This is a genomic window from Aquirufa lenticrescens (assembly GCF_019916085.1).
Taxonomy (GTDB): Bacteria; Bacteroidota; Bacteroidia; order Cytophagales; family Spirosomataceae; genus Aquirufa; species Aquirufa lenticrescens.
On record NZ_CP049834.1, the window covers coordinates 1,311,390 to 1,426,732 of the forward strand.

Below are 115,343 nucleotides of genomic sequence, written 5' to 3' on the forward strand. Positions count from 1 at the left end.
AATCTGTCAAGCGCCCAGATATTCCCCTTAAAGTAACCGGAAAAGCAGAATTCGGTATTGATGCAGATGTTCCAGGAATGCTTTATTCCAGCGTGGAAAGATGCCCTGTTATAGGCGGAACGCTGAAAACGTTCGATGCCACTGCGGCGATGAAAGTTCCTGGTGTGGTGAAAGTGGTATCGGCAGAACGCGTGATTGGGAAATACAGTTCGACTGGTGTGGCGGTCATTGCGAAGACCTATTGGGCTGCGATGCAAGGAAGAAAAGCCTTGAAAATAGACTGGGATACGAAAGGTTTTGAGACATTCAATTCCAGCGATTACGAGAATAAATTACGCTCTCTATCGAAAGAAGAAGGCATTTTAGATAAGCAAAAAGGATCGATTGATATTCCTGTTAATCAGGTGGTAGAATCCTTTTATGAGACGCCTATGGTGGCGCATCATCCGTTGGAACCGATGAACTGCACGGTGCAGGTGAAGGGGAAGAAAGTGGAGATTTGGACTTCGACTCAGGTGCCTGTTTCAGTGACAGGCCCAGGTATGATGGGAAGTTTGCCGGGTTTAATGGGCATTAATCCGGAAGACATTACGCTGCACGCTGGGTTTATTGGCGGAGGCTTTGGCAGAAGACTGTACTTCGATTACATCGTGGAAGCGATTAATGTGGCGAAGCAGGTGGATAGCCCGGTGAAGGTGGTTTGGTCTCGAGAGGACACGACGACGCAGGGGCCTTTCCGTCCCATGACTTTTTCTAAAATGATCGGCGGTCTGTCTGAAAAAAATCAATTAGTTTCTTTCCAACACAAGGTTATCAGCCCCGGTTTTATGGATAGCGCGATGCCTAATTGGGACAAAACGAAGCTGGACAGTATGATGACGGAGGGCATTAGTGCGCAGGAATACGACATCCCGAATATGAAGAATAGCTTCGTGTTTGCGGATTACCACGTGCCTATGGCGGCTTGGCGTTCGGTAACTAGTTCAACACTGGCATTTGCACATGAATGTTTCATCGATGAGCTGGCACATAAGGCCAAAAAAGATCCGCTAGACTTCCGCATCGATTTACAATCGACCAATACCGATACCAAGCGCGTGTTGAAAAAATTACGCGAGATCACGAATTGGTACAAACCGCTTCCGGCTGGTAAAGCACGCGGCGTCGCACAATGGGACTTTTTTGCAGGACTTTCGGCGCAAGCGGTGGAAGTGAGTTTGGCGAAAAACGGAGCTGTATCGGTAGATAAAGTGTATGTGGTGATTGATTTAGGAACAGTCGTGAATCCAGATAACGTGAAAGCGCAAGTGGAAGGTGCGGTTTTAATGGCTCTAAGTGCGGCAATTCATCCAGCCATCACCTTGAAAAACGGGGTGGTGGAACAAAAGAATTTCGACACAACTCCGGTGACCCGAATGAGCGAGGCTCCAGAAGTCATCGTGGAAATCATCACAGAAGGCGCTAAAATCAAAGGGGTAGGAGAACCTGGTTTACCACCATTTGCGCCGGCTTTAGGGAACGCGATTTTTGCGTTGACGAAGAAGCGTTTGCGCAAATTGCCATTAGAAATTGATTTTGTTTAATCGATGCCTCTTTTAAAAGCGACCCCTATTCTGGCCTATTTAGATCGCGACGCAACGGTCGCGTTCTATGAAAAATTGGGCTTTACAAGTAATGCCAAATGGGATGGCTACTTGATGTTTTCGCGCGACGAAATCAACATTCATTTGTGGTGTTGCGATGACGAGAGTATCCCGAAGAATACGGGATGTTACGTGAATGTGGATGAGATTGATGTTCTATACAAAGAATGTGAAGCCCTTGGAATTGTACATCCGAATGGAAAGCTCCAAAATATGGCCTGGGGCATGCGCCAATTCAGTATCCTAGATAATAGCGGGAACATTATTCATTTCGGTCAGGATATGAATAGCTAATTATTTTTCTAACTTATGTTTCTAAACCTATGAAACATGAAAAAAATAGCGATCCTTTTGCTGGGATTCAGCCTGTCACTTTCTGCGCAGATACCTGCCGGAAAGAAAGTGATTTCTTCTCTGTATGTGTATGATGTAGCCTCTGGTAAATCGGAATTAATTCTCACAGAAAAACGACATTTTGAAGCACCTAACTGGTCGCGTGACGGTAAATTTCTACTGATTAATGCCTACGGTAAGTTGGAGAAAATCAGCCCGAAAGGTGAAAAATTAGGCGAACTGAACACGGGTTCTGTGGCTAAGTCAAACAATGATCACGGCTATTCATTTGATGGTAAAACCTTGTTTATTTCGAGTGCTAAAGCCGAGATCAAAGAGCATACCTCCTTCATCTACAAAGTTTCTTCCGAAGGTGGAAATCCGGTTCAGCTTACTCCATTAACCCCCTCTTACTGGCATGGCATTTCTCCAGATGGCAAGACGATGGTCTATTGTGCGGCGAGAAATGGCAATTATGACGTTTATGCGATGTCTTCGAATGGCGGCGATGAGATTCGGTTGACCTCTACAGAAGGCTTAGATGACGGTCCGGAATATGCGCGGGATGGCAAGCACATTTATATCAATTCCTATCGTTCTGGGATGATGCAAATTTGGCGAATGAAAGCGGATGGATCAGAGCCAGAACAGATGACGTTTGATGCGCATTCAAACTGGTTTGCGCACATCTCGCCTAACAATCAAGTGGCAACAATCATTACATACCTAGAGGATCAAAAGGAGTTGCATCCCTTTGGCCATCAAGTCAAATTGCGTCTTTTGAATTTAAAAACGAAAGAAGTCAAAGATTTAACAGAGGCATTTTATGGGGGTCAAGGAACGATTAATGTGCCCTCTTGGAGTCCAGACGGCAAGAAATTTGCCTATGTGCGTTATGCTTTGGAAGATTTGTAAAAAGGGAGTAAATTCACAAAAAACCTAGTTAATATGAACAAAGATAGTCAAGCTTCTAGACGGAAGTTTTTAAAACAAATTGGGGCAACTAGTCTCGTAGCAGCCTCTTCGCCTTTCGCCTCTTTAGGAGCACAACAAAAAGCAGAGGAACGTATTTTAACGTATGAAAAACGCATCTCGGTAGGCGAAAAAATTCGCTTGGGGGTGATTGGTTTTGGGGTACAAGGACACTTCGATTTAGCTTCTGCCCTGAAAGTTCCGGGCGTAGAATTAGCGGGAATTTGTGATTTATACACGGGCCGTATTGAAAATGCGAAAGAATTATACGGTAAGGATTTATATACGACGCGTAATTACAAAGAATTATTAGACCGCTCGGACATCGATGCGGTGATCATCGCGACACACGATGTGTGGCATGCCCGCATTACGATCGACGCTTTGGCAAAAGGCAAACACGTCTACATCGAAAAACCGATGGTTTATAAAATCGACGAAGGCCCTAAAGTGATTGCAGCCCAAAAGAAATACGGCAAAGTCTTACAAGTAGGATCTCAGCGCGTGAGCAGCATCGGCTTAGCGAAAGCGAAAGAGATGTTAGCGGCCGGAGAGATCGGTAAATTAAATATGGTGAACGCGGTCTACGACCGCCAAAGCTCTATCGGCGCTTGGCAGTACACCATCCCTAAAGACGCGGATGCTTCGACATGTGATTGGAATCGCTTCATCGAAGCAACCGCTAAAATGGAATTCGACGCGAAGAAGTTTTTCTGGTGGCGTGCCTTTAAAGAAGTAGGAACCGGCGTAGCGGGGGATTTATTCATCCACTTGTTGTCCGGAACGCACTTTATGACGAACTCGAATGGTCCGGAAACGATCTTCTCTACTGGTCAATTTAGCCACTGGAACGACGGCCGTAACTTACCAGATGTGATGTCAGGTGTCATGCAATATGGTAACACGGCGGAGCACCCAGCTTTCCAATTAACCTTGCAAGTGAACTTTGTCAGCGGAACAGGTGGCCAAGAGGTGATTCGTTTGATTGGTTCAGAGGGAGTGATGGATGTGAAAGGAAATACGATTTCTGTGAAGCATAGCATTATGCCAGAGGCTCCGGGCTTTGGTGGTTATGATTCTGTGTTTACGCTTCCTAAAAGTATGCAGGAAGAAATGACACGCGATTACAACGCGAAATGGACAGATGCACAACGCAAACGACCTACGAAAGAGGACGTTATTTTCAGAGCGCCTGCAGGATATGATGAGCACGTGGATCACTTCACACACTTCTTTGATGCGATTCGCAACGGGACGTCTGTCGTAGAAGATGCGGCCTTTGGTTTTAGAGCGGCGGCGCCAGCCTTAGCTTGTAACGAAAGTTACTTCCAAAAGAAGATCATCCAGTGGGATCCAGTGAATATGAAACTGAAATAAATTGAAAAAACCGGCCCAAAGAGCCGGTTTTTTTCATTAATTAAACTCAACTAATTATTTGAATGTGACGTCAAAGCGATCAAGATTCATCACTTTAACCCACGCTTTAACAAAATCAGTGACGAATTTGTTTTGAGAATCTTTCGTCGCATACACTTCAGCTAATGCGCGAAGTTCAGAATTAGACCCAAAAATCAAGTCCGCACGTGTCGCCGTCGCTTTCACTGCACCTGTTTTCTCGTCTGTTCCTACGAACTCTACTTTCGTTGCGTTAGCTGGCTTCCACGTGGTGCCCATCTCTAACAAGTTCACGAAGAAGTCATTCGTTAACGCATCTTTCTTCGTAGTGAAAATACCGTGTTTCGAACCATTATAATTCGTATTCAAGGCACGCATACCACCCGTTAATACCGTCATTTCTGGCGCCGTTAACGTTAATAATTGCGCTTTATCAACGAACAATTCTTCTGTCGATAACGTGTATTGTGTTTTCAAGTAGTTACGGAAACCATCAGCCATTGGCTCTAATAATCCAATGGAAGCTACGTCTGTTTGTTCTTGCGTTGCATCCATACGACCTGGGATAAAAGGCACCGTTGTTTTAACCCCTGCATTGGCCGCTGCTTTCTCTACTGCAGCCGAACCTCCTAGAACGATTAAGTCCGCGATCGATACTTTTTTCTTACCTGATTTGGCATTAAACTCTTGTTGAATTTTCTCTAAAACAGCAAAGACTTTCTCTAATTGCTTTGGATTATTTACTTCCCAGTTACGTTGTGGCAACAAGCGGATACGCGCTCCGTTAGCACCACCACGGCGATCTGAGTGACGGTACGTAGAAGCCGAAGCCCAAGCTGTCGAAACTAATTCGCTGATCGATAATCCCGAGTTCAATAACTTCACTTTCAAGGCAGCGATGTCTGTAGCGTTGATTACTTCGTGGTTTAAAGCAGGGATTGGATCTTGCCAAATCAATTGCTCCTTCGGAACTTCAGGTCCTAAGTATGTCGAGCTAGGACCCATATCGCGGTGCGTTAATTTGAACCATGCTTTGGCAAAAGCCTTCGCATAAACTTCTGGATTTTCTAAGAAATTGCGAGAGATTTTCTCATAAGCCGGATCCACGCGTAAAGCGATATCCGTTGTTAACATCGTAGGCTTGTGGAAGGTATTTTTATCAAATGCATCTGGAATAATGTTTGCGCTATTTTTCGCAATCCATTGGTTCGCACCCGCTGGGCTCTTCTCTAAAGACCACTCATTGTTAAACAATAGGTGCAAGTATCCGATACCCCATTGTGTAGGAGTTGACGTCCATGTCACCTCTAAGCCAGACGTGATCGCATCTTTTCCTTTACCTGATTTGTAGGTGCTCTTCCAGCCTAAACCCTGCTCCTCGATGCCCGCTGCTTCTGGATTTTCTCCTACGTTTGTAGCCGGACCTGCACCGTGTGTTTTACCGAATGTATGACCACCTGCGATCAACGCAACGGTCTCCTCATCATTCATACCCATGCGACCAAACGTCTCGCGGATATCTTTCGCAGAGGCTGCCGGATCTGGCACACCATTAGGACCTTCTGGGTTTACATAAATTAAGCCCATTTGTACCGCTGCTAATGGATTCTCTAATTTGCGACCTTCTGAATACCGGTTTTTATCATCTAACCATTTCTTCTCAGATCCCCAATATACGTTTGCTTCTGGCTCCCATACATCCGTACGACCACCTGCAAAACCAAATGTTTTGAAGCCCATTTGCTCTAACGACACGTTTCCAGTCAAGACCATTAAGTCTGCCCAAGAGATTTTATCGCCATATTTTTGCTTGATCGGCCATAACAAACGACGCGCCTTATCTAGGTTCGTGTTATCTGGCCAAGAGTTTAATGGCGAGAAACGTTGTTGACCTGCGCGAGAACCGCCACGGCCATCGCCTGTACGATAGGTACCTGCACTATGCCAAGCCATACGAATGAATAGTGGACCATAGTTACCGAAATCAGCCGGCCACCAATCTTGTGATTTTGTCAAGACCGCTGCGATGTCTTTTTTCAAGGCAAAGTAGTCAAGACTCTTAAATGCTTTGATGTAATTGAAGTCTGGGCCCATCGGGTTTGACTTCTCTGAGTTTTGGCGAAGCATACCCACGTTCAATTGGTTAGGCCACCAGTCTTTGTTTGTCGTTGCAGACGGTTTCATTCCCGTGTGTGGGTTGATTCCAGCGTGTGGGTTTACGCCACCAGCTGCATGCGGATTAGCTGCGTGAGGGTTAGCTCCGTGTGGGTTAGCCGTTGCTCCACTGTGTGGGTTAGCGTAATCTTGGGCAATGGTAGCTGTGGAAGCTAACAAGCCGCAAAGGATAAGTAGTTTTTTCATGATTCTTGATTTTTAGTGGTGCCAAATTAGTGGCAAAAAATGGATAGAGAAAACTGAAATTTTCTATATTTGACATAGATATTATCTATAACAATGAATATACATCAATTAGAATACATACTGGCCGTTGATCAATTTAAAAGCTTCTCGAAAGCAGCTGATTATTGTCATGTTACGCAGGCGACTTTGAGTGCGATGGTGAAAAAGCTGGAGGAGCAATTGGATATCGTCATTTTCGATCGAAAGGCAAACCCCATTGCGACTACTGAAAATGGTAGAGAGATCTTACTGCAGGCCCAGCAAGTGGTGGCCCACGCGAACGCGCTATTATCTTCCTCTAAGGCGATTAATCAAAAAGTAGAGGGACGCGTTAAGATGGGCGTTATTCCTACGATTGCTAGTTCGATGTTGCCCCTAATTCTGAAGCATTTGGTTGAAAAATATCCTTTGTTACAGCTAGAAGTGTACGAAGTGACGACAAATCAAATGATCAAGGATTTACGTGAAGGGAAATTAGATGTAGGTGTTTTAAGTACGCCCATCGCCTCGACCGAGGTGGAAACGGAGCTTTTGTATGTGGAAGATTTGTGTGTTTATGGGCATTTGCCATCAGGAAGTCGTTTCATTGCGAAATCTGAATTAGCAAAGCAACGGATGTTTTTATTGCAAGAGGGGCATTGCCTTCGGGATCAAATCATACAGCTGTGTGATTTGAAGAAGAGCAAGTCCTTACCGTCTAATTTATCGGTGGAATCGAATACGTTTGATACCTTGTTAAATCTCGTGGACGAATTCAATGGATTGACGGTATTACCAGCTTTGTATGTAGGCCAAATGAGTGAAGCTAGACAAGCGCATTTAATTGATTTAACGGATGGAGCTTTAACACGCGAAGTGAGTCTGGCGTACTACCGTCCCTATGCAAAATGGAATATTTTGAACCGCTTAAAAGCGGAAATTTCAGAAAAAGTGCAAAAACGGCTAACGTAAATTTGTTTTTTTCGGGTGCCATATTAACTTTGTATCACAAAGTACTTTTTATTATGGAAAAACACGAAGAACAATTAGCCGCCATTCAAGAAATGCGGAACCTGATGGACCGAGCTACTCGGTTTCGAACCATTAGTGGTTTGTCTGCTATAGTAGCCGGCTTACTTGCCATACTGTGTGTGTTGTTTGTTAGTCAGTTAACCGATGTGCAATGGCTAGAATCAGCGTCTTTTGAACGAATGCTTGGAACGAGGTTTGCCACGGAGGTGCAGCTTTCGTTCCTAGTTTTGTTATTGATCTCTTTGTGTTTCGGTATTTATTTAGCTGCTAGAAATGCGCATACTATTGGTCAAACTGCCTGGGATTCCGCAGCGAAAAGAGTAGCCTTACACATGGCTATTCCTTTAGTGTCGGGAGGTATATTTTCTGTGCTGTTAGCTCAATTAGGTTTACTAGGTTTGATTCCTGCAACCACCTTACTTTTTTATGGCTTAGCCCTGGTCAATGCGAGTCATTACACGCTGGATGCCGTTCGTTTATTAGGTCTAGTTGAAATAGGTTTAGGCTTATTTGCTACAGCCATGCTGCCTTTTGGCCTCGTTTTCTGGTTGACAGGATTTGGGTTAATGCACTTAGGTTTTGGACTATACATTTATTTAAAATACGAACGTGTCTAGTTATTTAACAGATTTCAATAAGGTATTTGAAAGTCGTGTCCGCCTAGGTATGATGTCATTACTTGTCGTTCAAGAACAAGTGGACTTTGGCCAAATAAAAGATAGTCTCCAACTCAGCGATGGCAATCTAGCCAGCCACATGAATGCCCTAGAGAAAATAGGCTATGTGGAAGTTCGAAAACAGTTTATAGGCAAGAAGCCCAATACGACTTACGCTATTACTCCTGAGGGGAAAAAGGCTTTTTCGGAACATTTAAACTCCCTCGAAAAACTCATTAAACAAATTCATTCGTAAAATGGAAAATCAAATCATACAACAGCTTGCAAATCCGGTCGCTTTAGAGCAATTATACCGGTCTAATCCTGCTGCTTTTAGCAGCGCTTTTCATTCCGTATATCCACAGATATCTTCCGAAATTTCAGCTCAAATTTGGCATGAACGCTTAGCTGTTTCGTCAACCTCTTGGGGGTCGAAAGGGGATTGGATTTTGCTTGTTATTCTCGCGTCTATCGTTGCTTTTTTAATGCAGATGCCAGATTTGTTTTCGATATCACACGATCTTTATTTCCCCCGAAATATGTCATTTATTGTGATGCCAGGTATTGGAGCCTATTTTGCGTACAAGCAAGGTTTGACATTAAGACAATTAGCAGCGCCACTTTTAGTGCTGTTATCCTCTATCGTTTTTATTAATCTTTTAACAGAAGGAAGTACCACGCTAATTTTGACTTGTCTGCATATTCCGCTTTTGATTTGGCTTGTAGTAGGGTATATTTTCGCTGGAAATGATCCTGCAAAGCGGATGGAATTTCTACGTTACCACGGGGATTTAGTCGTGATGACGGCAGTAATCGGATTAGCTGGTGGATTGTTTACAGGCTTGACACTGAATCTGTTCAAACTAATAGGCATCTCAATAGAGGACTTCTATTTCCGTTATTTAGTCTTGTCGATTTTGCCCTCAGTTCCACTTTTCGCCACATTTTTAGTACGTACAAACGCAAGTCTTGTTAGTAAAATTTCTCCTGTCATTGCTCGCATTTTTACTCCATTAGTCACGATCACGCTAGCGCTTTTTTTAGCAGCCATCATTTATACCGGGAAAGACCCCTATAACGATAGAGAATTCTTGGTGGTTTTTAATGGGATATTGATCGGTGTGATGGCTTTGATTTTGTTCTCTTTAGGCGAGGCTACGAAAACGAATGCGTCACGTGTGCATCAGTATTTTTTATTCGCCTTAGCGGCCTTAGCGATCATTGATAATGGGATTGCCTTGTCTGCGATTGGGTACCGGCTTTTTGAGTTTGGGATAACGCCTAATCGCCTAGCGGTGCTGGGAAGCAATGCCATTGTGATGCTGCATTTGATGCTGGCTACGAAGAAGCTTTGGGAGTTTTTGCAGGGCCATAAAACGATGGAGGAAGTCGAGCTCAGAATCACCGATTACTTGCCCGTTTATGCCATTTGGGCGGCAATAGTTAGCTTCTTGTTTCCGCTGATTTTCCAGTTTAGTTAATAAAAAAGGCCCGAGATTCTCGGGCCTTTCGTTTTTCTACTGCATCTGCATGGCATCCATTCCGCCGCCTGAATTGTTCTTTTTCATTTGGCTCATATCGAATTTACCGAAACGAAGTGAGAACGTCAGTCTAATCATTTGTGGGTTCGCTAGGCGATAAGAGGTCTGTGAGAATCCTTCCCCAAAAGATACGCGGGTGTTTCCACGTGAACGTGTCACATCGTTAAAGGCCAGGGTTAAGGAAGCCATATCATTTTTCAAGAACGTCTTTTTAATCGCTAAATCGATGCCAAAGTAGGGTTCAATATATCCCTGCGACGAACTTTGCGCTTGCATACCTGGAGGGCCTTGCATTCCTTGATTTTGTGTGACAGGCACATTCGTCTTGCCTTGGTAATCGCCAGACAGCTGGATACTCCATTTTTTGGGCAAAATAAAGGTGTTATTCAACTTCCCAAAAACAGTCCACAAGGCCTCATTTACTTGTGTTGCATCAATGTTCGAGATATTGATTTTGGAATTATACATATTCACGTTCGCCGTTAAATCCCACCATGTCTGCAACTTGTTTGTGTACGTGAATTCTAAACCATAGTTAATGCTCGAATTCGCGTTCACAAACGTGTTAATCAAATCCAATTTACCACTAATCGGGTTCGTTTCCTGTTTCAAATAACGTGTGATCAAATTGTCCGTGTATTTGTAATAACCAGACACCAAGAAAGTCGCAGACCCTTGTGATTTGCTATACGAAAGCTCGCCAGAAGTTGTGAATTCAGGCACTAAATCCGCATTTCCGCGTTGTATATTTAAGCTATCGCTGTAATCCACAAATGGAATCAGCTGGAAGAAATTAGGGCGATTCACGCGACGCGTGATGCTCAATTGCAATTGGTCAGTCTTCGATAAATCTTTCTTCAAGAAGATCGATGGGAATAAGCTGAGCGGGTATTTATTGCTAAACGTTTGGTTCGTATTCAATAATTTCCCTTCGTATTCAGAGCTCTCGCCACGTAATCCGATCTTATAAGATAGCGTCTTGCTAGCCTTTCCGGAGATAGAGAAATAGGCAGCGTACACGTTATTAGAACTTTCATAGTTTGTCGAAGCCGAAGTAATTGTTCTATACATATCTGAACCCACCGGCTTTAAGGTATTGGTATTTTCGTTTGCAATATCATTGATCTGCGCTCGTAAACCCGTTTCGATCGTGCCTTCGTTTTTTATTGGTGTCACATAATCTAGTTGCACGGTCATAAAGGCATTCTTTCCTGAACCGATGTTCTTTTGGATTTGCGTACCCGTAACAGCGTTGTTCTTCAAATAATCGGTGGTGAAGGTGCCTTCTCCTTTATTTGTTCCGCCAAAGTAATTCAAATCACCGGTTAACTCTCTTCCCGCTTTAGGATAGGTATGTTTAAATCCTGCCTGAAATCCGGTCGGTTTAAATTCACGGTAGTTTTCTGAAACGCGCTGACTTAATGTAGTCACCCCATTCACCGTACTTGAAATACGCGTGTCTTCACTCGGACGGAATTCTCCACCACCGCCAAAGAAAGCACCTAAAGATAAAGTCGTCCGATTGCTCGCCGCATAATCGGCAGAAACACGTGGGAATAACATTAAGCCTTTGGTCTTATTATCCGACTCTTGGCTTACCGACGATAAAACACCTCCTAAATCACTTGTACGAACACTATTTCCAATGGAATTATTGCGTACCCGCATATTCATTAGGGTTGCCGTCAGGTTCCATTTGTTCTGTTGGTAGGTGAAGTTTCCCATGATATTTGAACCGCCAAAACGATCCGCCCCCACATTCACCATTCCATTATAACCATTCTTTTTGTTTTTCTTCAACACGATGTTGATGATGCCCGCCATACTTCCAGAGGCATCGTATTTCGCAGAGGGATTCGTGATCACCTCTACTTTTTCAATGATGTCTGCCGGGATTTGATCCATCGAAAGACTCGTAGGGCGACCGTCGATAAACAAGGTTGGATTCGCATTACGAACCTTCACATTACCGTCGATATCCACTTGCACCGATGGAATATTTCGCATCACGTCGATCGCCGTTCCCCCAGTCGTTACTAGATTTTGCGCTACATTAAAGGATTTTTTATCGATGTCCATTTCGACCAAAGACTTCGTTCCCGTCACCACGACATTCTCTAAAACTCTCGATTCTTGCGCTAATTTGATATTACCTAAATCCTTCTCAAATGCGGCCATCATTTTAGCCATATCGGGCTGTGAACCAGGTTCCATTTTGGGCATTTCAAAAGCAACAGCGGCTTCGTAGTTTTTGTATCCTACAAAAGAGATTTTGATTTTTAGTCTTACGTTTACGGGAATTTCTTTGAAGTTAAAGTCACCATTCAGCTCGGCTGTTTGGGCTTTGACTAGGATATCTTTGGCCTGTTTCGTTGCCGGATCTACCGTTGTTTTTAGTAAAACAACCGATGCAAATTCTACGGGTTTCCCCATTTCGTCTACCACTTTTCCAAAGACGTGGCCTTGATTTAAATTAGCTCCCGGTCCTCTTGTGCCCGTTGGTGGGCCACCTGGAACTTGTGCAAATAGGGAAAAGGATAGTAGCGCGATGAGCGCCGTAGCAAGTATTTTTCTCATTAGGTGGATTGATTTCAATAAAATTGTATCACAAAGGTACATTCATTTAAATGAATAGGGCATTTTTTCTGCCTGACGGTCGAATGTAGAGATGAATGAAGGATTTTATGCGAGAAAAGGTTTTTCTTTACAGGATGAAAAAGCTCCTTTTATTCTTCATGTTATCTTCTTTTGTGACTGTTGCACAAACGAAGCCGGTTGGGAAACTAGATCCCACTAAACCTATTTTAGTCCTAGAAACCTCTTGTGGGTCCTGTAATTTTGAGATGCCAAGGAAAGACTGTTTCCTAGCTGTAAAATTTGAAGGAAAGGCCTATGCTGTGCAAGGAACTTCTATCGATGATCACGGAGATGCACACGATGAGAAGGGATTTTGCAACGCGATTCGGAAGGCTAAAGTGCAAGGTAGCGTGAAGGGAGATCAATTTGTTGTTACCTATTTTGAACTATTGAAAACAGAATAGCCTATCTTTGCAATATGAAAAAGGCGTGGATTTTAAAGCTCATCTTTATTTGCAGTTTTGTACTGCTGGGCGAGCGCGTATCTTTACATCCAGACTTTAAGGCTTTTACTAAATCTTTTGTGCATGCTACGTCTGATGATTCTGATTCAATCATTGCAATTGAATTAGAAGACGAAGTAGAGGAGGATGCTTTAACGATGTTTTTCTTGTCCAAATCTTTCGATTGGATAGTCATTAACCAATTCCTTGGAATATTCATCTTAGTCGTGTTTATCGCACGACCATTTTTTCACCAAATCCCCGTGTATTTACGTTTTCAAAACTTAAGGCTGTAGATCTATAGACTGATTTCTTTATTCAATTCGTCTATATTTTAAAGCTTTATTTTATGAAAAAATATTTTTTGCTATTCTTAGCATTAAACACAATCGTGCCTGCTTGGGCACAAGTTGATAATGAATCCTTGAAGTTAAAGTTAAATGAAAGTGGGAGTCATTATTTTCAGGCTACTTTTTTGAATCAGGTTTGGTTGCGTACTACAGAAAACAATCCTGGCACTACGGTGGAAGGCAATTTGGAATCACAATCCACAGACATTGGTTTGCGCAGAACACGTATTCAAATGTTTGGTCAGATCACGGACCGGACGTTTATTTATTTTCAGTTTGGCCAAAATAATTTCAACGCCCAATACAACTCCACTTCGAACCGCAAAATCGCGCCTTTCTTTCACGATGCCCTAGGCGAATACCGTATTTCGGATAAAAATCAATTGAAAATGGGAGGAGGTTTGAGTATTATTTCCGGATTATCTCGTTTTTCTCAACCCAGTATTGGGACGATTACGACAATGGATGTGCCCGTTTTTGCACAAACAACTGTTGATCAAATCGATCAGTTCTCGCGCAAATTAAGTGTCTATGCTAGGGGCCAAATAGGGCACTGGGATTACCGATATATTCTAAGTGATCCTTTCCCTATCACGTCGAACGGCCAAACGCCACCGGCGCTCGCACCCGTTTCCAACTTTGCATTGAAGGGTCACAACTTACAACACCAAGGATATTTGATCTATCAGTTTTTTGACCATGATGCGCACACCACTCCGTATATGACGGGGACTTACTTAGGCACGAAAAAGATCGTCAATATCGCGGGGGGATTTATCTATCAGAAGAATGCCATGTGGAATAAAGCCGCCGCCACTTCAGATACAACCTACCAAAATATGGCGCATTGGGCAATCGAGAGTTTTGTGGACATCCCATTAAACAAGGAAAAGCACAGTGCGCTGAATGCGTATATCGGCTATTTTAATACGAATTACGGGACGAATTATTTGCGCTATAATGGAGTGATGAATCCGGCAAACGGGACAACTGCGACGTCTGCGAATTCGATCAGCGGACAGGGTACAGTGTATGGAAATAGCTATCCGATGTTTGGAACGGGTTCAGTCGTTTATACACAAATTGGGTATTTATTGCCATCGAAAAATGCGAGTATGTCGAATCGCTGGATGCCGTATGCGTCTGCGACTTTGGCAAGCTACGATAGACTGAATGGCTTCTCGAATAACACCTTCAATGCGGGGATCAATTACTTCATTCAAGGCCATAAATCGAAGCTGAGTTTGGACTTCCAAAACCGCCCAAGCTTCCAAGTGAACCAAGGCGAACTAGTGAAAGGCCAACGCTTGAATTCGGTGACGTTGCAATTTCAATTGTTTATTTAATGAAGAAGGCCCTCTTTTTACTACTGATTTCCTTTGCAGGTTTCAGTCAACAGAACTTCTTTAATGTGCCGAGTTCGGATATTACGAAGGCGAAACACGTGTTTTTTCAGCAACAATTGAACTTTATAAGTGCAGGTTTTCAGTCCTCTACCACCTTTTGTTATGGCTTGGGAAAGAACTATGAAATGGGGTTGAATGTGATCGGTGTGACCGTTGATTACGCAGCCTCCTTAGCCGATAACGCGGGAACTTTTATTGTACTGAATGGGCAAAAGAAATGGGATGTTTCGCCTGTATTTTCTACCGCACTTGGCGGCCAAATTGGCTTAAGCTCATTGGCTGATGGTGGTGCATATGCTTATTCGAATGGGGTTTATAAACTAGAAAATACGAAATTAGTGGGCGGGATCTATTATTCCTCTGATGCCTATTTCGGCCCAGAAAGTCGGGGGTTCAATGCCTCAGGAACGCTGGATAAATTTGGTTTTCAAGCGGGAATAGAGCGGAATCTTTGGAAAGAAAAACTCTTATTTCAAGCTGATTTTATTAGTGGAAGGCACTCATTGGGCGAAGTCGTTTTAGGCGGGGCCTATTTTATTTCTAAAAATGTGGTGCTTTCTGCCGGCTATCAAATACCCACAATGGGCAGCAAATCGCAAGATGCGGTGGTGTTTGAAATCACGTATATCCCGCTTTAATGTCGCACAAGAATCGCCATTGGTCTCATGGAAGATGGGCTAATGGCGATTTTGATTGAACTTTAACCTTATGAAGAAATCACTACTTTTTTTACTGCTTTTCGGATTTCACGCTTTCTCGCAAAGCTCCATTCAATCGCGCATCGTCGATAAAAAGGCGCCGGTTGAATTCGTGAATGTGCTCTTGTACAGCGCATCGGATTCAGTGAAAATTCTGAAATACGCGACCACCGATAGTGCTGGGGTATTTAAATTATCCGGTTTAGCAGCAGGGAAATATGTCTTGAAAACCCAGATGATGGGCTTTGTGTCGACCAAAATTCCAGTGTCATTGTTGGAATCACAGGCTTTACATTTGGACGATATTTCGCTACAAACGGATAGCAAGATGTTATCCGCTGTGGAAGTACTTTCTCAGAAGGAGTTAGTCCAAAAAACAACCCAAGGTTTCATCGTAAAAGCGAAGGATAATTTAACGCAAGCCGGCGGTTCTGCGACAGATTTATTAAAGAGTATTCCGACTGTCGTAGTTGATGCTGAAGGAGCGATTACGGTGCGCGGAAAGGGCCCACTCATTTTGATTAATGGGCGCACCTCTGGGATTTCATCGACCGATTTAATTCCGGCCAGTAGCGTGGAAAGTGTGGAAATTATTAACAATCCATCAGCTCAATATGACGCAGATTCAGAAGGTGGGATTATTAACATTACTTTGAAAAAGGCGGCGAAGAGTGGTACGAATGTGTCGGCTTCTGTGGGTGGCGGTTTTGGCGCGAAAGGCCGCGGGAGTGCTGCATTTAGCCTCAATCGATCAGTCGGAAAGTGGAATGTAGGACTATCCTATGACATGCGTTTTTCTGAAAGGACTCGTAAGGCGAACACGACGCGGACGAGTTTTGATCAGCCTTTGGATTATTTATTGCTTCAAAACCGGAATGATATCCGCACGGAAAGTACGCAGAATGTAAAGTTCAACGTAGACTATGCGGCATCGTCGCACGACCAATTCAATTTTGAGATTTTATCGAATATCGAAGGACAGGATAACGATGAAGTTTTGGGATCCCAATTCTCCACCCAATTAGGCGCATTTAACTCGCGGAATATCCGGGAATCCATCGAATTAGAGAAAGGATTGGCCGTGGAATTTGCGGGGACTTACAAGCATTTGTTTGCCGATAAAAAGGAGAAATTAATCATTAACGCGAGTACCTTTTTTGGTCGTGATAATCAAGATACGGACATCAATACAAAGTCATTGACGGAAAGTGGAACGAGCTACGGCTCCACATTTTTACAGCGCACCTACAGCTATGCAAAGCCGCAAATGACTAATGTTAAAGTGGATTATGCTAAACCAATTTCTTCTTCTACCACTCTTGAAACAGGGTATAAAGGAATTTACAGAGCGAACAATATCGACTTCCAAAACCAAACTTTTATCGGTTCTGGCTATGTGAAAAATCCGGCTGTGAGTAATATTTTTGACTTCAAAGAACAAATTCATGCGGCCTATTTGCAGATCAAATCAGAACCGTCCGCTTCATTCAAATACGATATCGGCTTGCGCGCGGAGAAAGTGATGAACGAAGGAACCTCGATTTCTAATTCGTCCATTTCGTTTCAACGTGACTATTTCAACCTATTCCCCACAGCGAATTTTGCTTATTTCGTAAACAAATCGGACTTCCTGAAATTCAGTTATAGCCGCCGCATTAACCGCCCCGGTTTAGGGGAGTTAAATCCAATGATTGACATCACCGATTCCTTGAATCAGCACGGCGGAAATCCGTATTTGAAACCGGAATTAGTGAATGCGTTCGAGGTAGGATACAACAAAGAGGGAGAGGGCTGGAGTTTATCTAGCAGCGCCTTTTATCGTCTATCGAATAACATCATTCGCACCTATATTGATTTGAAGCCGAATGGAGTAGCCATAACTACGCCGCAAAACTTTGGCAACGCAACGACGTACGGAGTGGAGGAGATTCTGGACTGGTCTCCGACCAAATTTTGGAGTGTGAATACGAGCCTCTCGCTTTTTGACCAAAAGATTGATGGCAATGTCGTAAGCAGGGATGTGGCAAATGAAGTGGTGAGTTGGTATGGTAAAATGATTCACAACTTTACGCTTTCGAAGCAATCTAAATTGCAAATCATTGGTGCTTATAACGCGCCCACGGCTATGGCTCAAGGTACGAGAATGGCTGTCTATAATGTGGATTTAGGCTTCCAAACTAAGATTCTAAAAGGCAAGGGTGGCTTAGGAATTGTAATCAGCGACGTCTTTAATATGCAAAGCAGCGGATGGGACCTTTCGGCGGCTAATTTTGCATTGAACAGAAAGATGAAAGTAGATACACGCGCGGTATTTGTCACGTTCGCTTATTCTTTTGCGAACATTTTCAAGGAATCATTATTGGATAATTTATTCTCTAATAACTAGATAAATCTTCGTCCAATTCCGAATAAAATCGTGTTCGCTAATACCGCACAGCCCACGATTATAATCGCCATCGTGAATGGTGTGCCATCAAAAAGCAAACCCACTAAAGTAGCACAAACTGCGCCCCAAGCCATTTGAATAGAGCCCAGCATTGCAGAAGCTGTTCCGGCACCCCGATGGAAAGGTTTTAGCGCAAGGGTTGCTACGTTAGGAAAATTGAACCCTTGGCAACCCATAATCAGGAACAAAAGACCAATGTTTACTTCCATGGATAGCCATTCCATTTTCGCTAAAACGGATAATAAAATGCCTAAGATTAATTGTGTAGGCAAGGTCACTTTCAAAATTTGCAAGCTCGAATACCTTTTTAAAACGACGCGATTCAATTGACTCGCTGAAATAATACCGGAGGCAACGATTGCGAAAATGAAACCAAATTTGGACTCATCTACGCCGTAATACGTTAAGAAAGTGAGGGGCGCTCCACCCACATAGGTAAAAATACTACCCGCACCAATGGCGCCTGTAAAGGCAAAAACCAAGTATTCTTTCTCTTTGAATAACGCCTTATAGGCTTTCATAATGGTGGAGATTCGGAACGGACCACTGTGTTCGCGATTGGTCTTTTCTGGCAACCAAGATTTGATCAAGAAAATGATTACTAATAGGATGAATGCTAAGACTAAAAAGATGGCTTTCCAGCTAGCAATCGTCAATAATAAACTACCTAAAGATGGAGCTAAAATAGGTGAAACACCTAATATCAGAATCATTAATGACATGATTTTAGGCCTTTCTTTCTCCTCAAACGTTTCGCGAATCACCGCATTAGGTGCGACCATTCCTACACTTCCGCCTAGCGCTTGGAACAAACGGAAAACGACTAACATTTCCACCGAAGTCGAAAAAGCACAGGCAATAGAACTCAATACATAGACTGAAAGGCCGATATATAGCACATTTTTGCGACCAAAATGATCTAATAAAGGACCACTTATTAGTTGCCCCATGCATATACCAAAGAAGAAACTAGATAGTGTATACCCCATTTGTTCCTGTGAACAATTCAGCGCGAGGGCGATGTTTTTGAAAGCAGGTAAATACATGTCGATGGACAAAGGTCCAATCGCCGACAAGATTCCAAGGATTAAGATGATTTTCGTGCGGTTCGCAGAATTGGGCATTAGCTAGGGGGTATTTTTAGAAGACGCAAAGGTACGCCCAATAATCCTAAATTAATACCCCCGCACTTGCCTGTAACGCATAGATCGTTTTAAATAGATAGGCTTTTAGCTCCGTTAATTTCTCTGCCGCTTCCATCGCTTTTGTTTCGCGGCTGTTGATTAAAAAGAGAGAAGATTCCCCTTGTGCAAAACGGGTTTCTTCTGCTTTCACAAGTGCTTGGTAGTTTTGTAAAGCCTTTTCCTGCGTTTGGATCTGCTTTTTCAAGGCTTCCACTTGGTTAAAATACGAGCTAACTTTTACCTGAATTTGTTGCTTTTTCTGCGCTAAATTTAGGGATTCTTCCTGTATTTTTAGTTTAGCTAATGCGTAGTCCGCTCTACCTTTCGAGAGGCGTAGGGGCATTTCAAATTTGAAGCCATACTGATAATTATTTTCGAACAAGGGGCGCGTCTCCAGACTTGGCGTGAGGCCTTTGGACAAGGCATTATAGCTTACATCTAGTTTAGGCAATAGGCTTTGGAATTTCAATTTCTTCTCCACTTGCAAGCCCTCGATTTTGTATTGATAAGCGCTTAAATCTGGATGGTTTGCATAGGCCTTTTCTAGCAAGGAAGAAAGGTTTAAATCAAGGTCCGCGATCCAAGCGAATTCATTCGTTACTTCTGCAGGTTGCACCTCTGAAGGCAACTCCTGCGGGGTGTTATTCTCTTGCCATAAGTAGACAGAAAGAGACAATCGCGCATTTTCTCTTTCTACCCATTTTGCCTGGTATAGATTGTCAAAAAACTGGAGCTGCGTGGTCGCCTCGAGCGTATCTACTGCGGGTCTTTCGCCTAATTCTACACTCCGTTTTACAAATGAAACGCGGGCTTCAGCGATCTTCCGATTTTGGTCGACGATTTTAAAAACGCGCACACTTTTTACCCAATTCCAATAGGACGCCATCGCATCGGAGAACAGGTCATTTAAGGCGCTTCTTTGTTGTTGAATCGCCATTTTATTCATCAGCTTCGCTTGTTGTAAACTTGCTCTGCGCTGATCCATGAATAGATTCTTTGCAAGGGGAACGCTGATCCCGATGTAGCTGGTTTCACCTAGGGTTTGGCTTGGGTTTAGGCGTGAACCTCCTAAGTTTTCCATACCAGAACTCAATTCGATACCGTACCAAGTAGGGATGCTTAATTCGGGTGCGTGGTACTCGTAATAGTTCTTCCCGTCAAACGTTTTTTGCGTACTGTAGTGACTCAAGATGGGATCAAAACCACCTCTAGCTTGCAGGATTTGTGCCTCTGATTTTTGCACACCAATGCTTGCTTGCTTGGCAAGCGGGTGATAGGTTTGCACGATTTTCAAAAACGCTTCTGGATATAATACCGGCGTTTGAGCAAAGCCTGCAAAGCTCATCAGCAAGAAGATAAATAGTTTATTTTTCATCTTTTTTTACGGTATAAAAATCAGCTGGAAAGCCATTGATATTTCGCCATAACTCGTACCAAAGCGGCACATCATTTAACAAGGCAATACCTTGCGCACCCGCACCCATCTTAATTTGCTTAGGCCACTTTTTATCTTTAGGATTTTCCACTACGATCACGCGGAACATTCCTTTCTCGTCTATGTTATTTTCCACCGCACGAATCTTTCCTGGGAAAGTTCCGAAGCTTTGATCTGGCCATCCGCCCGCAAAAATAATCGCTGGGAAACCATCAAATATAAACCGGACCTCTTGTCCAGGAGAAACCAAAGGTAAATCGACTGGTCTGACATACATCTCTACCGCATAATTTGTGTTTTGCGGAACGATGGTTAAAAGCTCTTCCCCATCTTTTAAAATCTCCCCAATACCCGCCTTTTTCGCATTAATTACCTGACCACTTTGAGGCGCTAAAATGTAGTACATTCCGTCACGAATGGTATAACTAGCTACTTGATTTTCTAGCTTAGCTACTTCCCCTTTTCCGGTTTCGATCATGCCTAAACTCTGGAATTTTTCCCCTTCCGCTTTGTTCATTTTCTCACTGTATTCCTGGTCCACTCCGCGCAATTCAATTTTCGTATTTTGAATCTCTTGCAGTGTTTGATTTACCTTGTTTTCCGAGATGGTTTTTTTAGCTAATGAGTTCTGCATGGACGCATTGCGTTGTTGGAATTGCGTCTGTGAAATCAACCCCTCTTTGAACATTTTTTGGTTCCGTTCGAATTGGTCTTTGACTAAATTATACTCATTTGATGCTGCTTCTAGTTCGGCTTTTTCTCCGGTTAACTTCTGCTGCAATGCGGTGATCTTGTTCGTTAATTGATCCTGTTTTAAAGCCTTGGATGAACGTAGATTCGCAATCTGATCCTCGGTTGACTTCACTTTTTGCTCATAAAAAGAGACCGTCCCTTTCTTCGCATCCAGTTGCTCTTGTGTTCTAGAAATCAATTTAGGATCTAAATACTCAGCCTTGATCTCGGAGATTTTTGCTAAGGTGTCTCCTTGCTCCACAAAGTCTCCTTCTTTTACCCACCAGCGCGAGATTTTACCTGCGATAGGGCTATAAATTTTTTGAGGCTTTTGCTCTTGGTACAGACTGGTGATTTGACCTTTAGCACGGATATTTTGCGTCCAAGGAAGGAATAAAACGCCCAATAAAATGAGGCCTAATCCGATTAACCAAGGCTTCGTCGCAGGTCCTTTATCGCGTAGATAAATCTGATTAAATGACTTAAACTTTTCCATTGTTGATCTCTATTTTTTTGCCAAAAAGGGCATCCTCATTTGTAGCTATAATAACTGTTGCTGTTTGGTTTTTTAAATAGGTTTGGATTTGATTAGCAATAGCTGGTTCTAGGCCATTCCAAGGATTTTCTAATAATAGCAATCGTTTATCTCCACAAAGTGCGCGTAGAAGTAAAATTTTTCTCACAATTGTTTGTGGAGTTTTCTTGCCGAGTGGCTCTATCTCCGTATCAAATCCAAGTGGGAAGTGATTTAGAAAATCAGCAAATCCTAATTCATTCGCGGTAGCTAAAATTAACGAAGGACTAATCTCTTTATTCCCTAAACTAATATTTTCCCACACTGATCCGCCAAAAATCTCCTGGTTCTGAAGCAATATCCCCGTATGCTTTCTCAGGCTTTGTAAGTTGTAGTTTTTAATCGGAACCTTATTAATTAAAAGGGTACCTTTAAAGTCGATATAATTACCCGTTAGTACCCGCATTAAAATCGATTTTCCAGATCCTGCCGGCCCCGTGATTTGAATTTTTTCACCCGAATTAATGTGCAAATTAATGGAGTTTAATACCGGCTTTCCAGTTTCGAATTCAAAACTGAAATTCTTCATTTCGATTTCTAATCCCACACGTGTATTTAGGTCTAAATCCCCCCCTGACTCTAATGGATTATCTGTCACACTCGCTAATTTTTCTAAGCCAGTAATCACATCATACGCACTATCTAAGCTCGTAATCAGCTTCTCTACAGCACCTATGACTAGCATAATAACGATTTCTGCTGCGACAAATTCCCCTACATTTAATTGCTGGTTAATTAATAAATACGAACCCAAGGTTAACATCAACGTAGTCAAGGCTACTTTGAAAAATAGAAGTGATTTATATTGAAATAAAAGCACGTGAAAATGCTTCGTTCTTGCTCCTAAATAACCGCTCACATTTTCATCCGTGCGGATGAAGTTTAGGTCAGAACCTTGGCTAAATTTAAAAGTCTTGATCGTCCGAGCAATCTCTCCAAAAAATCCAGCCACTCCGTATTTATAGTTTGATTCTTCGATACTTGTTTCGATTCCTTTTTGGGAAGTATAATACAAAATCAAGCCTAATAATAGTAACAGAATTACCCCTAGTATGATAAATAAAGGATGGTAAAGCGATAATAAAATGATTCCAAAGACAATTTGTACTGACGCCACTGGAATATCTAAAAGTAGTTTTGCGAAGCCTTTTTGAATATTCAAGGAATCAAAAAACCGATTCACCTTCTCAGGAATATGGTATTTATCCATATGCTTTAAATCCAATTGCGGGATCTTATCAGCGAATTCATAGGCATAGTGAGCGAAGATTTTCTGTTGTATCGACTCGATGATTTTCATCTGATTGATTTGGAACAAACCCATCAGAAAAACACCTAGCACAACTAAAAAGATGAGCACATAAATGGAGGTCACCATCGTGGCTCCCATCACCAAACCAATGATGGTTTGTACACCCAAAGGCAAACTCAAATTCACAATACCGCCCAAAATCGAAAACAAGTAGATCGATGTGATCTCCTTTTTATGTTCCTGAATCAGGGCTTGCACTCGCTTCAATGGACTTTTTTGTTGCATAACAATTCGTTTTCTCCTGCAAAACTATAAATACTTTTTAATATAATAGTAATGCTATTATTAATAATTGTTAAAATATCTTTTGCGGTAGCAATTCTATTATTAACTTTGTTTTGTTCAACAGGTATAACAATGGATTATTCACTAAGTTTTAAAGTTAACGAAAAGATCTATTTACGGGACCCAGAAAGTACGGAATTAGGAAAGCAGATTGTAAAAAATGCGATTGACCTAATTTATACCTTGGGGTTTGAACATTTTACATTCAAGAAATTAGCGAAGGAAATGAACACGACGGAGGCGTCGATCTACCGTTATTTTGAGAATAAACACCGGATGTTGTTGTATATCTTGAATTGGTATTGGTCCTACATGGAATACTTGGTGGTGTTTCAGTTGCAGCCTTTGGCGAATTCGAAAGCAAAATTGGAACGATTGGTCGAGTTGTTAACGCATCCATTGGAGGAGAGCGAAGGGCAATCAGATTACAATAAGCAGTATTTACACCAAATTGTCATTACCGAAAGTAGCAAAGTCTACCTCGTAAAAGAGGTCAAAGAAATCAATGAAAACGCGGTATTTAAGCCTTATAAAGACCTTTGTGCACGCATATCGGAATTGATTCAATCGCATAATTCAGCCTATGCATTTCCACATTCTTTAAGTAGTACACTAATTGAAACGGCGCATTCGCAGCTCTTTTTCAGTCAGCACCTGCCTAAATTAACGGATGCAGGGAAAGACAATAAAACGGAATTTGTCGAGCGGTATTTGACTGATTTATTGTTCAAATCTTTGCAGGCTTAAGCCAGATTAATTATCCGTCCTAAATGGTGATGCCGGCAAGCCCTCCGCATTGATTAAATTAGCCCCCTCCGGATTATCCGCCCAGCCATAGCGAACGTAAACAGGCTCTGGCACTTCATCGCTCCAAACCACCACCGTGTTTCGTTCAATGATCGCTTTAGCCCACACGAATTTCTTGTCCTTTCCTGCGATCGCAAAATAGGTCAATTCATCTTCGTCCTTTTTATTGATGGAGAGTCTACTTCCCGTTTCACGGAAGCGAATACGGATGCGGTTTCCTTCGATTTGGTTTGATTCATAGATGGGTCCGGATGAAACGATGTTCTCTCCGTAGGCCAGTTTGCGGGCGGCTAACGCAAGGCGTTCGCCGATCGGTTTTTTGGTCAACGGGTGAATGTCATTCCACTCGCCTAGGTCCAAAGTCACCGCCATGCCACTGCGCGGAATCGATAAACTCTTTAATTGTCCATCGCGTAGAACGGCCATATTACTTTCTGCTGGGAGCATTGTCCGGTCTTGGAAGCCGGGTAATTGCACATATAAAAAGGGAAGGTCAGGCTGCTGGAATTGTGTCCGCCAGTCTTTGGCTAAGGCCGGCAACAACTGTTGATATACCTCCGGTTTCCACACATTGGTTTCGCCCTGGTACCACACAAATCCCTTCAAAGCATAGGAGGTAAAAGGTGCGATCATGGCGTTGTATAACGCAGTAGGTGTGAAATTAGAGGGAGCGGGCTTCTCAACCACCGGCGGGAACACCTCGCCCACTTTGTAATTCCAATCCCCTTGCAAATCGACTGTTTTATCGCCCACAATCAGCTCATATTGTTTATCAGGGACAAAGCCGCCTTTCCCAGCCGTGTTGGTGACGCGAATGACAATCAGGTTTTTACCTGCTTTCAGTAGGCCATTTTTGACGTTATATCTGCGAGGCGGGTATTGATAGGTGATATTTCCCACTTGTTCTCCGTTCACAAATACCTGGTCTGCATCCACGATGCGGCCCATAAATAGTTTGGCAGGCTGACCCTCTAACGCCTCAGGAATATCGATTTCTCTTCTGAACCAAACCACACCGTTCAAATCTCTTAAACCTTGATCTTCCCAAAAACCAGGGATCGAAAAGCGCTTCCAACCTTTGGGTGAATAGCTAGGGCTTTCCCACTTTTCACTTAAGCCACGGTCAATGGATTTTCTAGGAGCAGGCGGCACCGCGCTCGTACGAGTGGTGTCTTTCACATAAGCCGGAAATTCTTTTAAACCCGCTTCACTAATCCAAGATTCGATGGGGGTTCCGCCTACACTGGAATTAATAATTCCGATAGGCACGCGGTATTGGGCATACAAATCCTGTGCAAAGAAATACGAAACGGCACCCATTTGTAATACGTTTTCTAGTGTAACCGGAAGCCAAGAGCTAGTCGGTAAATCGGAGCGAACGTCGACCTTTGAGATGGCGGTGGGAACGAAGAAATTTCGAATCTGTGAGTTATTTGCGGAAGCAATATCTGCCGGATATTTCTCTTTCACTCGCTCCATATTGATGACCATATTGGACTGTCCAGCGCATAGCCAAACATCTCCGAAAAGGACATCTTTCACCGACTTTTCGTTGATCGTAATTTCATAGGGACCGCCAGCAGGCGTTGCGGGCAGGGTACAAGCCCAGTTTCCTTTGGAATCACTAATAGCACGTATCTTTTTTCCTTTAAAAGTCACGTTAACTTTCTCTCCAGGGTTCGCCCAGCCCCAAATTTTCACTGGCATGTCGCGTTGCAACACCATTCCGTTGCTGACTAAAGAGGGCAGTTTGACAGCTGAAAAAGCTGTAAAGCTGAGTAGAAGGAAGAAGATTTTTTTCATAGAGGTAAAGATCGTGGTACTAAGATAAGGATTTCTGCATTTTAGGATGACCTGCCCTGATAATTCCGCTTAACCTATTGTATATCAGTGAAATTCTTTTTTCCTTGTAGACAAATCTAAACCTATGAAAAAATTAGCCCTTTTATCTTTGGCAGGGATGCTGACGCTTGCTGTTTTGGCCTCCTTTCATTCTACCTCTTCTCGTATTACTACAGTAGATACGTTGAAAATTCCGGATGGGGTAGATCCGAATGATGAGAACTGGAAAGGGATTGATTTATCGCCCAAGGCGCCGGTGCAACCCTTGACCATCGATGAGCAGTTGAAGAAGTTTTTACTTCCTGCCGGCTATCAAATGCAGCCTGTTTTAGCGGAGCCACAGATTCAGCAGCCTGCGGAAATTGTGTTTGATGGGAATGGGCGGATGTATGTTTTGGAGTTAAGGTCGTACATGTTAGATGCAGATTCCAAAAACGAATTAGAACCCACCAGCCGTATTTCTCGCTGGGAAGACAAAAATAATGACGGGATTTACGAGACGGGAACAGCCTTCGTGGATGGCTTAATCTTCCCGCGTTTCGTCTTGCCTTATGGCAAAAACAGTATTTTGACGATGGAGTCCGATCAAGATAATATCTATAAATACACCGACACGAACGGCGACGGTAAGGCCGATAAAAAGGAGTTTTTCACAAACAAATACGGACGTTCTGGTAACGTCGAGCACCAGCAAGCCTTCTTATTTTACGGGATGGACAATTGGCTTTACTCTACCTATAATGCTTTCCGTATCCGAGAAACGCCTAGCGGAATAATCCGCGAAAAAACGGGCGCAAACCGTGCCCAATGGGGAATCACCCAAGACGATGATGGAAAATTATACTTTCAAGGCGGCGCTTCTGGCGTTCCATCTCACTTCCAATTCCCGATTCAATACGGAAATTTCGAAGTTCCTAATGAACTAGCTCCCGGTTTTGTGGTCCCTTATGGCGCGGCGGTTAAAGTGTCGGATATGCAAGGTGGAATGGATGAAATTCGCCAGCCAGATGGATCGCTAAATCGCGTAACCGGATCTGCCGGAAATGATATTTTCCGTGGCGATCGCCTTCCTTCTTCCTTACGCGGTCAGCTTTTTTATGGTGAGCCGGTGGCTCGTATTGTCCGCCAAATTAACCCCGTGAAAAAAGAGGGTTTGACAACATTGCACAATGTGTTTCAGGATCAAAAATCAGAATTTATTCGCTCCACCGATCCTTTGTTCCGCCCTATCGATATGGCCACTGCTCCAGATGGAACGATGTATATCGTAGATATGTACCACGGGATTATTCAGGAGGGACAATGGACGCCTAAGGGATCTTACTTGAGGATGAAAATTGAGCAATATAAATTAGATAAAGTGGTGGGCTTGGGACGTATTTGGCGCGTTAGTCATGAGGGCTTCAAGCGCGACACGAAACAACCGCGAATGTACGATGATAAATCCGCTACTTTGGTGACCTATTTAAATCACCCGAATGGCTGGTGGCAAGATATGGCGCAGCAAGTGTTAGTACAACGCAATGATAAATCGGTGGTGCCAGCTTTGACGGCAATGGCCTTAAAGGGGACGAATGTAAATGGTCGAATTCACGCGATTTGGACTTTAGAAGGCTTAGGAGCATTAAAAGTTTCCACGGTTACTAAGCTTGCGAGTGATGCAAATCCGCGCATTAGAATCCAAGCATTAAAGGCTTCAGAAACCTTGTACAAAGCAGGCGAAAAAGGGCTAGCAGATTTATACACTAAAGCCTTGAAAGACACGGATAATGAAGTGGTGATGCAGGCGATATTTACGCAGAAATTTTTGATGGTTCCTAATCACGAATCTTCCATCAAAACGACTTTAGTTTCCAATAAATCAGCTGGTGTGAAGTTGATAGGCGAGCAAATTATTACGCCACCTAAATCACGTAATAATGGACCGTTTAATGCACCAGAATTAAGCAAAGAGCAAAAAGGAATTCTAGAGCGTGGCGAATTAGTATTCGCAGAATTATGTTCACAGTGCCATGGCAATGATGGAATGGGTAAGCCGATGGGAAATGGGAAGTTATTGGCGCCGGCTTTGGCTGGATCTTACCGCATTCAACAACACCCGGAATATGCCGTTCGCGTTCTATTGCACGGCTTAGAGGGTTCTATCGAAGGGAAAACCTATGCGGGGGGATTGATGCAATCCATGAAAGAGCAGTCTGATCAGTGGATTTCAGACGTGGTTTCGTATATCCGAAATGGCTTGTCGAACGATGCGTCCTTTGTGAGTCCTGCGCAGGTGGCGGCTATTCGGGCGAACACAAGCAAGCAGGCGGGGATGTATAAATTCGAGTCGTTAATGAAGCAGGTTCCAGTGGAATTTGTTCCGGACCAAAGCTGGAAATTCTATGCCTCCCACACCGCATCGACTCGGGTAGGGGGGAATGCCTCGCCTAAAAGTGCCTTCAATTACGAGGGCTGGTCGACAGGAAAAACGCAGGAGAAAGACATGGTTTTCCAAGTGGAATTCCCCGCTGAATTTACCTTCTCAGAATTCCACTTTACCTCTAATTCTGGATTTAAAAAAGGCCAACGACCGAAAGCAGGAGAAGCTCCTGAATACACGCACACCTATCCGCGGAATATAACCGTGGAGGCTTCGACGAATGGATCAGATTGGAAGGTGGTTCAAGCGAACGTGAGAGGAAAGCAGGGCGACAACATCATCACGTTGCCAGCCACGCGTGCAAAGTTTATGCGCTTAAAATTAGCCGAAGGAGTCACGGCATCATCGGATGATGTAACTCCTTGGTCGATGCGATCGATGAAGATTTTTGGATTGAGGTAAAAATTTTTAAACCTACTTAAGCTTATATATGAAATCAAATCGTAGAAATTTTATCCAATCGCTTGGATTAGGAGCTGCCACATTGAGTCTGGGTTCGAGCCCATTGAATTCGCCTAGTGCTGCTTCATCCAACGATGACCAGCTTCTTTTTGTCGGCGATAACATTGCGGTGGCAAATACCGAATATGGTAAAATACGGGGCTTTTTGCTGCGTGGAATTAATCAATTCTTGGGTATTCCTTATGGTGCTGATACTTCTGGCAAAAACCGATTCATGCCTCCGGTTAAACCTGAGCCCTGGAAAGATATAAAACCCACTGTTTGGTGGGGAAACACCGCTCCTCAAATTATGGAGAAGCGTTATGCAAATGCTTATGCCTCTTTCGTGGATCATTGGAATTACGATGATGTGTCAGAGGATTGTTTGAAATTAAATGTATGGACTCCTGCGATCGATTCAGGAAAGCGACCGGTAGTTGTGTGGTTACACGGGGGTGGATTTACGAATGGAAATGCTATCGAGCAAGATGGTTACCACGGGGAGAATTTGAGCCGTTTAGGCAACATCGTTTTCTGTTCGATTAATCACCGTTTAGGACCTTTCGGGTATTCACATTTAAAGGCAGCCGGAGGTCATCCGCATTCAGGAAATGTGGGCAATTTAGATATGGTGGCTGCATTAGAATGGGTGAAAAATAACATTGCGAATTTCGGGGGAGATCCGAATAACGTAACGATTATCGGCCAGTCTGGCGGTGGAGCTAAAGTGACTTCCTTACTGAATATGCCAGCGGCAAAAGGATTGTTTCATAAAGCAGTGGCTTTGAGTGGAACTTCGTTGACCGGTGTAAACAAAGACTATGCGGAGAAGCTAGGCCTTAAGGTGATGGAAGAAGCGGGTTTGAAGCCAGGTGAAATCGATAAATTACAACAAATTCCGTGGAGAGAATACATTGACATCACGACTCGTGCAGTAGAAAAATTTGCCGAGGAAGCTAAGAAAATGAATATCTCACGTGGCGGATTTTCACCGGTAGCGGATGGGGTGACGATGAATGATCAACCGTTTTTCTCGGATCCGAATCATTTCTCAGCGGACATTCCATTGATCATTAATACAACCTTCCATGAGGCTAGCCCTAGCCGCACTGATGCGAGTTTAGAAGAGATTACTTTAGCAGGCGTAGTGGAGAAAATCAAGCCACGTTTTGGTGCTGATGCGGGCAAAATTGTGGAGGCTTACAGCCAAAACTTCCCTAAGGCAAAACCAGTAGAAGTGTGGGCGATGATCTTATCCAATAGAAAAGGAGCGATCGCTGCTGCGGATGCGAAAGTATCTCAACGCAAAGCGCCTGTTTACGTGTCTTGGTTTGGCTGGCAACCCCCACTATTTGATGGTAGAATGCGCGCGTTCCACTGTGATGACATCTGTTTTTGGTTCTATAATACCGATCTGATGCTAACACATACGGGAGGCGGTAAAAGACCAAGAGCTTTATCAACTAAGATGGCCAAGTCTTTCTTGAACTTCATTAAAACAGGTAATCCGAATGGTGGAGGCCTCCCTAATTGGAAGCCCTACACCAAGGAAAATGGCGAAACGATGATTCTTGATGATGCTTGCGCACTCTTGAATAATCCAGATGCCATGGCAAGGAAAGCCTTAGGTTAATTTTCTTCCACTACAAATTCATACACACCAGCGCCCAGTTCGAAACTTATTCGATCGGCGTTGGTGTTTGTTTTCACTGCCACATTCACAATTTTGCCCTTAGGTAGTTTCACCTGAGCTGACGTATTCGCCGGTATAGAGAAACGATAAGTTGTTTTATTTCCTTGCCTCGACCACTTACTTTTGATGTTACCGTACATGGTTTCTACATTCCCTTTAGCATACGAAATCTTACCCGTAGGATCTGGCGTAGGCTGCAAAATGAAATGTTGGTAACCAGGGCTTTCTGGATCACGTTGAATCCCTAACGAATGCGTGTACATCCAAGCCGCCACGGCACCGAAGGAATAGTGGTTGAAGGAGTTCATACTGTTGTTCCCTCCGAAGCCATTTTCAATCGTATACGAATTTAATCTTTCCCAAATACTCGTCGCCCCATTCGCCACCGAATACAACCAGGAAGGGTAGGTTTTCGTCGTCAATAATCCGTAGGCGATGTCGTGTTTCCCATTTGCTGAAAGGGCCTCGGAAATAGAGGCAGTCCCGATGAATCCTGTCATCAAGGAATAGGGTGGACGGGCTTCGCCTTGATCGTCTTTATTCGAACGGGTGATGGTTTCGACTAAATGTGCCAGCGCGTGAGGGGCATTAGTTGCGTTGAAGACGTTTAATGCCAAAGGAATCGCGTAAGACGCTTGCGTGTCCATTAATTGACCTTTATCCGATGCTTCCGGCGCAGCATTCGCATTTGGCGGTCCCATGAAGCCTGTTTTTACGCCAGATTTAATGGTTTTAAAGGAGGTTTTGTCTACGTAAATTTCATTGAAGGCGATTTTTTTGGCTTCGCTTTGGGTTAGATACGCATCCGCTTCTGCCGTGAAACCTAATACGCGTGCCACCTTCGAAACAATCGCTAAATCTGCTGCTTGGTAGGCCATCCAAAACAAGGTATTGTCATTCTTATTTCCCTCTGGACTTAACCAGTCGCCTAGTGGTCCTTCGTTCAAAATGCCGTCTTTCACTTTCGTATCTAGGAAAGTCATATAGCGTTTCATCGCCGGATAATGTTCCGCCAGCATCGCTTTGTCGCCATATTGCAAGTACGTTTCCCACGGAATCACTATACCCGCACTGCCCCATAAGGTTCCACCAAATCCTCCGCCCATCGGCGCCACATCTGTGAATCGGCCGTCGGCACGCTGCACATCCCGCATGCCTAGTAAGTGGCGGCGCATGAAGTTGTTCACTGGCGCCATCATCGTGGCAGTTTTGGAGAACACATTAATGTCACCGCTCCAGCCCATTCGCTCGTTTCTCGCGGGGGTGTCTGTAGGAATCGAAAGGAAATTAGAACGCATCGACCAGGTGATGTTGGACCACAATTTGTTCACCATCGGGTCCGAAGTTTCGTAAGAGGAACTGATGTTTTTCACGGAGGAAAGCACGATGCCTGCCACTTGAGGCAACTCCGGGGCTTGTTCGATTCCCGTAATTTCGAGGTAGCGGTAGCCATGGAATGTAAAACGGGGTTGAATGTATTCGTCTCCACCTTTTAAAATGTGGATATCTTGTGCCAAAGCCGCTCGGATATTCTCGAGCATGATCATTCCTTTTTGGCCGGCATATTCGGCTAAATCGGGGTATAAAACTTCCGCAAAACGCATCGTGATGACCTGGCCAGGCTTTCCGTTTTTGATAAAGATTTTAGGAAATCCGACCATGTTTTGGCCCATATCATAGACAAAAACCCCTTTTCTAGGCTCTGCGATAGATTTTGCCTGTAACACTTGCTGCACCGTCACGCGATCATCCAAGTGATTCACGAGTTTCATTCCTTGGTAATCCAGGGCGAAACTCGTCCCCTCTAAGCCGATTTTTGCAGCCGGCTTCCAGTTATTATCATTGAAATGAGTCGCTGACCAACCTTCGATATCAGCGTTTTTTCGCGCATCAAAGACCTCGCCTTGGAAGAAACTTCCCACGCGGATGGGTCCATCTATGAATGATTTCCAGGTGTTTGGATTCGTCTGAATGATTTGCTCTGTGCCGTCTGTGTAGCGAATTTCGAGCGTGGCTAACAGCGATTGACGATCGCCAAAATAGTTCCAACTATCGCCACTGTAGGTAATATTTCCGCTCCACCAGCCTTCGCTTAACCACGCTCCCCAGGCATTTTTGCCTTTGTTTAGTAATGAAGTCACATCAAAAATCTGGTAGGTATGCGTCTTGTTGTATTGCGTCAAACCCGGATTAAAGAACTCGTCACCCACGCGTTTGCCGTTTAGAAATAACTCATAAATACCACGTGCTGTGGCATAAATGCGGGCACTTTTAATGGTTTTACCAGTAGCAGCTGTAAATTCCGTGCGCAACATCGGTGCTGCATTTCGGCTCGGATTAGCGACACTAAATTTCCCAGAAACGTTAAAAGCCTTGCCATCAAAGGGTACACCTTTCCACAATCCAGGGTTCTGCTCAGCTTCGAATAAGGGATTCGATGGAAGTCTAAAATTTCGGATGATTACATCGGAGAAACGGGCGGATTCTCCTTCATTAGTCGAAAATCCAATTTCCGAAAGCATAGGGAAGCTGATAAAATTATTTCCAGCACCTATCGGATTTAAGTTCACCCCGGTAGCCGCATACGGACTCGCATTCTTAGGAGTCGGATTGATTTTATGCTCCTTATCCACCTTGTCAATATAGAAATCAAACACCCCAAAATTGCATTCCGCAAATACGGTATGTTTTTGAGATTGATTCGCTGCGTTGATGATGGCTAAAGGAATTTTAAAGCTTTTAAATGCCTGATCTGCCCGGTCTTTTTTATCGTATCCCACGCGATAAATTTGTAAAAGTGCTTGTCCAGAATCCGACTTTGATAGCTCTGAAATATCTAATTCCAGCTTGATATAGGATTGATTAGGACCACTAGCCACATCCTGAATATTCAGATTGCGATTTTGTAATCGGGGATCATTTGCCCCTAAAATAAAGCTCGCCTTCGTGCCTTGATTGATTTGGACATCGTATTGAAATTTATAAACCGAAAGGTAATGGGTATAGAAATTCAAGTCATTGGATCCGATCCAATCTGCCCCTTTCCAAGCGTCGAGCGAAGGGTTCATTAGACCCGTTTCGAAATGGGAAAACGACGTCGATTTCTTGTTCGCAGAATCCCAAACCTCCAGCGTCCACCGGTACCCCGTTTTCGCTTGTAGGGCTTCCCCGGCATATTGAATGCCTATTGAGATGTCTGTGTTTTGCTTTTTGGAATCCCAAACAGTCTGGCCAGATTCTGTCTGTACGACGATTCGATAGGCGCTTTGTTTTGCATTGCGAACAGTCGAATTCATCTGCCACGAAAAGCGCGGATGTGCTTCATCAAGCCCGAGTGGAGCCTTTTGGTATTCGACTTGTAAGTTTTGTAGGGAGAACTGCGCTTGTGCTCCTAAAGAGACTAAAAAAAACAGGGATGCTAGGATCGACTTTTTCATAGGTTGTAGGTTTCATTCGAATGTACGAAAAGAAACGCAAGCCGGTGTCCTAGGGGAGAGTAGGATGGTAGAATATTTTTATTACCTTGCCGTAAAATAAATCCTATATGAGCAAATTAACACTCAGTTTCATCTCGTTATTTGTGTTCGCGTTTAGCGCGTTTGCACAACCTAAAACAGAGCTAATTCAAGCGCGTATCATCAACGGAAATTGTAAAGTCAATTATTCAAAAGTAACCTCAGACGATGGAAAAGAACACTTTGAGGTGACTCTGGCCTTTATGAGCACTCGAGATCTTTGGTTTACATTAACTCTAGATACACCAGAAAAATTCCGCCGTTTTAATAATGATTTATTGAATAGAACACGGGAGACGACTAATGAAGATAAGTCAGCTTATTATAGTGAGACTCGCAAAGATTATTACATCTCGAAAGACGAGAAAACGGACAACATTTCTATCATGTTGTTAGCGAATCAAGAACGTTGGATTTTGATGAAAGAGGCAGCGAAAGAATTATCGCTGTATGTAAACACCATCCCGTACGGGAAAATGAAGTAAAAAAAAGTGCAGCGTCCGCAGGACGCTGCACCAAATCAATTATTTCATAATTTCAGCCATCGCTGCTCTATCGTACAATGACCACTCTTCTACTAGTTTGCCATCTTTGATTGCATCTACTGTGTGGATGAATGTTTTAGCAGTCTTATCTCCCTTTGTAAGGATCAGAGTCATGTAACCACTTACGTAGTTTGTGATTCCTTTTTCGTTCGCTTTGTCATATTGACTTTCCCAAACTGGACCCAATTCTACTTTTACTGTAATGCCTTTATCCGCAAATGCTTTGAACATCGCCATGTTTGCGTCTAATGTCATAGAATCTAAGTTGTCGTGAAAAACAACATCTGGAGCATACGTTGATCTGTAGGCAGCTGTGTCTCCTGACTCAATTGCCTTAAGTGATTTTTTAAATAGATCCGTGTTAGCAGTGCTGTCAAACGTGATACCATTTTGACCCGGCACTCTAGCTGAATCTGCTGCGCCTTCTTCTTTTTTAGAACAAGCGAAAATGCTTCCCGCTAGAACGAATAATAGAATGATTTTTTTCATTTCTTTGGTTTTTAAAGGGTTAATAATTTTGCCAAAGAAAGTGGATTATTAAAACACCCGCTCAGGGTAAGGAGTCGCTTTTGTTCCGTTTACGGATTTGGGAACAAATTCTATTTTTCAATCCGGGCCGCTTGCTCCCCCGTTAAGCCCCATCGGGACCTCACCACCGATGAATTTTGCCAACTTCCGTAATCATTAAGGTGTTTTGATAAGAAGGGTAATAACACGTGATCTGGGAGTCCGTTCTTTTTTCCTAGACGATTCCAAAGGAAATACATAAAGTGTAAATCACTTGATCCAATCTTTTTTCGTTGAGAAAAAGCCTGCTTTAATTCAGTCTGGCTATGCCCATCGAATCCTCGCCAAATCCGAAACCTCGGCTCGCGAAGTGGCCGAACGAGAAAGAGTTTTAGTGTTTTATTTTGACTTAATAATTGAATAATAAACAGCAGATTTACGAAACAAAATAGGTCATAATCGAACCACAAATTGACCTCTGAATGGTCAGGGATTTGTTGCATTTTTTCAATTTCCGTAACCGTTTTTTGGGCGTACTCTTCCTGCGAAATGGTATAGGTTTTTTCTAAATAGAGGGCTCTTTGGCGAAAAAATGCCTCAAGGGATGCCGCCCCAAGCGGCCCCTCTATCAGCATTTCTCGCATAATAATTGGGTTTTCTGCTTGCAAAGTTGATTGCAGGCAATCCCCATTTAAAATGTGCACTTTCATCTATGCATCCACCGAATCATACACGATGACCTTCTTCCATAAATGTGCATAATTCTTCACGAAATCGACGTGGATCGGATGATCTTGGTAGACTTTTTGGCCTGCTTCATCATCGAAGAACATCAATTCTGACACATCCCAACTCGTGTCCACCACCTCGCGTTTTTCGGTAGAGGCTAAGGTTCCGATATGGATTTCCTTGATCGTAGGGATGCCTTTCAGTGCCTTCAATCCTTTGATTAATTGCTGCTTATCCTCCTCAGAATTCGGATTATTTAGCCAAAAAAATACGTGGTGTAATAAGGGTTTCTTTGCAGCTGCTTTAGCTGTTGTTCCTGTGCTCGCTAGTAAGCCCGCAGAGGCAAGAAAGTGACGTCTTTTCATAGTTTTACGTTTTTGCGTTCAAGCTTTGGATGTCAAAACCGGCTACTTGTTTATATTGATTCATTATTTGTGCTAGTTCTTCATGCGGAATTTCGGACTCACTAAAGCCAGCAGGGAAACGCTCCTCCATTAAATCCATAATGAAATCGGGACCTTTTTGGCGGTTTTGTAATACTACTTTTGCGGTGGCTGGTACGCGTTCCTTATCGTAATTAACGAGCGCTTGAATGACATCTTTTTCCGCTAATAAGGCTAAGGCCAAAGCATCCGCATCCAAAATCGCTTGCGATGCGCCGTTCGACCCAATGGGGTACATCGGATGTGCCGCATCGCCTAATAAAGTGACGCGTCCAAATGACCATTTGTCCAATGGATTACGGTCAGACATAGGGAATTCGAAGATGCCCCCATCAGTCTTTTCAATCATTTCCGGCACATTAATCCAGTCAAATTTCCAGTCTCTGTAAAGTGCTAATAAAGGCCCTTTTTCTACTTTGCGATTCCAATCGCGCACGGTGATATTTGCCCCTTCCGGCTCTCGAACATTGGCCACCCAGTTGATAACTTGATTCCCCTCTGCGTCGGGTTCACCTATGGGATAGATGACCATTTTCTGTTTCATGGAACCGATCATCGCCATGGAAGATCCTGTTTTATAAGGCTTCATTAAGGCCGTTCCGCGGTATAGGATATTGCCAGAAAAAACGACTCCTCCCTCATTAGGGTATAATTTTTGACGCAAAACGGAATTGATTCCATCCGCACCGATCAAGATATCCCCCTCTTCTTCCGCTACAATCTGCCCCGTTTCCTTGTTGATAAATGTGGCCGTGATTTTGTTCCCCTTTTCTTCAAAAGAATGTAAATGGCAATTCGCTTTTAAGTTCTCCGCATCGATGGTTTTCAGGGTTTCTTCCCAAAGCATTACTTGGAATTTCCCTCTATGAATCGAAAACTGTGGCCAGCGATATCCGGCAAATTTTCCCCGCGGTTCTGACCAGAAAAACTGCCCAAAACGGTTCGCATAAATTAACTCTTTCGTCTCTACCGCTATGGCGGAGACTTTGGGTAACAAACCAATATTCGTCAAAACGCGCACGGCATGTGGAAGCAAATTGATACCCACCCCAAGCGGTTTCACTTCCTCTACGGACTCAAAAACCTTCACTTCAAATCCGGCCTGATGCAAGCGCATCGCCGTCACCAAACCTCCAATTCCTCCTCCGGCAATGATTATTTTCATAGGGGCAAGTTTTGCAATAAATCCACTAAATGAGCCACGCTGGCTAGCGGTTGTCCGTTATAGATGGAGGCTCTAAATCCTCCTTTGGTAGGAAAACCTTTAATTCCCACGATGTCATTTTGCTCTAAAAACAAGTTAATCTTCTGATCCATCTCAAGCGATTGACTTTTAAAACAAGCGTTCATCACCGAGCGATCTTCCGTAGCCACAATGCCTTGAAGTAGAGGATTTCGGTCGATTTCATTGTAAATCAAGGCTGATTTTTCCTGACTCATTCGCTGCATTTCAGCTAGTCCACCCTGTTTATCAATGTAGCGCAGCATTAACAAGGCCACATAAACCGGATAAGTCGGGATGGTATGATAAAGCGAATTTTCTGCAATGTGCGTATGGTAATCAAAAATGGTAGGAACCTTACGGCTATTTTTCACAGGCAAAACTGCCTTATTCACCAGCACACAGGTGATTCCAGCGATGCCAAAATTCTTCTGAGCTGAAGCGAAAATCACCCCAAATTTCTCCATCGGCAAAGGTCTCGACAAGAAATCAGACGTCATATCTGCGACTAAGGGCACATCGACTTTTGGGAATTCATGGTATTGTGTTCCGTCGATGGTCTCATTAGAAACGACGTGTAAATAACGAGCACCTTGAACGTCAGTGATTTTGGGTATTCGGTCGTAGTTCGTGTCTTTGGAAGAAGCTAAAAAGAAGGCATTCGCCTCATTTGCCGCCGCTTCGATCGCTCGTCCTGCCCAAAATCCCGTGTCTACAAACGCAATCTTATCATTGGGTTCCGTCAGATTCATGGGAGCCACCGTCAGCTGGCTAGAAGCACCGCCTGGTAGCCATAAAACTGCCCAATCATCCGAAAGGCCATATAATTTTTTCACGATTGCATTCGCCTCGTCTAATAAATCCGTGAAAATGGGAGAACGGTGGCTGATTTCCGCGATGGAAACGCCCATCCCATTGTAGTCCACTAAACCAGCCGCTGCCTCTTGAATGACTTCAAAGGGAAGAGTCGCCGGGCCAGGAAAGAAATTGTGTTTGCGCATTAGGAAATGGTTTGGGAACTAATTTTTAGCGTAATAATTCCGGCAATTAAGGAAGGCAAGGCGAAGAACAAAAAGCTTTCGGCCATACCCAATCCTAGACCCACTAAAATGCCCCCTAAGATAGGGCCTAAAATACCGCCCAAACGACCCATCCCGATCGCCCAGCCAATACCCGTCGAACGAATCGCAGTCGGATACATTCTCGCCGCCACGGCATATAATCCTACAAAGCTGCCTTGCACCCCGAACCCGAGGAAAAACAAGACCACTAGGATCAAATTAGATCCAGAAAATTGACCGAAAATGCCTAATAGAACAGCCGTAATCAATAACAAAACTCCGATCGATTTTTTCAATCCAAAACGGGTAGAAAAATAGCCTTGCACCGGAATACCCACGATGGCTCCCAGATTAAAGATCGTTCCTGAATAAATGGCTAATTCCATCGATAGGCCGGCATTCGAGGCCAATTTTGGAATCCAGTTCATTAAGAAATAGAGGGTCGTAAAGGAGAGGAACAAGGCACTCCAAAGCTGCCAAGTACTCCACTTAAAATCAGACGTAAACAAGGCGCTGATCTTGGCGTCTTCTGGCTTGGCTTTGGCCTTAAATTCATCGGATTCTTTGAGGAAGAAAAACAAGATAGGGATCACTAAAAAAGTGGCATAACCCGCTAACTCAAATAGGTGTTCCCAGCCATTTTCTGCGATAATTTTCGCGGAAGAAATGCCGGTTAACACGGCTCCCACCGGATATCCCGCCACCACCGTGCTCACCCAAAAATCGCGCGTGGATGCAGGCGCATATTCCGCCGTAATCGCCGCCGTGCTTGCCATCATCGTCCCGATTCCTAGTCCGCTAATAAAGCGGTAAATCATTAAAATGTTTACATCCGTCGCGTAGGACGTCAAATAAATGCAGGTTCCCATAATCACAGCCGCCAGAATCATCAGCGGCTTCCGCCCAAAACGATCCGCCAGCGGAGCTAAAAATATCGCTCCCACCGTCATTCCAACAAGGCCAGAACTAAACACAATTCCTAAATTCGCCGGGGAAATACTCCAAGCTTTCGCAATCGCCGGAGCCGTATAGGAAATGATCAGCACATCCATGCCATCGAGCATGTTGCACAGAAAACAGATCAAAATAATCAGTGCTTGTATCGCTCTCATCGGTATTACATTACTTTCCAAACTCGAATCAGCACGTAATCCGGCAAGCGTTCTCCCGTACACACAAATAGGCTGTTGTTTACCCAATCGTATTTGCCTTTAGGTGCATCGAATTTAGGCATTGCTCGGAAATAGTATTCGTTCGCATCTACCTTTTCCCCTTTGGCTAATCGTGCCGCGATTTCTGGAGTGGCAGCACGAATACCTGTATTTTTGACGTAAATCAAGGTGCCATCATCCGTTCTAAATTGGTAATGTGCCTCTAATTCGGTGACTCCATCCGCTCGCAATATTTGCCAATCTGCTCCGCCATTCAAGATTTCCCCCTTGATTTTAGGGCCTTCCACTGTTCCGCCTATAATGGGAATAATACGGCGAGTTCCATGAGGGGTTTCGCCCACGATTAAGGCAGGATCCAGTTTTACTTTCAGTTCACAGAAGAAATCGAGCGCTGGCGCTTTTTGGGCCTGGGACATAGTAATGCTCATAAAGAATAGGAATAGAATTTTTTTCATAGGTTTAGTTTTAATCAGGGCAATCCTTGCTGAAAGGTAATTTCAGTCGTTAATCCCATCGCACTGAAACGAAAAGCCATGGTGCGTGCTTGAGACGGATTTGTAATTTTATCACAATGAGGGCCTTTTTCCAAAAAATACACGTAATATTCCTGGTTTCGGTCCGCTAATTGTTGAATGTCGGGCTTTCCTAGGATGTCTTCCAAATCATTGGAGCTAACCCCCTTCCATGTCATTTTATGCGTTTTAAGCCAGTCGATCTGCTTTTCTCTCGTTCCACCACAACTTCCGCGGTCCTTTTTAAAGCTTTCTACATCAAATCCAGTCAAATCAGGTTGATTTGTACACGAAACGGAGATCAAAAATAAGAGGGCAAACGCTGTCAGTATTCTCATACCTTAAATTTAAGGAATTGTGGCTAAATTGCGGCATAAATCCATCGCTGTGCATATTTTAATCTCTCCTGATAAGTTCAAAGGCTCTCTTTCTGCCTCGCAAGTATGCGAAGCGCTTGAAAAAGGGATTAAAAAACGTCGTCCCAAAACCGTTTTCACCACCCTCCCCCTTGCTGATGGCGGAGAAGGCACTCTGGAAGTGATTCAACAATTGCACGGCGGAACGTGGATTTCAGTGGACACCTTTGACCCGTTGATGTGTCCTATTCAGGCAGATTATTTGTGGTTAGCGGATCAAAAAACGGCCTACATCGAAATGGCTCGGGCTTCTGGGCTCGCCTTATTGTCCGTAAAGGAGCGCAATCCACTTAAAACCTCGACTTTCGGAACGGGAGTGCTGATCGCTGATGCGTTAAAACGCGGCGCCTCTCAAATCATCCTCACTATCGGCGGCTCTGCTACGAATGATGCGGGAATTGGAATGGCTGCTGCATTAGGTTGGACCTTTTTGGATGCAGAAGGGGCTGCAGTTCAACCTGTCGGCGAAAATCTAGTTAAAATCGCGTCTATAGGAAGTCCATCGGCCGTAGATTGTTCTTTCACGGTCGTTACAGACGTAACTAACCCACTCGCTGGGAGCGATGGAGCAGCCCATGTTTTCGCTGCTCAAAAAGGCGCCACTGTCACAGTAATTAAACAGTTAGACAAAGGTCTAAACAACATAGCTTCCTTCTTCGGATCCATCGCCTCAGAACCCGGAGCGGGTGCCGCAGGTGGGCTTGGAGCAGGCGCCCGTTATTTCCTAAACGCTAAAATCGTTGCTGGCTCTAGCTGGATAATGGACAAAGTCCACTTTAACCGCGCCCTTTTAAAAGCAGATTTCATTATCACTGGCGAAGGCAAGATCGATTCCTCTACCTGGGGAGGCAAAGTGGTTTCTGAAGTCGTAAAACGTTGCGATAAAGTTTTCAAGCAAACAATTTTGGTCTCAGGGGCCTTTGAAAGTTCTGCTAACTTCCCTCTCTTTTTGGACGAAAATGACGTGTTTACGATTGCGTCCCGAGCGACAGATGCAGCGGATTCAATCGCGAGGGCCGCTGAGATTTTAGAGCAAATTGGGGAAGAGATTGCGTTAAAGTATTTGAACTAATCGTTTCGCCGCATCCACCAGCACCTCATCCTCTTTCGCAAAACAGAAACGCAAAATTTTATCGCCAGGATCGGTTTCATAGAAAACGGAAACGGGAATGGATGCTACTTTGATTTCTCGCGTCAAGCGATCGGCTAAATCTACATCCTTCTCATTACTTATGGCTGAATAATCGAGGCATTGGAAGAAACTTCCCGCACTCGGCAGTACTTTCCATTTGCTTCCCGCGAATTGGGAGGCGAATAGGTCGCGCTTTTTTTGGTAAAAATCAGATAAACCTAGATAGTGCGCAGGCTCTTTTAAGTAATCCGCCAGGGCATATTGCAAAGGTGTCGCACTCGAAAAGGTGACCCATTGGTGGAGTTTTCTAAACTCAGTTGTGAGGTATGCTGGAGCCATGCAATAACCAATTTTCCAGCCCGTGATGTGGTAAGTTTTGCCAAAAGATCCGCACACAAAACTGCGTTTGCGCAATTCTGGATGCAATAAAACGCTGGTGTGCTTCGCACCATCGAAAACGATGTGCTCGTAAACCTCGTCTGAAACGATCAAGATATTCGTCCCTTTGACAATCTCTGCAAAGGCATCTAAATCCGCCATCGACCATACAGCGCCGGTCGGATTGTGCGGACTGTTTACCATAATCGCTCTCGTTCGAGGCGTAATTTTCGCAGCAACGGAAGACCAATCAATCGCAAAGTTGGAAGAGGCCTTTAATGGGATATGAATGGGTACTCCACCGGCTAAACGAACGATGGGGTCATAAGCATCATAACTTGGGTCGAACATAATGACCTCGTCGCCCGGTGAAACACAGCAATGAATGGCCGCAAAAAGGGCCTCTGTAGCTCCAGAAACAATCGTCACTTCTGAATCTGCATCGACAGGGATATTATAAAAAGTAGCTGTTTTTGTCGCTAGCGATTGACGTAAAGCGGGAACCCCGGCCATCGGGGCGTATTGGTTGTGGCCTTTAGCATAATGCTGTAACAATTCTTGCAAAGCGGGGGCACAATCGAAACCTGGAAAACCTTGGGAAAGGTTTAATGCGCCGTGCTCGAGGGCGAGGGCGGACATTTTGGTGAAAATAGTGGTCTGAACCTGTGGCTGCTTGGATGGAAATGAAATCATAGCTTAATTTAACAAGGCTTTTCCATCGTACCAAACCTGCACCACTTCTAGCGCCGGATTCAGCTCCACAAAGCAAGCACGTTTCCCTTCTTCGATGCTGCCTAAATCGGGTAAATTCGCCACTTCTGCCGGGTAAACCGTCGCCATCCGAATGGCCTCTTCCAAAGGAATTGAAGCCTGATTAACACAGTTTTGAATCGCCTCCATCATCGTCAAGGAAGAACCTGATAATATACCCGCTTCGTTCGTGAAGCGACCATCTTTGGCTAAAAAAGAATAGGGTCCAGACACATCATTCGTCACCGCATCCGTGATCAAAAACAGGCGACCTTTTTTCAAGCGATAAGCCAATTCCAGTGATTTGAAATCACAATGCAAACCGTCTGCGATGATGCTCGTCCAAGCGTTGGATTGGAAACTAGCGCCCACTAAACCTAGCGCGCGCGATTGCCACTGCGACATCGCATTAAATAGGTGGGTGATGCGGGAAACACCCTTGTCAATAGCGTTCATCGCCTGCTCAAAAGTGGCGTCGCTATGTCCCAGAGAACACATAATAGGACTGCCCACTAACAAAGAAAGCTCCTCGGCGCTGAACATTTCAGGCGCTATTGTCAAGTAAGTTGGAATGCCTTTCGTGCGCTCGATCAGCTCTTCTAGGAAAGCCAAAGATGGCTTTTGGACAAAGGCCTCCTGATGCGCCCCGCGCCTAACCGGATTAAAAAAGGGACCTTCTAAATGCAATCCCACTAGACCAGGCCCGGTATAAGTTGAATAAGCTTCGACAGCCTTCCACATCGACTCTGCTGGCGAGCAATTCAGGGTAATTTGAAACGCAACAGTTCCTGTTTTATGGTGTTCGTCAAAGGTCGCTTGAATGGCTTCTGTCGTCTGGTGATTCGAAAATAGAATACCACCGCCACCATAGATTTGGAGGTCGATAAATCCGGGAACGAGGATGTTTTTAGACGGCGTGCCATTGCTGTCCGATATAGCCGAAATGCGACCATTCGATACGGAGATCTCTTTGTTATCTAGCCATTCATGGCCCGTGAAAATGCGGCTGGCAAACATCCTTAATATCCCGTGGCTTGACCGTCTTTTCTAGATTCGGTTGCACCGTAATATACCTTGCGAACTGGATCGTATTTAATGCATTGGTAGCCACCATAGATGCCGCTCATATAGCCTACTTGATGCCCTTTTTGCAATAAATCGCGAATGACCTCGTATGGATAACCGTGTTCTAACGTAATCATTCCACCGGTCGTTTCCATCGTTTCACCTGTCGGTTCAGAGGAACCCTCGTGGTTGATGCGAGGATAATCGCCTGCTTCTTGTACGTTTAGGCCAAAGTCCACCACGTTCATCACAATCTGCACGTGACCCATCGGTTGGAACGCGCCACCCATGACACCAAAGCTCATTACCGGCTGGCCATCCTTCGTCATGAATGCTGGAATGATCGTTTGGAATGGTCTTTTTCCTGGTGCGTAGGTATTGTTTTCGCCCTCTTTCAAGTTGTATAATTCGCCACGATCTTGGAACATAAAACCTAATCCATCCGGCATCATACCTGATCCAAATCCTCTATAATTACTTTGAATTAAGGACACCATATTGCCGTCCTTATCAGCCACGGTCAAGTAGATCGTGTCACCCTCTTTCAAAGCAGGATTTCCTGCCTCGTAATGGCGACCCGCGCGATTCGGATTGATCAACGCCCGGCGCTTCGCGCCGTACTCTTCCGATATTAATTCCGCTACCGGAATTTTGGCAAACTCAGGATCCGCATAGTATTTTGCGCGGTCTTCAAACGCTAGTTTTTTGGCCTCTGTAAACAAGTGCACATGCTCCGCAGAACCTAGTTTTATTTTGGAAAAATCATAGCCCTCTAAAATCGTCAACATCTGCAAAGCTGCGATTCCTTGGCTATTCGGTGGCAATTCCCACACATCATACCCGCGGTAATTCACAGAAACTGGCTCCACCCACGTGGACGTGTGCGACGCTAAATCATCGTAGCTCAAAAAGCCGCCATTCTTCTTCATAAACGCGTCCATCGTCCGCGCCATATCGCCTTTGTAAAAGGCATCACGACCCTCTTTTCCTAATTTTTCTAAGGTATTCGCTAAGTTCGGGTTCTTGAAAATATCACCCTCCACCGGTGGTTTTCCGTTCGGATAATAGTGGTTCGCCACATTCGGAAACTTGCCATAATTCGCCGGAACCCGACCTAATGCGGAAGCAAATTCACCGTGAACTGGGAAACCATTTCTTGCATAGGAAACCGCCTTTTCTAACACCTTATTCATCGGCATCGACCCGAATTTCTTATGCAATTCAAACCAGCCATCTACGCAACCCGGCACGCTTACCGGCAATGGACCTAGCGACGGAATGTGCGTCAGACCGCGTTTTTTGAACTCGGCTAAAGTCAAGGATTTTGGTGACCTCCCCGACGCATTCAACCCATATAATTTCTTCGTTTTCGCATCCCAAACAATCGCAAACAAATCTCCACCTATCCCATTTACATGTGGCTCTACCACGCCTTCCATCGCATTCGCCGCAATAGCTGCATCAATGGCATTACCACCTGCTTTTAGCACATCAAGTGCAGCCTGAGTAGACAAAGGATGCGAGGTAGCGGCCATCCCGTTTTGGGCAATGGCCTGTGAGCGAGTCGCCCAAACTTTACCATACGGACGATCTTGCGCCTGAGCAAACAGGGGCAAACAAAGGAGTAGGAGTAATTTCTTCATGTTGTTGATTTTGAAACAGTAAATTAGGCAATGAAGAGGGGAAAAACAAAAAACCCCTAGACCTTCGACCAGGGGTTTTATTAATTATTCTTCTGCTTTTTCAAAGCCGATACCACCAAGTGGTAATGTCATATACATATTCTGAATATCGCTTTTTAATCGATTGTTTAATTCCTCGAAACTAGTGTAAGTTGAAAGGGCTAAATCATTCCCTTTCCATTGTTTATAAGTTCCTCCGTAATAAGGAATGACTATCCACTTGTAAGCTTTTGGGTCACGTTTAGGAGTGGTCCACATAGGTTTTGACTTTAGGATGGCTGATTTTACAACAGCAAAAACTGGTTTATATAGCCCTCCAATATATTGGACATCAGTTATATCTCCAGAACCATGAATTTTGAAAATCAAAAAACTAAAGCTTGCCATCTGTGATTCCTCTGTTGAAAAATTCTGTTCTAAGAATTTAATGAAATAAAAGGACGTATTAGCTTCTTTGAAATAGAATTCATTCGGCTTTTTGGCTGTTTGCGCTAAGGCACTAATGCTTAATAATAAGCCTAATAAGGCGCCTGCTATCTTATTTTTAGTTACAATGCGTTCCATAATTTTTTCCCGTTGTAAAGTTTGATTCTGTTTGACGTATTAATAATTCGGATAAAGAGGGATCGTTCTTAATGATCTGTTGGTATTGAAGTGTTTCGCCTAATCCTGCTAAAGAAATTATGAATGCTTCCCTTTCATCTAGTCCATACAACTGACTTATGAAAAAAGCCATTGGGTTTATAAATTTATCTACCATTTCAATATGATCATAATTGTCAATTTTGGGGTCTTCTAGAATAACTTTATGAAGCATTTCATGCATAATCACTTTTGCAATGAATTCTTTGGATGCATTTTCCAATAAATGAGTGTTTAGTGAGATTATGCCTCCTTCGTTCTTTCCGTAATATCCTTTTGTTTTTCCATTATACTGTTCAAATAAGGTCATTTCTTTTATTCTAAAATTGAATATTGGAATGTATTTTGTCTCTTTGAATAAACTAAGTATCCCTGCAATTTCCCCATAGATGTTTTTCGATTGCATTTCATTTAATACGGCAATTAAACATTCATTGGTTAGCTCACTACTTATTTCGCTGTAATTGTAGTCTTTAAAGCTTACGTCGGAGGGTTCACCAGATGATCCTCCACCTCCTGAAAAATTCATCGAATCCATAAAGGTGAATACGACATTAGTGTAAATACCCCCACCTCCAAAACTTAAAAATCCCCAATCCGATGGACGAAGTCTAACCCCAATGCAAATGTACTCAGCCAAATCACCTCTTTCAACTAATGGAGAGGCTTCATCATTCATCTCTCTCATTGAGATTTTTTTTCCTTTCGTAGGACGGCCTTTTGTGTTAGCGATAATCCCATTTTTTAATATTTGACCATTCAAAGAGCTAATTTTTATCTCTAATCCTGCTTGGGTAACATTAAATTCCTTGTAGAAGGCATCCTTTTTTCCATTAGTTTGAAAAATAAATAATTCCTTTAATCCACTTTTTGTTGAAACAGGAATCTCAAAGGCAATCGAACTATCTTGCAGTGGATGCGCTTTCCAATTTTCCCAAATTACAGATTCTCGCATTTCAGGTTGGGTATTTATTTCATACCAGGTCTGCAATGATTCTTTTGTATGGAGAGGCTCAAAGATAGATTCTTTATTACAGGAATAAAGAAAAAGGGTTAAGGTCAAGAATAAACTTGAGGTTTTGGAAAGATTTTTCATGTGCTAAAATTTTGAATGATGATGTCGTTATTGACGTATTTATCAAAATAATAGAACAGAAGAAGCGACTACCTTCTTCGACAATGTACATAGAATTATGTGTTCCGCAACACCCTTACACAAAAACAAAAAACCCCTAGACCTTCGTCTAGGGGTTTCTGCATTCTTGAACCCAATATGTATTACACTACACTGTCTTTGTAAACCATTTCTGCTTGATACGCTCCGAGATGTAGTACATACATGGAACGATTACGAGCGTTAAAATGGTCGAGAACGTTAATCCGAAGATGATCGTCCAAGCTAAGATTCCCCAGAATACCGCGGAATCAGAACCAATGAAGATGTGCGGATTTAGTTCGGTAAATAAGGTAACGAAGTCGATGCTTAAGCCTAATGCCAAAGGAATTAAGCCTAATACTGCCGCCGAAGCCGTTAACAATACCGGAGTTAACCGAATGCCACCACCTTCGATGATCGCCTCTTTCAAGTCGTAACCACGCTTGAAGCGAAGCTCTTCGATGAATTCGATCAATAGGATACCATTCTTCACCACGATACCTGCAAGGGCGATGATACCTACGCCGGACATAATCACGGAGAAGGTCATTCCGAAGGCCATAAAGCCTAATAATACCCCGATTAACGATAATAAGATCGTTGCGAAGATGATCAATGGCTTCACCGCAGAATTAAACTGCGTCGCTAGAATTAAGTAGATTAACACTAAGGCTGCTAAGAAAGCTACACCTAAAAAAGTGCCGGATTCTTTTTGGTCCTCTTGTTCTCCACCCATCCGAATCGTGTAACCTTGTGGCACCTCAAGTCCTTCGAAAAGTGTCGTTAATTCGCCTACGATTTCGTTCGCATTATAACCTTGCACCACATCTGAACCTAGGGTTACAACGCGTTCTTGGTTTTTGCGGTTGATTTGGCTGAAAGAAGTAGCGTAGCGAATATCAGCGATGGAGTTCAAAGGCACTTGGCGCAAGGCACCACCCATATTCATGTCGCGGTAAGTCACATTCATTTGCAACAACTTCTCGATTTGGTTGCGAGAATCTCCCTTCAAACGTAATTGAATAGGATATTCGTCTTTCGTATCGCGGAATTTAGAGATTTCAGCACCGAATAAACCGGTACGAACAGCCATCGCTACTTGAGCCGATGAAATGCCTTCGCGGGACGCTTTTTCGCGGTCCACATCGATGATGATTTCCGGTTTGTTCGTCACTAAATCGGATTTCAATTCTTGAATTCCTTGGATGCCTTCTTTTACGATGGCTGCACGAACCTTTTTCTCTAAATCTTGTAAAACAGCGAAGTCATCTCCAGCGATTTCGATCGAAATGGGCTTTCCTGTAGGCGGGCCATTATTTTCTCTCTCGATGGCAATTTCTACGCCGGCTAATGGATTTTTGGCAAAATCAGCTTGAATTTTACTCAAAATTTCACTCGTTTTCACACCACCACGTAACTGCAATTTCTCGAAAGCAATCGTCACCTTACTTTTGTGAGGCGTTGCTCCACGATCTGGTTGCATCGGATCTCCAGCATTCTTTCCTACATTGGAAATAACGGAGTTCACGATTTTGCTATACCCCTCTTTGTTCAAGAAAGCGAAGACACGCTTCTCGATCACTTTGGAAACCGAATCCGTAACGACCGCATCGGTACCAATCGGGTTTTTGGCATAAATATAGATGTAATCCGGATCGCCTGAAGGGAAGAAAACCACTTTAGGTTTCACCACACCCATTAATGCGATCGTGAAGATCAACAAGAAGAAAGAGGCAATCGTTGCGTAAATCGGACGCTTGCCCATTAATACCCACGAAATCAACTTGCGGTAATTCGTCTTGAAATTAGGCAAGGTAGTCTCTTGGAAAGGCACAATCCATTTCGGTGTGATCACAAAGTGATTAAATACATACAGGATGATGCACAACACAAAGAAGTTTCCAATGCCAAAGTGACCCAAGCCGAAGCCCATCACATAGCCGAAAACGGCTAAGCTCAACAAAATAAACACGGTACGACGGATATCAGCAAACTTAGGCGCCTTCACATCGTTCACTTCTTCATCGTGACGCTTCATAAACGTAATCGCGAACACCGGGTTCATGACATAAGCCACAAAAAGCGACGCAAAAAGCGTAATGATCAACGTGATAGGCAAGTATTTCATAAACTCACCCACGATCCCTGGCCAGAATAATAAAGGCAAGAATGGCGAAATCGTCGTTAACGTTCCTGATAATACCGGTACGAATACCTCAGAAGCGGCTAATTTCACCGACTCTGTAATGGTCAATTTCTTGAAGTTATTGAACAAACGGTGCGCATTTTCGATGACCACAATCGCATCATCCACCACAATACCTAGTCCTAAAAGGAAACCAAATAGAACGATAGTGTTTAAGCTAAAGTCTAGCGAAGGCATGAATAAGAAGGTTAACAGAGCCGATAAAGGCACGGATAGACCCACAAAAACCGCATCTCTAACGCCCATAAAGAACATTAATACGATAACCACAAATAAGAATCCAAGGATTACTGTGTTAATCAAATCAGCTAAATCGCCACGCGTACGTTCCGATTGATCCGCCGTCGTAGTGACCGTTAATCCCGCTGGATAACGCGTTTCTTTGAAATCTTCGATGGTTGCTTCAATGCGATCAGCCGCTGCGATGAGGTTCGCCCCAGAACGTTTAATGACGTTCAAGGTGATCACGGATTTGTTGTTCAAACGCGCAAAATCCTGCTTCTCTTCATAACTGTCCTTCACCTCAGCCACATCCTTTAAGCGGACACGCGCACCGGTAGAAGAACCGATCATTAAATTAGCTAATTGATCAATGGACTTTAACTCCCCAGTCACCCGAAGTGAACGACGCACTCCATTCACCGGTAAATCACCGCCCGAAATGTTCACGTTTTCTCCTTGAACGGCTGATTGAATATCATAGAATGTCAAACCATAACTCTGCATCTTGTACAAATCCAGGTTGATTTGGATCTCTCTTTTCAAGGCACCGATGATGTCTACGCGGTTAATTTCCGGCATACCCTCGATCTCGTCTTGTAAATCCTCTGCGTATTTCTTCAACTTATCGAGTGGATAATCCCCCGCGATGTTGATGTTCATAATCGGGAATTCAGAAAAGTTTACCTCAGCGACAGAAGGCTCGCGTGTTAAGTCTTTCGGCAAATCGGCAATCGCTTTGTCCACCGCATCTTGCGTACGTTGTTTCGCGATGGGGACGGTGACGTCCGTGTTGAATTCAACGATGATGACCGAAATATCTTGCAAAGCATTCGACTTCACACGCTTTACGCCCGTGATTGATTTGATTTGCTTTTCGATCGGTTTATTGATCGTGTTTTCGATATCCGAGGGAGTCGTTCCTGCGTAGACCGTTTGGATGACCATTTGTGGCACCACGATGTCTGGGAATTGTTCCTTAGGTAAGCTCGAATAGATTCCCATCCCCGCCACAAAAATGATGAACGTGAAGATGTAAACCGTCGTGCGGTTTTGGGCTAACCAGCCCACCATGTTATAGATCAAGCCTTTGCCTTCTGGCAATTGCTCATTTTTGATATTTTTTTCCATTTTCTACTTAGAAAGAGATGGCTGTACCATCCACTAAATCTTGAAATCCTTGTGTAATAAGTGAATCGCCCGCCTTTAATCCGTCTGTGATCTCCGCTTGACCGTTGTAGGTTAAGCCGATCGTAATTTGACGTGCACGTGCTACTTTTTTACCATTTTCCTCTACCGCGACATACACTAAATTACCTTTTTCGGTCTTTTGGATGATGTTTTCGCTGATCACGATCGCATTTTTCTTCGATGTATCGTTGATGTTAATCACCGCTAATAAGTTCGGCTTTAATTCACCACCTGCGTTCGGGATGCGTGCTTCGATGTCAAACGTACGAGTTAATGGGTTCACCATTTTAGACACTAATGAGATGCGCGCCTTTAATTCCTTGTTTAAATCGGGGAATTTGATGCTGATTTCGTCGCCTTGCTTCACGGTTCCTACATACGAATCCGCAATTTTAGCTGCGATCTTTAAGTTGCCTAAGTTCACGATTTGAACGATAGGTACACCAGGAGCGCCCATTTCACCTGCTTTTTGGCGAACTAATTCAATCGTTCCTGAGATCGGAGCTGTTACACGAGATAAACCTAATTGCGCTTTCAAGGTCACGATTCTTTTTTCCAATGACTCCATGTTCGACTTCGCGCTCAAGTATTGAACTTCCGTTCCGATTTGTTGATCCCAAAGCGCTTTTTGCTTCGTATAGATCGTCTTCGCTAACGATAATTGCTGACGAACTTCTTCTAATGACTCCTTTAAGATGTTGTTGTCCAAAGTCGCAATCAATTGGCCTTTAGACACCGACTGTCCCGCCACTACTGGCAATGACAAAATCACACCACCCGTTTGTGGGCTAACTAAAACCGTGTTTTCAGCGACTACATTTCCTTGTGCTTCTACGAAGTGCTGGAAGTTTTGTGGAGCTAATGGGCTCACGCTTACCGTGATGACCTTCGCAGTTGCTTGCTCTGAAGGCTTACCTACTTCTTTCTCCAAAGCAGCAATCTTTGCTTGGATTTCTTTTTCCTGACTCTTCAAGTCAGCTAATTCTTGCTTCTTATCTTTCGATCCGCATGCCGCGAATAAAATGATTCCACTTAGGAGGATGGCTATTTTTTTCATGATTCTATTAGTCTATGTATAGTGTACCGTTTGCTTTTTCTAATTCCACTTTCGCTACTAGGGCATTGTAAAGGGCCGTAAAATAGTTCGCTTGTGATTCTTTAATGGATGATTCTGCGTTCAAAACCTCTAAGTTTGAACCTACCCCTTGTTGGTATTTCACACGAGTCACGCGCGAAATCTCATTCGCTAAGTCTAGGTTCGCTTTTTGTTCTTTCATCGATTCCAACGCATTCTTCATCGTGATGCTCGCCTGAGAACGTTGTAAGTCGATGGACGACTTTAACAAGCTGTAAGACTGGCGCACCTTTTGTAAGTTGTTTGCTGATTGAACCGCTTTGTATTTCTTCGAAAATCCGTCAAAAATTGGGATTTGCAAGGCCACCGTAATCGCTGCATTATCGAACCATTGTTTGGTTACCAAATCACTGAAAGCATTCGCTCCCGCGTTATAACCATAGTTTGCGTTCAACACTAATCGAGGTAAATAACCTGCCTTGATGCTCTTCAAATCTAGTTCGGCTAAGTTCTCTTGTGTCTGCAAGATCGAATACTCGATGCGGTTCGCATAATTGAAATCACCTGCTGCATTGGTATTAAACGTCGCTAATTCCACTTTCTCTAAGCTCTCGCTCAAGCGAATCGGCTCTTCCATTGGGAAACCCATTTGGAATTTTAATAAAGCATAGCTCAATTCTTGTAAGCGATTCACATTCTCTAATTCCGTACGAAGGTTATTCGCTTGCACGTCTAAACGCTGTACATCAATTTTTTCAACGAAACCTTGCTTGTTTAATTCGCGTGTTTCCTTCAATAAGGTATCTAAGCGAGCTACATTTAAGGCTAAAAGGCTTTGGCGTTTTTCATTTACTAAAATCCCGTAATAGGCCTTCGTCACATTCTCCGCTACTTGTTGCTTTGATTGGGTAACTGACTTAACGGCAAGGTCCTTGTAAACGGTAGAGGCCTTCAAGCCTAATAGATAGGAACCGTCAAAAACCAGTTGGCTCAATCCAACACTCGCAAAACCGGAGTTATCTACACCGAATTTCGCTGCGATTAATTCTCCATCTGCAGCCGCAGGGTTGAATAATTTAGCTGGAATGAACGCACGTTGTAAGACGATGTTGTTCGTCAAAGCAACAGAGCCATTCACTTGTGGCAAGCCCATCGCTTTGATTTCATTGATCTTCGCACCTGCATTTTGCAAGTCGATTTGGCTATTTTTTACTTGAACTTGGTGCGTGATCGCATAGTCTACCGCCTGCTTTAGGCTGTAGGATTGTGCTTGCACTGCCCAGGAGGTCAGTAAAAATAGACCGACGTAGATTTTTCTTAGGCGGATCATTAGTTTAAATTGTTTTGGTAAGATGTGTAAAGTGTTAAACCTTTTTCAGTTAAAATGCCTCGCATGAAAATGTCCATCAGTGTTAGCTGGGTATCATACAAGGATAATTTATTGTTCGGATAAAAATCAGGGTTGAAGGCTAAATCCACTTCGGCCATGCGCAAGCGAGCTAATAATTCGAAATCAATATCATTTCTGAAATACCCGAATTGCGCCCCCTTCTTAAAGTCTGCGATTAGGTTTTCGTTAATGTATTTCTCTCCGTGATTCTTGAATAATTGAAAAGCGGTAGGGAAGAATTTTTGGATTTCAAAAAGCAAACGAGGGTTCATCTGCACTAGCATATCCTTCACCATCTCGAAAGACTTAAACATCTTTTCGATGACATTCGAATACAACTTATCCAGCTCCTCCCATTTCTTCATATCCTGCTCTACGAATGATTTTACAACCTCGTACACCATGGAATCCTTATCCGGAAAATGTTGATAAATCGTTTTTTTAGAAATCCCTAATTCGCTCGCAATCGCATCCATCGTCACGGTCTTGACCCCGTAGCGGAAGAATAATTCAGTTCCTTTTTCTAGAATGCGCGATTTCATTTGCTAAGCCCGTTGATTTATCGGGAAGCAAAACTATGGAAACTTTTGGAGACTACAAAGTTTTCTTGTATTATTTTAAGATTACCGGCCGGTTAAATTTGATTAACGGCCAAAATCATCCTGCAAACGGACGATATCCGATTCATCCGATGGGTGCTCCACATCCGTGTGTTGCCAAATCTCCGTCACCACTCCCCAATTGTCTAAACCGACCAAGCGATGGCGCATACCTGTGGGTAACGTAATCAATTCGCCTTCTTGATAAACGCCAGGAGCAGATTGCTCATCTGTCTCCGAGATTACTACACCAACGGGTCCTGAATTCACTGTCCAAACCTCCGCTCTGCGGAAATGGTATTGCCAAGACAAACGCTTCTCTGGCGCCACCACTAAAAACTTAGGGCTTAGCTTCTGCGTAATCTGAATCGCATCCATGGAAAGCTGTGGAAAGTACTGTGCTGCAAATTTTGCCGCCTGTGTTTCATCTAACACAAAGAAACCTCCCCAAGGGCGGTTGTGGTCTTTGTCGATAATCGTATAACCTTGAGAAAGGATGTAAGCCTCGACTTGTGCGAAGACTTCAGTAGCGGGTGTTGATGCAGAAAATTTCATAGTACAAAAATAAAAAAAAGACGGGAGAGCGTCCCGTCTTTTCTAATCTAATTATCGAATGGTCACTTAGAGTGTCCAGCCGTTGCGGTATTCGCGTTTCACGAATTGATTCGCCGCATCGAAGTTCGTGATGCGCATGTTTTTTGCATCCCACTCCAGCTTTTGACGACCTGTGAATTTCGCATTACGTCCCTCGCCCTCGCGTAACATGTACGAACGAATCGCCAGGTTACCCATTAAGACAGATTCCGTAAACGGTGCCGCATAATCGAATGGAGAACTTACTTCCATGTTACCGAAACCTGCTTTACAAGCCTCAACCCACTGCGTATTGTGTCCGCCATCTCCACCTTTCACACGCGCTAAGCTTGCTTTAGGAAGTTCAGACTCATCTACACGCGCTCCGTTTCTAAATACTTTAGGGTACATACCATACGTTCCGCAGGTCATGATACCTTTAGAACCGATTAAAATTACACCGTTAGAACCATCTGGATCTCCAATAATCTCTGAAGATGGAATTCCGTCTGGATGTGGGGCACGAAGACCACCGTCAAACCACGTTAATTTCACTGGAGAATTATTCTTCTTCGATGGACCATAATGTAACGTCACCATCGAGCTAGGAGGACATCCTTGTGGAATGTATTCCGGTGTCCAATCTTGCAAGAAGACAGAACCTACAGAACATTCTACGTCGATCGCGTCGCGGATACCTAATACTTTGAATGGAGGGTCTAATAAGTGACATCCCATATCGCCTAAGGCACCTGTACCATAATCCCACCAGCCTCTCCATTTGAATGGAAGTAAAGCTGGGTTATATTCTCTGTATTTTGCTGGTCCTAACCAAAGATCCCAATCTAACTCTGCAGGCGCTGGTGTTCCAGCAGCAGGATAAGGAATTCCTTGTGGCCAAACTGGACGGTTCGTCCAAACATACACTTCTTTTACTTTTCCGATCGCACCGCCATCGAACCATTCCATCATTTGACGCACACCGTCACCTGAGGAACCTTGGTTACCCATTTGGGTTACGACTTGCATCTCACGTGCTTTCTCGCCTAATAGACGCGCCTCGTAGATATCGTGTGTCAAAGGTTTTTGAACATATACGTGTTTCTTACGACGCATCGCCTCCATCGCAATGGTAGCGTGGGTATGGTCTGGCGTAGAAACGATGACCGCATCTACGTTGCTACCTTCTTTATCTAAGGCAGCGCGGAAATCGCGGTAGTAGTTTGCCTTTGGAAGGTCTTTCTTGATTCTAACGATTTGGCGATCATCTACATCGACGATTGCGACGATGTTTTCTGCCCCCTTGTTATAGGAATTCATGATGTCGCTGTAGCCTTTTCCGCCACCACCGACACCCATGATGTTTAATTTGTCTGAAGGAGCAGTGTAACCCTTGCCTAGCACGTGGCGAGGTACAATATAGAAACTGGCTGCGGCTAATCCGGCTTTTTGCAGGAAGTTCCGTCTGGAAGTGTTACTCATAGTTGATAGGTTTTAATGATTGGATGTAAGTTTGTAAAAAAATAGTACAAAACAAAAAAAGGGGTCAGCTTTCGCTAACCCCTCTCAGTATAGAACAGGTGAATGTTACTATTCAGCTTTCTTAGATTTTTTTTCTAATTTTTTGATCGCTTGTTCTCTTTCAGCACCTTCCATTTGCTCTTTTAAAGCAGATAAAGCACCGATATCGCCCATAGTCGATTTCTCAGCTGTTACATTGGCAGGCTTGTCAGCAGATTTCGCTGCTTTCTTTTTCTCTGGCTTCGCAGCAGCAGCATCAGCCGCTACTTCTTCCGCCGTTGCCGCCGTGAATGTACGTGTGTGTGATAAGATGATCTTACGCTCTTCTTTGTGGAATTCTGTTACCACGAAGTCTAACGCTTCACCTACCTCAGCCACTGTTTCGTCTGCCTTCGTTAACTGCTTCAAAGGAGCTAATCCTTCGATACCGTATGGCAATTCTAACACACCGAACTTCTCGTTCTTCGAGATGATCGTTGATTTGTGAGTTGAACCTAAAGTGAACACACTTTCAAATGTATCCCAAGGGTTTTCTTCTAATTGTTTGTGGCCTAAAGCTAAACGACGGTTGTCCGCGTCTAATTCGATCACTACAACATCTAAAGAATCACCTACTTTAACGAATTCAGATGGGTGTTTGATTTTCTTCGTCCAAGACAAGTCAGAAACGTGAACTAAACCGTCGATTCCTTCTTCTAATTCTAAGAATAAACCGAAGTTAGTTAAGTTACGAACAGTTCCTTTGTGCTTCGTACCGATCGCGTATTTCGCTAATAAATCAGTTTTAGTCCAAGGATCTTCTGTTAATTGCTTGATACCTAAAGACATCTTGCGCTCAGCACGATCTAATGTTAACACTACTGCTTCCATTTCGTCGCCTACTTTCAAGAAATCTTGTGGGTTACGTAAGTGTTGAGACCATGACATCTCAGACACGTGGATTAAACCTTCAACGCCTGGCAATACTTCTAAGAAAGCACCGTAATCAGCTACGTTAACGATTTTACCTTTTACTTTCGAACCTACTTCAGTTCCAGCAGCTAAAGCTTCCCAAGGGTGCGCTTGTAATTGCTTCATACCTAAAGAGATACGTTTTTTGTTTTCGTCGAAGTCTAATACCACCACTTGGATTTTTTGATCCAATTTCAATACCTCTTGTGGATGGTTGATACGACCCCATGAGATATCTGTGATGTGAAGTAAACCATCTACACCACCTAAATCGATGAACACACCGAAATTAGTCATGTTTTTGATCACACCTTCAAGTACTTGACCTTTATCTAAGTTCGTTAAGATCGTTTGACGTTGCGCCTCAAGATCTTTCTCGATTAATACTTTGTGAGATACAACTACGTTGTCATTTGTGTGGTTGATTTTAACCACCTTAACCTCCATGTTTTTGCCTACGAAAATATCGAAGTCACGGATAGGCTTCACATCAATTTGAGAACCAGGTAAGAATGCCTCGATTCCAAAGATATCTACGATTAAACCACCTTTTGTACGGCGCTTAACGAAACCATTTATGATCGTATCTTCTTCTAATGCTTTCTCGATGTTAGTCCATGCACCCATCACCTTAGCTAACTTACGTGACAATGTTAATTGTCCGTTTGCGTCTTCTTGGTTCTCGATGTATACTTCTACTTCGTCACCAGCTTTCAAATCCGGCATATCGCGGAATTCTGAAGCAGATACTAAACCATCAGATTTGAATCCAATGTTAATGATTACTTCACGGTCAGTCTTGCTTACTACAATACCTTTCACTACTTCCTTCTCAGTGACCGAGTTCAAGGTTGCTTCGATAGCAGCCTCCATTTTTTCTTTTTGCTCAGTAGTATAGTTACCACCGAATCCTTTTCCTTCAACTAAATCCCAGTCGAAATCTTTTGGTTGTTTTGACATATTTGTTGCCCGTTTGGCTGATCTTTTTTGATTTCGCCTACATCAACAAGCTGGGCTAACCTGCTGAAATTAAGTTTGAAACAATTTTTAAATTGGGGTGCAAAGCTACGAAGAATAATTTTATTTTCCATCTTTTGTGGTAAATTGAACGCACAAACCTCGTTAACCTATGAAATTTTGCTTTTTAGCCCTTTTTTTCTTGTCCCAAAACCTATTTGCTATGTCTAATCCCGGAAAACCTTTCGGCCAAACGCCTGCGGGCGAGTCTGTTACCTTGTATACCTTAAAGAATGCCAAAGGCATGGAAGTGCACATCATGAACTACGGCGGCATCATCCAAAAAATCCTAACGCCAGATCGCCATGGAAAAGTGGAAGATGTGGTGCTCGGATTCGAGACTTTACAAGAATACATCAAAGACACTCCCTATTTCGGAGCGATCGTGGGTCGTTTCGGAAACCGCATCGCAAATGGGAAATTTACCCTGGACGGCAAAGAATATACCCTCGCTGCCCAAAATAACGGCCAACACCTTCACGGCGGCCTCATCGGTTTTGATAAGAAAGTGTGGAAAGTAGAAGCGGCCTCCGCGCAGAGCCTAAGCTTATCCTATGTTTCCAAAGACATGGAAGAAGGATTTCCTGGTAACTTGAGCGTTAAGATGACTTATAGCTTATCTGAAGACAACGAAATAAGCATCGCCTATGAGGCGACAACGGATAAAGCAACGGTTTTAAACCTGAGCAATCACTCCTACTTTAATTTGAGCGGAAACGCGAAACGCGATATTTTGAACCAACAGGTGCAGATTGATGCGTCGCGTTTAGTAGCCGTGAATAAGGTGTTGATTCCGACAGGAGTGTTAGCGCCGGTTGCAGGAACGCCATTTGATTTTACAAAACCACAGGTGGTGGGAGATCGCATAAACGACACTTCCTCTGAGCAGATTGTGTTAGGCGGAGGCTATGATCATTGCTGGGCGTTGGACAAGCCGGCGGGATCTTATGCGAAAATAGCCACAGTGCAAGATCCAGTTTCGGGACGTAAAATGACCGTATCTACGGATCAGCCTGGGGTACAGTTCTATACGGGAAATTTCCTAGATGGACATTTGACGGGAAAATACGGGGTTCAAATCACCAAGCGTCACGGATTGTGTTTAGAGACCGAGCATTTCCCGGATTCACCTAATCAGCCAAACTTCCCGAGCACGGTTTTGCGCCCAGGTGAGGTATATAAAACGAAAACAGCCTATCAGTTTAGCGTGAACTAAAGCGTTTTCGCTTCGTTCCAATAGATATCCATTTCTGCCAAAGTCATCTCGGAAAGCGCCTGGCCATTCTCCGCCGCGCGTTTTTCGAGGTGCTGGAAGCGCTTGATGAACTTTTTGTTCGTCCGCTCCACGGCTGTTTCAGGATTGATATCGATGAATCGAGCAAAGTTCACGAGACTGAAGATCAAATCCCCCAGTTCGCCCTCTGCCTCCGCTTTTCCCGCGGCATCGAGGTCTTTACCCACAAAAGTCTCTTTGAATTCGCCCAGTTCTTCCTCCACTTTCTCCCACACCTGCTCTTTTTCTTCCCAGTCAAAACCCGCACCGCGCGCTTTTTCCTGTATCCGTATCGCCTTCACGAGCGCTGGAAGCGAACCGGGAACGCCGCCTAAAACGGACTTGTTTCCCTCTTTTAACTTCAAAGCTTCCCAATTCTGCTTTACCTGCTCCTCAGTTTCAGCGACCACATCCCCATAAATATGCGGATGGCGACTGATGAGTTTTTCGCAAACTCCGTGCAACACGTCGCTCACATCGAAAGCCCCTTTCTCCGATCCGATTTTGCTGTAGAAAACAAGGTGTAAGAAAATATCGCCTAGCTCTTTGCGGATTTCGGTTAAATCATTTTCCATAATCGCATCGGACAGCTCGTAAGTCTCCTCGATGGTTAAATGGCGTAGCGATTCAAGTGTCTGCTTCTTGTCCCAAGGGCATTTCTCCCGCAGGTCGTCCATGATGACCAATAAACGATCGAATGCCTCCGCGGCTTTGGGGTATTTCATACTAAGGATAAATACTATGGGTTTAGCGCAAACACGCGAATGTAGTCGATTTGGAATTTGTTCGGGAAGATCGTGTCATCCACGCCTTTCTGTCCGCCCCAGTTTCCACCGATCGCTAAGTTCATTAAGATATGTTGTTTCTTGTCAAAAGGCCATTGTTCCCAGCCGCCCTTTGGATTTTTGAATTCGAAATAAAGTCTGTCATCAATATAGGCACGAACATAATCTGGTGTCCAATCTACGCGGAATAAGTGGAATTCGGTGTCCCATTTGTCCAAGGTAGTCGTTGCGGTTTTTTGAGTACCTATGACGTGGTTATAGGCTTTTGTATGTACACTCGCATGAATCACGCCTGGATCATAACCCACGTGCTCTAAAATATCGATCTCGCCATTATCTGGCCAGTACTGTGAACCATAATCAGATTGACTCGCTAGCATCCAGATCGCAGGCCAGTTTCCACGGCCAGCAGGAATCTTTGCTTTGGCCTCAATACGACCATATAAGAAGTCATTTTTACCTTTTGTAACTAAACGCGCTGAGGTGTAATTACTCGTTCCTAGCTTCTCTTTAATGGCTTCGATCGTCAAAATGCCATTCTCGATGTGCGCATTTTTAATATTCGCGTTGGTATAGTTTTGGAGTTCATTATTGCCCCAGCCGCTATTTCCTACATCATATCCCCATTTCGCAGGATCTGGTAATCCGTCTTTTTCGAATTCATCCGCCCAAAAAGGCGTCGCCGCAAATGTATATTCTTTGGGTAGCGGAGCCACAAAGTTAGTCATATCGATCGCAGGCTTAACGGGTTCTTCGGATTTACAAGATATAGCGCCGAAGCTAAAGATGATGAGTGCAAGTCTTAACATAGAGAGGTTTGATTTTTGCCAAAAATAGTATTTCCTCCCGAATTATCCTCTCCATTATTCGTATATTTCGAGATGGATTTCAAACTCACTTCTTCTTACAAGCCTACCGGTGATCAGCCGGAAGCGATTCGGCAATTAGTCGAGGGTGTGAACAAAGAAGAAGCCGCGCAAACCTTGCTGGGTGTAACCGGTTCTGGAAAGACCTTTACGATCGCCAATGTGATCCAGCAGGTGAACCGGCCGACCCTGATTTTGAGCCATAACAAAACCCTAGCAGCCCAATTATACGGGGAATTCAAGTCCTTTTTTCCGGAGAATGCTGTCGAGTATTTCATCTCCTATTACGATTATTACCAGCCCGAGGCCTTTATCGCCTCCACGGGTACCTACATAGAAAAAGATCTCTCGATTAACCAGGAGATTGAAAAGTTACGTTTGGCGACGACCTCTTCGTTGATGTCTGGCCGCCGCGACATTATTGTGATCGCTTCCGTTTCCTGTATTTACGGTATGGGAAATCCGGACGAATACCGAAATTCCATTATGCGCGTCGCCGTGGGAGACATTATCTCTCGCAACCAGTTTTTGTTCCGTTTGGTGGAGATTCTCTACGCTCGGACGGAGGGCGAATTTTTGCGCGGAACCTTCCGGGTGAAAGGCGATACGGTGGATATTTTCTTGGCTTACGCGGACTTCGGGTATCGCTTCGTGTTTTTTGGCGATGAGATCGAGGAGATTCACCGCATCGATCCATGGACGGGCAAGAAGATCTCTTCGGAGACGATGGTGGCCGTTTTCCCGGCGAACTTGTTTGTGACGGGTCGCGAAACATTGAACAACGCGATCTCACATATCCAGGAAGATTTAGTGAACCAGATCTCCTATTTCGGCCGCGAGGGTCGCCTGACGGAAGCAGAACGTATTAAACAGCGGACAGAGTTTGATCTCGAAATGATGCGCGAGCTAGGCTATTGCTCGGGGATTGAGAATTATTCTCGGTATTTTGACCAAAGAAAATCCGGCCAGCGCCCTTTCTGCCTATTAGACTTCTTCCCAGACGACTTCTTGATGGTAGTGGACGAAAGCCACGCCACGATGCCCCAAATCCGCGCGATGTATGGCGGCGACCGCTCCCGCAAAGAATCCTTAGTGGAATACGGTTTCCGTTTACCCTCAGCGATGGACAACCGTCCTTTGAAATTTGATGAATTTGAAGACCTCATTGGCCAAACCATCTTCGTCTCCGCCACCCCATCCGATTACGAATTACGCCGCTCGGAAGGAGTCGTAGTTGAACAGATTATTCGCCCTACCGGACTTTTGGACCCATTAATCGAGGTGCGTCCTACGAAAAACCAAATCGATAATTTACTCGAAGAGGTCTACGACCGCATCAAGAAAAACGAACGCGTTTTAATTACGACCTTGACCAAACGGATGGCCGAAGAGCTGTCGAAATACCTCGACCGCGTGGGGATCAAATGCCAGTACATTCACTCGGAAGTGAAAACCCTAGAACGGGTCGAAATCCTCCGCAATTTGCGTCTGGGCGTCATCGACGTCTTAGTGGGGGTGAACCTATTAAGGGAAGGTTTGGACTTACCGGAAGTTTCTCTGGTCGCCATTATGGATGCGGACAAAGAAGGATTCTTGCGCGATATTCGCTCGCTGATTCAGACCATTGGTCGTGCGGCGCGTAACGAAAACGGCAAGGTGTTGATGTACGGTGATAAAATTACGGGTTCGATGGAGCTCGCGATCTCGGAAACGAATCGCCGCCGCGCCATCCAAATGGCCTATAACGAGAAGCACGGCATTACGCCAAAAACGATTTGGCGTTCGCACGACGAGATTATGGAGCAAACTTCCATCGCGGATCGGATGGCGAAACCCACGAAAAATTACACAATTCATCCGGATCAAGCGCCGGTCGCGGCAGATCCATTATTAGCTTATATGAAGCCAGCGGAGCTGAAAAAGCAATCCGAAACCATTCGCAAAGAGATGGAGAAAGCGGCGCGCGACCTCGATTTCCCATTAGCCGCGCGTTTACGCGACGAATTAGTGGTGATCGAATCGATGCTGACCTAATTTCAGCGCACACACATTCCGGACTTGTTGTAAATAGTTCTGCATTAGAATCCATTCATATTCTGCGGTCATCGAATCGGTTAGGGTAATGCGGAGGCTGTCGCCAGGGCCTTTTTGGGCTAAACGGGGCAAATCCGCCGAAATCACATGTGCTAAACGCGGGTAGCCGCCCGTCGTCTGATGTCCTGCCATTAAAACCACTATCTGACCTGAAGGGAGCAGTTGAATCGTGCCGGCTGTGACCGCGGAAGATATCAGGTTTTGCGAAGGCAGTATCTTCAACGGTTCCTGAATTAATTGATATCCCATCCGATTCGAGGTGGGCGAAATGGCAAAGGATTTACTCAAAACTAGCTGCTGCGAACAGGCTTTAATCTGATCCCATTCCCGTCCACATAAAATCCTGATCGGCTCATCCGTGAACACGTTTTCTGGGTTCATTGACCAAGGCAAAATCTTTACGCGGGAAACCTGCTCGTCTTGTAAGGTTCGGGTGGCGACGTAAACTCTTTGGCCTGAAACCGGCTTTTTACAGCTTAAAATGGCCCCCGGCGGTACTTTGATCGGTTGGTTCATGGGGACTTCCATATTATCCACACAGGCCGTGAAGTCCGCACCACAAATCGCTAGTAATGTGCTCGTCTCGAACTGGTAAACACCATTCGGGAAGTGCATCTCTAGTACCTTATCATACAAATCGTTTCCCACGAGCGCGTTTGCAATCTGCAAGGAAAAGGTGTCCATCGCTCCACCGGGAGGAATTCCCTCGTGCTGCAAACCGAAGCTGGGAAGTCCCTGCCACGTATCCAATAAACCTTTTTTGATCAGCTTCATACGGGGACGGGGATAAAACGAACGCGGTCGCCCGCTCTGAAATGTGGAATATCCGTCGTCCGACCGATGATCTGCCAGCCGCCGGGAGAAGCGCTGGGGTAGATGCCGGTTTGGTTGCCGGCTAATCCAATGTCTCCCTTCTGTATGGGAGCCGGCGTCAATTTTCTAGCTACGGTAATGCGCTCGTCCGTGGTCCCCATATAGGCGAATCCCGGGAGGAAGCCAAGGAAGTAAACGGTGTATTCTTTTTCGCTGTGAATGCGGATGATTTCCGCCTCGCTAAGTCCGCAGCTTTTCGCCACAAAGCTTAAATCAGCACCATTGTATTCGCAGGGAATTTCATGTAATCGCCCCTCCGGAATTATTGCCGTAAACGGTTCAGCCAGTTTATTTTCGATGAGCATTTTCATTCCCGCCAAACCTTGAAAGCGGCTCGCCACCACTCCTAAGTCAAACACAATCGTGAGGCTCGCGTAGGCTGGAATCAAATCCAAGGTTCCGGGTAAGGGAAAGGATTGAAACTGATAAAACCGCTTCATGACCTCTTGGTGTACGCTTTCGCTGATTTCGTTGCCGAATTCAATCGTCAGTGCGCTGTCGCCGAGTTCGTAGATTTGCGGGTTCATAGGGTATATTTCTAAGGTAATTTAGTATTTTTAGGCAAATATCCCGCTATGAAAAAGATCCTATTTTTGTGCCTCACGATGTTAGCGTTCACAGCGCGTTCTCAGGAGGATTACACCGGTTTTTATGCCAAAAGAGAGGCCAGCCTCAAATCCGAAACCGGTTGGTTAAACCTAGCGGGATTGTTTTGGTTGAAAGAGGGCGAAAACACCATTGGCGGAGCGGAATCAAATGATTTTGTCTTCCCGCACGCGGAGGCTTCCTTAGGCAAGGTCATTCTACAAAATAATCAAGTACTTTATAATAATCAGGTTATTTTCACCCCGGAGGGTAAAAGCACAGTAATTAGTCATCAATCGCTACGGTGGTTTATCATTAAACGCGGCGATAAATACGCGATTCGCCTGCGCGATTTGGAGGGGGAATACCTGAAAGCATTCCACGGAATTGATCATTTTCCTGCTGATGCTAAATGGAAAATCAACGCCAAATTTATTCCCACCGTCGGCAAAAAAGTGACCATCATCGACATCACGGGTCGATCCTACCAAGAGGATTCTCCGGGTTTATTGGAGTTCCTGGTGGAGGGGAAGACCTATCGCCTTGAGGCGGGTCCGGGGGAGACGAAAGAGGATTTCTTTGTCGTTTTTGGCGATGCTACCAATAAAACGTCTACCTATGGAGGAGGCCGTTTCTTGGATACGAAAGGATTTAATCCGGATGGAACGGTGACTTTGGACTTCAATAAGGCCTATAATCCGCCTTGCGCGTTCACCCCTTTCGCGACTTGTCCATTACCTACGAAAGAGAACAAATTACCTGTGGCCATTCCGGCGGGCGAAAAAAATGCGGGCCATCACTAATATGGAGAACAAACGACTTTTATCGATTGACATTTTCCGCGGACTCACAGTCATTCTGATGACGATTGTGAACAATCCGGGCGACTGGGGGCATATTTATGCGCCGCTCGAGCACGCGGAATGGCACGGCTACACGCTGACGGATCTCGTGTTTCCGTCCTTTCTGTTTATCGTGGGGATTTCGACGGTTTTGTCGAAGCCATCAGAGGATCAATTGTTAAAGACTTTTAAGCGGGCCTTGCGCATCTTTTTATTAGGCTTGTCGCTGAGTTTTTTCTCCAAAATCAAAGCCGGCGACTACACTCTAGTATTGCGTTTACTCGCCATGGCATTAGCCACGGTTGCCTTTCTTGGTGATTATCCGCTGCGGAGGCAGTTTTGGGTGGCCGTGGGCGCTTTTGTGCTGCTGATTGGTTTATGTTTCTCTGGGATTGAAGATTTTGAACATGTGCGCATTCCGGGGGTCTTGCAACGGATCGCGGTGGTGTATTTGTTGGTGAGTTTATTGCATGCTTACACTTCTTTGCGTGTGCAGATCGGAGTTTTTATCGCGAGCCTAGCAGGTTATTGGGCCTTGATGCATTTTGTCGAAGTGCCGGGTATCGGTGCGGCGAATTTGGAGGTGAATAAAAACCTAGCGGCTTGGTTAGATAATTACCTATTAGAAGGGCATTTGTGGGCGACTTCGAAAACCTGGGATCCCGAGGGAATCCTGAGTACGCTGCCGGCGGTGGCGACGGGGCTAGCGGGTTTGTTTGCAGGGAGGTATTTGCAAGGGAGTCCGGAGGGGGTTAGTCCGAAGGCGTCTATTTTGTTTGCCGCAGGGGCGATTGCGCTGGTGGCTGGCACGGTCTGGGGTTGGTATTTTCCCATCAACAAGGCCTTGTGGACGAGTTCCTATGTGTTGGTAGCGGCAGGCTGGGATCTGTTGTTGCTCGCGGTTTTGCAGGCGACGGTTCATTCGGGGATGATGGCCGATCGCTATTGGAAGCCGGTTTTGATCTTCGGAATGAACCCGATGTTGGTGTTTTTCTTCTCGGGAATCATCCCGCGGGTTTTGGGAATGATTAAAATAGGCGACGAAGGCCTAACATCTTGGATTTATTCACAAGGAATCGAGCCGCTTTTTGCGGATAAGATGAACGCCTCGCTGGCTGGAGCACTGATTTATGTGCTGATTTGGGCGGTGATTTTGTACTTCTTTGACGCCCGAAAAAGATATTACAAAGTATAATTTCATAGGGCAAATCCGGCCTAAATTACGTATTTTTGAAGCCCTAATTGATTAGCCCAAAACAGATGGATTACCTAGCTGGCCTGAACGAGCCTCAACGAAAAGCAGTCGAACATATTGATGGTCCTTTGATGATCATCGCCGGTGCCGGATCTGGAAAGACCCGCGTGCTGACCTACCGTACGGCGCATTTGATTGAGAAAGGCGTGGATCCATTTGCAATCTTGCTCTTGACCTTTACGAACAAGGCGGCGGGCGAGATGCGTCACCGGATTGAGACGGTGATTGGGAATGCAGCGAAGAACATTTGGATGGGTACGTTTCACTCGATTTTTGCCAAAATTCTTCGTTTCGAAGGCGAACGCCTCGGCTACACCTCGAACTTTTCTATTTACGATACAGACGATTCGAAATCCCTGATCCGTGCACTGATCAAGGAGAAGAATTTAGACGATAAAGTGTACAAAGTGAATTTGGTCTTGAACCGAATCTCTAACGCGAAAAACCGCTTGATCGGACCGGCGCAATACACCGGTTCTTCCATTTTAGCCGAAGAAGATCGCCTCGCGCGCATCCCGGCGATGGGCGAATTATACCAGCTCTATTGCGCACGTTGCTTTGCTGCAAACGCGATGGATTTCGATGATTTATTGTTCCAAACAAACATCCTCTTCCGCGACCATTTGGACGTATTGAATAAATACCAACACAAGTTCAAACACGTGATGGTGGATGAGTTTCAGGATACGAACGTTTCCCAATATTTGATTACCAAGAAATTGTCCGCCGTGAACCGCAACATCTGTGTGGTGGGGGATGATGCCCAGTCCATTTATGCCTTCCGCGGCGCTGATATCCAGAATATCTTGAACTTCGAGCGCGATTATTCGGATTTAGTGACCATTAAATTAGAGGAAAATTACCGTTCCACGAAGGCCATCGTCGCCGTGGCGAATTCGATTATTTCTCGCAATAAAAACCAATTAAAGAAAGACGTTTTCACCTCGAATGAGGATGGTGATGACATCGAAATCATCCGAGCTTCCAGCGATAATGAGGAAGGCCGCATGATCGCTTCTGCGATTTTTGAAGCCGCTCAAAAAGAGAATTTAACTTGGTCTGATTTCGCCATTTTATACCGCACAAATGCCCAATCCCGTTCATTTGAGGAGGCCTTACGTCGATTGAACATCAAATACCGCATCATCGGGGGCGTTTCTTTCTACCAACGCAAGGAGATCAAAGACGTGCTCGGTTATTTGCGTTTTACGGTGAACCAGAACGACGAGGAGGCATTCAAACGTATTATTAACTTGCCTAAGCGCGGCATTGGTGACACGACCATCGCAAAAATCGTGGTGACGGCGGCAGAGAACAATGTGCCTATTTGGGACGTGGTTTCCAATATCTCCCAATTTCAGGCGGCTCGCGGAAGTGCCGGGATCGAGGCTTTCTCAGATTTGATTAAGTCCTTCAAATTGATGGTGGAGGTCGAACAAAAAGATGCCTATGAGGTGGCGAACCACGTGGCGAAAGCGTCGGGTTTGTTGCGCGAATTATATGAAGATAAGACCGTAGAGGGCCTTGCGCGCTACCAAAACTTACAAGAATTACTGAATGCCATTAAGTCCTTTGTGGACAATCCGGAGAACGAGGACAAATCACTAGCGACCTTCTTGCAATCGGTTTCTTTGTTAACAAATGCGGATGCGGATGAAGATCCGGCGGACCGCGATAAGGTGACTTTGATGACGATTCACTCGGCGAAGGGTCTGGAATTCAACCGCGTTTTCTTAGTGGGATTAGAGGAAGATTTATTCCCTTCCCAAATGATGTTGCAATCCCAGCAGGACCTAGAAGAGGAGCGCCGCTTATTCTATGTGGCTGTCACGCGGGCAGAGAAGAAATTACAAATCTCATATGCGGAATCGCGTTACCAGTTTGGTCGATTGAAAGCCTGCGAGCCGAGTCGCTTCTTGAATGAATTAGATCCGAACTTTGTGAAGATGGCGAAACCCGCCGGCGCGCGCAAAGAAGTATCTAGTTTCCGCCCGGTGCAAAAGACGGGCTTTACTGCAAAACCAGCTCCGTCAGCAGCCCAATTGATTCAAAAACCTACGACAAACACGAATTACCAACACGTAGTTTCAGCAAACTTCCAGGCCACAGATGCATTAGCCTTAGCAGCCGGCCAAAAAGTCGAACACGCTAAATTCGGTTTCGGCCTCATCAAACGCATCGAAGTCAATGGTGCTGAACGCAAAGCGGTGATTGATTTTGAAAAAGGAGTAGGCGAGAAGACGCTCTTGTTGAGCTTCGCGAAACTAATGATCGTAACTTAATTCTGAGAATCGTCTTGGTCTGCTGAAAGACGTTGTGTTACGCGCACCTTTTTAATACGGCGCGTATCGACGGATTGAACCTTGAAGGTGAAGTCTTCGAATTCGATTTCCTCTCCAGCACTCGGAATACGACCAAAAAGCTCGATAATCAATCCTGCCAATGTTTCGCTTTCGCCTTTGGCCTTCTCGAAATAGGCTGCCTCGATCTCAAACACCCGACAGAAATCATTCAAAGAGGTCTTGGCCTCGAACACGTAAATATTGTCGGCTATTTTCTTATAATCGGCTTCGACTTCATCGAACTCGTCATTGATTTCACCCACGATCTCCTCGATGATGTCCTCCATTGTTACGAGCCCTTCGGTCTCGCCGTATTCGTTCACGATGACCGCCATGTGAACGCGTTTTTCTTGGAAATCGTAGAGTAAATCATCGATTTTCTTGTTTTCCGGTACAAAAAACGGACTATGCAAAAGCGGTAACCAGTCGAATTTCTCGTCCTGATCGATGTGCTTCAGTAAATCTTTGATGTATAAAATTCCCTCGATTTTGTCGATGGTTTCGTTGTATACCGGAACACGCGAATAGCCATTCTTATTAATGAGGTCCATCAATTCGTGGAAATTCATGCTCGTATCGAAGGCCACAATGTCGCGTCTTGCCTGCATGACAGACTTCACAGAGATATTCCCAAAATTCAGGATCCCCCGTAAAATATCTTTCTCCCGATCACTCGTGTTTTCATCCGTCGTAATTTCCAGCGCCTGATTCAATTCCTGCGAAGTCAGCGTATACGATTTCTTCTTTACGCGTTTCTCGATTAGGCCAGAGATGCCTAAAAGGGCTTTGGAAAGCGGAGAAAATACAAAACTCAAGAAGCCTATTAATGGAGCGGAATAGCGGGCGAAGTTCAGGTTATTCTGTTGCGCCCATACTTTGGGAATCAATTCCCCAAAAAACGTAATGATAAACGTCACCCCAAACAATAAAAACAAGGTCACCAGCAAGGTCTCCATCGACTGCTGACCTAGGACCATCGAGGTTAAATAATTCGCTAGGGTAATGAAAATAATATTGACAAAGTTGATGGAAATCAACAAAGTAGCCAGTAATTGTTGGGGTTTATCGAGTAATTGACTCACCTTTTTCTCGCTGTTCACCTCACTTTCGCGAAGGCTGATACGCTGGTCCGCGTTAAGGGAAAAGAAAGCTACCTCCGATCCAGCTAAAACAGCCGAAAGGAACAATAGAGCCACTAAAACGAAGGAAATAAGCGCAACTGAACTCACACTAATGGAGGGCTCCAAGGCGAGTAAAAACAGATTGGGTAAGGGGTCTGGGTCCATATTTGGGTGAACTGATCGATGCAAATTTACAAAAAAGGGAATACGAAATGCGATATCCCCTTTTTTGTAACAAAAATTTAAAACGGTAGATCGTCCCCCTCTTCCATCATCGGCGGAAATGGATCCGTCTTGGAAGCACCCGCTAAAACTGCTTCAGGCTTTGGTCTTTCTGCTGCCGGAGCAGACGCTGGCGACCCTTCGTTCCGGCCCCCAATTAGATTGATCGACGTCGCACGCACTTTGTAACCACGCACGGTCGCGCCATTCTTATCTTGCCATTCTTCGGAACGAATTTTTCCTTCGATATAGACTTGGTTTCCTTTCTTCAAATATTGTTCTGCGATGTTCGCTAGGTTATCCCAAAGCTCTACGCGGTGCCATTCGGTTTGGTCTACTCTTTGTCCGTCCTTTCCAGTATACGACTCGGAGGTCGCAATGTTAATGTTTGCCACTTTTACACCGCTAGGTAGGGCACGAACCTCTGGGTCAGCACCTAAATTTCCTAGTAAAATAACTTTGTTTACTCCAGCCATAATGATTTGTCGTTTAAAGGGTTAGCTCAGCAAGGCTCCTTGCATTGCCTAAAGGTACGTGGGCGAAATGTCTTGTAAAATAGGACAATCTAAATTATCAGTTATTAGGTTCAAAAGCAAAACGGGTTTTCCTTTGCTCTCGAACTCTGAGGGGCTCATCCAGCCATATCCTTCCGGAATTTCCAACTCAAAATTATCAGGAACTTGAACATGCCAAGCGTCGCAATGGATTTTGCGGTGACTCAACAGATGAACGGGTGGGGATTTCAATGCTTGGCGCTGAAAAGGCAACCAATCGCAAGCATCTTCGATCAAATAAAACTCCCATAATCCCTTCCAAATACCCTTTTCTCTCCGTTCTCGCACTAAAAGCTGGCCATTTTGTTCGATGACCAGATAATTCATTTCTATCTCTTTAACCTTCGTCTTTTTCGACTTTAGGGGTAATTCGGCTATACGACCTAAACTTAAAGCCGCGCACGAGACACGCAAAGGACAATCCGAGCAATCTGGCGCCGGCGTACATTGCAAGGCCCCAAACTCCATGATGGCCTGATTAAAGGTCGCTGGATCCTGCGTTGGAATCAACGACTGCGCTAAAGAAGTAAAAACCCCACGCGCCGAAGAAGACGCAATATCCGTTTCTACTGCGAAAACGCGAGACAAAACCCGGTATACATTGCCGTCCACTACGGCTTTGGCCTCATTAAAAGCAAAAGAAGCAATCGCCGCGGCGGTGTAGGGACCTACACCCGGAAGCAAAATGATCTCGTCATGGCTTTGTGGAAACATGCCTGCAAAGTCGCGCATGACCATTTGGGCTGCTTTTTGGAGATTCCGAGCACGGGAATAATAGCCTAGGCCTTGCCACAACCGTAAAAGAGAGGCTTCTGGAGCCTCTGCTAAATCGCGAACGGTGGGGAAAGCGGTGATTAATCGCTCAAAATAGGGCAAGCCCTGCGCCACTCGCGTCTGCTGCAAAATGATTTCCGATAGCCAAATCGCATACGGATCCTTCGTTTGCCGCCAAGGCAGCTCGCGCTGGTGTTCCGCGTACCAGGCCATAATAGTGGCCGAAAAAGGATGTAAAGGGCTTTTTTGCATGGATGAAATCAAATTTACGAAAAAAATCACCCCGATTTCGAAAGAATTTTTAGAGAATTGAGAGAAAAACGTTACTTTTGTGTCCCTTTTACGGAAGGGAAATTGTAATTACCTAAGAATCATCATTTAATAAATTAACAAACGTGACTAAGGCAGATGTAATTGCTGAGATTGCCAGCAAAACAGGGATTGATAAGAAAGATGTATCGGAAACGTTAGAGTCATTTTTCGAAGTAGTTAAAAACAACCTAGCAAACCAAGAGAATATTTATGTTCGTGGTTTTGGTAGCTTCATCAACAAAAAACGCGCGCAGAAGATCGCTCGCAACATTTCAAAGAATACGGCGATCACGATCGATGCACATTATGTGCCTAGCTTTAAGCCAGCGAAAGTGTTTGTTGAGCAAGTAAAAACAAGTACTGACCCCACTAAATAGGCTTTCGAGCTGAAAAGGGTCTAGAAAAATGAAAAAAAACCTTTTGATCATTCTTCTGGTAGGCCTAGGGATAACCGCCCTATTGTTTCAATTACCGAAAGGTAATGTGGCGGGAAAGACACAAAATACTCCTTCGGGGGGCGCTAACCGAGACGCGGGAAGCGAAAAGACAGAAAAAGTCGCAGAGAAAGAAGAGCATGCTGCTCCTTTGACTCCGGCGCAGCTAAAAGAGATTTCTGCATTGAAATCGGCTTTTGCAGCGGCTAAGACAGATGCTTCCCAGGTGAAAGCCTTAGAGAATCTGATGCGTGCTTTTATGAATGCGAGTCATTATGATTCTGCTGCGGTTTATGCAGCGAGTTATGCGGATCAGCATCCCAGTTTGACGAACGTTTTGCGTGCCGGTCAGCTGTATTTTGAAGCACAAACGTATGCTTTGAATGCACAGAAAGGCGGTAAAATGGGCGAAAAAGCAAGAATGTACTTCTCGAAGGCTTTGGCCATCGACCCGAACAACTTGCTGGTAAAATCGAACATGGCGATGACTTACGTAGATACACCCACTCCGATGAAGGGCATTACGCTACTTCGCGAAGTGATTGAACAGGAGCCCACGTTTGTGCCAGCGCTGTTTAATTTAGGGATATTATCGATTAAATCGAATCAGTTTGGCAAAGGCCAAGAACGATTCACCCAGATATTGAAGCTGGAGCCGAATAACCATAAAGCCGCGTTAAATCTCGGTTTTTGTTTAGCCCAGTTAGATAAAAAAGAAGAGGCTCAGAAGGTTCTGAAGCGTGTTTTAGAGCAATCTAAGGATGCAGAAGAGCAGAAGGCCGCGAAAGAGTTGCTTGCAGAAATGCAGGAGCATTGAGGTTGAAAGTCAATCTCGTAAAGTATTTAACACATTAATTCTTAACATTATGCCTTGCGGTAAAAAAAGAAAACGTCACAAGATCTCTACTCACAAAAGAAAGAAGCGTCTTCGCAAGAATCGTCACAAGAAGAAATAGTCTTCATAAATCCATTTTCCCTTTTGGAATTTGTATTTAGGTAACCCAGGAACAGGCATTTTTCGAAATGGCCTGTTTTTGGTGTTTAATTTCCTGTATATTTAGACTATATAGGCCAAAAGGCCTTGTACCCTTCTTCTCGACATAAATTGTGAGCAATGAATTAATCATTAATTCGACTCCCAAGGGGGATCGGATCGCCCTTTTGCACGACAAAAGGATAGTAGAGTACCACATAGAACAGTCGGAACCTCAATTTTCTGTAGGAGATATTTATCTTGGCACAGTAAAGAAATTGGTTTCAGGACTGAACGCCGCTTTTATTGACATCGGTTATGAAAAAGATGCATTCTTGCATTACCATGACCTAGGTCCTAATTTGCCTACCCTGCAGAAGTTTACGCGGGAGGTGATGACGAAGAAAAACAAAGTTGTCCGTTTAGAGAATTTCAAACTTGAGCCCGAAATTGATAAATTAGGGAAGATCGAGAAAGCTGTTCAAAAAGGACATTTAGCTTTAGTTCAAGTCGTTAAGGAGCCTATTTCCACTAAAGGCCCTCGTTTATCTTGCGATATTTCCATCGCAGGTCGTTTCCTTGTTTTAGTTCCTTTTGCGAACGGTGTGAACATCTCAAAGAAGATCACGTCGAAGGCGGAACGCAATCGCTTGCAAAAGCTGATGACCTCGATTAAGCCAAAGAATTACGGTGTGATCGTGCGTACGGTGGCGGAAGGCAAAGCGGTGGAAGAAATGGAGCGCGACCTAAAAGATTCCATTGCGAAATGGGAGGAAGGTTTAGTGAAATTAGTGGATGCCAAAGCTGGAGACCGCATTATTGGAGAAATGAGCCGCGCAACTTCGATGTTACGTGACTTGTTGAACAATGATTTTGATAATGTCATCGTTGATACACCAGAATTGTACAATGAGGCAAAAGGCTATGTACACAATGTGGCTCCTGAAAAGGAGAAGATTGTTAAGTTACACCAAAGCAAAACCAAGTTATTCGAGCAATTAGGCATTGAAAAGCAATTGAAAATGCTTTTTGGCCGTTCGGTTTCGTTGCCTGGTGGAGGTTATTTAATCGTGGAACACACGGAAGCATTGCACGTGATCGACGTGAATTCGGGAAATAAGTCGAATTCAGAAGAAGATCAGGAGGCAACGGCATTAAGTGTGAACCGAGAAGCTGCGAAAGAAGTAGCTCGCCAATTGCGTTTACGCGATATGGGCGGTATTATCGTGATCGACTTCATCGATATGAAGAAGGCGGATAACCGCAAGTTAATTCAGGACATCATGCGCGATGAAATGCGTGGAGATCGTTCGAAGTACACCATTTTGCCCTTAACGAAGTTTGGCTTGATGCAAATCACCCGCCAGCGTGTTCGTCCTGAGATGAACGTAGCCACGCACGAAACGTGCCCTAGCTGCGGAGGAACAGGAAGTATCACGGCGAGTATCGCGGTATCTGACATTGTTGAACAGCATTTGGAACATTTAGTGACGAAGCAAAACGAGAAGAAATTGACCATTTTGGTACATCCTTTCTTAAGCGCTTATTTCACGAAAGGTTTCCCTTCTATTCGCATGAACTGGTTCTTGAAGTACAAGACCTGGATTACGATTATGGAAGATTCCTCATTTGGCATTACAGAATTTAAATTCTTAAACCAAAATGGAGATCAAATTGAGATATCATCTTAGTATTGTAGCCTTATTTTTCGGCCTTCTTCTACCTGCTTTCAACTCGAATGCACAATGGTGGAAGAAGGCGGATGAGGCAGAGAAGGAGCGTTCCAAAGGAATGCTGTTGCTCACCACCGAAGTTCAGACGGAGGCCACCGTGGCCATTAACCAGATGTATAACTTCCATTTCCCGGAAGCTGAACGCGAATTCAATTATTTAAAGATCAAATACCCCCAGCATCCGCTGCCTGATTTTCTTTTGGGCCTCATGCAATGGTGGAAAATCGTGCCTAACACAAAGAATGAAGTCTTTGACGATCGTTTGATTGAATATATGGACCAAAGTATCGAAAAGGCCGAAAAGATTTACGACGAAACCGAAAACCCAGAAGCCGCCTTCTTCATGGCCGCCGCTTACGGCTTCAAAGGCCGCCTGCACGCAGAACGCAAGCACTGGACGCGCGCGACTTTGGCCGCTAAAAACGCCCTCAAATACCTCGAATATTCTCGCAACTTCGCTGATTTCAGCCCGGAATTGATGTTCGGCGATGGCCTGTATAACTACTATTACTTCTTCATTAAGCAGAATTTTCCCCTTTTGCGCCCTGTCTTATGGCTTTTCCCAAAGGCAGACAAATCGCAAGGGATTGCTCAATTAGAGAAGGTAAGCTATCAAGCTTTCTACACCCGGACCGAAGCCCGCTACTTCCTATTGCAGATTTACGGCATCGAAAATATGAACGAGAAGGCCTACGGAATGGCCAAATACACCTCCGAAACCTTTCCAGACAATCCTTATTTCCACCGTGCCTATGCCCGCTCGGCCTATATGAATGGAAATATTCAGGAAGCCACCTCGCTTTGTAAGGAAATCTTGCGCCGCATCGAACAGCACCAAATAGGCTACGAAGGAACCTCAGGTCGCTATGCAAGTTATATTTTAGGCTATTACGCCTTGTATGTGAACCGCGATCACGCGGATGCGATGCGCTATTTCAAGCAGTGCATGGCCTTCACGAAGGAGACAGACGCTACCGATTCTGGTTACTATTGGGCCTCCGTCTTAGGATTAGCCCGCATTTCCTATCAACAACAGCATTACGACGAAGCCGTCGACTTCTGCAAAGAAGTATTAGAAAGTGCAGATAAAAAGTCCCCTCAACACACCGAGGCAAAGAAATTGCTTTCAGAATCTAAGAAAGCTAGACGCAAAAAACGATAACATGAAAGCAGCCATCATCAAACAGTATTTCCCCTCCATCACCGAGCAGCAATTAGCTCAATTCGAGCAGCTGTTCCCCTTGTACACGGAGTGGAATGAGAAAATCAATGTCATTTCCCGCAAAGACATTGATAATTTGATGCTGCACCACGTATTACACTCCTTAGCGATCGCCAAATTTGTCGATTTCAAACCAGGCACCGAAATCTTGGACGTAGGCACCGGCGGCGGCTTCCCGGGCATCCCTTTAGCCATCCTATTCCCCGAGGTAAATTTCCATTTAGTGGATAGCATCGGTAAGAAGATCAAAGTAGTTCAAGGCGTCGCAGAAGCCCTAGGATTGAAAAATGTCCAAGCCACTCACGGTCGTGCCGAAGATGTGGACGGCGAATTTGAATTCGTTGTATCTCGCGCGGTGACGCGTCTGCTGCCTTTCTTCGGTTGGGTGAAGAATAAGATTAGCCTTAACAGCTACCATGATGTGAAGAATGGCCTGCTTTGCCTAAAAGGCGGAGATTTACAAGAGGAATTGCAGGAATTTGGAAGAAAGCACAAGGTCTATCATATTTCCAAAAGCTTCAAGGAAGACTTCTTTGAGACGAAGAAGTTAGTGCATGTGCCGCTGTAGGCGCAGTCACGACTGCGTCGTTTAGTCGCCCTGCGGACTTAGTCATCGCTACGCGATTTAGTCGACGCGTTGCGCCTTGGTCACGACTGCGTCGCTCAGTCCGTAGGGATTAAGTCCAATATAGCCCTGAGGTGCTCCAATGGCACAAATGAGTTGAAATACTTTCAATGGACTAAATGGCATTTTCGCGTATTGACACATTCTGTCAATATCTGAAAAGTCGCCTGAGTGCTTCGAAGTTTATTTCACACCTTATTGGGTTTGGGGCTCGAAGAGGCACAATTACTATAATTCGCCGCAGGCGATTCCGACTTTATGCTTTGTGCTTTATTCTTTGTGCTTTGGCAAAGCCGCTCCGCGGCTACGACTGCTGCGCAGCAGCTTTAAACAAATCCTTCAACGGTTTAATCTGTCTACGCGAAATCGTCACCTGGTGTTGGTTCACTAATCGAATGCTTTTGTGGATATTGAAATCAATCGCTTGAATCGCATTCATGTTCACAATCGCTGACTTAGATGGGCGGATAAATCCACGCTCTAACAAATAGGGTTCGAAGTATTTAAGCGTGCGACAAGATATAATTTTAGACCCATCTTGCATGTGAAACTTCGAATAGTTTCCTTCACCTTCGATACGAAGAATGTCTTTAATGCAAATGGTTTGATCGCCTATTACCAGCGTGCAGCTTTGTTCTTTTCTAATGGTTACTGTCATAAATTGGGAACAGATGGTAGTACAAATCTACGCTGAGTTAAGGGGGATAGTAATTATAATTAGGTTATTTGCGTTATTGACTATTATTGTGATTATTTCATTTATTAACCGGTGGATAAATGATAGTTTACATATATTATTGAAGGTTAATGTCGGTTATGGGAGTCTAAAATAAAGTCCGAAACAACTCTTTCACGTAGTATACGGGGTAATGGAAACGAATATTTTGCTTATTTTTGAGCATTAACTAGATACTATGAAAACAAGACGATTTGGCCGGACGAACTGGCAAGTGAGTGAAGTGGGGTATGGCATGTGGGGATTAGCCGGTTGGACCGGATCTGATATTGAGGAAGTCAATAAATCTTTGGACCGTTCGGTTGAAATTGGGTGCAATTTTTTTGACACCGCTTGGGGCTATGCTGAAGGTAAGAGCGAGGAGATTTTGGGATGGCTTTTACGACGTCACAAGGAAACAACGCTTTATGCTGCGACGAAGATTCCGCCCAAAAACTTTACCTGGCCATCGAAGTCTCATTTCAAAATCGAAGACTGCTTTCCAGCTGATCATATCGTGGAATACACGGAGAAAAGTTTGCGCAATCTAAAGGTTGAGCAAATTGATTTGCAACAGTTTCACGTGTGGGAAGATGCGTGGGCGGATTGTGATGAGTGGAAAATGGCGGTGGAGAAATTGACTAAAGAAGGAAAGGTAGCTCATTGGGGAGTTTCGGTGAACCGTTGGGAGCCTAATAATTGCTTGCAGACCTTGGAAACCGGATTGATTTCTTCGGTGCAGGTGATTTACAATATTTTTGACCAAAACCCAGAAGACCAATTATTCCCACTATGTAAGAAATTAGATGTGGGTGTGATTGCGCGCGTTCCTTTTGATGAGGGAAGTTTGACAGGTTTGATGACCTATGAAACGACCTTCCCTGCAAATGACTGGCGTTCGACTTATTTCGTTCCGGAGAATTTGATTTCGAGTGTGGATCACGCGAATGCGTTGAAACCACTGCTCCCAGAAGGAATGGATTTACCTGAAATGGCCTTGCGATTCATTCTTTCTAACCCGGATGTGGGTACGATCATTCCAGGTATGCGTAAAATCAAGCATGTGGAAAGTAATACTGCCACTTCGGATGGACAAGGTCTATCTAAAGATTTAGTAGAGGAGTTACGCGCGCACCGTTGGGAGCGTCAGCCTACTTCTTGGTCGCAGTAAAAAGCTCTTTTAACGCGGCCTCTTCTCGGAATCCCGATGTTTTAGTGATCAACTCCCCTTTGGAGAAGACGATGAAACTCGGGATTTCGTCTATTCCGTAGGCCTGCATGATGGCCTGGTTGCCGTCTGCTTCGACCTTTAAGACCGTCACGCGACCTTTGAATTCTTCAGATAATTTATCGACGATGGGCATCATTTTCAGGCAGGGCGCACACCATTTGGCATAAAAATCAACCACAATGGCGTCAGATGAAGCGATTTCTTTTTTGAAGTCGGCCAAATTCCAAGCTGCATCATGCTTCACATCGGGCACTCCCTCTAGTGGCTTCAGACGTGTCGTCCATTTCAAATAGCCCCCTTTCATTTCGGTCACTTGAAAACCAGCCGCGCGCATTTGCTCCGCCGCTTGGGCAGAACGCCCGCCCGAAAGGCAATAGATTAAGACCGGTTTATCTTTCGAAAGTTGCGCGACCTTGGCGCTGAAATCTGGGGAACGAAAGTCGATGTTCATCGCCTTTGGCAAATGTCCTCCTCCAAATTCCCCCGAAGTCCGTACGTCCAGCAAATAAGCATTCGGCGTCTCTTTGATCTTCTTTTCGAAGGTATCCACGTCTACATTCTGAGCGAACGTGTTGAGGCTCAGTAGGGATACGATGGCCATCGCTAGGCATGTCGAAATACTTTTTATCATCTGTTAATACGGAATTAGGCAAAAAAGCGTTAATTTGCAGGGCAATTTATGCAATAAAATAGTAATTCATTTATTCACAATAAATATTATACGATGAGTGCAATACAGTATGTACACGCAAGACAAATTTTAGATTCACGCGGAAACCCAACAATTGAGGTGGACATTAAGACCGAAGACGGTGCTTTTGGACGTGCAGCAGTTCCATCTGGAGCTTCTACAGGTATCCACGAGGCAGTAGAACTTCGTGATGAAGACAAATCAGTTTACGTAGGAAAGGGTGTTTTAAAAGCAGTTGAAAACGTGAATACGGCGATTGCTGAAGAACTTTGGGGTTTAGAAGTGTCTGAGCAAAACATGATCGATAACATCATGATCGAATTAGACGGAACTCCTAACAAAGGTAAATTAGGCGCTAACGCGATCCTAGGTGTTTCTATGGCGGTTGCGAAAGCAGCGGCGCAAGAAGCAGGTTTATCTTTATACCGTTACATCGGTGGCGTTAACGCAAACACATTACCAGTTCCGATGATGAACATCTTAAACGGTGGTTCTCACGCGGATAACTCGATTGACTTCCAAGAATTCATGGTTATGCCAGCGAAAGCGGAGTCATTCTCTCAAGCTTTACGTATGGGTACGGAGGTTTTCCACGCATTGAAAGGTGTGTTGAAGTCCAAAGGATATTCTACTAACGTAGGTGATGAAGGTGGTTTTGCACCAAACATCAAGTCGAACGAAGAGGCCATCGAAATCGTATTGCAATCAATCGAAAAAGCAGGTTATAAGCCAGGCGAAGAAATCTTCATCGCTATGGATGCGGCTGCATCTGAATTCTATGATGAGAAAACAGGTCTTTACACGTTCAAAAAATCTGACGGAAAGCAATTGAACTCAATGGAGATGGCTGCTTACTGGAAGACTTGGGCTGACAAATACCCAATCATTTCAATCGAAGACGGTATGGCTGAAGACGATTGGGCAGGTTGGGCTGAGCAAACGAAATTGATCGGTTCTAAATGCCAATTAGTAGGTGACGATTTATTCGTAACGAACGTGAAGCGTTTACAACAAGGTATCGAAAAAGGCGTTGCAAACGCAGTATTAGTAAAAGTTAACCAAATCGGTTCATTAACTGAAACGATCGACACCGTTAACTTAGCGAAACGCAACTCCTACAAAAACATCATGTCACACCGTTCTGGAGAGACTGAAGATGCTACGATTGCTGACTTAGCAGTAGCATTGAACACAGGCCAAATCAAAACTGGTTCTGCGTCTCGTTCTGACCGTATGGCTAAATACAACCAATTGCTTCGCATTGAGGAGGAATTAGGTGCTAACGCATATTTCCCAGGTTTGAATTTCTAATTCTATGCTCGATCGCGTACGTAGTTTATTTTTAGGGCCAAATCGTTTCTATTACGTCTCCACCTCCGTTTTGTTGGTTTGGATGTTCGTATTAGATACAAACGATCTTTCGGTCCAATATAGACTCTACACCGAATTGGCAGACCTGAAGGCAGAACACGAATACTATCGGCACAAGTTAAAAGAGCTGAAACAGGAGCGTGCTGCCGTGATGGGCAATCCAGCGTTGTTAGAAAAATACGCTCGCGAAAAGTATTTCATGAAGCGACCATCCGAGGATGTCTTCGTGATAGTAGATCAGGAGAATCAACCGATTGAAAAATAAAAAAGTCCAGCAGAAATGCTGGACTTTTTTATTTCAAATTTCAAAGAGCAAAGCTCAAAGTTCAAAAGTGGCATCGCCGCAGGCGATTTTTAGCGTGGATTTTGTCGAATCTTCCTCTCCGGCCCCCAAACCCAATAAAGTGTGAAATAAACTTCGAGGCACTCAGGCGACATTCCAGGTATTGACAGAATTTGTCAATACGCGAAAAAGCCATTTAGTGCCTTGAAAGTATTTTAACCATTTAGTGCCCTAGGAGCGCTTCAAGGCCCTTTCGGACTAAGGCGTCGTAGTTGCGACTAAGCCCCGTAGGGGCGACTAAATTGCGAAGCAATGACTAAGCCGAAGGCGACTAGATTGCGTAGCGATGACTCCGACGCAGTCGGCATGACTAAGCCCGCAGGGCGACTTCTAGTCGACTTATTTTAAATCGAAAAGCGGAGCTTTTCAATTTAAAACAATGCCACCCCCGTCATCTCTTTCGGTTGAGCCACGCCCATCATCTTCAAGATCGTAGGAGACACATCACCTAGTTTACCATCGCGAAGCGTTGGTTTGAAGTCGTTGTCTACTAAAATACATGGAACCAAGTTTGTTGAGTGTGCCGTGTTTGGTGAGCCGTCTTCGTTCATCATAACGTCCGCGTTACCGTGGTCGGCGATGATGATGAAGGAATAGCCGTGGGCTAGACCAGCTGTAACTACTGCCTCAGCGCAAGCGTCTACCGTTTCGACTGCTTTAACTACTGCAGAGAAAACGCCTGTGTGGCCTACCATGTCAGGATTAGCAAAGTTTAAGCAGACGAAGTCTACCTCCTCTTTTTCTAATTCTGGGATCAACGCATCGCGAAGATCTGCGGCAGACATTTCGGGTTGAAGATCGTAGGTGGCGACTTTTGGGGAGTTGCGTAGGATGTTTTGTTGTCCTTCAAAAAGCGCCTCGCGGCCACCAGAGAAAAAGAACGTAACGTGTGGATATTTTTCGGTTTCGGCGATGCGAATTTGTTTTTTACCCGCGCCCTCTAGGACCTCGCCCATCGTCATTGGAAGGTTAGAGTCGTTGAAGATCACGTGGACGTTTTGGAATTCTTTATCGTATTCCGTCATCGTCAAGTAGTACAAATTCAATTTGTGCATACCCTCTTCAGAAAAATCACGCTGCGTTAAAGCCTGTGTGATCTCGCGGCCGCGGTCGGTGCGGAAGTTGAAGCAGATTACTAAGTCGCCCTCTTGGATATTGCCAACTGGAGCACCTGAAGCATCGGTCATGATGATTGGGTGGATGAATTCGTCCGTTACACCAGCCGCGTAGCTTTCTTCGATAGATTTCAACACATCGGAAGAAGGAGTTCCTTCGCCGTTAACCATCGCTTTGTAGGCCAAAGCCACCCGCTCCCAGCGATTATCGCGGTCCATCGCGTAGTAACGACCCGTTACTGAGGCGATTTGCGTGTTGGTTTTTAAGGTGTGTTGGTATAAATCGGTCATGAATTTCAGACCTGATTTGGGATCCGTATCGCGGCCATCCGTGAAAGCATGGACGAAAACTTTGCCCAAACCTGCCTCTGACGCCGTCGAAAGCAAGGATTTCAAGTGCTCGATGTGCGCGTGAACGCCACCATCGGACACAAGACCCATGAAGTGGACGGACTTGTTATTAGCTTTAGCGTAGTCGAATGCTTTCGCTAATTCAGGCTCCTGGCCCAAGGTATTTTCAGTGACTGCTTTGTTGATGCGAACGAGGTTTTGGTAGACCACGCGGCCAGCCCCTAAGTTCATGTGGCCCACTTCCGAGTTGCCCATTTGGCCCTCTGGTAAGCCTACTGCTAAACCGGATGCTTCTAATTTTGAGTGCGCATATTTGCCGTAAAGCGAAGAAATAAATGGCGTTTTGGCCGCGTCGATTGCGGAAACTTTGGGGTTTGTTGCGATGCCCCAGCCATCTAAGATCATTAAAACTACTTTCTTATCCATCTTTTATTGTATTACATTTCACCACGAAATTACCCATTTCTAGGCAATTTGCCTAGATTCTATTGCTCATTTGTTCTGCCAAAGCCTTGATATCCACCACCTCGATCGTCTTCTTCTCGGTCGTAAAGGCAGCCACCTCGATCATCGCCTTCGCTAATTCTTCCAAAGTAGACGCCGTCTTCCCCGCCACCAAAAGCAGCAACGGATACATCCAATCGATGTATTTATAGTATTTCAAGGTGAATTTATTCCCCTTCATCGGCTGCAAATACCCCGGTCTAAACGAATACGAATCTCGAAAACCCATCTTTTTTAGATCATTTTCCGTCTTCCCCTTCACCCTCGCCCACATAATCGAACCCTTTTCGGTGCTGTCCGTAGACATCCCGGAAATATAGCTGAAGCTTATGTGTTTTGGCATTTGCGCCGCAAAACCCAAAGTCAAGTCGTAGGTTTTGCGCCTAAACTCTTCCTCTTTCATCCCCACGGACGAAACTCCGAGGCAAAATAGGCACGCATCGTAGTCTTTCACCACCTCTTTGATTTCTTCCGGATGGTAGAAATCGGATAAGAAATACTCTTTTAGTTTCGGGTGTTTATGTCCAGACGGCTTGCGACTAATCGCCAAAACCTCTTTCACAAACGGCGAACGCAACGCCTCTAGCATCACGCCCTCGCCCACCATCCCGGTTACCCCGGTCACAATCACTTTGATTTGTGGATTTTCCATCGTAGAATTGAAAAAATATTAAACCTATGTCAACCTCCCGCCGCGATTTCATCGCCCTAGCCTCGACCTTGCCCTTTGTGGCATCAGCTGAACCTTCAACGAAAATGACCTTTATACATCATGTGTTGTTTTGGGCCAAAAACCCAACCTCCACCACCGAAACCGATCAACTCTACCGCGCCCTAAAAACGTTAGGCACCCTCCCGATGATAGCCTCAGCCCACGTAGGCAAGCCCATCGTCACCGATTTTGACAAATCCGTAACAGAAGCAAGTTACACCTTTTCGGTAGTCCTTGTTTTCGACAGCGCCGAAAAAGAGAAAGAATACCTCTACCACCCACTCCACAAGAAGTTCATTCAGGATAACATGCACCTTTGGGGAAAAGTTCAGGTGATTGATTCGGAGGCTTTGTAGTCGCCTTCGGCTTAGTCATCGCTTCGCGATTTAGTCGTCACGCTTCGCTTAGTCGCCTTGCGGACTTAGTCAGTGGATTATTTTTTGATAAACATCAGTACGATCGCAATTGTGATGGACATTTGACCTGCCCAAAATAGAAACATCCATTTTAGGATATCAAATTTAGTTTCCGATAATTTAGTGTCTAGATTGATGATTTTCTCTGAAAGTCGTATTTCAACATTACTTATTCTATCATTAATGCTAAGTTCTAAATGGTTAATTCTATCATTAATGCTGAGGTCTAGATGGTTAATTCTATCATCAAATTGATTTAACTTTTCGGTTATCCCTATAAGTTTTTGATCCAAGTATTCTTTCGTCACCAGATTTTCAAATCGGTGATCTTGCAGTTCGTGAATACTCGATACAAAATCCATTGCGTCGGTGTCATTTAGGTGCAATTTAGCACGAGCTAAATCGTATAGTTTGATGTTTAGTGGTTGCATGGATAAATGTAACCCATTTTTTGGATATTACCCTTTAATAAACTGATAATCGTTCCAAAGGGGAAAAGTGAAAATAAGTTCGAGGCAATGAGAGGACTTTTCGCCTTTTGACACTTTCTGTCAATACCTGAAAAGCCGCCTGAGTGGCTCGAGCTTATTTCATCACAATAGTGCCATTAAAGCCCAGAAACACATTTATCGCAAAGAACGGCGCCCTAAAAGATACATCCCTGCCGCGGAAACGATCAACAACAACACAGAAACCACGTCTTGCCAGCGCAATAATTCAGGACGGACAAATAATAAAGCCCAAGATGAAGCAGAGATCCCCGTAAAAACGGCTAAGAACGTTCTTGGTAACATTCCCAAAGTTCCAGCCGTAATAAAGGCGCGGAAGGGAACGCCTACGAAGGCCATGATGGCGTTTGTGATGGCGAAAGGGAAAATAGGAGAAAGCCGTGCGAGGAACACCCAGGAAAAGGAGGATGACCGCACGTTCGTTAGGAAACTAGAAGGTACGCGCGACAGCAGAGCTGTCGCGCCGAACTTTTTGGCAAGAAAATAACCCAAAGCCGAAGCTGCCGAGTAAGCCAAAATCAACGGCAACAACCCCGAAAATCCATAAACATAGCCCGTAAACAAGGCAAAAAACGTTGTGGGACACAGAGCCAGACCCATAATCAAAGCGGCGCAAATCCAAAAAAACACCGAAGAAAGCAGAGAAAAAGTCGTAAAAAACGTAGGATTCGCCAGCGCGTAGTAGCCCAAAAAGCCAGACGCCAGCAGGGGCAATAGGCCCATCCAAACGAGGTAGAGCGTTTCGTAAACGAGTTTTTTGTTCATAAAAGGGCCCCGCAAAGGGGGCAATTATCCCCCAAAGTTAATACCTTTGTACGCTTATGGAAATTGCGATCATAAAATACAATGCGGGGAATGTGGCATCGGTGATGTACGCGTTGGATCGTATTGGTCAAAATTACCAACTAACAGATGACCACGAGCAGATTAAAAAGGCCGATAAAGTGATTTTTCCGGGGGTGGGCGAGGCGAGTACGGCGATGGCTTATTTGAAAGAAAAGGGTCTAGAAACATTGATAAAGGGGCTTAAGCAGCCTGTTTTGGCGACCTGCATCGGAATGCAATTGTTATGCAAGCACTCGGAAGAGGGGAATGTGGATTGCATTGGGGTGTTTGATGTGGAGGTGAAGAAGTTCATCAGTAAAGACTTGAAAATTCCGCATGTAGGGTGGAATTCGATCGAGCAAATAGGAGACAACCCCTTGATGCACAAACTTCAAAAAGAAGAATTCGTCTATTTTGTGCACTCTTTTTATGCGCCTGTAAATGAGTATACGACAGCGGTTTGCGAGTATGAGCAGCCGTTTTCGGCGATGTTACAAAAGGATAATTTTTATGCCGCGCAGTTTCACGCGGAGATCAGCGGAAAGGCTGGCGAACAGATTTTGAAAAATTTCTTAGCACTCTAATATGTTTCAACTAATTCCTGCGATCGATCTTATAAATGGGCAATGCGTGCGATTGACTCAGGGGGATTATGGCCAAAAAACGGTCTACTCAGAAGACCCTTTGGAGATCGCCAAAGCCTTTGAAGGGGCCGGAATTCAGCGTTTGCACTTAGTGGATTTGGATGGGGCGAAGGCGAAGAAAATTGTGAATGCGGCGGTTTTGGAACGCATTGCGTCGAATACGTCGTTGCATATTGATTTTGGCGGAGGGGTTCAGTCCGACGAGATGATTGATACGGCTTTTTCTGCGGGTGCCGCGCAGATTACCGCCGGCAGTATTGCCGTGCGTAATCCTGCGCTGGTCTGCGAATGGTTGCAGAAGTATGGGTCGGAGAAGATTATTTTGGGGGCGGATGCGCAGGATGAGATGATTGCGGTTTCGGGCTGGCAGGAGAATTCGAACATTTCGATTTTTGATTTTCTACAGGATTATACCTCGAAAGGCGCGAAGTATGTGATTTCGACGGATGTTGCCAAAGACGGTTTGTTGCAAGGCCCCAGCTTCGATTTATATGAAAAAATTCAGGCTTCGAGCCCGTCGTTGAGCGTGATTGCGAGCGGTGGGGTGGCCTGTATGGAGGATTTAGTGCGCTTGCGGGAGATGAATTTGTTTGGGGTGATTGTGGGGAAAGCGTTTTATGAGGGTCGAATTAGTTTAGCGGATTTGGCCAAATTTTCAGCAGCAGCATGTTAACAAAGCGCATCATACCTTGTCTGGATATTAAAGAAGGGCGGACCGTGAAAGGGACGAACTTTGTGGACCTTCGCGATGCCGGTGATCCGGTGGAGCTGGGTGCACTATATGCGCAGCAGGGGGCGGATGAGTTGGTATTTTTAGATATTACGGCGACGGTTGATAACCGGAAGACTTTAGTGAATTTAGTGCGCGAAGTTGCGCGGCACGTGAATATTCCTTTTACCGTGGGCGGCGGAATTTCGTCCATTGCTGATGTATCGGCGTTGCTGAACGCCGGCGCGGACAAAGTGTCCATCAACTCGTCTGCGGTGCGCCGGCCAGAGCTGGTGGATGAACTGGCTTTGGCTTTTGGCTCCCAATGCATCATTGTCGCGATCGACACACGCTTTGAACCCGCCGCGGGCCTGGACTTCGTCCACACCCACGGCGGCCGTCGAATCACCGAACTAAAAACCCTCGAATGGGCCCGCGAAGTTGAAAACCGCGGTGCCGGCGAACTATTATTAACCTCGATGGACGCGGACGGAACGAAAGCAGGCTTCGCCTGTGATTTAACCGCTCGCATATCCTCAGCAGCCTCCATTCCCATTATTGCCTCCGGCGGAGCGGGAACAATGGAACATTTTACCGAAGTATTCACGACTGGCAAAGCAGACGCAGGCCTCGCCGCGAGTATATTTCACTTTAAAGAAATTGAAATTTTGGCATTGAAGAATTACCTTGCAACCCAAGGCATCCCGATGCGCATTTAATAGAAATATGTCCAAGCAACCCGATTTTTCCAAAGGCCTCGTGCCCGCCATCATCCAAGATGCCAGCACCCGTACCGTTTTGATGTTAGGCTACATGAATGAGGAAGCCTACGCAAAGACCCTTGCGGAACAGCGCGTAACCTTTTTCAGCCGCTCGAAGAATCGTCTTTGGACGAAAGGCGAGGAATCAGGCAACTTCCTAGACGTAGTCAGCCTTTCGATCGATTGCGACGCAGACACCATTTTAATTCAGGCCAAACCTGCCGGCCCCACCTGCCACACCGGTGCAGATACTTGTTTCGATGAGTCAAATGGGGACAACGCAGCCTGGTTAGATCAATTAAAGCACGTCATCCGCAGCCGTAAGACGGCCCCTTTGGCTTCGTCTTATACGGCCTCTTTATTTCAATTAGGAACTCATAAGATTGCCCAAAAAGTAGGTGAAGAAGCCGTTGAACTCGTTATCGAAGCCTTAATGCAAAACGATGACCTTTTCAAAGGCGAAGCGGCGGATCTAATTTTCCACTTATTAGTCTTATTAGAGGATCGCGGAATCGATTTAAGCGAAATCATCGCCGTTCTTCAATCTCGTCACGCTGCTAAATAATTATTCTTATGATTGGATTCATCATTCGTTACATCATCATTGCCTGCGTTGTTTTAGTTATTCCACGCTATTTAAAGGGCATTACCGTAGACGGTTTCACGACCGCACTTTTAGTTGCTTTAGCGATGGGCTTTGTGAATTCGTTCATCAAACCCGTGTTGAAGATCATCAGCTTCCCTATTACGTTTATAACTTTAGGGTTATTTTCTTTAGTGATATCGGTAGGCCTAGTTTATTTAGTTGCTGCCTATGTACCCGGTTTTGTGGTTACGGGGTTCATCGCTCCCTTGATTTTTAGCTTTCTTGTGTCACTTTCTACTTCTTTTGTAGGGCTGTTTACACGCTAGGGCACTTTTTGCTATTATAAGTCGCGTGGTACGCAGGCGACTTTTCAGATATTGACAGATTTTGTCAATAGTAGAAATTGTCGTTTATGGATGACCTCACTTCATCTATTCCTTAACTCCGTCAAGAACTTCTTCGAGTCAAATATCAACTGAGATCTGGCTGCCGGGGCTACGATGACCGATTCTGTGTAGACTTCTTGGTCTTTTTCAAAAATTGTGACTGTGACTTTCGTGAATTTGTAGGGGCCCATGTGGCCGTTGTAGAAGAGCAGGGGCTCTTTATTGCCAAAAAAATTGAACATGTTTGTAGGGTTTAGTGGTTAAAGACGCCGTGGCGGCGGAATTGAAAATGGCGTAGGTTTGTGACCTGCGCGTCGTCGTAGGTGATGGCGTTTTTAAGGATGAGCTTGAAACAGAATTTCCGCTCTAACTTGACTTTGTGGTACTTTAGGAAGTACTTGACGTCTTTTTCTGCGTGAGGTAGAGCTTCCTCTACTAAATTTTCGTAGCCCACAAAGGATCGTTTGATGCGCTCCCGCATCCAATAGATGCACAGTTCGCGTGCGTTTACCTGGTGGTAATGGGCAAAAATGATGACGAGGTCGAGGTCTGGGATGCGATTGCCGTTTTCGTATTTGCTCAAAAGCCCGGCGTCGATCCCGAGATCCTGCGCCATCACGTGCAGCGGAACGGCACGGATGAGCTTCAGGTATCTAGAGAAGTGGTTAAACATATTGATTAGTGGTTTGGTGTTCCAAATGTATTCCCACCCATCCCTCTAACCTAACAACTTATTGATAATGTGAAATTAGAGCTTGATATTTAGTTCTAATCTGCCTCCAAGGCCGAGTTCTACTATTTTTTGTAATGTTGAAATTCGAATTTCTATGAGGTTATTTTCTGCAATTGAAATGGCGTATTTAGATGTACCACATTTGATAGCAAATTCTTTTTGTGTTAGCTTGAGATTGAGCCTGGCAACTTTAATCATGGCGCTTATTTTAAATAGTTGTGCTCCCCATTCGAATTTATTTCTGGAGGGAGAACCTAATTTACCATAGGTTTCTTCGATTAATTGATCCAATGTTTTTAGGTTAGATTTCATAGTGGTTGTTTTTATTTAAAACTGATTTTGCAGTTTCCAGGTATTGACAGATTGTGTCAAAAGCTGAAAAAGCCGTTTATACAATTGTAAGTTATATTAGCAAAAACTGCCTATAGGCTCTTCAGAGCCAATATTACCAGTTTTAGTTCCGGAATTACCACAACAGTGGTGTCCCAGATGACATCCATTTTAATGGCGTGATATTCATGTAGAATGAAATTGCGGAATGCCTTTACTTTATACCAGGGGTATTCGACTTTTTCCAAAAGAGATTTATCAATCAATAGGGATGCTTCGCCAATGATAGTATAGTTGAAAAGGCAGGCTTCTACTGTTTTGGGGTCGTTTAAGAAGGTTTCTAATGTGTGTTCTGCGGTGTATTGTTGAATCTTGTTAATGGCTAGCAGAATGTGCTCGATTCGCTCTTTCGAGCTTGGGGTGGAGGTTTTCATAAATTAAAATTTTGTCGTGGTTAAGTTGTTTTGCAATGCTCTTTAATGGGGCGCCTAGCATGACTAGGTCGACCTCTGAAGTGAGAAGCTGGGAGAGGTCTTGTTGGATCTCGGCTAGGTCAAACAAGGTAAACGGGGTGTTTTTGAAAACTTGGATCTGAATGTCGATGTCGCTGGTGGGCGCTTGGGTGCCACGGGCGTGGGAGCCAAAGAGCCAGGCGCGTTTGATTTGCGCTTTTTCAAGGAAGTAGGAGGCGATTTTATCGAGATTTTCCGCTGTCATAGTGAAAGGTAGTGAAATAAGGGATAGAAATTGTCGTGGAGCAAGGATGAGATAGTGATATTTTGTGTATTTTTAGGAAGAAATTGAGAATGTACTATGCAAGAGTTCGATAATAATAAAGTACCCATTAAGAAGTTGTGGCAGGTGATTGTGGCGTCGAGTGTGGGGACGGTGATTGAGTGGTATGACTTCTATATTTTTGGGAGTTTGAGTGCGATTATTTCGTTGAGTTTCTTTCCGAAGGAGGATCCGACGGCGGCGTTTATTTCGACGCTTGCGGCTTTTGGGGCGGGGTTTGTGGCGAGGCCTTTTGGTGGGGTGCTTTTTGGGAGGCTGGGGGATATGATAGGGAGGAAGTATACGTTTTTGTTGACGCTGCTTTTGATGGGTGGGTCGACGTTTGCGATTGCGTTTATACCGAGTTATGAGAAGATTGGGTTGGTGGCTCCGGCTGTGCTTTTGGCAATAAGAATCATCCAAGGATTAGCCTTAGGGGGCGAATATGGGGGCGCCGCGACTTACGTCGCGGAATATGCACCAGACGCCGAACGCGGGAAGTACACGTCCTACATCCAAACGACCGCTACGCTCGGTTTCTTTGTTTCTATCCTCGTTATCTTGGCTACGCAGCAGCTTTTAGGCGATGCGGCCTTCAAGGACTGGGGCTGGCGGGTGCCTTTTGCGCTTTCTGGTATTCTAGTGGTCGTGTCCTATTTCATTAGAAGGAATATGGATGAATCTCCTCTCTTCTCTAAACTCAAGGTGGAAGGCAGACTCTCCGAAAATCCTCTAAAGGAAGCTTTCGCCAGTAAGGCGAATCGCCGCTTAATGTTAATTGCGATGTTTGGGGCGATTGTGGGGCAGGGGGTTGTTTGGCATACAGGACAATTTTATGCCCAAATCTTCATCAACAAAATCCTTCAGGTCGATTTCATTACGACGAACCTCATTATCGCTGCTAGTCTGGTAGTGGGCACGCCCCTCTTCGTGTATTTCGGGAGCTTGTCTGACCGGGTGGGTCGCAAGAAAATTATGCTGGGCGGTATGGCCCTCGCTGCGCTCGGGTACTACCCCCTTTTCTCGTGGATGTCCACGATTGTAGCCCAGGAGGGCACGATGGTCAATGGCGCGATCTTCCTGAACTGGACTGGAAAGCTTGAACTAGCTTTCATTTGCAGCTTATTAGTGACTTTCGCGGCGATGGCCTACGGCCCGATCGCCGCATTCCTCGTCGAACTTTTTCCTACCAAAATCCGCTATACCTCCCTCTCCATCCCTTATCACTTTGCTAATGGGGTGTTCGGCGGTTGCGCCCCTTTTGTGGCCACCTGGCTAGGAGCCGTCACTCATTCGAATTTTGCCGGATTGTTCTATCCCATCGCCCTAGCGGCCTTAACGGTCATCGTGGGCGTGATTTATTTACCTGAAACGAAAGGTCGAGCCCTCAGCGACTAAAATAGGACTATTCAAATAATTCGGTGGATATAATTTTAAATATTTCCATTAAATAAATTAGACTTGGCGCTAAACTAAAATGGGGGTATCTTTGTTTCTTAAAATCGTTTTTCTGAGCACCCAAATTGTGTGACTCAGGATGGCGAAGCCGTGGAGAAAAAATCGAAAAATATATAAAATAATTTAATTAGTTATAAGTATAAAGAGGTCAATAATTTAATGAAAACCAAAAAAATATTAATTACAGGAGGTGCTGGTTTTATTGGATCTAATATAGCATTTGAAATTCAAAAACGATTTCCGGAATATAAGATTGTGATATTTGATAAGTTTAATAACAGACAACGGAGAGAAAATGGCAATTTTATGTTTTTTGGAGATTATAAAAACATTTTAGGATTAAAAGCAGAAATAATTTCAGGAGACCTAGCAGTTGAATCGGATTTAAATAGTTTATTAAAGGACAAATTTGAAATTATTTTTCATCAAGGTGCTATAAGTGACACAACTGTTTTGAATCAAGAGGAAGTTTTGAAAACTAATACAATTTCATTCCATTACCTTGTAAATTATTGTTTAGTAACAGGCTGTAAGTTAATTTATGCTTCTTCAGCTGGTACTTACGGGAATACTTCTTCTCCCAATAAAGTAGGGGTAGGTGAAATACCTGAAAACATTTATGGTTATAGTAAACTTCAAATGGATGAAATAGCTAGGTCCTGCATAAACCATAACAGAGATCTACATATCATAGGTCTGAGGTATTTTAATGTATATGGTCCTGGTGAAGTTTATAAAAGAAAGACTAGTTCAATGATTTTGCAATTAGCTAAAAATGTTATTGATAAAAAACCACTCCGCCTTTTTAAATTTGGTGATCAGTGTAGAGATTTTGTTTATATTAAAGACGTTGTTGAAGCAAATATCCAAGCTATAAATGGTCAAAGTGGGATATATAATGTGGGATCTGGTAAAAATAGATCATTTAATGAAGTAGTAAGTATTTTAGGAGCTATTTTAGGACAAAAAATACAAGTAGAATATTTTGATAATCCTTTTTCTTTTTATCAAAATAATACATGTGCTGATTTAAGTGAAACTATAAATGGTATTGGATATAATCCAAAATATACTTTAGAGATGGGAATGAGTGAGTATATTAAAGAAATACAAGAATATTCAGATATTAAATGGAAATCTTTTAATGAATAAAATCAATCCTAAAATTTTAGTTGTTGGCGATATAATATTGGATCATTATTTATCGGGTGATACAAATCGAATTTCGCCAGAAGCGCCAGTGCCTATTGTAGAATTTACTGAAGAAAAATGGGTTTTGGGCGGTGCTGCTAATGTCGCGAACAATCTTAATTCAATTGGAGCAGATGTGACATTATCAGGAATAATTGGAGATGATGAAAATGGGGATATTGTAAGAAAAATATTAATTCACAAAGGAATTAATGAGCAATTTATTAGTTCAAAAAGTAGGAGAACTACGATTAAAACTAGAGTAATCTCAGAGAATCACCAGTTATTGAGAATTGATAAAGAAGATCGGTTTTCAATTAATAAATACGAAGAAATTGAACTTATTGAAAAATTTAGTTTAAATATCAATGAGTTTGATTGTGTTATTATTTCAGACTACAATAAAGGATTATTAACAAATACCTTTATTAAAACAATCATAGACCTTTCACATAAAAGTAAAATTAAAGTTTTTATTGATCCTAAGCAACCTCCATTTGCTAAATATTCCGGCGCATATTTAGTAAAGCCAAATAGAAAAGAGGCAATGCAAGAAACGGGAATATTTATTGACAATGAAAAATCATTCTCAATTGTTGCTAATCAAATCCAGGAATCCACAAATTGCGAAGCGGTTGTTATTACATTATCAGAGGATGGAGTAGGATTATTTGAGAAAGGGAAAACAAAAATATTGCCTACTAAAGCGAAGGAAATTTTTGATGTAACAGGTGCTGGAGACACTTTTATAGCAACACTTGTATACTCAATGGCAAGAGGAAAGTCTTTAGAGGAGTCATGCGAAATTGCAAATTTTGCATCTGGAATAGTTGTGGGTAAACATGGTTGTGTGCCAATAGAATATAAGGAAATTGAAGCTAAATTTTAGATCATATGATAAATCAAATTATAAATATTTTCGAAGAACATATTGAAGTTGCAAAAACTACTAAAGAGCATCTTAATGGAGTTATTTTAGAAGCATGTGAAATAATAAATAGTGCAATAGTAAGAGGTAGTAAAATAATTCTTTGTGGAAATGGAGGCAGTGCTGCTGATGCTCAGCATATTGCGGCTGAATTTACTGGTAGATTCGTAAAAGAAAGAAAAGCTTTAGCTGCCATTTCATTAACTACCGATACGTCTGCTTTAACAGCAATTGGGAATGATTATGGCTTTGACAAAATATTCGAAAGACAAGTTGAAGCAATAGCCTTGCCTGGAGATATTTTAATTGGGATTTCTACTAGTGGGAATAGCCAAAATGTGGTAAATGCTATAAAAAAAGCAAATGATATTGGTTGCATTACTATAGGATTATCAGGTAATGAAGGTGGCGAATTATCACGAATTTGTGTTTCTAATATTGTTATTCCTAGTTCTAAAACTGCTAGAATTCAGGAAATGCATATTTTAGTCGGCCATATTTTTTGTGATTATGTAGACCAAAATTTTTAAAATATTTACCAATGAATATTGTTATTATAGGTACAGGTTATGTAGGATTAGTTACAGGAACATGTTTTGCAGAAACGGGAAATAAAGTTACCTGTGTTGATATAGATCAAGATAAGGTAGATAAATTAAGTTCTGGCGAAATTACAATTTATGAGCCGGGATTAGAGAAAATGTTTTTAAGAAATCTTAGGGAAAGTCGTTTAATGTTTACGACATCCTTAGGAGATGTGGTAGACAATGCGGAGATTATTTTTTTAGCTTTGCCAACCCCACCAGGGTCAGATGGAAGTGCGGATTTAAAATATGTATTAAGTGTTGCAGACGAATTAGGAAAAGTTCTAAATGGATATAAAGTAATTGTAAATAAAAGTACAGTTCCAGTTGGTACAGCAGATAAAGTACGTGCTGCAATAGCGTTAAACTACAAAGGGGAATTTGATGTAGTTAGTAACCCTGAGTTTTTACGAGAAGGCGTAGCAGTAGATGATTTTATGAAGCCCGATAGAGTAGTGGTTGGGACAAGCTCAGAAATAGCAAAGGAATTAATTAATACTCTATACAAACCTTTCGTGCGACAAGGGAATCCTATAATTTTTATGGATGAGCGTAGTTCTGAATTAACAAAATATGCAGCTAATTCATTCTTAGCCACTAAGATCTCGTTCATGAACGAAATCGCCTTATTATGTGAGCGATTGGGTGCCGATGTTGATTACGTTAGAAGAGGCATAGGTTCAGATGACCGTATTGGTAAAAGGTTTTTATTCCCAGGTATAGGTTATGGAGGATCATGTTTCCCTAAAGATGTGCAGGCTTTAATTAAGTCATCAGAAGCGGTAAATTATAAATTTGAGATTTTAAAAGCAGTTGAGGAAGTTAATTCCAATCAGAAACTATACTTAGTTGAGAAAATTAAAATTCATTTCAACAATAACTTAGAAGGAAAACATTTTGCACTATGGGGATTGGCGTTTAAGCCCAATACTGATGATATAAGGGAGGCTCCAGCGTTAAGTATTATAGCTGCCTTGACTAAATTAGGAGCTACTGTAAGAGCATATGATCCCGAAGCTATGCCTAATGCGAAAGCATTGATAGGCGACCAGATACAGTATGCAAATAATCAATACCATGCTTTAGAGAATTCGGATGCATTAATTATAGCGACTGAGTGGAGTGAATTTAGGACCCCAGACTTTGAACGAATGGGAAAACTAATGACAAATGGAAAAAATATTTTTGATGGTCGTAATTTATTTGATGTAAACCAAGTAGAGGAGTACGGCTTTTTGTATAAAAGTATCGGCCGTTAATAAAATTAAATAAATGAAGAAAGCAATTATTACAGGCATAACTGGTCAAGATGGGGCATATCTGGCTGAATTTTTATTAAAAAAAGATTATGAAGTACATGGTATTAAAAGGAGATCATCCTTATTTAATACTCAAAGAATTGACCATCTCTATGAGGATCCTCACACGCCACATAGGCATTTGCATTTACATTATGGCGACCTGACAGATAGTACTAATTTAATACGGATTATTCAAGAAGTTCAACCAGATGAAATTTACAATTTAGCTGCTATGAGCCATGTTCATGTAAGTTTTGAGGAGCCTGAATATACTGCTAATGCTGATGGAATAGGTACTCTAAGGATTTTGGAAGCTGTTCGCTTACTTGGCTTATCTAATAAAACAAAAATATATCAAGCATCTACTTCAGAATTATATGGTTTAGTTCAAGCAGTTCCTCAATCCGAAACCACTCCTTTCTATCCTAGGTCCCCTTATGCTGTAGCGAAATTATATGCCTACTGGATTACAGTAAATTATAGAGAAGCATATAATATGTTTGCGTGTAATGGGATATTATTTAATCATGAATCACCTCAGAGAGGAGAAACATTTGTAACAAGAAAAATTACTAGAGCAACTGCAAAAATTGCTTTAGGTTTAGAGAGTTGTCTGTATTTAGGAAATTTAGATGCTAAAAGAGATTGGGGGCATGCAAAAGATTATATTGAAGGGATGTACTTAATTTTACAACAAGATAAACCAGAAGATTTTGTTTTAGCAACAGGAATTACTACAACTATTCGCGATTTTGTTAAAATGAGTTTTGCTGAATTGGGCATAGAATTAGGATTTAGAGGAAAAGATCAAGCAGAAGAGGGTTTTATAGTTAGCAACTCAGGTAATTATAATTTGGAAGAGGGTAAAGTAGTTGTTAAGGTGGATCCTAAATACTTTAGACCTACCGAGGTGGATTTATTAATTGGAGATCCAACGAAGGCAATGACAAAATTGGGGTGGTTACCAAAGTATAATTTAGATACACTCGTAAAGGAAATGATGGAAAGTGATATTTTATTGTTCAAAAAGGAGTTGCAGATTAAAAGAAACATTTAATTAAAAGGTTAAAAATGTTTTAATTATAGATTTAAATCCAATTAATAAGTTTTTCTATAATTATATTGGATAAAATATAGTATTAATGGAAATTATAAGTCATCGTGGATATTGGAAAAATGTTAGTGAGAAAAATATGCCGATAGCATTTACAAGAAGTTTTGAACTAGGTTTTGGTACAGAAACAGATTTGAGAGATTTTGATGGAGATATTGTAATATCCCATGATATTCCGGATAAAGATTCTATATCATTAAGGACTTTTTTTGAGAGTTATAAACAAACAGACAATTCTACAACTTTAGCATTAAATGTAAAATCAGATGGGTTACAAAAAAAATTAAAATTGTATTTAAACTATTTTGAGATAAAGAATTATTTTGTCTTCGACATGTCAATCCCTGATACTATTGCATATAAAGAGCATGATATAAATTTTTTCAGTAGACAAAGCGAATTTGAATCTTTGCCAGTGTTTTATGAGAATTGTAAGGGAGTTTGGTTGGACGCCTTTGATGGAATTTGGTATGATAAAGAATTGATTTTGGAGCATCTGAAAAACGATAAAAAAGTGGCAATTGTTTCACCGGAATTACACAAAAGAGATATGTATGAATTTTGGGAAATGTTAAGAAATACTCAAATAAATTTATTGAGTGGAGTAATTTTATGTACTGATTTTCCTGAAGAGGCTAAAAATTATTTTAATTAATATGAAGATTAAGGCGATTATTTTTGATATGGATGGTGTTTTGATTGATGCTAAGGATTGGCATTATGAATCTTTGAACAAGGCTTTAGCTATTTTCGGACATGAAATTAGTAGATATGATCACTTGGTAACATTTGACGGGTTACCTACTAAGAAAAAGCTTGAAATGCTAAGTATTGAAGGCGATTTCCCTACTGGCTTGCATTCGTTCGTAAACGAACTTAAGCAACAATACACAATGGATATAGTTTATTCAAAATGTAAACCAGTTTTTCAACATCAATTTGCTTTATCTAAGTTGAAAAATATAGGATACAATTTAGCTGTTTGTTCTAATTCAATACGAAATTCAATAGAAACAATGATGGATAAATCAGGTTTAGCACCTTTTCTTGAATTTATTATATCTAATCAAGATGTAAATCAAGGAAAGCCAGATCCAGAGATGTACAATAAGGCGATAAATAAGTTAGGTTTAGTTCCAGATGAATGTCTTATTGTTGAAGATAATGAAAATGGAGTTAAAGCCGCCTTAGCCTCAGGAGCTCATTTACTAAAAGTTGAAAATCCCGATGATGTAAACTATTTCAACATTATTAATCGAATCAAAGAAATTGAAAATGCTTAAAATTATAATGCCTTTAGCAGGGAAATCTGATCTTTTTGTTAATTCGGGCTACCATTATCCTAAACCATTAATCGAAATTAATGGTAAAACAATGATTGAATGGGTCGTTTCCAATCCCTCAAAAATTGAAAGGTTACATCAATTTATATTCATTGTTAAAGAAGAGGACGTGATAAAGTATCATTTAGATAATACTCTTAGGTTAATTTGTCCCGGCTGTGAAATTATAAAGATAAAAAATCAAACTAAAGGGGGGTTATGTAGTGTTTTAATGGCAATTGACAAAGTAATGCCCGATGATAGCTTGCTCATTTTAAATAGTGATCAGATTGTAGATATTGATTTTAACGAAGTCGACCAATTCTGGCTTAAAGAAAAAGTCGATGCCGGATTAGTTACTTTTAATTCAGTGCATCCTAGATGGTCTTATGCTAGAATTGAAGAGGGTCTTGTGGTTCAAACTGCTGAAAAAAATCCAATTAGCAACCAATCTATAGCTGGATATTATTACTTTCAAAACTCAGAGTTGTTTTTTAAGGCAGCTTTTCAAACAATTAAAAATGATGTACAACTTGAAGGGATGTACTATATATCCCCAGTTATTAATCAATATGTCTTAAATAATCTAAAAGTAAAATCTTTTAAGATTGACAATAAAAAATTCAATTCATTCTACTCTCCACAGATGATGGCAGAATATGAGCGAAATATTAGATAATTTAAGATGTTAGAAAAATTCGAACTTAAAGATATGATTAAAGGGTGGTTCATAGGAGACTTTGATCCAACTTTGTATAAAACCAATGATGTAGAGGTCGCAATAAAGCATTATAAAGCAGGAGATTTTGAAGAAAGGCATTATCACAAAATAGCAACTGAATTCACAATTGTTTTAAATGGCCAAATTGAAATGGATGGCAATAAGTATAATAATAATGATATTGTAAAAATAGTCCCAGGAGTTTCAACTGATTTTAAAGCTATAACTGATGTTACAACTGTAGTAATTAAAATACCTGGTGCTTTGAATGATAAATATTTTATTTGATTTTAAAGAGTTAAAAATTTGAATTTTTTAAATAAAAAAAGTTATGATTAACATTGTTATTCCTATGGCTGGGGAAGGTATAAGATTTGTAAATGCCGGATATAAAAAGCCTAAACCGTTTATTGATGTAGCTGGTAAAGCAATGATTGAAAGGGTAATAGAAAATTTACAATGTTTGGATGCCCGCTTCATTTTAATTGGAAGGAAAGAACACCTAAAAAGAGAGTATGAGTTTGTTAATTATTTAAAAAAGAGATTTGATGCAATTTTTTTGGAAATTGATAATAAAACTGAGGGTACGGCATGCACAGTATTATATGCAAGAAAGTATATAAATAATAATGAACCTTTACTAATCGCAAATTCTGATCAAATTGTTGATATTAAAATACAGAGTTTTATTGATGATTTTAAGTTGAGAGAACTTGATGGATCAATACTCACATTTTCTGACCTTGAACAAAATCCCAAATGGTCTTTTGCCAAAATTGATAATAAGGGATTAGTAATTGAAGTTCAAGAAAAAAAAGTAATTTCTGAGTTTGCTACAGTTGGAATATATTTGTTTAAAAGTGGGAAAGACTTTGTTAATTATTCGCTAGATATGATAGTTAGGAATATAAGGGTAAATAATGAGTTTTATACTTGTCCAGTCTATAATCATGCTATTGAAGATTTTAAAAAAATAGGAATATATAATATTCTGCAATCAGAAATGAATGGAATTGGAACTCCTGAAGATCTAAATCTATATTTGAAGAAATTAAATAATGTCTAGGAAAAGAAAAGCTTTATTTGGCTTTTCAGCTGACTTAGCTGGTCAGGCAATGAGTACAATACTTTCGTTATTTGCTGTGCCGATTATTATTTCTAGTATTCCAAAATTAGAATATGGTTTTTGGTTGACTATTGGATCTATAATGTCTTGGATTGCGATTTCTGATTTAGGTATTGGCATGGCATTAAGCAGAAATTTAATTTCAATTATTCATAATGAAAATGATAATTATAAATTCAAAAAAGTAGATAAGTTCGTAAGCACATCTTTAATTATATTTTTGTTGTGTGGAAGTTTATTTTTTTTAGTCGCTTTTTTGGTTTTTCCGTATACAATTATTTGGTTTAAAGTGCCTAACACGGGGTATTATAATTATAAAATAACTTATTTTATTTGCACTTTGGCTGGATCAATATCTTTGCCCCTTTCTATTTATTCTGGTATTCTTGAGGCAGTACAAAGATTGGCTTTGAACAGAAACATAAATACGATTTCAAATATTATCAATTTATTATTAGGGATGATATTAATTTATTATTTTAATAGTGCTGTTTTTTTATCATTAGCGTTATTGATTTCAGTAACTTTTAAGTCATTCGTATCATACATATATTCCAAGAAGTACTTGGATTATAAATTTTCAATGTCATTTTTTTCAATAAGTTATGCAAAATCTTTATTGAGTTTCGGAGGCTATTTTCAAATCGGCAAAATTGCAAATACTGTTGCAACCAATACAGATTCAGTATTTATTTCAAAATATTTATCGGCTGATAACCTACCGGCATATAATTTTAGTTCAAAGCTTTATCAAATTTTCGGAATAGTTTTATCGAGTAAAATTCCTCAAGCATTGTTTTCTGGATTATCCGAGGTTGTTGAATCAAGTGCTTCAGATAAAATTTATAGTGTTTTTAAAGTAATATTTAAATTACTCTTAAGAATTGCATTATTCAGTGCTGCATTTACTTATTTCTTTAATATTGTTTTTATTAAATTGTGGGTGGGAGATATTTATTATGCAGGGGAGATGGTTAATTATGTTTTGGTATATTTAATTTTATATGAAACATTAGTTAGAGGGACATCTGCTATAATTTATGCTTTTGGGGAGCTTAGAAATTGGGCGTTTGTATCATTTTTTGAAGCGATTTTGAATGTGGTATTAAGTTTATTCTTAATTCAAAAATATGACATTTTTGGTCTATTATTAGCTACAGCTATTAGTAGAACATTGACCTCAGGCCTATATTTATTATACTTTCTTATAGAAAAAAACATTTTAGATTTTACTTATTTAATAACTTCGCTAACTATTGTTTTAAAAAGTGTTCCTACAATTATCTTTATGTTTCTATGTAGTATTTTTGTAGATATAAATAATTGGTTTGATTTATTTATTTTCAGCTTTTGTTTTTGTCTAGTAAATCTTATTTCATTTGATTTATTAACGTTAGTTAAATACAGAAATGAAAATTTTAACATAATTTTTAGTAAAATTTTAGGCACCTAACTATGTTAATAATTGATATTAAAAATAAGCTTTACAATATATTTTATATTTTGAAAGCTATTAAATATTATATTAAACGTAATTTTTTATTTTGTAATAAAAGTTTAATAATACAAAGAGGTGCATGCTTGACAAATGACTCATTAAAAATTTCATATCCAAATGCGAATGTTTTGAATTTTCAGAAATCAAGAGTCGACCTTCTGAATGCACAGTATGAATATAAATGTAATCCTAATCTTTTTGATGTAAGTTTAGTCAGCCCTTCATTGTATAATTTGTATATTGATCAATTCTCTGGATTTTGGGCTAAACTTCATAATAAAGAAGTACTGATTATTGATTCATACTCTGAATTAACGGACCAACTCTTTATTAATTTGAAAGATAACAGGATTAGGTTTTGTGCAAATTTTTCAGATGTTAAGTCTGATTTTTCTGATTATTATTTTTGTAATGGGCTTTTAGATAATGCCGAAATATATTTAAATTATGATCTTTTTTTCAGTAGGATTAGAGAAGTTAATCCGGGTTTGAAAATTATATATGTTTTCTTTCCTATGGGTTATGAGAAAAGAGTTAAATATATAAATCAAAATTTTTTCATTGAGGATGCTATAAATAAGCTTGTTAGTAAGTATCATTTAACTATTATAAAAGTGCCAGATGAATTGTTAGAAGTCGAAAGAGAAGATGATTTTCCATATCATTATAATGAATCTGTTTATAAGTACATCGCAAATAAATTAAATTACACATATGATCTTTAGAAGAATTTATCATTTTTTTAATTTTTTTGGAATCAATCTAAAAAAATTTATATTTACACTTATTAGATTACCTCGCTATTTATTTACTTATTTTCAATTTGTCAATTCAAAGAAAAATAGTGAATTTAAAATATCAAAATTGTTTCCGTGTATAGATGACGTTTTTGAAAAAAGTGGAATAGCAAGAGGTCATTACTTTTATCAGGATTTATTTGTTGCTAAGATGATTCATCATAATGCTCCAATAATCCACTTTGATATTGGATCTAGAATTGATGGTTTTGTAGCTCATGTTGCCAGTTTCCGTAAAATTAATATTTTTGATATTCGATCATTAGATAATTTTGACGTGAATGTTACATTTCATCAATTAGATTTAATGAGTGAAATTCCTTCTGAATATTTTGAAATTACTGATTCTATTTCATGTTTGCATACTTTGGAGCATTTTGGATTAGGTAGATATGGAGATAAAATTGATGCATTTGGTTATCTAAAAGGATTTAAGAATATAACCTCTTTGATTAAGCAAAATGGGTTATTTTATTTCTCTGTCCCGATTGGCCCTCAAAGAATTGAATTCAATGCACATAGGGTTTTCTCTTTAAATTATTTGTTAGCAATGTTTAAAAATGACTTTGATGTTATAAATTTTTCGTTTGTTGATGATATTGGGGATTTTTATGAAAATGTTATTTTATCTGAGGAAAGAATAGAGAATAATTGTGATTGCATTTATGGTTGTGGGATTTTTATATTAAAGAAAAGGTAAACTAGTGGAATTTAATCTTTTATATATTGGGCCTTTAAATAAAAATGGTACATGCTATCAGAGGAGTATTGCATTTGAAAAAATTTTTTCTAACGTAGAAAAAATAGATACATATCTTTACAAGAGTTCCTTTTTTTATTATTTCAATGTTTTATTAAACAAATTTAATGTTTGGTTAGACTTTGTTGGGGTAAATAATTCTATACTAAGTGTTAATAAAAAATATGACCTTATTTGGATTGATAAGGGATTGATAATTAAGGATAGTTCTTTAAAATATTTGAAGGAAAGGTTTGCTTCTAAATTAATTCATTACTCTCCTGACGATATGTTAAATCCTGGGAATCAATCTTTTTACTATTTGGAGGCTTTATCTACTTATGACGTTCATATTACTACTAAATCATATAATGTAGACGAGTTGAAGAACTTGGGGGCTAAAAAAGTCATTTTTATAAATAACTCTTTTGATGATTTATATCATGTAAGAGTGCCTAATATTTGTCAAAAATTTGATATTGGGTTTATTGGGTCATTTGAAAAAGAGCGTGCTGCAATTTTGCTCAACCTTGCCAAGAAAGGATTTTCGATGGTTATTAGAGGTAATTGGCCTATCAGGTGGGTTAAGATTTTAAAAGATTATAATGTTGATATATTATCTAATGAATTGTATTTTCCAGACTATAGTTTGTTTATTGCCAGTTGTAAGATTAATCTTTGCTTTTTGAGAAAAGCGAATAGGGATTTACAAACAACAAGATCTATTGAAATACCAGCTATGGGGGGGTTTATGTTAGCCGAGGATACCTCAGAACATAGAAGTCTTTTTGTTAGTGATGACCAAGCTGTCTTTTTTTCTAATGAAGAGGAACTCGAAGAAAAAATTAGCTTCTATTTGCGTAATGATGATTTAAGAAAAACAATTGCGGAGAATGGATATATGAGAACAATTGACTCGGGGTATTCTAATTATAGGTCCTTTTCTATTCTATTTGATAAAATTTTAAAGTAATGTCTGAAGTTAAGTTTTCTATTATTATACCTACTTATAATATGTCTAGATTTTTAGTCGAGGCTATTGAAAGTTGCAATAATCAAACGTACAAAAATTTTGAAATTATTGTTTTAGATAATAATTCAAGTGATAATACTGAATTAATTATTGCTCCATATATATCAAATAGATTAACTTATCATAAAAATAGTACTAATATAGGGGCGATTAACAACTTTAATCTTGGGCTTGAAAAATGTACCGGTGATTATATTAAGTTTTTAGAGGCAGATGATTTCCTTGCTGAAAATTGTTTAGAAGTATTAGCAGATAAATTAAAAGAGTATAATTACCCTGAATTAATTTCATCAGGTCGTTATTATATCAATGAAAACTCAATTGTTTTTTCAAATTATTCAGCTAATAATGAAGTATATTTTTCTGAAAATTACTCAGGTTATCGTAGTTTAATATTTGGAAATGAATTTGGAACACCTTCTGATATAGCTATTAAAGCTTCAATAGTTGACAATAATTTTAAATTTGATTCGCTCTATATTGATTATTTAAATGATTGGGATTTGTGGATTAGGGTGGCTAAAAGTTTTAACAGTTTAATTTTAAAGGATAAATTATGCTATGTAAGACGTCATGAAGGCCAAATGGGAAATACAGGGATACAATCAAATAAAGATGTTCGAGTTAACTATTTAATGATTAATAAATTATATGATAAATGGTCGCTTTTATTTTTTTTAATTTCTGCAAAAAATATTCTATATTTTTTTTATAGGTCTTTGAATATAGCCTTTAAAAATAATGGTTCTTTGGTGAATTTTCGAAATTTTATTGCTATCACATTTAATTATTTTGGTGCATTAAATTTGGGTATTATTTTTATATTTTCACCCTTATTATTTATTTCTTATTTTCTAATTGAACTTAAACTTAAGTACATTGATTAAACGTTTTGCTCATAAATATAGGATAATAAGCATTTACTATTATTTTCTTAAATGTTGGTATTCTCTTCAAATACTTATTAAAGAATTTGTATTCAATAAACTTATATATTCTCCAATCTATAATGTTGATAACAATAATTTAGCGGCACTAAAATTATTGAAAAATAGTTTAAATAATAGGGGAATAGCTTGGCCTCTTAAGAGTGATTTGAATCCACATATTGTATATGCCTCCATACCATCTGTTTGGGAGTTAGAAAATATTCCAGAATCGCTTAATAAAATCACATCAAACGTCTCATATTATTATACTAAAGATTTTGACATTGATTTTTCTTCTTCTAGATCAAAGGCTATAAAATTAAATGATAGTCTATTTTATGACTGGGTTGTAAAGCAAAACAATATTTGTAAAATAGATGTAATTATTACTTATTTTTCTGGGGGGGAAATTAGTTCTTCAACGATTACAAAAATTAGTAATCTTGGAATTCCAATTATAACGTTTCATTTAGATGATAGGTTACATTTCTTCGGGAGATTAGTAGGATTTAAATTTTCAGGTCCTTTTAGTGTTTGTCGAAGCTATGATTTAAACTTATCAAGTTGTATTTATTCCTTAAATCAGTATAAGTTTTTTAATTCAAATGTTTATTATTGGCCTGAAGGAGCTAATACAGATTTTTTTAAACCTAACTTCGGTTCGATAAAAAAATATGACGTTGTTTTTGTAGGTAGTAAATATGGGGCAAGAAAGCAGTTAGTTGAATTTTTATTAAAGAAAGGCATTAATGTTACCTGTTTTGGGCGTGGTTGGGATAATGGTAGTATAAGTTCGTCTGACTATATTGAAATAGTTAATCAATCCAAAATAGTTTTAGGTCTTGGTTATATTTCATTTACAAAGTATCAAACTTTAAAAGGTAGAGATTTTGAAATACCATCATGTGGCGCTCTATATTTAACAACACATAATGAGGAGTTGAGTATGCTTTTTGAAATTGATAAGGATATTGTGACATATAATAATTTTAATGATTGTTGTGATAAGATTTTATATTATTTGAGAAACGAAAGTGCTGCTGTTGAAATTCAAATTAACGCCAGAAATAAGGTTTTAACATCTCATTCTTGGGAAAAGCGTTTTAGAGAAATTTTGTTTGAATGAAATTTTTTAGAAGTAATTTAGAAATTGTTTTTAGATCTGGTTTAATTGGAGATACACTTGTTTGTTTACCTGCATTGTCTTTATTGAAGTCAAAAAGCGGATCAAAAATATTATATATTTCTTTGAAAGAAAGTAAATATCATATTGTTCCACAAGATATAATAGGAGGTTTTGATTTAATTGATTATTATCTGCCTTTGAGATACTATAATAAGGGTCTTTTTTTAATTGATATTTTCAAGGTTGTTAAGTTTGTTTTTTGTTTTAATTGTAAAAATGTTTTTCATTTAGAAACGTTCGAATTTAATTATAAGCTAAAGAAGTTTTTTTTCTATTCATTAGGTATTAAAAATTTTTATTTTGAAAAATCCTATTGTAACAACAAAATTAGTATCCGATTGGTTGACATCATAAGACAAAAATATGTATCTGATTTTAATTCTAATTTTAAATTATCCCCAAGATTAAGTTCTAGTGATAGATTCGAAAGTTATTCAAATTCAATAAAGGGTGTTAATTATTATGTTGTAGGGGCTTGTACAAATTTCAAATCCAAATTATGGGATAAAGACAATTTTATTTATATATGTCTAAATTTATACAAGAGGTTTCAATTAGTGCCCGTATTTTATGGGTCAAAGGCTGATTATGATTATTGTAATTTAATTTTAAATGAAGTAGGAGTAGGGTTAAATCTTGCTGGTTCATTTGATATTACTGAAAGTTTGATGTTTTTTAAAAAATCTAAATTTTATTTAGGTAACGATACAGGGGTAATGCATATGGGTTCTATGATGGGCGTAACCTGCTTCACAATTTTTTCTTCAATTGAAAAAGATAATAAATGGTTACCTTATGGTAATAATCATTTTAATTTTAAATCTAAAGTTATCTGTGAAGGATGCAAGCTTAAGGAGTGTATTGAGTTTAATAATTTATGCACTAAGTTGATACTTAAAGAAGATGTTTTAAACGAAATATCTAACTACATTGAAAGAACGGCATAAAATCTTTTTTCTAGCATCTGCTGCATCTATTCATACATTTAAATGGTTAGAAATCGTTTCGTTGAATAGTAGTTATTCTGTTTATTTGATTACGATTCATGACATCAAATTTAACTTTAATAAAAATATTAGAGTTATAAAGTTACCTATTAGCGGCCCATTTGGCTATATATTTAATTACTTTCACTTAAAGAAAATTCTAAAATTAGAATCCCCCTACCTAATCCATAGTTTTTACGCAAGTGGATATGGCTTTATGGGGTTGATTTGTAATTACAAAAGATTTTTAGTATCAGTCTGGGGATCAGATATTTTATTGTTCCCCCAAAAAAGCTTTATACATAAGCAGTTAATAAATTTTGTTTTTAAATTTTCTCATGCAATTTGTTCTACTTCTATTTGTATGATAAATGAAATTAAGTTATTGGGAGATTATAGTTCAAAAATTTATCATATTCCATTTGGTGTAAATACTGAAAATTTTGTAAAAAAGAGGGTTGATAATAATTCAAATTTTATTGTTATAGGCACAGTGAAGTCATTAGAATATGTTTATGGCATTGACATAATGATAATTACCTTTGCTCAATTAATTCGTTTGACAAATATCCCTTTAAAGTTATTTATTTATGGATCAGGTTCTCAGGAAGTTGAATTAAAATTATTAATAAAGAATTTATGTTTAGAAGAGTTCATTTATTTAAAGGGAGTTATTATTAATGATGATGTTCCTAAAGTTCTAAATTCATTTGATATTTTTTTTGCATTAAGTAGGAGTGAAAGTTTTGGCGTATCAGTTCTAGAAGCTTTAAGTTGTGGATTACCTGTTGTTTGTTCAAAAGCTGCTGGATTTGTAGAATTGATTACTAATCGTGAAAATGGGATTCTTGTCGATATTGATAACATTTCTGATATTGTGGAAAAAATATTAGAATTGATTTCTTCTAGGGGACTTAGGGAGGAACTTGGGAGGAACGGTATAAATTTTGTGCAAAATAATTATTCTCATCTTTTGTTCAGGGATAATATTTTAAATTTTTATAACAAACAAATAAGTAATTGAAGCAAAAGTTGTACATTTTATCATTCCTGATACTTATAATATTGCTTTTTAGAGGTGATCAGTTTTTTGTTGTCAATTTCTTAGCGTTAGTAATATGTTTGCTTATTCTTACAATTAATAGTTTTAACCTAACAAAATTTACTTCGATTGTTGTAATTGGGCATATTGTGCAATTTCCAATTGCTTCTTTTTTAGCCAATAGTCAAGAAGTATATTCAGAATCTATAATGAGTAAAGAAGAATTTGGGCAAACTTCCAGTTCAATAGGATCAATGGCATTAGCTATGGTTGCTTTTTTATTAGGAATACTTGCTTTTCGAGTTGTTAATAAAAAGCCAATTGTAGATACTCCGATTTTATTATTAGGAGGTAAATATAATTTCAACTTGATAGGCCTATCATTCATTTTTTATATTGTTTATATATTTTTTTCTATTGCTACAAATACATATTTCCATTCTTCAGCTGGGGAGTTTGATGTAAATAATTCTACTAATTTTGGATTTATTGGCTATTTATATTATTTTGGTTTGGTTTCAATAATTGCTTCTTTTTATAATTATTTACTTACCGAGACAAACAAGAATTTATTTATATTTATCTTCTTTACTGTTTTATTTGAAATTTTATTAGTTCCTAGTGGACAAAGACGATTTATTATACTTCCCATATTTATAATTGGGATACTTTTTTTTACACACAAGAAGGTATCAATGTTTAAAGTAATAATTACGGCTTTTATTTTACCTGTATTGATTTTATTATTACCCATTTTAGAATATATAAGGACTGATTTTAATGGATTAAGTTTTTCAGATTTAATTTCAAATATTCAATTTTTTTCTGATAAAATAGTTGATCCGATTTCTGGAGCTTCCCCTGCTATAGCTTTATTTATCAGGAGAATCTCTGATTATCCGTCGGTTGGTTATATTTACGACTATGTGAGTTCAGGGAGAATTAAATATTATGGTTTTTCAGATTTGGTTCAAGCCCCATTGTATATACTTCCCACTTTTTTAAGGCCTGAGATTGATTTGAGTTTTGCTTATGATGCTCAAATTATGCAAAAAATAGCATTTAGAGGAGAGATTAATGGGAGTTCTCCAATGATGCTTATTGGTGACTTTCTAATACGTGGTGGTTTGATTTCAGTTTTTTTGGGTTTTTTTATTTTAGGTATTATACTAGACTATTTATCTTATTTAATTAATCCGACAAGGGGGCAAATAAGTTTTCTAATTTGGATTTTTTTATTAGATTATTTTTCAATGTTGCATACAATGACAATTTTAAAAGTGTTCACCCTTCTTACTAGACACTTATTATTCTTTTATATTTTTTCTAAATTTCTTGTTATAATTTCTAAAATTAATTTTAAAATAAAGATAATTAAAAATGAATCAAATTAGTTTTGCCATAATAGGTTGTGGAAGAATTGCTCAAAGGCATGCCGAGCACATTTCAAAAAGGGGCATTTTGAAAGCAGTATGTGATATTAATGTTGAAAAAGCTGAAAAACTTGCATCACAATATGGTTGTGATTTTTATTCAGATATAGCCGATTTGGTTTTGAATGAGAAAAGTATTGATGTAATAGCTATCTGTAGTCCAAATGGATTACATTCTCAGCATGCAATTACTTGCCTCAATGCTGGATATAATGTTATTTGTGAAAAGCCAATGGCTTTAAGTGCTTTTGATTGTGGCGAAATGATTAAAGCAGCAGAAAAGTCAAATAAAAGATTATTTGCAATAAAGCAAAATAGATTTAATCCTCCAGTTTTAGCAATCAAAGAGGTTATTGAAAAGGGTATTTTAGGTGAAATTTACAGTGTTCAATTATCGTGTTTTTGGAATCGAAATGAAGATTACTATAAAGACTCATGGAAAGGATCTAAAGATTTAGACGGAGGAACTCTCTATACACAATTTAGTCATTTTATTGATCTTTTATATTGGATGATTGGTGATATAGACTCTGTCCAAGCATTTACTGGAAATTTCGCTCACAAAGGAATAATTGAATTCGAAGATACTGGTGTCGTTATTGCTAAATTCAAATCTGGCGCATTAGGAACAATTAATTATACCGTTAATAGTTATGATAAAAATATGGAAGGCTCTTTGACAATATTTGCGGAAAACGGGACTGTTAAAATTGGGGGGCAATATTTAAATGAATTAGAATATCAAAGTATAAAAAATTATAATATTGAGAAATTACCTCAAGGGAATAAACCTAATAATTATGGTAATTATGTTGGATCAATGAGTAATCATGATAAAGTATATGACAATTTATTAGATGTATTAAATAATAGTGGAAGTATTAATGCTAGCTTGTTCGATGGCTTGAAAACAGTTGAGATTATAGAAAAAATTTATAATTCTGTTAAAAATGATAGATAATTCAAACGTTATAGATAGTGGGATAACAAATGTCAAGTTTGGTCAAAATGTTAAAGTGATCAAGCCTGTTAATTTGTATGGGTGTGAAATTAATGAAGGAGTATTCATTGGACCTTTTGTAGAAATTCAAAAAGATGTTATTATTGGAAGTTTCACTAAGATTCAATCTCATTCATTTATTTGTGAGTTGGTAACGATTGGGGAAAGATGTTTTATTGGCCATGGAGTTATGTTTATCAATGATTTGTTTGAAGGAGGTGGCCCAGCTAAAGGAGATAAGTCAAAATGGAAAAAAACAAATATTGGCAATTATGTCTCGATTGGAAGTAATGCAACAATATTGCCGGTATCAATTTGTGATAATGTAGTGATTGGAGCGGGAGCTGTAGTTACAAAAAATATTGATACTCCAGGTACTTATATAGGAAATCCCGCAAGAAAATTAATTAAATAGACATGAAAGTAAAATTTGCAGACTTAAAGACACAGTACCTTTCATTAAAAAGTGAAATTGACAGTGCAGTGTTAGGCGTTATTGATGAATTGGCATTTGTCGGAGGCAAATACCCTAAAAAATTTGAAGAAGAATTTAAAGCCTTGTATAAGGTTACAGAGTGTGTTTCAGTTGCCAACGGAACGGATGCAATTTATATAGCTCTTAAAATGTTGGGTATTGGTATTGGTGATGAAGTAATTACTACTGCATCAAGTTGGATTTCTACTTCTGAAACTATTTCTCAAACAGGGGCCACTCCTGTATTCGTAGATATAGATGATTATTATACTATTGATTCTAATAAAATTGAAGCGGCGATTACCAAAAAGACAAAAGCGATTATACCAGTTCATTTGTATGGCCAAGCGGCAGATATGGACAAAATTATGAAAATTGCGTCTACTTATAATCTATTTGTAGTTGAGGATTGTGCACAATCGCATTTTTCGATGTTGAATGGTAAATATGTGGGTTCTTTTGGTAACGCTTCCACATTTAGTTTTTATCCTGGGAAAAATTTGGGGGCCTATGGTGATGCCGGCTGTATTTTAACTAATGATAATGACCTAAGTAATAAATGTAGGATGTTTGCGAATCATGGTGCATTAAAGAAACACGAGCATAAAATAGAAGGGATAAATAGTAGGTTGGATGGTATACAAGCCGCTATTTTAAGTGTTAAGTTACCTCATTTAAATTCGTGGAATCAAAAGCGAAATAATAATGCTATGATTTATAATTCCTTACTTAAGGATATAGATTCAGTTCAAATCCCTAAAATTAGAGAAAACTCTTTTCATACATTTCATTTGTATGTAATTAGAGTGAAAGAAAGAAATGAACTTGTTTCATATTTGAATTCAAAAGGTGTTGAAACAGCAATTCACTACCCTAATCCACTTCCATTATTACCTGCCTATGCATATTTGAATACAGATCCTGGATTAATACCGAATTCAATTAAACACCATGAAGAAATTATATCTTTACCCATGTACCCTGAATTAGATTCTGAATCTATTTCATATGTTGTAAACTGCATTAAAGAATTTTACAAATCTAAATTAAAGTAATGAAAATTTGGTTAGTTACAATCGGGGAGCCAATATTCCATCCAAACAATAAATTGAGATTACACAGAACAGGGATACTCTCTAAATTTATTTTAGAAAATAGAAAGGATATAGATGTAATTTGGTGGACTTCAACTTTTAATCATTTTACTAAAGAGCAAATGTTTGAAAAAACAACTGATTACAGAGTTGGGGCCAACTTAAAAATGATAGCAATTAATGGAGGAGGGTATAAAAAAAATGTTTCAATAGATAGAGTAAATGATCATGCCAAAATTAATGAGATCTTCAAAAAATATATTCTAATCGAAGATAAGCCAGATATTATAGTTGCGTCGTTTCCAACAATTGGGTTATGCGAATCTGCATTAATTTTTGCCAAAAAAAATAATATTCCAATTTTGATTGACTATCGGGATTTATGGCCTGAAGTCTATATAGATTTAATCCCAAAGCAGTTAAAATTTATTGGAAAATTTTTATTTTATCCTCTAATTAGAAAAGTAGATAATATATTTAAGAATGCAACAGGCATAATAGGTGTGACAGATAGTTTTTTGACAATAGGTTTAAATAAGGCAAAAAGGAAAAAAAATCAATTTGATTCTGTTTTTCCATTAGGGTATTTAAAAAATCAGTTCGATGAAAAGGAATTAGGAAATGCAAATGTATATTGGGATAAAATACTTTCTAAACACCCTAAATTAAGGGTTTGTTTTTTCGGTGCTATTGGATATCAAAGTGATTGGGATACAATTTTATCTTGTATAGCAATGGCGCACAATCTTACCCTACCAGTTGAATTTGTGATTTGTGGTTCTGGAGATAAGCTAAATGATTTAATTAATAGAACCCAAGAATTTCATAATGTTATTTTCCCAGGATTTGTATCAGCATCACAAATTGGCTCGCTAATGCAAAAATCTGATTTTGGGTTGTGTGCATTTTTGGCTAAAGAAAATTACTTAAATGCAATTCCAGGAAAATCTATTGAATATATGTCTGGGGGGCTACCTATATTAAATTCCTTAAAAGACAGCGAATTAGGTTGTTTAATTTCTAAGCACAAAATTGGATTTAATTACGATAACGCGGAGTCCCTTTTGTCTATATTAAGATCAGCAATTGAGAATAAATTTGATGTATTAAAACTCAAAGAAAATAGTAGTAACATATATAAAAATTACTTTGACTCTAACGCTGTATATAAAAGCTATTTGGGTCATATTGAAAATTGCATTTCTTTTTATAGTCAGGAAAAACTAAAAGATAATTAATGGAATTAGAAGATAAGTTGATTGAACAGAATAGGTATAATTCTTCTTCAAAAGAAAAGCTTAATTCATCTTTTGGGACTACTTCAAATTTGGGCAGTCTAGCTTATCCTGCCTATTTACAAGCTCCATATGTTCATTACGAAAGTTTGATTGCAGAGTTTGTAGGTCAGAAAAAAAAGATTAAACAACTTGATTTGTGTTGTGGGGATGGAGTGCACTCTTTTACTGCAGCTTTTTACGGTGCAAATGTGATTGCATTAGATTATGCTGAAAATAGTATACTAATTGCGGAAAAACGTGCTAATGAATTAAGTCTTGATGTTGAATTTAGAACATGTGATGTTGAAGATTTACCATTTGAAGATAATTCTTTTGATCTTGTAACTTGCATTGGGAGTCTTTCCTATTTGAATCATGAGGTATTTTTATCCAAAGTTAAAAGAGTTTTAATACCTGGTGGTGTTTTCATTTGTGTAGATTCATTTAATCATAATATTTTTACAGGCTTAATAGATTTTATCATTATTTAAAAAAGAGGAGATCATTGAGTACTTTGAAAAGAATGCCCAATATTAAATTATTAAAAAGAGTAGACGAATTATTCAAAGACATTAAAGTGAGCTATTTCAGGACATTTGTTTTTATTTGTCCAGTTTTGAAAATATTTTTTGATGATAATAAAGTTGAAAGGATAGTGTCTAAAATGGATTATTTGTTTCCAAAGCTCAAAAAATTCGCGTTTAAAGTTGTTATAAGGGTTGAAAAATAATTAATAAAAAGATATAATAAATTTAATAAAATTAAGATTATGAAAAATGTTCCGTTTTTTAATTACCCTCATTTATTTAAATCCCATGAAGAAGATTTTATAAGAATTTTTAAGGATGTAGGCTACAGGGGTGCTTATATACTTCAAAAAGATTTACAAGATTTTGAAGAAAATCTAGCAAAGTTTGCAGGAACAAAGTATGCGGTTGGTTTAGCAAATGGTACAGATGCAATATGGATTGCATTGATGGCTGCAGGCATTGGAAAAGGAGACGAGGTGATTTTTGCTTCTCATACGTACATTGCAACAGCAGCTTCAATTCATTTTGTAGGGGCAATTCCAGTTCCTGCTGATTGTAAAGAAGATCATATGATTGATCCTGATTCAGTAAGAAAATTAATCACTTCGAAGACTAAAGCAATTTTACCTACACAAGTCAATGGTAGATGTTGTGACATGGA

109 protein-coding genes (2 of these 109 cut by a window edge) are annotated in these 115,343 nt (G+C 41.5%); 63 read left to right on the forward strand and 46 right to left on the reverse strand.

All coding sequences use genetic code 11. From position 1 onward, the window contains the following. The 4 genes in view from G9X62_RS05940 to G9X62_RS05955 are tightly spaced (at most 36 nt apart) and all read left to right on the forward strand, a layout consistent with a single transcriptional unit that may run on beyond the window. Nucleotides 1-1,583 carry the 3' portion of a xanthine dehydrogenase family protein molybdopterin-binding subunit gene (locus G9X62_RS05940; RefSeq protein ID WP_223129829.1) on the forward strand. It extends 559 nt beyond the left edge of the window, so 1,583 of the gene's 2,142 nt are visible here — the last part of the coding sequence; its start codon lies beyond the left edge, outside the window; its stop codon occupies nucleotides 1,581-1,583. A gap of 3 nt (nucleotides 1,584-1,586) precedes the next feature. Then, entirely contained in the window at nucleotides 1,587-1,937 is a 351-nt protein-coding gene (locus tag G9X62_RS05945) for a VOC family protein (RefSeq protein ID WP_223129830.1), read from the forward strand. A 36-nt stretch (nucleotides 1,938-1,973) separates the two neighbouring features. Next, a complete protein-coding gene (locus tag G9X62_RS05950; protein WP_223129831.1) occupies nucleotides 1,974-2,891 on the forward strand; it encodes a TolB family protein in 918 nt (305 codons plus the stop codon). A gap of 33 nt (nucleotides 2,892-2,924) precedes the next feature. Further along, a complete protein-coding gene (locus tag G9X62_RS05955) occupies nucleotides 2,925-4,325 on the forward strand; it encodes a Gfo/Idh/MocA family protein (RefSeq protein ID WP_223129832.1) in 1,401 nt (466 codons plus the stop codon). A 54-nt stretch (nucleotides 4,326-4,379) separates the two neighbouring features. On the opposite strand, the gene katG is transcribed toward G9X62_RS05955, so the two are convergent. Further along, nucleotides 4,380-6,527 (reverse strand): catalase/peroxidase HPI, encoded by a 2,148-nt coding sequence (gene katG / locus G9X62_RS05960; protein ID WP_261345565.1) that lies wholly within the window; start codon nucleotides 6,525-6,527, stop codon nucleotides 4,380-4,382. 270 nt (nucleotides 6,528-6,797) lie between these two features. On the opposite strand from katG, the gene G9X62_RS05965 reads away from it, so the two are divergent. From G9X62_RS05965 to G9X62_RS05980, 4 genes are read left to right on the forward strand one after another with little or no spacing between them, the layout of a single operon-like run. Continuing rightward, a complete protein-coding gene (locus G9X62_RS05965; RefSeq protein WP_223129834.1) occupies nucleotides 6,798-7,694 on the forward strand; it encodes a LysR substrate-binding domain-containing protein in 897 nt (298 codons plus the stop codon). A gap of 53 nt (nucleotides 7,695-7,747) precedes the next feature. Next, nucleotides 7,748-8,371: a hypothetical protein gene (locus tag G9X62_RS05970; RefSeq protein ID WP_223129835.1), complete on the forward strand. Its 624-nt coding sequence runs from the start codon at nucleotides 7,748-7,750 to the stop codon at nucleotides 8,369-8,371. Further along, nucleotides 8,364-8,666, forward strand: coding sequence for a winged helix-turn-helix domain-containing protein (locus tag G9X62_RS05975; RefSeq protein ID WP_223129836.1), 303 nt, complete (start codon nucleotides 8,364-8,366; stop codon nucleotides 8,664-8,666). The genes G9X62_RS05970 and G9X62_RS05975 overlap by 8 nt, the downstream gene beginning before the upstream one ends. A gap of 1 nt (nucleotide 8,667) precedes the next feature. Further along, the gene (locus G9X62_RS05980; RefSeq protein ID WP_223129837.1) at nucleotides 8,668-9,891 is read left to right on the forward strand and encodes a hypothetical protein; all 1,224 of its coding nucleotides are present in this window, start codon (nucleotides 8,668-8,670) and stop codon (nucleotides 9,889-9,891) included. Between the two features lie 36 nt (nucleotides 9,892-9,927). Here the strand turns inward: G9X62_RS05980 and G9X62_RS05985 are convergent, their stop codons facing one another. Then, a complete protein-coding gene (locus tag G9X62_RS05985; protein WP_223129838.1) occupies nucleotides 9,928-12,528 on the reverse strand; it encodes an outer membrane beta-barrel family protein in 2,601 nt (866 codons plus the stop codon). 134 nt (nucleotides 12,529-12,662) lie between these two features. On the opposite strand from G9X62_RS05985, the gene G9X62_RS05990 reads away from it, so the two are divergent. From G9X62_RS05990 to G9X62_RS06010, 5 genes are all read left to right on the forward strand, one after another. Further along, nucleotides 12,663-12,992, forward strand: coding sequence for a DUF6370 family protein (locus tag G9X62_RS05990; protein WP_223129839.1), 330 nt, complete (start codon nucleotides 12,663-12,665; stop codon nucleotides 12,990-12,992). A gap of 14 nt (nucleotides 12,993-13,006) precedes the next feature. After that, complete coding sequence (locus tag G9X62_RS05995; RefSeq protein WP_223129840.1) at nucleotides 13,007-13,327, forward strand: hypothetical protein; 321 nt, start codon at nucleotides 13,007-13,009, stop codon at nucleotides 13,325-13,327. A 53-nt stretch (nucleotides 13,328-13,380) separates the two neighbouring features. Continuing rightward, a complete protein-coding gene (locus G9X62_RS06000; RefSeq protein WP_223129841.1) occupies nucleotides 13,381-14,727 on the forward strand; it encodes a hypothetical protein in 1,347 nt (448 codons plus the stop codon). Continuing rightward, nucleotides 14,727-15,425 (forward strand): hypothetical protein, encoded by a 699-nt coding sequence (locus tag G9X62_RS06005; RefSeq protein ID WP_223129842.1) that lies wholly within the window; start codon nucleotides 14,727-14,729, stop codon nucleotides 15,423-15,425. The genes G9X62_RS06000 and G9X62_RS06005 overlap by 1 nt, the downstream gene beginning before the upstream one ends. A 70-nt stretch (nucleotides 15,426-15,495) precedes the next feature. Then, nucleotides 15,496-17,871 (forward strand): TonB-dependent receptor domain-containing protein, encoded by a 2,376-nt coding sequence (locus tag G9X62_RS06010; protein WP_223129843.1) that lies wholly within the window; start codon nucleotides 15,496-15,498, stop codon nucleotides 17,869-17,871. Here G9X62_RS06010 and G9X62_RS06015 read toward each other — a convergent pair. The 4 genes from G9X62_RS06015 to G9X62_RS06030 are packed head-to-tail and all read right to left on the reverse strand — an operon-like array spanning nucleotide 17,868 to nucleotide 23,393. Then, nucleotides 17,868-19,055: a multidrug effflux MFS transporter gene (locus G9X62_RS06015; RefSeq protein ID WP_223129844.1), complete on the reverse strand. Its 1,188-nt coding sequence runs from the start codon at nucleotides 19,053-19,055 to the stop codon at nucleotides 17,868-17,870. The two genes, G9X62_RS06010 and G9X62_RS06015, sit on opposite strands and share 4 nt — an antisense overlap. Nucleotides 19,056-19,101: 46 nt before the next feature. Further along, nucleotides 19,102-20,490, reverse strand: a complete 1,389-nt coding sequence (locus G9X62_RS06020) for a TolC family protein (RefSeq protein WP_223129845.1) — start codon at nucleotides 20,488-20,490, stop codon at nucleotides 19,102-19,104. After that, nucleotides 20,480-21,778: an HlyD family secretion protein gene (locus tag G9X62_RS06025; RefSeq protein WP_223129846.1), complete on the reverse strand. Its 1,299-nt coding sequence runs from the start codon at nucleotides 21,776-21,778 to the stop codon at nucleotides 20,480-20,482. Before G9X62_RS06025 ends, G9X62_RS06020 begins: the two co-directional genes overlap by 11 nt. Then, nucleotides 21,765-23,393 carry a peptidase domain-containing ABC transporter gene (locus G9X62_RS06030; protein WP_223129847.1) on the reverse strand — a complete coding sequence of 543 codons (1,629 nt, stop codon included), beginning with the start codon at nucleotides 23,391-23,393 and terminating at the stop codon, nucleotides 21,765-21,767. The genes G9X62_RS06025 and G9X62_RS06030 overlap by 14 nt, the downstream gene beginning before the upstream one ends. A gap of 132 nt (nucleotides 23,394-23,525) precedes the next feature. Between G9X62_RS06030 and G9X62_RS06035 the strand changes: the two genes are divergently transcribed. Next, on the forward strand, nucleotides 23,526-24,200 hold the full coding sequence (locus G9X62_RS06035; RefSeq protein WP_223129848.1) for a TetR/AcrR family transcriptional regulator: 675 nt from the start codon (nucleotides 23,526-23,528) through the stop codon (nucleotides 24,198-24,200). A 6-nt stretch (nucleotides 24,201-24,206) separates the two neighbouring features. Here G9X62_RS06035 and G9X62_RS06040 read toward each other — a convergent pair whose 3' ends face one another. Further along, entirely contained in the window at nucleotides 24,207-26,063 is a 1,857-nt protein-coding gene (locus G9X62_RS06040; RefSeq protein WP_223129849.1) for a sialate O-acetylesterase, read from the reverse strand. 124 nt (nucleotides 26,064-26,187) lie between these two features. On the opposite strand from G9X62_RS06040, the gene G9X62_RS06045 reads away from it, so the two are divergent. Together G9X62_RS06045 and G9X62_RS06050 are read left to right on the forward strand one after the other, a co-directional pair. After that, the gene (locus tag G9X62_RS06045) at nucleotides 26,188-28,926 is read left to right on the forward strand and encodes a DUF7133 domain-containing protein (protein ID WP_223129850.1); all 2,739 of its coding nucleotides are present in this window, start codon (nucleotides 26,188-26,190) and stop codon (nucleotides 28,924-28,926) included. Nucleotides 28,927-28,954: 28 nt separating this feature from the next. Further along, nucleotides 28,955-30,598 carry a carboxylesterase/lipase family protein gene (locus G9X62_RS06050; protein WP_223129851.1) on the forward strand — a complete coding sequence of 548 codons (1,644 nt, stop codon included), beginning with the start codon at nucleotides 28,955-28,957 and terminating at the stop codon, nucleotides 30,596-30,598. Here G9X62_RS06050 and G9X62_RS06055 read toward each other — a convergent pair. Further along, nucleotides 30,595-34,095: an alpha-L-rhamnosidase gene (locus tag G9X62_RS06055; RefSeq protein ID WP_223129852.1), complete on the reverse strand. Its 3,501-nt coding sequence runs from the start codon at nucleotides 34,093-34,095 to the stop codon at nucleotides 30,595-30,597. The two genes, G9X62_RS06050 and G9X62_RS06055, sit on opposite strands and share 4 nt — an antisense overlap. Nucleotides 34,096-34,202: 107 nt before the next feature. Between G9X62_RS06055 and G9X62_RS06060 the strand changes: the two genes are divergently transcribed. Further along, nucleotides 34,203-34,658 (forward strand): hypothetical protein, encoded by a 456-nt coding sequence (locus tag G9X62_RS06060; protein ID WP_223129853.1) that lies wholly within the window; start codon nucleotides 34,203-34,205, stop codon nucleotides 34,656-34,658. Between the two features lie 39 nt (nucleotides 34,659-34,697). Here G9X62_RS06060 and G9X62_RS06065 read toward each other — a convergent pair whose 3' ends face one another. From G9X62_RS06065 to G9X62_RS06100, 8 genes are all read right to left on the reverse strand, one after another. After that, the gene (locus G9X62_RS06065) at nucleotides 34,698-35,207 is read right to left on the reverse strand and encodes a nuclear transport factor 2 family protein (RefSeq protein WP_223129854.1); all 510 of its coding nucleotides are present in this window, start codon (nucleotides 35,205-35,207) and stop codon (nucleotides 34,698-34,700) included. A gap of 110 nt (nucleotides 35,208-35,317) precedes the next feature. Continuing rightward, complete coding sequence (locus G9X62_RS06070) at nucleotides 35,318-35,935, reverse strand: DUF1835 domain-containing protein (RefSeq protein WP_223129855.1); 618 nt, start codon at nucleotides 35,933-35,935, stop codon at nucleotides 35,318-35,320. Next, on the reverse strand, nucleotides 35,936-36,319 hold the full coding sequence (locus G9X62_RS06075; protein WP_223129856.1) for a Dabb family protein: 384 nt from the start codon (nucleotides 36,317-36,319) through the stop codon (nucleotides 35,936-35,938). A gap of 4 nt (nucleotides 36,320-36,323) precedes the next feature. Further along, nucleotides 36,324-37,562: a flavin-dependent oxidoreductase gene (locus G9X62_RS06080; protein WP_223129857.1), complete on the reverse strand. Its 1,239-nt coding sequence runs from the start codon at nucleotides 37,560-37,562 to the stop codon at nucleotides 36,324-36,326. Further along, the gene (gene serC, locus G9X62_RS06085; RefSeq protein ID WP_223129858.1) at nucleotides 37,559-38,620 is read right to left on the reverse strand and encodes a 3-phosphoserine/phosphohydroxythreonine transaminase; all 1,062 of its coding nucleotides are present in this window, start codon (nucleotides 38,618-38,620) and stop codon (nucleotides 37,559-37,561) included. The genes G9X62_RS06080 and serC overlap by 4 nt, the downstream gene beginning before the upstream one ends. Then, entirely contained in the window at nucleotides 38,620-39,792 is a 1,173-nt protein-coding gene (locus G9X62_RS06090) for an MFS transporter (RefSeq protein WP_223129859.1), read from the reverse strand. Before G9X62_RS06090 ends, serC begins: the two co-directional genes overlap by 1 nt. A 5-nt stretch (nucleotides 39,793-39,797) precedes the next feature. Beyond that, entirely contained in the window at nucleotides 39,798-40,307 is a 510-nt protein-coding gene (locus tag G9X62_RS06095; protein WP_223129860.1) for a DUF3237 domain-containing protein, read from the reverse strand. A 14-nt stretch (nucleotides 40,308-40,321) separates the two neighbouring features. After that, nucleotides 40,322-40,702, reverse strand: a complete 381-nt coding sequence (locus G9X62_RS06100; protein WP_130895733.1) for a hypothetical protein — start codon at nucleotides 40,700-40,702, stop codon at nucleotides 40,322-40,324. A 19-nt stretch (nucleotides 40,703-40,721) separates the two neighbouring features. Here G9X62_RS06100 and G9X62_RS06105 point away from each other — a divergent pair, with 19 nt between their 5' ends. Continuing rightward, nucleotides 40,722-41,852: a glycerate kinase gene (locus G9X62_RS06105; RefSeq protein ID WP_223129861.1), complete on the forward strand. Its 1,131-nt coding sequence runs from the start codon at nucleotides 40,722-40,724 to the stop codon at nucleotides 41,850-41,852. On the opposite strand, the gene G9X62_RS06110 is transcribed toward G9X62_RS06105, so the two are convergent. From G9X62_RS06110 to rpsA, 12 genes are all read right to left on the reverse strand, one after another. Further along, entirely contained in the window at nucleotides 41,835-42,983 is a 1,149-nt protein-coding gene (locus G9X62_RS06110) for a methionine aminotransferase (RefSeq protein ID WP_223129862.1), read from the reverse strand. The two genes, G9X62_RS06105 and G9X62_RS06110, sit on opposite strands and share 18 nt — an antisense overlap. A gap of 3 nt (nucleotides 42,984-42,986) precedes the next feature. Continuing rightward, nucleotides 42,987-44,057 carry an N-acetylglucosamine-6-phosphate deacetylase gene (gene nagA / locus G9X62_RS06115; RefSeq protein ID WP_223129863.1) on the reverse strand — a complete coding sequence of 357 codons (1,071 nt, stop codon included), beginning with the start codon at nucleotides 44,055-44,057 and terminating at the stop codon, nucleotides 42,987-42,989. 2 nt (nucleotides 44,058-44,059) lie between these two features. Beyond that, on the reverse strand, nucleotides 44,060-45,748 hold the full coding sequence (ggt, locus tag G9X62_RS06120; protein WP_223129864.1) for a gamma-glutamyltransferase: 1,689 nt from the start codon (nucleotides 45,746-45,748) through the stop codon (nucleotides 44,060-44,062). Nucleotides 45,749-45,832: 84 nt separating this feature from the next. Beyond that, nucleotides 45,833-46,351: a hypothetical protein gene (locus G9X62_RS06125; protein WP_223129865.1), complete on the reverse strand. Its 519-nt coding sequence runs from the start codon at nucleotides 46,349-46,351 to the stop codon at nucleotides 45,833-45,835. Beyond that, nucleotides 46,332-47,525 carry a SprT-like domain-containing protein gene (locus G9X62_RS06130; protein ID WP_223129866.1) on the reverse strand — a complete coding sequence of 398 codons (1,194 nt, stop codon included), beginning with the start codon at nucleotides 47,523-47,525 and terminating at the stop codon, nucleotides 46,332-46,334. Before G9X62_RS06130 ends, G9X62_RS06125 begins: the two co-directional genes overlap by 20 nt. A 187-nt stretch (nucleotides 47,526-47,712) precedes the next feature. Next, nucleotides 47,713-51,084, reverse strand: a complete 3,372-nt coding sequence (locus tag G9X62_RS06135; RefSeq protein ID WP_261345566.1) for an efflux RND transporter permease subunit — start codon at nucleotides 51,082-51,084, stop codon at nucleotides 47,713-47,715. A 64-nt stretch (nucleotides 51,085-51,148) separates the two neighbouring features. After that, nucleotides 51,149-52,258, reverse strand: coding sequence for an efflux RND transporter periplasmic adaptor subunit (locus tag G9X62_RS06140; RefSeq protein ID WP_223129868.1), 1,110 nt, complete (start codon nucleotides 52,256-52,258; stop codon nucleotides 51,149-51,151). 7 nt (nucleotides 52,259-52,265) lie between these two features. Further along, nucleotides 52,266-53,606 (reverse strand): TolC family protein, encoded by a 1,341-nt coding sequence (locus G9X62_RS06145; RefSeq protein WP_223129869.1) that lies wholly within the window; start codon nucleotides 53,604-53,606, stop codon nucleotides 52,266-52,268. Beyond that, a complete protein-coding gene (locus G9X62_RS06150; protein ID WP_223129870.1) occupies nucleotides 53,606-54,208 on the reverse strand; it encodes a TetR/AcrR family transcriptional regulator in 603 nt (200 codons plus the stop codon). The genes G9X62_RS06145 and G9X62_RS06150 overlap by 1 nt, the downstream gene beginning before the upstream one ends. A 102-nt stretch (nucleotides 54,209-54,310) precedes the next feature. Beyond that, nucleotides 54,311-54,820, reverse strand: coding sequence for a cupin domain-containing protein (locus tag G9X62_RS06155; protein WP_223129871.1), 510 nt, complete (start codon nucleotides 54,818-54,820; stop codon nucleotides 54,311-54,313). Between the two features lie 66 nt (nucleotides 54,821-54,886). Then, entirely contained in the window at nucleotides 54,887-56,320 is a 1,434-nt protein-coding gene (locus G9X62_RS06160; protein ID WP_223129872.1) for a Gfo/Idh/MocA family protein, read from the reverse strand. A gap of 108 nt (nucleotides 56,321-56,428) precedes the next feature. Beyond that, nucleotides 56,429-58,270, reverse strand: a complete 1,842-nt coding sequence (rpsA, locus tag G9X62_RS06165) for a 30S ribosomal protein S1 (protein ID WP_223129873.1) — start codon at nucleotides 58,268-58,270, stop codon at nucleotides 56,429-56,431. Nucleotides 58,271-58,490: 220 nt separating this feature from the next. On the opposite strand from rpsA, the gene G9X62_RS06170 reads away from it, so the two are divergent. Beyond that, nucleotides 58,491-59,543 (forward strand): aldose epimerase family protein, encoded by a 1,053-nt coding sequence (locus G9X62_RS06170; RefSeq protein WP_261345492.1) that lies wholly within the window; start codon nucleotides 58,491-58,493, stop codon nucleotides 59,541-59,543. Here G9X62_RS06170 and mazG read toward each other — a convergent pair. Further along, a complete protein-coding gene (gene mazG, locus G9X62_RS06175) occupies nucleotides 59,540-60,325 on the reverse strand; it encodes a nucleoside triphosphate pyrophosphohydrolase (RefSeq protein WP_223129875.1) in 786 nt (261 codons plus the stop codon). The two genes, G9X62_RS06170 and mazG, sit on opposite strands and share 4 nt — an antisense overlap. A gap of 14 nt (nucleotides 60,326-60,339) precedes the next feature. Beyond that, nucleotides 60,340-61,194: a glycoside hydrolase family 16 protein gene (locus tag G9X62_RS06180; RefSeq protein WP_261345493.1), complete on the reverse strand. Its 855-nt coding sequence runs from the start codon at nucleotides 61,192-61,194 to the stop codon at nucleotides 60,340-60,342. Between the two features lie 72 nt (nucleotides 61,195-61,266). Here G9X62_RS06180 and uvrB point away from each other — a divergent pair, with 72 nt between their 5' ends. Beyond that, nucleotides 61,267-63,285: an excinuclease ABC subunit UvrB gene (gene uvrB, locus G9X62_RS06185; RefSeq protein WP_130895749.1), complete on the forward strand. Its 2,019-nt coding sequence runs from the start codon at nucleotides 61,267-61,269 to the stop codon at nucleotides 63,283-63,285. Here the strand turns inward: uvrB and G9X62_RS06190 are convergent. Both G9X62_RS06190 and G9X62_RS06195 read right to left on the reverse strand, forming a co-directional pair. Beyond that, on the reverse strand, nucleotides 63,256-64,119 hold the full coding sequence (locus tag G9X62_RS06190) for a 5-oxoprolinase subunit C family protein (protein ID WP_223129876.1): 864 nt from the start codon (nucleotides 64,117-64,119) through the stop codon (nucleotides 63,256-63,258). The genes uvrB and G9X62_RS06190 overlap by 30 nt on opposite strands. Further along, complete coding sequence (locus G9X62_RS06195) at nucleotides 64,116-64,745, reverse strand: 5-oxoprolinase subunit B family protein (protein ID WP_223129877.1); 630 nt, start codon at nucleotides 64,743-64,745, stop codon at nucleotides 64,116-64,118. Before G9X62_RS06195 ends, G9X62_RS06190 begins: the two co-directional genes overlap by 4 nt. A 48-nt stretch (nucleotides 64,746-64,793) precedes the next feature. Here G9X62_RS06195 and G9X62_RS06200 point away from each other — a divergent pair, with 48 nt between their 5' ends. The 3 genes from G9X62_RS06200 (at nucleotide 64,794) to G9X62_RS06210 (ending at nucleotide 69,182) form a co-directional block, all read left to right on the forward strand. Further along, complete coding sequence (locus G9X62_RS06200; RefSeq protein ID WP_223129878.1) at nucleotides 64,794-65,606, forward strand: DUF1684 domain-containing protein; 813 nt, start codon at nucleotides 64,794-64,796, stop codon at nucleotides 65,604-65,606. Continuing rightward, on the forward strand, nucleotides 65,590-66,840 hold the full coding sequence (locus G9X62_RS06205; protein WP_261345494.1) for an acyltransferase family protein: 1,251 nt from the start codon (nucleotides 65,590-65,592) through the stop codon (nucleotides 66,838-66,840). The genes G9X62_RS06200 and G9X62_RS06205 overlap by 17 nt, the downstream gene beginning before the upstream one ends. Nucleotides 66,841-66,905: 65 nt before the next feature. Beyond that, complete coding sequence (locus G9X62_RS06210; RefSeq protein ID WP_223129879.1) at nucleotides 66,906-69,182, forward strand: ATP-dependent helicase; 2,277 nt, start codon at nucleotides 66,906-66,908, stop codon at nucleotides 69,180-69,182. On the opposite strand, the gene gldE is transcribed toward G9X62_RS06210, so the two are convergent. The 3 genes from gldE to mutY all read right to left on the reverse strand — a co-directional run bounded on the left by gldE (nucleotide 69,179) and on the right by mutY (nucleotide 72,165). Then, nucleotides 69,179-70,528 carry a gliding motility-associated protein GldE gene (gene gldE / locus G9X62_RS06215; protein WP_223129880.1) on the reverse strand — a complete coding sequence of 450 codons (1,350 nt, stop codon included), beginning with the start codon at nucleotides 70,526-70,528 and terminating at the stop codon, nucleotides 69,179-69,181. The two genes, G9X62_RS06210 and gldE, sit on opposite strands and share 4 nt — an antisense overlap. 77 nt (nucleotides 70,529-70,605) lie before the next feature. Next, on the reverse strand, nucleotides 70,606-71,061 hold the full coding sequence (locus tag G9X62_RS06220) for a single-stranded DNA-binding protein (protein WP_130895755.1): 456 nt from the start codon (nucleotides 71,059-71,061) through the stop codon (nucleotides 70,606-70,608). A gap of 48 nt (nucleotides 71,062-71,109) precedes the next feature. Continuing rightward, nucleotides 71,110-72,165 (reverse strand): A/G-specific adenine glycosylase, encoded by a 1,056-nt coding sequence (mutY, locus tag G9X62_RS06225; protein ID WP_223129881.1) that lies wholly within the window; start codon nucleotides 72,163-72,165, stop codon nucleotides 71,110-71,112. Between the two features lie 143 nt (nucleotides 72,166-72,308). Here mutY and G9X62_RS06230 point away from each other — a divergent pair, with 143 nt between their 5' ends. The 5 genes from G9X62_RS06230 (at nucleotide 72,309) to rsmG (ending at nucleotide 77,155) form a co-directional block, all read left to right on the forward strand. Beyond that, nucleotides 72,309-72,602 carry an HU family DNA-binding protein gene (locus G9X62_RS06230; RefSeq protein ID WP_130895757.1) on the forward strand — a complete coding sequence of 98 codons (294 nt, stop codon included), beginning with the start codon at nucleotides 72,309-72,311 and terminating at the stop codon, nucleotides 72,600-72,602. Between the two features lie 28 nt (nucleotides 72,603-72,630). Beyond that, nucleotides 72,631-73,476 carry a tetratricopeptide repeat protein gene (locus G9X62_RS06235; protein WP_223129882.1) on the forward strand — a complete coding sequence of 282 codons (846 nt, stop codon included), beginning with the start codon at nucleotides 72,631-72,633 and terminating at the stop codon, nucleotides 73,474-73,476. Between the two features lie 290 nt (nucleotides 73,477-73,766). Next, entirely contained in the window at nucleotides 73,767-75,323 is a 1,557-nt protein-coding gene (locus tag G9X62_RS06240; protein ID WP_223129883.1) for an Rne/Rng family ribonuclease, read from the forward strand. After that, on the forward strand, nucleotides 75,307-76,527 hold the full coding sequence (locus tag G9X62_RS06245; RefSeq protein WP_261345495.1) for a tetratricopeptide repeat protein: 1,221 nt from the start codon (nucleotides 75,307-75,309) through the stop codon (nucleotides 76,525-76,527). The genes G9X62_RS06240 and G9X62_RS06245 overlap by 17 nt, the downstream gene beginning before the upstream one ends. Before the next feature lies 1 nt (nucleotide 76,528). Beyond that, nucleotides 76,529-77,155 (forward strand): 16S rRNA (guanine(527)-N(7))-methyltransferase RsmG, encoded by a 627-nt coding sequence (rsmG, locus tag G9X62_RS06250; protein ID WP_223129885.1) that lies wholly within the window; start codon nucleotides 76,529-76,531, stop codon nucleotides 77,153-77,155. A gap of 57 nt (nucleotides 77,156-77,212) precedes the next feature. Here the strand turns inward: rsmG and G9X62_RS06255 are convergent, their stop codons facing one another. Together G9X62_RS06255 and G9X62_RS06260 are read right to left on the reverse strand one after the other, a co-directional pair. Then, nucleotides 77,213-77,356 carry a hypothetical protein gene (locus G9X62_RS06255; protein WP_223129886.1) on the reverse strand — a complete coding sequence of 48 codons (144 nt, stop codon included), beginning with the start codon at nucleotides 77,354-77,356 and terminating at the stop codon, nucleotides 77,213-77,215. Between the two features lie 160 nt (nucleotides 77,357-77,516). Next, nucleotides 77,517-77,870: a LytR/AlgR family response regulator transcription factor gene (locus G9X62_RS06260; protein WP_223129887.1), complete on the reverse strand. Its 354-nt coding sequence runs from the start codon at nucleotides 77,868-77,870 to the stop codon at nucleotides 77,517-77,519. Between the two features lie 256 nt (nucleotides 77,871-78,126). On the opposite strand from G9X62_RS06260, the gene G9X62_RS06265 reads away from it, so the two are divergent. Next, nucleotides 78,127-79,098: an aldo/keto reductase gene (locus tag G9X62_RS06265; protein ID WP_223129888.1), complete on the forward strand. Its 972-nt coding sequence runs from the start codon at nucleotides 78,127-78,129 to the stop codon at nucleotides 79,096-79,098. Here the strand turns inward: G9X62_RS06265 and G9X62_RS06270 are convergent. Next, a complete protein-coding gene (locus tag G9X62_RS06270; protein WP_315857599.1) occupies nucleotides 79,079-79,789 on the reverse strand; it encodes a thioredoxin domain-containing protein in 711 nt (236 codons plus the stop codon). The two genes, G9X62_RS06265 and G9X62_RS06270, sit on opposite strands and share 20 nt — an antisense overlap. A 93-nt stretch (nucleotides 79,790-79,882) precedes the next feature. Here G9X62_RS06270 and eno point away from each other — a divergent pair, with 93 nt between their 5' ends. Continuing rightward, nucleotides 79,883-81,160: a phosphopyruvate hydratase gene (eno, locus tag G9X62_RS06275; RefSeq protein ID WP_223129890.1), complete on the forward strand. Its 1,278-nt coding sequence runs from the start codon at nucleotides 79,883-79,885 to the stop codon at nucleotides 81,158-81,160. A gap of 4 nt (nucleotides 81,161-81,164) precedes the next feature. Continuing rightward, nucleotides 81,165-81,485 (forward strand): FtsB family cell division protein, encoded by a 321-nt coding sequence (locus G9X62_RS06280; protein ID WP_130895766.1) that lies wholly within the window; start codon nucleotides 81,165-81,167, stop codon nucleotides 81,483-81,485. A 449-nt stretch (nucleotides 81,486-81,934) separates the two neighbouring features. Here the strand turns inward: G9X62_RS06280 and gpmI are convergent, their stop codons facing one another. Further along, nucleotides 81,935-83,455, reverse strand: a complete 1,521-nt coding sequence (gene gpmI / locus G9X62_RS06285; protein ID WP_223129891.1) for a 2,3-bisphosphoglycerate-independent phosphoglycerate mutase — start codon at nucleotides 83,453-83,455, stop codon at nucleotides 81,935-81,937. Nucleotides 83,456-83,507: 52 nt separating this feature from the next. Next, nucleotides 83,508-84,185 carry an NAD-dependent epimerase/dehydratase family protein gene (locus G9X62_RS06290; protein ID WP_223129892.1) on the reverse strand — a complete coding sequence of 226 codons (678 nt, stop codon included), beginning with the start codon at nucleotides 84,183-84,185 and terminating at the stop codon, nucleotides 83,508-83,510. A gap of 26 nt (nucleotides 84,186-84,211) precedes the next feature. Here G9X62_RS06290 and G9X62_RS06295 point away from each other — a divergent pair, with 26 nt between their 5' ends. Beyond that, nucleotides 84,212-84,601 (forward strand): Dabb family protein, encoded by a 390-nt coding sequence (locus G9X62_RS06295; protein ID WP_223129893.1) that lies wholly within the window; start codon nucleotides 84,212-84,214, stop codon nucleotides 84,599-84,601. Nucleotides 84,602-84,678: 77 nt separating this feature from the next. On the opposite strand, the gene G9X62_RS06300 is transcribed toward G9X62_RS06295, so the two are convergent. Beyond that, entirely contained in the window at nucleotides 84,679-85,023 is a 345-nt protein-coding gene (locus G9X62_RS06300; RefSeq protein ID WP_223129894.1) for a hypothetical protein, read from the reverse strand. A 264-nt stretch (nucleotides 85,024-85,287) separates the two neighbouring features. Beyond that, a complete protein-coding gene (locus G9X62_RS06305; protein WP_223129895.1) occupies nucleotides 85,288-85,935 on the reverse strand; it encodes a TVP38/TMEM64 family protein in 648 nt (215 codons plus the stop codon). Between the two features lie 56 nt (nucleotides 85,936-85,991). Here G9X62_RS06305 and hisH point away from each other — a divergent pair, with 56 nt between their 5' ends. From hisH to G9X62_RS06330, 5 genes are read left to right on the forward strand one after another with little or no spacing between them, the layout of a single operon-like run. Further along, the gene (gene hisH, locus G9X62_RS06310) at nucleotides 85,992-86,579 is read left to right on the forward strand and encodes an imidazole glycerol phosphate synthase subunit HisH (protein WP_223129896.1); all 588 of its coding nucleotides are present in this window, start codon (nucleotides 85,992-85,994) and stop codon (nucleotides 86,577-86,579) included. 1 nt (nucleotide 86,580) lies between these two features. After that, the gene (gene hisA, locus G9X62_RS06315; RefSeq protein ID WP_223129897.1) at nucleotides 86,581-87,312 is read left to right on the forward strand and encodes a 1-(5-phosphoribosyl)-5-[(5-phosphoribosylamino)methylideneamino]imidazole-4-carboxamide isomerase; all 732 of its coding nucleotides are present in this window, start codon (nucleotides 86,581-86,583) and stop codon (nucleotides 87,310-87,312) included. Beyond that, nucleotides 87,306-88,067, forward strand: a complete 762-nt coding sequence (gene hisF, locus G9X62_RS06320) for an imidazole glycerol phosphate synthase subunit HisF (protein WP_223129898.1) — start codon at nucleotides 87,306-87,308, stop codon at nucleotides 88,065-88,067. The genes hisA and hisF overlap by 7 nt, the downstream gene beginning before the upstream one ends. Nucleotides 88,068-88,074: 7 nt before the next feature. After that, nucleotides 88,075-88,674: a bifunctional phosphoribosyl-AMP cyclohydrolase/phosphoribosyl-ATP diphosphatase HisIE gene (gene hisIE / locus G9X62_RS06325; RefSeq protein WP_223129899.1), complete on the forward strand. Its 600-nt coding sequence runs from the start codon at nucleotides 88,075-88,077 to the stop codon at nucleotides 88,672-88,674. 8 nt (nucleotides 88,675-88,682) lie between these two features. After that, the gene (locus G9X62_RS06330; protein ID WP_261345497.1) at nucleotides 88,683-89,021 is read left to right on the forward strand and encodes a phage holin family protein; all 339 of its coding nucleotides are present in this window, start codon (nucleotides 88,683-88,685) and stop codon (nucleotides 89,019-89,021) included. Between the two features lie 313 nt (nucleotides 89,022-89,334). Here G9X62_RS06330 and G9X62_RS06335 read toward each other — a convergent pair whose 3' ends face one another. From G9X62_RS06335 to G9X62_RS11280, 4 genes are all read right to left on the reverse strand, one after another. Beyond that, the gene (locus tag G9X62_RS06335) at nucleotides 89,335-89,754 is read right to left on the reverse strand and encodes a helix-turn-helix domain-containing protein (RefSeq protein ID WP_223129900.1); all 420 of its coding nucleotides are present in this window, start codon (nucleotides 89,752-89,754) and stop codon (nucleotides 89,335-89,337) included. A gap of 75 nt (nucleotides 89,755-89,829) precedes the next feature. Beyond that, entirely contained in the window at nucleotides 89,830-90,126 is a 297-nt protein-coding gene (locus tag G9X62_RS06340) for a helix-turn-helix domain-containing protein (protein ID WP_223129901.1), read from the reverse strand. 110 nt (nucleotides 90,127-90,236) lie between these two features. Then, entirely contained in the window at nucleotides 90,237-90,578 is a 342-nt protein-coding gene (locus G9X62_RS06345) for a HepT-like ribonuclease domain-containing protein (RefSeq protein ID WP_223129902.1), read from the reverse strand. After that, nucleotides 90,520-90,861 (reverse strand): nucleotidyltransferase family protein, encoded by a 342-nt coding sequence (locus G9X62_RS11280; protein ID WP_223129903.1) that lies wholly within the window; start codon nucleotides 90,859-90,861, stop codon nucleotides 90,520-90,522. The genes G9X62_RS06345 and G9X62_RS11280 overlap by 59 nt, the downstream gene beginning before the upstream one ends. A gap of 96 nt (nucleotides 90,862-90,957) precedes the next feature. On the opposite strand from G9X62_RS11280, the gene G9X62_RS06355 reads away from it, so the two are divergent. The 26 genes from G9X62_RS06355 to G9X62_RS06480 form a co-directional block, all read left to right on the forward strand. Continuing rightward, nucleotides 90,958-92,316 (forward strand): MFS transporter, encoded by a 1,359-nt coding sequence (locus G9X62_RS06355; RefSeq protein WP_223129904.1) that lies wholly within the window; start codon nucleotides 90,958-90,960, stop codon nucleotides 92,314-92,316. Nucleotides 92,317-92,535: 219 nt separating this feature from the next. Continuing rightward, complete coding sequence (gene rfaD / locus G9X62_RS06360) at nucleotides 92,536-93,528, forward strand: ADP-glyceromanno-heptose 6-epimerase (RefSeq protein ID WP_223129905.1); 993 nt, start codon at nucleotides 92,536-92,538, stop codon at nucleotides 93,526-93,528. Then, nucleotides 93,521-94,456, forward strand: a complete 936-nt coding sequence (gene rfaE1 / locus G9X62_RS06365; protein WP_223129906.1) for a D-glycero-beta-D-manno-heptose-7-phosphate kinase — start codon at nucleotides 93,521-93,523, stop codon at nucleotides 94,454-94,456. The genes rfaD and rfaE1 overlap by 8 nt, the downstream gene beginning before the upstream one ends. Before the next feature lie 5 nt (nucleotides 94,457-94,461). Continuing rightward, nucleotides 94,462-95,025 (forward strand): D-sedoheptulose-7-phosphate isomerase, encoded by a 564-nt coding sequence (locus G9X62_RS06370; RefSeq protein ID WP_223129907.1) that lies wholly within the window; start codon nucleotides 94,462-94,464, stop codon nucleotides 95,023-95,025. Nucleotides 95,026-95,036: 11 nt separating this feature from the next. Beyond that, nucleotides 95,037-96,338 (forward strand): UDP-glucose dehydrogenase family protein, encoded by a 1,302-nt coding sequence (locus G9X62_RS06375; protein WP_223129908.1) that lies wholly within the window; start codon nucleotides 95,037-95,039, stop codon nucleotides 96,336-96,338. A 13-nt stretch (nucleotides 96,339-96,351) separates the two neighbouring features. Next, complete coding sequence (gmd, locus tag G9X62_RS06380) at nucleotides 96,352-97,437, forward strand: GDP-mannose 4,6-dehydratase (RefSeq protein ID WP_223129909.1); 1,086 nt, start codon at nucleotides 96,352-96,354, stop codon at nucleotides 97,435-97,437. An 85-nt stretch (nucleotides 97,438-97,522) separates the two neighbouring features. Further along, nucleotides 97,523-98,149 carry a PI-PLC domain-containing protein gene (locus G9X62_RS06385; protein ID WP_223129910.1) on the forward strand — a complete coding sequence of 209 codons (627 nt, stop codon included), beginning with the start codon at nucleotides 97,523-97,525 and terminating at the stop codon, nucleotides 98,147-98,149. 1 nt (nucleotide 98,150) lies between these two features. Next, complete coding sequence (locus G9X62_RS06390) at nucleotides 98,151-98,777, forward strand: HAD family hydrolase (protein ID WP_223129911.1); 627 nt, start codon at nucleotides 98,151-98,153, stop codon at nucleotides 98,775-98,777. Between the two features lie 7 nt (nucleotides 98,778-98,784). Beyond that, nucleotides 98,785-99,495, forward strand: coding sequence for a glycosyltransferase family 2 protein (locus tag G9X62_RS06395; RefSeq protein WP_223129912.1), 711 nt, complete (start codon nucleotides 98,785-98,787; stop codon nucleotides 99,493-99,495). Nucleotides 99,496-99,501: 6 nt separating this feature from the next. Further along, complete coding sequence (locus G9X62_RS06400; protein WP_223129913.1) at nucleotides 99,502-99,825, forward strand: cupin domain-containing protein; 324 nt, start codon at nucleotides 99,502-99,504, stop codon at nucleotides 99,823-99,825. 43 nt (nucleotides 99,826-99,868) lie between these two features. Continuing rightward, nucleotides 99,869-100,603, forward strand: coding sequence for a glycosyltransferase family 2 protein (locus G9X62_RS06405; RefSeq protein ID WP_223129914.1), 735 nt, complete (start codon nucleotides 99,869-99,871; stop codon nucleotides 100,601-100,603). Beyond that, nucleotides 100,596-102,116 (forward strand): oligosaccharide flippase family protein, encoded by a 1,521-nt coding sequence (locus G9X62_RS06410; RefSeq protein ID WP_223129915.1) that lies wholly within the window; start codon nucleotides 100,596-100,598, stop codon nucleotides 102,114-102,116. Before G9X62_RS06405 ends, G9X62_RS06410 begins: the two co-directional genes overlap by 8 nt. A gap of 2 nt (nucleotides 102,117-102,118) precedes the next feature. Continuing rightward, entirely contained in the window at nucleotides 102,119-102,886 is a 768-nt protein-coding gene (locus G9X62_RS06415) for a hypothetical protein (RefSeq protein ID WP_223129916.1), read from the forward strand. Then, a complete protein-coding gene (locus G9X62_RS06420) occupies nucleotides 102,876-103,658 on the forward strand; it encodes a DUF268 domain-containing protein (protein ID WP_223129917.1) in 783 nt (260 codons plus the stop codon). The genes G9X62_RS06415 and G9X62_RS06420 overlap by 11 nt, the downstream gene beginning before the upstream one ends. A 4-nt stretch (nucleotides 103,659-103,662) precedes the next feature. Next, a complete protein-coding gene (locus tag G9X62_RS06425; protein WP_223129918.1) occupies nucleotides 103,663-104,670 on the forward strand; it encodes a CgeB family protein in 1,008 nt (335 codons plus the stop codon). Further along, nucleotides 104,670-105,617 carry a glycosyltransferase family 2 protein gene (locus G9X62_RS06430; protein ID WP_223129919.1) on the forward strand — a complete coding sequence of 316 codons (948 nt, stop codon included), beginning with the start codon at nucleotides 104,670-104,672 and terminating at the stop codon, nucleotides 105,615-105,617. The genes G9X62_RS06425 and G9X62_RS06430 overlap by 1 nt, the downstream gene beginning before the upstream one ends. 157 nt (nucleotides 105,618-105,774) lie before the next feature. Beyond that, nucleotides 105,775-106,785 carry a CgeB family protein gene (locus G9X62_RS06435; RefSeq protein ID WP_223129920.1) on the forward strand — a complete coding sequence of 337 codons (1,011 nt, stop codon included), beginning with the start codon at nucleotides 105,775-105,777 and terminating at the stop codon, nucleotides 106,783-106,785. Next, nucleotides 106,782-107,792: a glycosyltransferase family 9 protein gene (locus tag G9X62_RS06440; RefSeq protein ID WP_223129921.1), complete on the forward strand. Its 1,011-nt coding sequence runs from the start codon at nucleotides 106,782-106,784 to the stop codon at nucleotides 107,790-107,792. The genes G9X62_RS06435 and G9X62_RS06440 overlap by 4 nt, the downstream gene beginning before the upstream one ends. Then, nucleotides 107,776-108,855 carry a glycosyltransferase gene (locus G9X62_RS06445; protein WP_223129922.1) on the forward strand — a complete coding sequence of 360 codons (1,080 nt, stop codon included), beginning with the start codon at nucleotides 107,776-107,778 and terminating at the stop codon, nucleotides 108,853-108,855. The genes G9X62_RS06440 and G9X62_RS06445 overlap by 17 nt, the downstream gene beginning before the upstream one ends. Continuing rightward, on the forward strand, nucleotides 108,852-110,267 hold the full coding sequence (locus tag G9X62_RS06450; RefSeq protein WP_223129923.1) for a hypothetical protein: 1,416 nt from the start codon (nucleotides 108,852-108,854) through the stop codon (nucleotides 110,265-110,267). Before G9X62_RS06445 ends, G9X62_RS06450 begins: the two co-directional genes overlap by 4 nt. Beyond that, nucleotides 110,254-111,267 carry a Gfo/Idh/MocA family protein gene (locus G9X62_RS06455; protein ID WP_223129924.1) on the forward strand — a complete coding sequence of 338 codons (1,014 nt, stop codon included), beginning with the start codon at nucleotides 110,254-110,256 and terminating at the stop codon, nucleotides 111,265-111,267. Before G9X62_RS06450 ends, G9X62_RS06455 begins: the two co-directional genes overlap by 14 nt. Then, on the forward strand, nucleotides 111,257-111,721 hold the full coding sequence (locus G9X62_RS06460; protein ID WP_223129925.1) for an acyltransferase: 465 nt from the start codon (nucleotides 111,257-111,259) through the stop codon (nucleotides 111,719-111,721). The genes G9X62_RS06455 and G9X62_RS06460 overlap by 11 nt, the downstream gene beginning before the upstream one ends. 2 nt (nucleotides 111,722-111,723) lie before the next feature. Next, nucleotides 111,724-112,836: a DegT/DnrJ/EryC1/StrS family aminotransferase gene (locus G9X62_RS06465; protein WP_223129926.1), complete on the forward strand. Its 1,113-nt coding sequence runs from the start codon at nucleotides 111,724-111,726 to the stop codon at nucleotides 112,834-112,836. Further along, nucleotides 112,836-114,113 carry a glycosyltransferase gene (locus G9X62_RS06470; protein ID WP_223129927.1) on the forward strand — a complete coding sequence of 426 codons (1,278 nt, stop codon included), beginning with the start codon at nucleotides 112,836-112,838 and terminating at the stop codon, nucleotides 114,111-114,113. The genes G9X62_RS06465 and G9X62_RS06470 overlap by 1 nt, the downstream gene beginning before the upstream one ends. Continuing rightward, nucleotides 114,113-114,643: a class I SAM-dependent methyltransferase gene (locus G9X62_RS06475; protein WP_223129928.1), complete on the forward strand. Its 531-nt coding sequence runs from the start codon at nucleotides 114,113-114,115 to the stop codon at nucleotides 114,641-114,643. Before G9X62_RS06470 ends, G9X62_RS06475 begins: the two co-directional genes overlap by 1 nt. A gap of 278 nt (nucleotides 114,644-114,921) precedes the next feature. Further along, nucleotides 114,922-115,343, forward strand: the 5' portion of a protein-coding gene (locus tag G9X62_RS06480; protein ID WP_223129929.1) for a DegT/DnrJ/EryC1/StrS family aminotransferase. 685 nt of this gene lie beyond the right edge of the window; only the first 422 of its 1,107 coding nucleotides appear in the window; its start codon is at nucleotides 114,922-114,924; its stop codon lies off the right edge, out of view.

What these genes read in the sequence shown, in the direction of transcription:
- G9X62_RS06080 (WP_223129857.1), bottom strand. Translation starts at nt 37,562, where the DNA reads ATGAAAATAATCATTGCCGGAGGAGGAATTGGAGGTTTGGTGACGGCG.
- G9X62_RS06205 (WP_261345494.1), top strand. Translation starts at nt 65,590, where the DNA reads ATGCGGGCCATCACTAATATGGAGAACAAACGACTTTTATCGATTGAC.
- G9X62_RS05970 (WP_223129835.1), top strand. Translation starts at nt 7,748, where the DNA reads ATGGAAAAACACGAAGAACAATTAGCCGCCATTCAAGAAATGCGGAAC.
- G9X62_RS06065 (WP_223129854.1), bottom strand. Translation starts at nt 35,207, where the DNA reads ATGAAAAAAATCATTCTATTATTCGTTCTAGCGGGAAGCATTTTCGCT.
- G9X62_RS06335 (WP_223129900.1), bottom strand. Translation starts at nt 89,754, where the DNA reads ATGTTTAACCACTTCTCTAGATACCTGAAGCTCATCCGTGCCGTTCCG.
- G9X62_RS06110 (WP_223129862.1), bottom strand. Translation starts at nt 42,983, where the DNA reads ATGATTTCATTTCCATCCAAGCAGCCACAGGTTCAGACCACTATTTTC.
- katG (WP_261345565.1), bottom strand. Translation starts at nt 6,527, where the DNA reads ATGAAACCGTCTGCAACGACAAACAAAGACTGGTGGCCTAACCAATTG.
- G9X62_RS06190 (WP_223129876.1), bottom strand. Translation starts at nt 64,119, where the DNA reads ATGAAGCTGATCAAAAAAGGTTTATTGGATACGTGGCAGGGACTTCCC.
- eno (WP_223129890.1), top strand. Translation starts at nt 79,883, where the DNA reads ATGAGTGCAATACAGTATGTACACGCAAGACAAATTTTAGATTCACGC.
- G9X62_RS06260 (WP_223129887.1), bottom strand. Translation starts at nt 77,870, where the DNA reads ATGACAGTAACCATTAGAAAAGAACAAAGCTGCACGCTGGTAATAGGC.
- G9X62_RS06455 (WP_223129924.1), top strand. Translation starts at nt 110,254, where the DNA reads ATGAATCAAATTAGTTTTGCCATAATAGGTTGTGGAAGAATTGCTCAA.
- G9X62_RS06090 (WP_223129859.1), bottom strand. Translation starts at nt 39,792, where the DNA reads ATGAGAGCGATACAAGCACTGATTATTTTGATCTGTTTTCTGTGCAAC.
- G9X62_RS06420 (WP_223129917.1), top strand. Translation starts at nt 102,876, where the DNA reads ATGATCTTTAGAAGAATTTATCATTTTTTTAATTTTTTTGGAATCAAT.
- gmd (WP_223129909.1), top strand. Translation starts at nt 96,352, where the DNA reads ATGAAGAAAGCAATTATTACAGGCATAACTGGTCAAGATGGGGCATAT.
- G9X62_RS06305 (WP_223129895.1), bottom strand. Translation starts at nt 85,935, where the DNA reads ATGAACAAAAAACTCGTTTACGAAACGCTCTACCTCGTTTGGATGGGC.
- G9X62_RS06160 (WP_223129872.1), bottom strand. Translation starts at nt 56,320, where the DNA reads ATGAGTAACACTTCCAGACGGAACTTCCTGCAAAAAGCCGGATTAGCC.
- serC (WP_223129858.1), bottom strand. Translation starts at nt 38,620, where the DNA reads ATGCGCAAACACAATTTCTTTCCTGGCCCGGCGACTCTTCCCTTTGAA.
- G9X62_RS06155 (WP_223129871.1), bottom strand. Translation starts at nt 54,820, where the DNA reads ATGAAATTTTCTGCATCAACACCCGCTACTGAAGTCTTCGCACAAGTC.
- G9X62_RS06235 (WP_223129882.1), top strand. Translation starts at nt 72,631, where the DNA reads ATGAAAAAAAACCTTTTGATCATTCTTCTGGTAGGCCTAGGGATAACC.
- G9X62_RS06280 (WP_130895766.1), top strand. Translation starts at nt 81,165, where the DNA reads ATGCTCGATCGCGTACGTAGTTTATTTTTAGGGCCAAATCGTTTCTAT.
- G9X62_RS06040 (WP_223129849.1), bottom strand. Translation starts at nt 26,063, where the DNA reads ATGAAAAAAATCTTCTTCCTTCTACTCAGCTTTACAGCTTTTTCAGCT.
- G9X62_RS06210 (WP_223129879.1), top strand. Translation starts at nt 66,906, where the DNA reads ATGGATTACCTAGCTGGCCTGAACGAGCCTCAACGAAAAGCAGTCGAA.
- gldE (WP_223129880.1), bottom strand. Translation starts at nt 70,528, where the DNA reads ATGGACCCAGACCCCTTACCCAATCTGTTTTTACTCGCCTTGGAGCCC.
- G9X62_RS06440 (WP_223129921.1), top strand. Translation starts at nt 106,782, where the DNA reads ATGAAATTTTTTAGAAGTAATTTAGAAATTGTTTTTAGATCTGGTTTA.
- G9X62_RS06150 (WP_223129870.1), bottom strand. Translation starts at nt 54,208, where the DNA reads ATGAAATCGCGCATTCTAGAAAAAGGAACTGAATTATTCTTCCGCTAC.
- G9X62_RS05980 (WP_223129837.1), top strand. Translation starts at nt 8,668, where the DNA reads ATGGAAAATCAAATCATACAACAGCTTGCAAATCCGGTCGCTTTAGAG.
- G9X62_RS06475 (WP_223129928.1), top strand. Translation starts at nt 114,113, where the DNA reads ATGGAATTAGAAGATAAGTTGATTGAACAGAATAGGTATAATTCTTCT.
- rfaD (WP_223129905.1), top strand. Translation starts at nt 92,536, where the DNA reads ATGAAAACCAAAAAAATATTAATTACAGGAGGTGCTGGTTTTATTGGA.
- G9X62_RS06415 (WP_223129916.1), top strand. Translation starts at nt 102,119, where the DNA reads ATGTTAATAATTGATATTAAAAATAAGCTTTACAATATATTTTATATT.
- rsmG (WP_223129885.1), top strand. Translation starts at nt 76,529, where the DNA reads ATGAAAGCAGCCATCATCAAACAGTATTTCCCCTCCATCACCGAGCAG.
- G9X62_RS05990 (WP_223129839.1), top strand. Translation starts at nt 12,663, where the DNA reads ATGAAAAAGCTCCTTTTATTCTTCATGTTATCTTCTTTTGTGACTGTT.
- G9X62_RS06100 (WP_130895733.1), bottom strand. Translation starts at nt 40,702, where the DNA reads ATGAGAATACTGACAGCGTTTGCCCTCTTATTTTTGATCTCCGTTTCG.
- G9X62_RS06060 (WP_223129853.1), top strand. Translation starts at nt 34,203, where the DNA reads ATGAGCAAATTAACACTCAGTTTCATCTCGTTATTTGTGTTCGCGTTT.
- ggt (WP_223129864.1), bottom strand. Translation starts at nt 45,748, where the DNA reads ATGAAGAAATTACTCCTACTCCTTTGTTTGCCCCTGTTTGCTCAGGCG.
- G9X62_RS06135 (WP_261345566.1), bottom strand. Translation starts at nt 51,084, where the DNA reads ATGGTGGGCTGGTTAGCCCAAAACCGCACGACGGTTTACATCTTCACG.
- hisH (WP_223129896.1), top strand. Translation starts at nt 85,992, where the DNA reads ATGGAAATTGCGATCATAAAATACAATGCGGGGAATGTGGCATCGGTG.
- G9X62_RS06265 (WP_223129888.1), top strand. Translation starts at nt 78,127, where the DNA reads ATGAAAACAAGACGATTTGGCCGGACGAACTGGCAAGTGAGTGAAGTG.
- G9X62_RS06270 (WP_315857599.1), bottom strand. Translation starts at nt 79,789, where the DNA reads ATGATAAAAAGTATTTCGACATGCCTAGCGATGGCCATCGTATCCCTA.
- G9X62_RS06465 (WP_223129926.1), top strand. Translation starts at nt 111,724, where the DNA reads ATGAAAGTAAAATTTGCAGACTTAAAGACACAGTACCTTTCATTAAAA.
- nagA (WP_223129863.1), bottom strand. Translation starts at nt 44,057, where the DNA reads ATGTTTGCCAGCCGCATTTTCACGGGCCATGAATGGCTAGATAACAAA.
- G9X62_RS06405 (WP_223129914.1), top strand. Translation starts at nt 99,869, where the DNA reads ATGATTAACATTGTTATTCCTATGGCTGGGGAAGGTATAAGATTTGTA.
- rpsA (WP_223129873.1), bottom strand. Translation starts at nt 58,270, where the DNA reads ATGTCAAAACAACCAAAAGATTTCGACTGGGATTTAGTTGAAGGAAAA.
- G9X62_RS06170 (WP_261345492.1), top strand. Translation starts at nt 58,491, where the DNA reads ATGTCTAATCCCGGAAAACCTTTCGGCCAAACGCCTGCGGGCGAGTCT.
- G9X62_RS06330 (WP_261345497.1), top strand. Translation starts at nt 88,683, where the DNA reads ATGATTGGATTCATCATTCGTTACATCATCATTGCCTGCGTTGTTTTA.
- G9X62_RS06255 (WP_223129886.1), bottom strand. Translation starts at nt 77,356, where the DNA reads ATGTGTCAATACGCGAAAATGCCATTTAGTCCATTGAAAGTATTTCAA.
- mazG (WP_223129875.1), bottom strand. Translation starts at nt 60,325, where the DNA reads ATGAAATACCCCAAAGCCGCGGAGGCATTCGATCGTTTATTGGTCATC.
- G9X62_RS06075 (WP_223129856.1), bottom strand. Translation starts at nt 36,319, where the DNA reads ATGAAAAGACGTCACTTTCTTGCCTCTGCGGGCTTACTAGCGAGCACA.
- G9X62_RS06340 (WP_223129901.1), bottom strand. Translation starts at nt 90,126, where the DNA reads ATGAAATCTAACCTAAAAACATTGGATCAATTAATCGAAGAAACCTAT.
- G9X62_RS06000 (WP_223129841.1), top strand. Translation starts at nt 13,381, where the DNA reads ATGAAAAAATATTTTTTGCTATTCTTAGCATTAAACACAATCGTGCCT.
- G9X62_RS06045 (WP_223129850.1), top strand. Translation starts at nt 26,188, where the DNA reads ATGAAAAAATTAGCCCTTTTATCTTTGGCAGGGATGCTGACGCTTGCT.
- G9X62_RS06130 (WP_223129866.1), bottom strand. Translation starts at nt 47,525, where the DNA reads ATGAAAAATCTTTCCAAAACCTCAAGTTTATTCTTGACCTTAACCCTT.
- G9X62_RS06460 (WP_223129925.1), top strand. Translation starts at nt 111,257, where the DNA reads ATGATAGATAATTCAAACGTTATAGATAGTGGGATAACAAATGTCAAG.
- G9X62_RS06355 (WP_223129904.1), top strand. Translation starts at nt 90,958, where the DNA reads ATGCAAGAGTTCGATAATAATAAAGTACCCATTAAGAAGTTGTGGCAG.
- G9X62_RS05945 (WP_223129830.1), top strand. Translation starts at nt 1,587, where the DNA reads ATGCCTCTTTTAAAAGCGACCCCTATTCTGGCCTATTTAGATCGCGAC.
- G9X62_RS06015 (WP_223129844.1), bottom strand. Translation starts at nt 19,055, where the DNA reads ATGCCCAATTCTGCGAACCGCACGAAAATCATCTTAATCCTTGGAATC.
- G9X62_RS06430 (WP_223129919.1), top strand. Translation starts at nt 104,670, where the DNA reads ATGTCTGAAGTTAAGTTTTCTATTATTATACCTACTTATAATATGTCT.
- G9X62_RS06200 (WP_223129878.1), top strand. Translation starts at nt 64,794, where the DNA reads ATGAAAAAGATCCTATTTTTGTGCCTCACGATGTTAGCGTTCACAGCG.
- G9X62_RS06295 (WP_223129893.1), top strand. Translation starts at nt 84,212, where the DNA reads ATGTCAACCTCCCGCCGCGATTTCATCGCCCTAGCCTCGACCTTGCCC.
- G9X62_RS06300 (WP_223129894.1), bottom strand. Translation starts at nt 85,023, where the DNA reads ATGGATTTTGTATCGAGTATTCACGAACTGCAAGATCACCGATTTGAA.
- G9X62_RS06195 (WP_223129877.1), bottom strand. Translation starts at nt 64,745, where the DNA reads ATGAACCCGCAAATCTACGAACTCGGCGACAGCGCACTGACGATTGAA.
- G9X62_RS05985 (WP_223129838.1), bottom strand. Translation starts at nt 12,528, where the DNA reads ATGAGAAAAATACTTGCTACGGCGCTCATCGCGCTACTATCCTTTTCC.
- G9X62_RS06125 (WP_223129865.1), bottom strand. Translation starts at nt 46,351, where the DNA reads ATGGAACGCATTGTAACTAAAAATAAGATAGCAGGCGCCTTATTAGGC.
- G9X62_RS05995 (WP_223129840.1), top strand. Translation starts at nt 13,007, where the DNA reads ATGAAAAAGGCGTGGATTTTAAAGCTCATCTTTATTTGCAGTTTTGTA.
- mutY (WP_223129881.1), bottom strand. Translation starts at nt 72,165, where the DNA reads ATGCAAAAAAGCCCTTTACATCCTTTTTCGGCCACTATTATGGCCTGG.
- G9X62_RS06410 (WP_223129915.1), top strand. Translation starts at nt 100,596, where the DNA reads ATGTCTAGGAAAAGAAAAGCTTTATTTGGCTTTTCAGCTGACTTAGCT.
- G9X62_RS06025 (WP_223129846.1), bottom strand. Translation starts at nt 21,778, where the DNA reads ATGGAAAAGTTTAAGTCATTTAATCAGATTTATCTACGCGATAAAGGA.
- rfaE1 (WP_223129906.1), top strand. Translation starts at nt 93,521, where the DNA reads ATGAATAAAATCAATCCTAAAATTTTAGTTGTTGGCGATATAATATTG.
- G9X62_RS06470 (WP_223129927.1), top strand. Translation starts at nt 112,836, where the DNA reads ATGAAAATTTGGTTAGTTACAATCGGGGAGCCAATATTCCATCCAAAC.
- G9X62_RS06370 (WP_223129907.1), top strand. Translation starts at nt 94,462, where the DNA reads ATGATAAATCAAATTATAAATATTTTCGAAGAACATATTGAAGTTGCA.
- G9X62_RS06140 (WP_223129868.1), bottom strand. Translation starts at nt 52,258, where the DNA reads ATGAAAAAAATAGCCATCCTCCTAAGTGGAATCATTTTATTCGCGGCA.
- G9X62_RS06290 (WP_223129892.1), bottom strand. Translation starts at nt 84,185, where the DNA reads ATGGAAAATCCACAAATCAAAGTGATTGTGACCGGGGTAACCGGGATG.
- G9X62_RS06010 (WP_223129843.1), top strand. Translation starts at nt 15,496, where the DNA reads ATGAAGAAATCACTACTTTTTTTACTGCTTTTCGGATTTCACGCTTTC.
- G9X62_RS06345 (WP_223129902.1), bottom strand. Translation starts at nt 90,578, where the DNA reads ATGAAAACCTCCACCCCAAGCTCGAAAGAGCGAATCGAGCACATTCTG.
- G9X62_RS05965 (WP_223129834.1), top strand. Translation starts at nt 6,798, where the DNA reads ATGAATATACATCAATTAGAATACATACTGGCCGTTGATCAATTTAAA.
- G9X62_RS06095 (WP_223129860.1), bottom strand. Translation starts at nt 40,307, where the DNA reads ATGAAAAAAATTCTATTCCTATTCTTTATGAGCATTACTATGTCCCAG.
- G9X62_RS06070 (WP_223129855.1), bottom strand. Translation starts at nt 35,935, where the DNA reads ATGAAAGTGCACATTTTAAATGGGGATTGCCTGCAATCAACTTTGCAA.
- G9X62_RS06180 (WP_261345493.1), bottom strand. Translation starts at nt 61,194, where the DNA reads ATGTTAAGACTTGCACTCATCATCTTTAGCTTCGGCGCTATATCTTGT.
- G9X62_RS06030 (WP_223129847.1), bottom strand. Translation starts at nt 23,393, where the DNA reads ATGCAACAAAAAAGTCCATTGAAGCGAGTGCAAGCCCTGATTCAGGAA.
- G9X62_RS06390 (WP_223129911.1), top strand. Translation starts at nt 98,151, where the DNA reads ATGAAGATTAAGGCGATTATTTTTGATATGGATGGTGTTTTGATTGAT.
- G9X62_RS06145 (WP_223129869.1), bottom strand. Translation starts at nt 53,606, where the DNA reads ATGATCCGCCTAAGAAAAATCTACGTCGGTCTATTTTTACTGACCTCC.
- G9X62_RS06400 (WP_223129913.1), top strand. Translation starts at nt 99,502, where the DNA reads ATGTTAGAAAAATTCGAACTTAAAGATATGATTAAAGGGTGGTTCATA.
- G9X62_RS06375 (WP_223129908.1), top strand. Translation starts at nt 95,037, where the DNA reads ATGAATATTGTTATTATAGGTACAGGTTATGTAGGATTAGTTACAGGA.
- G9X62_RS06020 (WP_223129845.1), bottom strand. Translation starts at nt 20,490, where the DNA reads ATGAAAAATAAACTATTTATCTTCTTGCTGATGAGCTTTGCAGGCTTT.
- hisF (WP_223129898.1), top strand. Translation starts at nt 87,306, where the DNA reads ATGTTAACAAAGCGCATCATACCTTGTCTGGATATTAAAGAAGGGCGG.
- G9X62_RS06035 (WP_223129848.1), top strand. Translation starts at nt 23,526, where the DNA reads ATGGATTATTCACTAAGTTTTAAAGTTAACGAAAAGATCTATTTACGG.
- G9X62_RS06220 (WP_130895755.1), bottom strand. Translation starts at nt 71,061, where the DNA reads ATGGCTGGAGTAAACAAAGTTATTTTACTAGGAAATTTAGGTGCTGAC.
- G9X62_RS05955 (WP_223129832.1), top strand. Translation starts at nt 2,925, where the DNA reads ATGAACAAAGATAGTCAAGCTTCTAGACGGAAGTTTTTAAAACAAATT.
- uvrB (WP_130895749.1), top strand. Translation starts at nt 61,267, where the DNA reads ATGGATTTCAAACTCACTTCTTCTTACAAGCCTACCGGTGATCAGCCG.
- G9X62_RS06395 (WP_223129912.1), top strand. Translation starts at nt 98,785, where the DNA reads ATGCCTTTAGCAGGGAAATCTGATCTTTTTGTTAATTCGGGCTACCAT.
- G9X62_RS06385 (WP_223129910.1), top strand. Translation starts at nt 97,523, where the DNA reads ATGGAAATTATAAGTCATCGTGGATATTGGAAAAATGTTAGTGAGAAA.
- G9X62_RS06005 (WP_223129842.1), top strand. Translation starts at nt 14,727, where the DNA reads ATGAAGAAGGCCCTCTTTTTACTACTGATTTCCTTTGCAGGTTTCAGT.
- G9X62_RS05950 (WP_223129831.1), top strand. Translation starts at nt 1,974, where the DNA reads ATGAAAAAAATAGCGATCCTTTTGCTGGGATTCAGCCTGTCACTTTCT.
- G9X62_RS11280 (WP_223129903.1), bottom strand. Translation starts at nt 90,861, where the DNA reads ATGACAGCGGAAAATCTCGATAAAATCGCCTCCTACTTCCTTGAAAAA.
- gpmI (WP_223129891.1), bottom strand. Translation starts at nt 83,455, where the DNA reads ATGGATAAGAAAGTAGTTTTAATGATCTTAGATGGCTGGGGCATCGCA.
- hisIE (WP_223129899.1), top strand. Translation starts at nt 88,075, where the DNA reads ATGTCCAAGCAACCCGATTTTTCCAAAGGCCTCGTGCCCGCCATCATC.
- G9X62_RS06050 (WP_223129851.1), top strand. Translation starts at nt 28,955, where the DNA reads ATGAAATCAAATCGTAGAAATTTTATCCAATCGCTTGGATTAGGAGCT.
- hisA (WP_223129897.1), top strand. Translation starts at nt 86,581, where the DNA reads ATGTTTCAACTAATTCCTGCGATCGATCTTATAAATGGGCAATGCGTG.
- G9X62_RS06055 (WP_223129852.1), bottom strand. Translation starts at nt 34,095, where the DNA reads ATGAAAAAGTCGATCCTAGCATCCCTGTTTTTTTTAGTCTCTTTAGGA.